Here is an 81,589-nt window from a genome sequence, read left to right on the forward strand (position 1 = left end):
TTGAGCAAGGACTATGAGTTGTATTCGGAGACGAGTGAAGGGATGATCTATGGCTGCTTAATGCATTTGATGGTGAGAAGATTGGCTGCTCTAGATGCTTAATAATTGATTTATAAATCAGCTCTCAATCTGGGACTGACCCCAGCAGCCGATCGGGGAGCGGTTATGCTTCAACTCGTCGCGCTATTATGCGCAACATCGCCTCAACCCACTGTCTGATCCAGCTAGAACTGTCCCGCTAAGATTTCCTGTTGGTCTTTTAAGGAGTAGCAACCGTGTGCGGTATTGTCGGCTATATCGGAACCCAACCTGCGGTCAGCATTCTGCTTGAAGGGCTGCGCAAACTGGAATATCGCGGCTATGATTCGGCGGGAATTGCCACCGTTTGGGAAGGGCAACTACACACCGTTCGGGCCCAAGGCAAACTCTACAACCTCCAGGCCAAGCTGGAAGGCTGGGAAATGCCCGCCCGCTTGGGCATTGGCCACACCCGCTGGGCCACCCACGGCAAGCCCGAGGAGCGCAACGCCCACCCGCACATGGATCCAACCCAAACCATTGCGGTGGTGCAGAACGGAATCATTGAAAACTACCGTGAACTGAAAGAGTTGCTGATTGCCGAAGGGGCCAGCTTCAGTTCTGAGACGGACACGGAAGTGGTTCCCCATCTGATCGCCCGTTGTTGGCGAGAGTTGGCGCAGGAGTCGGCCAGTGGTTGGTTGAGTGGGTCACGCCTGATGGAGGCCACTCGCCGGGCGATCGGGCAGTTGAAAGGGGCTTTTGCGCTGGCGATTGTGGCGGCCGATGCGCCCGATGAGTTGATTGTGGTGCGGCAACAGGCTCCCATCTCGATCGGGTTTGGGCAGGGGGAATTTTTCTGCGCATCGGACACCCCGGCGATCGTGCCCTACACCCGCGCTGTTTTGCACCTGGACAATGGCGAAATTGCCCGTTTAACGCCGCTGGGGGTTGAAATTTACGGCTTTGAGGGCGATCGTCGGGTGAAATATCCCCATTTGCTCAACTGGAGTTCCACCCAAGTTGAAAAAGGCGGCTATCGCCACTACATGCTCAAGGAAATCTTTGAGCAACCGGGCGTGGTGCGCGATTGTCTCGCGGCTTATTTTGGCGGCATCACTCCCACCCCGAACTGTTCCGCCGACGGGTCGCCGGTCACCTTGGGGCTGCCCGCAGAATGGCTTCAGGATGTGCAGCAAATCCAAATCCTGGCCTGTGGCACCAGTTGGCACGCCAGCTTGGTGGGTAAGTACTTGTTGGAAGGGCTGGCCGGTGTGCCCACCTCGGTGCAATATGCCTCGGAGTTTCGATCGGCCCCATCCCCAGCGGGCCCTTGCACCCTAACGATCGGGGTGACCCAATCGGGCGAAACGGCCGACACCTTGGCAGCCTTGGAGGTCGATCGCGAGCGTCGGGCCCAGTTGGCCCCGGAATTCCAGGCGCGATTGATTGGGATCAGCAACCGACCGGAAAACACGATCGGGCGGATTGCCGATTACGTGATTCCAACCCACGCGGGCATTGAAATCGGTGTGGCTGCCACCAAAACCTTTGTCACGCAGTTGCTGGCCTTCTATGCCCTGGCCATTGATTTAGGCGTGCGGCGGGGAACCCTAGCGGTCGATCGCGCCAATGTCCTGATTGAAGGGCTGCACCAACTGCCCCGCCACATTGAACATATCCTGGACAAACAAAACGCCAAAATTGAAGCCCTGGCCCACGAATTCAGCGAAACTCGCGACTTTATTTTCATTGGGCGCGGTCTCAACTTCCCGATCGCCCTGGAAGGGGCCCTCAAGCTGAAGGAAATCAGCTATATCCACGCGGAAGGCTACCCGGCCGGCGAACTGAAACACGGCCCGATCGCCCTGTTGGATGACAAAGTGCCCGTCGTGGCGATCGCGACCCCTGGCAATGTTTACGACAAAGTGATGTCCAATGCCCAGGAGGCCCGGGCCCGCGATGCTCGGCTCATTGGCGTGGTGGCGGAAGGGGATGCCCTCGCGGCCGATCTGTTCAACCCGTCCATTTCGGTTCCTGTCACCGATGAGTGGCTGTTCCCGGTCTTGAACGTTGTGCCTCTGCAACTGCTGTCCTACTACATCGCTGCTCGTCGGGGCTTGGATGTGGATCAACCGCGCAATTTGGCCAAATCCGTCACGGTGGAATAGTCCCGATCGCTTCGCTGCCCGCCCGATCGACTAATTAGCCCCAAATCCCATTAGGGCGCATCGCCATGCGCCCGCCAATACGCCTCCAATACAAAAGATCTCCGCAAACCAATTAATTCATTCCCAGCGATCGACCCTGGCAGAGGGCGTACAGCGGTACGCCCCTCCCCAATCGCCCGTGATGCAGATTAGCCGATTAACTGTGCATAGAAAACAAACCAAGTGGTGCTCATCGAATGTGAAAACAGTCCTATAAGAAATCCTAAGATTTTTGACTGATATAAATTTCCGAATTGTTATTACGAGTTTTTACTCATTTTTCTGCATTATATCTTCCTACATGATTAGGACTGAAGGATCAGAAACTTGAGCTTGCGATTCCCACTGCGGGTCATTTTAGTTGTGCCCTTTGTGCTGCAAATTCTGACGGCCGTGGGACTCGTTGCTTTCTTTTCCTTTAAAAATGGCCAGCAAGCAGTACGAAACTTAGCCAGTCAGCTCATGGATAGCACTACCCAGCGAGTTGACGCAGAACTCGACTCCTATCTAAAACTACCTAAGCAGTTGCTGGATGCTACCGCTAAAGCGGTTTCGACAAACCAACTAAATCTATCTAATTCCCGAGCTAGAGAACTATATTTTTGGCGACAGTCCTCTGCATTTGAATCCATTAGTTACATTGGCTGTCTACTGCCCAATGGTGCTGCGGCTGGAGCTGGGAGATGGATTGCTCCCAACCAAGTAACTCTATATGAACACTATCCCAAAATTAATATTGCCAAAGAATATAGTAGTGATCAATATGGCAATCGCTCCCAGGAATTACAGCGCTATTTTGCTGACCCTATCGATATTGATCGATCCTATGCAGAAATCAAGCATAGACCAGGATTTTCTTGGGGGTCGGTTTATGAATATATAGGAAAAGACTTGGCTGTTAATCCGAAATTAGCCCCTGAATTAGCTCAAGCAATCATTGAATCAAACTACTATATTGCTCTGGGTGCTCTTTATCCATTATTTGATAAAAATAATAAGCTTTCAAGTATATTATCAGTCGATTTACAATTAGACCATATTAGTGAATTTTTGCAAAATCTGAAAGTTAGTCCCTCCGGACAGGTTTTTATTATTGAGCGTAATGGTCAATTAATTGCTAGCTCTAGTCGGCAACCGGTCTTTGCAAAATTAGGCGATCAAAAAACACTTCGCTATAGCGTTAACAATATCCCTGACGCAACAATTCAGAACACAGCTCGAAAAGTTCAACAACAACTTGGCAACTTCCAAGCAATTCATCAGGGTCATACATTCATGACCTCAATTAATCAGCGCCAGCAATTTGTGCAAGTAACCCCCTGGCAGGATCCAGATGGCATCGATTGGCTCATCATTATCACAGTTCCAGAGTCAGATTTCATGGAGGCTATTGATGCCAACACACGCATGAGCCTATGGCTCTGTTTTGGAACGGCTGTAATCGTCACTGTCTTGAGCATCTGCACGGCAAATTGGATCACCAATCCTGTTTTTAGCTTGCAGAGGGCAAGTAACGCGATCGCCGGTGGCAATCTTAATTTACTGATTAAGGAGAGTAATATTGTTGAGCTTCAAGGCTTGGCGCAATCTTTTAATCAAATGGCAACTCAGCTAAAGCATTCCTTTGAAGTTTTAGAGGATCGCGTGGCGGAAAGAACTGCGGAATTAGAAGCTGCAAAAATTGCGGCCGACGCAGCCAATCATGCCAAAAGTGAATTTCTGGCAAATATGAGCCATGAATTGCGAACGCCACTGAATGGCATCTTAGGCTATGCCCAAATTCTGGCGCGATCGAAAGCACTCACCCATAAAGATCTACATGGCATTGATGTTATTTATCAATGTGGTTCTCATCTGCTGACTCTCATTGAGGATATTCTTGACTTAGCAAAAATTGAAGCTCGAAAGCTGGAACTTGATCCAAAACCAGTTCACTTAGTAACTTTCTTGCAAGAAATATTTGAAATTTGTCGAATTCGTTCAGATCAAAAAAATATTGAATTTCACTACCAATTAGCTCCTGATCTGCCATCAGGAATTGTAGTAGATGGAAAGCGCTTGAAGCAAGTACTAATAAACTTAATTAGTAATGCAATTAAATTCACTGATCATGGCTCCGTTACCCTGATGGTTAATCGGATAGTTTCTGGCCCATCCCATCAGTTCCAAAATGATTTAGCAATCCAAGATCACTGCTGTTTGGAATTTAAAGTTATTGATACAGGAATTGGCATTGCGTCAGAGGACATTCAAAAATTATTCCGATCCTTTGAGCAAGTGGGTGAATCAGGGCGAAAAGCAGCAGGCACCGGTTTGGGCTTGGCCATTAGCCAAAAAATCGTCTCCCTGATGGGTGGAATGATTCAAATCAAGAGCCAACTGGGCGCAGGAAGCCAGTTTTTCTTTCAACTTAACGTTCCCCTAACAACAGATTGGTTGCAAGAGTCGGTGCAATCCATGGGTGAAGTGGTGGGTTATCAAGGTCTGAAACGCTCTATTTTGATTGTTGATGATGTTCCAGACAATCGAGCTGTTTTGCGAAATTTGTTGGAGCCAGTTGGCTTTTTAATCACAGAAGCGGATCAGGGGCAACAGGCTTTAGAGGAGTTAGAACGTCAATTACCCGACTTGATCATTACGGATTTGTCAATGCCTGTGATGGATGGTCTTGAATTGATTCGACAGATCCGTCGTCATCAACAATGGGCCAGCTTAAAGGTCATTGTTTCGTCGGCTTCCGTGTCCCAGCTCGATCGACAAATGAGTTTAGATGTTGGTGGTGATGATTTTCTGGAAAAGCCAGTCAAGGCCGATCGCCTCTTTAGTCTTCTGGCTCAACATTTGGGCGTGATGTGGCAACTGGAAAAGCAGGATTCAGCGCAGCCTGCGCCACTCGATGGCTCACAAGACCGAATCGTTCCACCCCTCACGGAATTACAATCCTGGTTATATTTTGTGCAGGTCGGCCTTCTTCAAAAGTTGGTCACGGCGGTGGAGTCACTGCTGCAAAGATCTGCCACGGCACAAAATGAGCACCTGAATTCCGGTTCCTATGAGCCTTTTGCGCGAGATGTGCTGCATTTAGCTGAGCGGTTTAAATTAGAAGAGCTTGAGGAAATGATTCAGGCTGCGATTGTTAATTCCCAGGATTGATCCCCCGATCACTACTATTCATAGGGACTAATGGGAATTTTGAATCAAGGCTTTCAAAGCTTCAAAATATCATTAACAAGTAACAATCCGTTAATTGATCAAAAGCTTCGAGCAATTAAAGCTATGATCAATGGGCCAAAAATCCATGCATTGACATTTGATGTATCAAAGATGACGTTCAATGTCAAAAATTATACCTGATCAAAGGTGAGTTTAATCAAATTGAAACTCAATTAAAGAAATATAAATTGTAAATTAGGTGTAAATTGACGCTTTAATTAATCATTTTTGGATGAAAGATTGCTGTTAACTGGCTAAGTTGCCTGGCGCTAACTATGACAGATCTCGTGTTGATTGTTGATGACACCCCTACTAATTTAGATGTGTTGTCTTTGACCTTGAGTAATTCAGGATTTGAGGTGTCGATCGCAACGAGTGGTGAACGTGCTTTGCAGCAAGTTGCCAGGTGTTTGCCCAGCCTGATTTTGCTGGATGTGATGATGCCAGGACTGGATGGATTTGAAACCTGTCTGCGGTTAAAGGAAAATCCTGAAACTGCTCAAGTGCCGGTTATTTTTATGACCGCGCTCACGGATATTAAAAGTAAGATGCGCGGGCTGGAAGTTGGAGCTGTTGACTATATTACAAAACCATTTCATGCCAAAGAAGTGCTGGCTCGAATTAGAACCCATTTAAGGCTTTATCATTTAACGGAAAAATTAGCCCAAGAAGTTGAAAACGCGACCACTGAGCTACGAGCTTCACAGATGCAGCTTGTGCAGAGTGAAAAAATGTCTGCCCTAGGAAACCTTATTGCTGGTGTGGCCCATGAAATCAATAATCCCGTGGGCTGCATTCTCGGGAATATTCAGTTGGCAGAAGATGCGTTAGGCGACTTATTCAAAGTTATTAGAGGTTATCAACAGGAACTGAAGAAACCAAGTCCTGAGCTACTGAAATTGCTGTCCCAAATAGATTTGGACTATCTACAGGAAGATTTGCCGAAGTTGCTGAATTCGATTAAAGGTAGTGGTGAAAGAATCACAACGATTAGTCGTAGCCTGAGAACTTTTTCTAGAATGGGAAGCGATCGCCCACAACTTTTCAATGTGCATGATGGCATTGACAGCACATTGATGATTCTGCGCCATCGACTAATTTATAAACAAGGCCGTCCGGTTATCGAAGTGGTGACAGATTATGGCGAAATTCCAGAGATTTTGTGTTTTCCAGATCAGTTAAATCAGGTTTTTATGAATATTTTAGCGAATGCCATTGATGCGCTGGATGAGAGGGCCAGTGATTGGCAAGGGTCTAATCTGCTGCCAGATGTGCTGAAAATTACAATTAGCACTCGAGTTGATGGAGAGTTTTTGTCAATCAAGATTGGTGATAACGGTAAGGGAATTCCGGAGAAGATTAAGCCCCGAATTTTTGAGCATTTATTTACGACGAAACAAATTGGCAAAGGAACGGGTTTGGGACTGGCGATCGCCCATCAAATTGTGACTGAAAAGCACCTGGGCACTTTGACGGTGGAGTCTCAGGTGGGGCAAGGTACTGAGTTTGAAATTCGCTTGCCCACTCAGCTAGACGTTGAATTTGAGCCTGCTTAATGGCTGGGTTGCTGGGAATTCGAGGGGTTGTTGAGCACCAGTTGCGTGGTTTGGGTGGTTTCCCCAGGCATAGGCAGCCGGTGCTCAGATTTAGTTTTTGGTGAGACCATGCTCCAGGGCAAAGCGGACTAATTCGGTGCGGCTGTTGGTGCCGGTTTTGCTGAATAGGCGGCTGACGTACTTTTCCACATTGCGCACGCTGGTATCTAACCGGCGGGCAATTTCCTTGTTCATTAGCCCCTCGGCTACCAAATTCAAAACACTTTGTTCACGGGGGGTCAAATCCACGGCGATCGGGGGCGGGGTGGGGGTGATGCCGCCGCGTTGGGTCAAGATGGCTTTGATTTCCGCAATTTGCCGAGCCAAATCAGCAATGTCATGTTCGCCATCACCCGTGGGGGCGGTCACTTCATCCCGTCGGCGCAGTAGGTTTTCGACGATCGCCACCAGTTCATCGGGGTCAAAGGGTTTGGATAAATAGGCATCGCAACCGGCGCTATAGCCTTGGATGCGATCGCCCGTCATGCCCTTGGCGGTCAGAAAAACCACGGGAATCGATCGAAACCGGGCATCATCCCGCAACTGCTGCAAAAACTGGTAGCCATCCACCTTGGGCATCATCACATCAGAAATGACGAGATCCGGGGCAAATTGCTGCACCATTTCCCATCCTTCGGTGGCATCGCGGGCAACGCGCACCGTGAAACCACTGTCTTCTAGGTAGGCTTGCACCGCTTCCCGGAGACTGGGTTCATCATCAACTAACAGCAATTGAGCAGACATGGGACTGAGAAGAAAGGAAGGAGGAACGGAAAAAGCAGGATGGCAACCAGCCCCAGGGGCCGATCGGGCGGTTTGGAAATCCTGAATCCTAGCCTAGCGGTTGTGGGTGCAGGGCTATCGATCGCGCGGTGGTGTTCGTGGCTGGGTTGCGCTGGGCCAGGGTTGCCCAGACGGTTGCATCGGTTTGGCCGGTGGGGGCCAAACCCCAATCGCCCTGGAACTGACGCAGGGCGGTGGCAGTGGTTGCGTCAAAGTGGCCGGTGATTCGGTGGTCAAAGTAACCTCGGCAGCGGAGCCGGGCTTGCAGTTCGGCCACCCAAGGCCCTCGATCGCCCGTTTGCAGGGGCCGATCGGGCCGGATCGGCGCAATGGTTGGCCTGGGCGGTGGGCTGGGCCGTTGGGGGTTGCCTTCCACCCAACGCCAAACCCTGGCATCGGCAATGCCGGTGATTGGCACGCCCCAGGCCCGCTGCAATTTGCGAACGGCTCGATCGGTCAGAGGGCCGTAATACCCCGGTTGATAGGGCGCGCGCAACAGGCCCTGGCGTTGGAGGGCGGCTTGCAGAATGGCCACGCGATCGCCCCGCTGACCGGGATAAAGGGGCGATCGGCTGGGGGGCGCTTGCCCTTGGGGCCAAGGATCGGCCGGCAGAGGACGCGCAGGAGTTGCTTGGCGATCGCGGCTAATGGTTTTGGCCAGGCGATCAACGGCGTGATTGGCGCTGTGGGTGGCGTTGGGCTGGGCGCTGGTGGGCGTTGCGTCCGGCGGCAAGGGGCGATCGTAGCCGGGCCCGTAGGCTAAGCCGCGATATTTCAACACCACCGATCGGGGCCAGGGCCAAGCCGCCAACCCTGCCGCCAGCATTGATCGCCCCGCTTGCAGAACAAACTCACAGCCTCGATATTTGCCGAGATATTGACCGATCGTCGTGGTGGTGCTGACCCTGGATGAGGGCATCGAGGGGCGATCGGGATTGTTCTGAGAAATGCTGGGGGCCGGGCGTTGATAGGCCAGACCGCGATATTTCAACTCCATGCCTTGATTTAATCCGATGGCGAAACGGGATGCCAATTACCGCTTAGCTCCGCTGACTTCTGACCGGCCGTACTGGCGCAAAATGTCCGCCAGGGTGGGATAGGCCGTTTCCAGGCCAAAGCTGGCCGGCGACCAAACTTGGTCATAGGTAAAGTGCCGGTAGGCCATGCAGAACCGATCCCAGGGGCCCATCTGGATGTTGAACCAGTCAATTAGCCGATCGGCCAAGCCCACCGACAGGGGAATTTTCAGCCGTGCCGGTCGCCCCTTCAGCACCGTGGAAGCAATATCCACCAGCTCATTAGCGGTCAGGGCCGGCTGACCCAACACAAAATGGCGCGGCCCGGGTTCCGACGGTGGATTGAGGGCCAAGTGGGCCACCACCCGGGCAATATCCGCTGCATGGACAAAGTGAAAGCTGCCATCCACCTTCAGCCGCCGGATCAAGCTGATGTAGCGCAGGGCTTCCGGCAGACCTTTGGTGGGTTCCGAGTAGGGTTTATCGCGATCGCCCCCGAGCACGATCGTCGGATAGATGGCGGTGATTCGATCGGCTAGCGGGCGATCGGTCAACTGCTGGGTGCATTCGGCCTTGCTGCGAATGTAGTCCGTGCCGAGTTGCAGGGCTTCCGAAAGCAAATGCCCATCCCGCCCCAACACGCTGGCCGTGGAGAAATACAGAATCTGATCGCAGCGATCGGGATCCAGCCCATCCATCAGCGCTTGGTTTTGACCCACGTTCACCGCAAAGGTTTCCGGCCCGCCCCAACAAGTCGCCGCCAGGATCGCCGTTTGCACCTGCTTCAGGCGATCGGCAAAGCGATCAAGCTCGCGCAAATCGCCCGCCAGCACCTCAATTTGCGGGTGATTTTGCCAATCAAATTGCAATTTTTGGGGACTGCGCACCAACAACCACAGGGGGCGATCGGTCAATTGCAACAGGCGATCGACCAGATAGTGGCCCACACAGCCGCTCGCCCCCGTGATCAAAATCGGCCCCATATGGCTTGGTTGCTCCCCGCCCCGATCGGCTTGTGCTGAATGCGATCAAGCAATCTTAACAGACCGTCGCAAATCCCTCGCAGCCGGGACGGCATAAGCGCTTCAGCAACCGCAGTGATCGCCCTGTTGGCCCCACCGTCGCCCTTGCCCTGAACCATGGCCCCGGCGATGGCGACCTTGGCCACAGCCGCCCCCCGGCACGGTTGCCAGTCTCGTTGGTTCTGGCCAGGATGCGGCAGGGTCGGAAGGGGCGAGATCAATTGTGATCCAGTGGGTTGCTGGGGTAGCGGCGATCGGTTGGCCCCATTGGACAGGCCCACCCGCAGCCGAGCGATCGGCACAACGCTGGAAAGCCCGCAGGTGATTTTGTTGGGAAGCCCGCTGCAAATTCAAAAACACCCGCTGCACATCGGGATAGTTGCTCGTGGCTGCCAGTAACCGCCGATACATTTCAGCATTTTCAATTTCTCCGGCCACACCGGCTTGGCAGGCCGCCGCGATCGATTCCGGAGCAGTGACCCGTTGCGGCCACTCATCCACAGGTACCGGAATGTTGTACTTCCAAAACAATGGCAGCAGGGCCCGAATATGTCGTTCTTCGGAAGCCAAGATGTTAATAAAAGGACGGATCGGGCCAAATTTCTGAATGACCAGCCGATAGGTAGCTCGGGCCTTAAATTCGTCATTCAAAGCCTCAATTAAAGCTGCCGTCAATGCCTCTTGCATTGCAACCTCCATTGGTAAAAACTGTTGGTTAAATCACTGATGCTTTGTAAGAACAAACCCACCCAGAAATTGAGCAGGCTCAGGAAAGGACGAATAGGAGTCAGTGCTGAAAATTAGCGATGGGAAGTAACAGAGTTAACCACTCTGCTCTGGCGTGACAAAAATGCATTGCACCGTTTCCCGATCGAGGGCGGCTCGGGTGCGACCAATGCTGACGATATAGGACGGAAACCGCTGCTCGATCGCAATTTGGTTCCCCGGCAAAATGCCCAGCGCCGTGAGCTTGCGGAGCATGGCATCATCCTGGGTTTCCAAATGGGCAATCCAATGGGGATCGCTCGATCGAATCGTGGACAGCGCATTCATGGTAATCAGCCTCCGGAGGTGAAAAACAGGTTAGGACGAATAGGATTGCTCGGGGTTGAAAGAGTTGATTTCCCTAGCGTAACTGTCCCAGACAAGGAACTTAAGCTCCTTGTCCCCCGAGATCTTGCAGTGGCAGGATGCAAGTCTCGGGGATTGGACGATAGCCCCCTATACCCAGCGTTCAAACATCACTGCCTTAGAGCACAATATGGAACAGATTTAGCCCCCAATTCAAAACATAGCCAACTGCCAAAGCGAAGGGGAAAATAAACAACACCATGAGCGTTGCGGTTTTAACTCCTCGCTCCTTAATGATCATTTGCAATTGGGCAATGCAAGGCAAAAACAGAGTCAGCACCACTGCTGCAATGAGCAGTTGATCGCCCGTGAGCTGTCCGTCCTGCTGCAAATCAAACAAACCCGCAGCGCCATAGTCCCGCCGAAAGAAGCCATAGAGCAAAATGGGTGCGGTTTCTTTGGGCAAACCCAAACCTAGGGCGATCGGCTCAATGCCGCTAATCAGCCAATCAAAAATTCCCGTTAAACGACCCACCCAAATAATGGCCGAAGCCCAAATGAACAGCGGCAACACTTCCCAGAAATACCACTTCATCCGCACCCAGGTTTTGGTGATGACGTTGCGGATTTTGGGTAGGCGCAGAGGGGGCAGTTCAATATAAAACTGAGCCGCAGAGCCAGGCAGGAACTGATCGATCAAAAAGCCAGCCAGGAGGAAAATGCCCACGATCAACCCAGCCCAGGTGACCAAGGCCGCCGGGCGCTGAGCCAGGAGTCCCAAAATCACACCCCATTGGGCTGCGCAGGGAATAGCCAAGGACAGCAAAAAAGTGGCGATCAGCCGTTCCCGCTTGGTTTCCAGGGTGCGGGTAACGATCGTGGCCATGGTGTCACATCCCAGCCCCAAAACGATCGGGATCACAGCTCGGCCCGAGAGGCCGATCGCCTTAAACAGTCGATCGAGCATCAAGGATAACCGAGGCAAATAGCCGCTATCTTCTAGCAGGGAAAACATTAGAAAATAGGTGGCTACCACCGGCAACACAATCGCCGTGGCGTAGCGAATTCCGAGGGTAATAATCCCGTAGTCATGGGCAAAGAGATCCTGCAAGGTGGGCCAGGGAATCACTTGCTCCGTGACATGGTTTACAACGGGGTTAATTTGTTCCTCAAAGAAGGTTTCAATCCGATCGACCAGTTCTCCGGCTCCGAATTCCCCAACGAATTTATAAACCCCCCAATAGAGCACCAACACCAAGATGGGGAAGCCAGAGATGGGGTTCACCGTTAGCTGATGGATCCATTCGCCCCAACGACGTTGGTTGGGATTGGGTTCTGCCAAGGTGTTTTTTTCGAGCGCCTGGGCAAACCCTTGGCGCGCTTGGGCAATTTCCAGCGAAATTGGTCGGCCCAGTTGGGCCTGGGTCGTAGCAATTAATTGTTCTAGATCCTGTTGTCGATCGCCCGGTAATTGCTCCCACAAATTGGGGTCTTTTTGCAGCAACAACAGAGCAAAGCTCCGGGATGACAAATGGCGATCAGCAAAGTCTTGACCCCAGCCCGATCGCCACCAAGTTTCAATTTGGGCGATCGCTACTTCGATCGGTTCTAAGTATCGGATTGTTAGACTCATTTCTGTGAATTGGCCTGCTCCTGGGCGGCCTTGATAGGTCAGCGATAGGTCAGCGATAGGTCAGCAATGGCGCGCCCTAGCCCACCGCTGCCAAGGCTGGGGCTGGGGTGCTGGCTAGGCGATCGGCCAGGGTTTCTCGTAACCGATCCACGCCCCAATTGCGGGCCGCCGCCATCAGCACCACCGGCACGCCCAACTCTTCGATTAGGGTTTTCTGATCGATGGTCAGGCCCCAGCGCTGGGCCTCGTCCATCATGTTCACCGCCACAATCACGGGCAGCTCTGCTTCTAGCAACTGCACCGTTAGCGCCAACATGCGCCCCAAATTTTTGGCATCCAGCACATGGACGATCGCCCCAAAGGGTTCCGACATCAGCAAATCTCGGGCCACCCGCTCCTCTTCGCTGATCGGCAACAGGGAATACATCCCCGGTGTATCAATCACGCTGACGGCGCGATCGTCTAGGGTCATGGCCCCGCGTGTCACCTCCACCGTTGTGCCGGGATAGTTAGACACCGTGACGTAAGTACCAGTCAGAGCATGAAACAGGACGGATTTGCCCACATTCGGCATTCCTACCAGGGCAACTTGTGGCCCACCTGGCTCGATCGGGGGCCGGCTAAAGTTTTCGCTAAAGGGCAACCACCGCAGCGATCGCTTGGACCCACAACTCCCGTTGTTTTGATGGCACTGATGACAATCCATGACCTAACTCTCCCTGGCAATCTTGCCGGGCAACATAATTTCAAGACGCTATCCCAAAGTGCTTCGGCCAAGATGCTCAAGCCAAAGTGCTCAAACGCTTGCAAGCAGCCAATGCCAGCTTTGGACTGAGAGCATTTTGAGACGGTCGCCCTCATTTTAGGAGTGGCAGGATAGCTTACGGGAAATCTGCAAGACTTTCTCAATAATCTTGATTGTACTTCTTGATCAATTCCGAGTCTAGAAAACCGGTGCAAGAGCGGGACAATCTGCCCTGATCTGCGCTGAAATTTGAGGAGCGGCCGGGCCAATGTGGACAGCGCAAACCGGAATTGGCAAGCTCAAGAAACTCGCAATTCTCAATAATTGCAGCAATTTGGTAGGTATTGGTAATGATGGAAATTTCATCCGTTACAAACGAGTCATGGGCGGTTAAATTCTGTAATTTTGGCGATTAGCCCCCCGGGAACAATGCCACTCTATTAAGAAAAATCAGCAATTTTATTGAAAATATCCGTCTATTGCACTTACACTGCTAATGAGTTTGGACAAGCCTGTCCCTCCAAAAGCTTTTCCCCTAAGATCCTTGAAGCCACCGCGCCCCTGGGGGTTTGTCCCGCTGGGTCGTGGGCCACTGGCTGGGATTGTTTGTGCCCCCCATCCTTGTTATGGGGAACTAAAGCCATGAGTCATTCCTCCACCCCCGATCGCGAGCCATCTGCACCCCCTGAGCCGCAACCGTTGGCTAATTCAGGGTTGGACTCGGCCGCTGAGGTCTCTCCAATCGCCCCAGCCTTTCAGGAGCAGCTCTCCGAGTCCGATCGGCTTGTGATCAATACTTCCTCTGCTCCTCCTGAATCCCAACCTGTGAATTCTGATTTTGATTCGGCCGAAACGGCGACGGGTGCTTTGGCACAATCCACCCCATCCGGCGCGATCGAGCCGGGCCCTGACTCTGCGTTGAGTAACCTCACCCTGCCTGCCCAATTGGGGCAATGGTTGCAGGAATACGGGGAAATTACGACGATTTTGCCGGTGTTGGCGGGGTTGTTTGTCACAACCCGGTTTCAACTGCGCGGCTCGCGGGCCCTGCTGACCAATCTGGCGATCGCGGCGGTGGTGCGCCAAGTCATTCTGTACTTCAAACAGCAGGCCAATAGCTCAGCGGGAACGTTAGCGATGGTGACTGCGGGGGCGGCTTTGGCTACGGTGGCCGCAACGCCGGCCCCCAGCAACCAATCAGCGGCCTCCGCCCAGACGAGTCCCATTTCCCTCACTGAACTGGGCAGTAATTTGGGTATGGGGTTGGGTTGCGAAGATTGCACCATCGTCCATTCCGTGCCAGGGCGAATCCGGTTGCGGATCGATCGCCTTCGTACCGATCGAGCCTATGGCAAGCGGCTGGAAACCCTGCTGAAGGATGAGCCGATCGTGTTGGGCACGCGCATGAATCAGGCGGCGGCCTCCTTGGCGATTCAATACGACTCCACGGGCCTCTCGGATTTGGAGTTGGGGTTGCGATTGCTGCAAGTGTTGAATCGCGCCAACCAAGATTAGCCACCATCAGGATCTCAGCGAAAAGGGCATGGCAATGGCAAACATGGGGCAGACCGTGGCGAACGATCGCACCTGGCGCTGGGAACGACCGGCGGCCTGGACCCATTGGGAATTAATCCATTGGCAGCCGGGCCGGGTGCGGGTGCGTTGGTGGCCGGCGCGGTCTTCGGCCTTGGCGGTGGAACGGTTGGAAACGGCCTTGGCGGCGCGATCGGACGTGGCGGCGGTGCGGGTGGTGCGAGCGGCCGCTTCGGTGACGATTGTGTATCACGATCGCCAGTTACCGATGGCCGGGCTACGATTGCGCTTGGATGACTGGCTGGCCCTGGCTTGGCCCGATCGGGCCTTGCTGTTGCAACCGGTCCCAGACCTCTCGGCTCCTGCCTCGGTGGGGGCCCCGACGGAAACGGCGGAGGACGAGGATGAGGAAGAAGCCTCCTTGCCCCAAACCTTGATCGCCTTGACCTTGGCGGGGTTGGCCCGGTGGCGGCCCCTGTTGCCGTTGCGGGTGTTGGCGACGGTGGCCCTGTTGCGGGCCGTTTGGCCCGTCGCCCAGCGGGCTTGGCAAAGCGTGACGGCCGATCGCCGCTTAAACATTGACTGCATGGATCTGTTGGCGATCGGCCTCAGCAGCAGTGGTGGATCTTTGGTGGTTCCGTCCCTGGTCTTGACTCTGCACGCCTTGGGGGATGCGATTCGCGATCGCACCGCTCGGGCCACGGCCTTGCGAACGGCGAATCTGTCCGACGCGATCGGGCGGTTTGCTTGGGTGAAAGTCAACGATGGGCCGCCCCAACGGATTCCCAGTGACCAACTCCAGGTGGGCGATTTGGTGGTGGTTTATCCCGGTGAGCAAATTCCCGCCGATGGGCCGGTGCTGTCCGGTGAAGCCACGATCGATGAAAAAAGTCTGACCGGGGAACCCTTGCCCGTGGCCGCCAGTGCTGGCCGTTGGGTTCATGCTTCAACCTTGGTGCGATCGGGGCAAATTTACCTGCGAGCCGAACGGGTGGGCAACCAAACCCGCGCCGCCGCCAGCTTGGCCCTGCTGGAACAGGCCCCGGTCTATGACACCCGGATGGCCAACTATGCCGAACGGCTGGCCGACAAGGCGATCGGCCCGGCCCTGATCTTGGCCCTGGTGGTGCTGATTGCCACTCGCGATCCGGCCCGGGCGGCGGCCATTCTGACCCTGGACTTTGTGACCGGCATTCGGCTATCGATTCCCACGGCGTTCCTGGGAGCCTTGAACCACACCACCCGTCACGGCGTGTTGGTGCGCAGTGGGCGAACCCTGGAACAGTTGGCGGCGATCGATACGGTGGTGTTCGACAAAACGGGCACCCTCACCCAGGGCGACATCGTTTTAGAGCAAGTGTTGCCCGCCCAATCGGACATCACCCCCGATCAGCTCCTGCAACTGGCCGCTTCGGCGGAACAGCGGCTCACCCATCCGGTGGCCGAGGCGATCGTCCGGGCAGCAGCCGATCGGGGCCTAACCCTGAGCGATCGGGGCGAATGGAACTATGAAGTGGGCCTGGGGGTGCGGGCTCAACTGGCGGCGGGTGATGTGCTGGTGGGCAGTGCGCGATTTTTAATTCAGCAGGGTGTGACGGGTTTGGGTGAATGGCTAACCACCCTTGATCAACAGGCCAGCAGCCAACCCTCGATCGCCCAGCCTTCGATCTATGTGGCCGTGGATGGCCGATTCATGGGCGAACTGCGCTACACCGACCCCCTGCGGCCCGAAAGTGCGGCCCTGGTGCAAACCCTGCAAACGGAATTGGGATTGGATGTGCGGTTGCTGACCGGCGACACGCCCGCCCGCGCGGCCCAGGTGGCACGGGCCCTGGAAATTCCGACCGATCGGGTCTACGCGGAAGCCTTTCCCGATCGCAAAGCCACCATCATTCGCGACCTGCGGCGATCGGGGCGCACCGTGGCCTTTGTGGGCGATGGCCTCAACGATTCCGTGGCCCTGGCCTATGCGGATGTGTCCATTTCCTTTGAGCAGGGGTCGGAAATTGCCCGCGAAACCGCCGATGTGGTGTTGATGAATAACCATTTGCTGGATCTGCTGGAGGTGTTGACCATTGCCCGCCAAACCCAAGGGTTGATTGAACAAAATACCGCCCTGGTGGTGCTACCGAACCTGATTGCTTTGGGACTAGCCACCACCCGCGGCCTCAGCCCCCCGATCGCCACCGCCATCCACAACGGCTCCGCGATCGCCGCCGGCCTCAACAGTTTGCGCCCCCTGATTCAGCACCACTTTTTTGAGCGGCCCCGCGATCGCTAGTGTTCCCTCGTGGCTCATCGCTCGCCCCTGCTCACCCCGTCGTTTACCTCGTCGTTCAACTTGTTTTCACTGCTTCAATTTGCAAACCCCTCACCCCCTTCAGACCTATGGCTTGGATTCATCTGGATAAATCCGTCATCACCTTTCATGTCAAGGAAATGATTGAGGATGGCTGTCAACAGGACTTGACTGCCTTGCTGGGGTTAGGGGCCGTCTTGGTGGGGCCCGTGGTGGTGCGATCGCTCCTAAAATCCTTGCACCAGCGCCAGCGCCCCATCTCCCTGAGCGATTGGATTACCCAAGCCCAACAAACGGCCCCCGCTCCCACCTTGCGCCTGGCTCCCGCGGCCCAAAACCAACGCCCCAACCGCGCAATGGCAATTGGGGCTTCTCAGCAGGATTCAGTTCAGGGCACAGCACAAACCAACAACGCCGCTTAGGAGAGCGTTAACCGCTCGATTAGGCTCGGCAGGAACACCAAGGGGCTTATTTCTGGGCGTTCATTACTGGTCGCTCATTGAAAGCGCTCATTGAAAGCGCTCACTGGAGGCGCTCACGGTCTGATGACATCAGGATGGGATTGGGCAGTGAGTGGATCGGCTGGCGCATCCAGCCCGATCGCTCACCCTTCCCATTAGACCAGTCGGTGTTCTTCTTCCGGCGAGGTTGCGTTCAACGCCGGGTTCACCTCCGCTCCGGGCGCACTGGCCGTTAAACCCAGCGGCACCCGGGCCTCCGCGAGGGCTTCAGCACGGGCCTCCGCCGCAATATCCGCGATCATTTCGCCGGTTTCCGCGATCGCGGCTTTTGTCTTTTCAAACAACACAACCCCGGTTTTCAACCCTGCTTTGAGCGCTGGTTTCAACAAGGGCAAAATAATTGGGGCAACCACCACCGTTGCCACACCGGCCAAGGCCACCTTAGCCGCAGGTTCTTGAGCCAAACCGATAATGCGCGATCTCAGACGAAGTTCGCCAAGATTCATCATGGGAGTTACTCGCCACCGACGATACATGCCCTAATTCTATCAAGTCTTTCCAAAAGGATTGGATTAAAACAATCTAGATTTCAGGACAACATCAGTCAGCTTATTGAATATTTTTTAGAGGATTGTGATCGCAATTTTAGGCTGCAAAATGATTGAAAAATGACCCAAAGCAGTCCTGTGATTCGTTTATGATTCCAGATTCCTATAGAGAATTTCTGTCAATTTTTACGCCAACTCATCTCCCAGCAGATCGCTCAACTGATCTCAAGGAACCCAAAAATTGGATTCCGAGGATGTCTGGAAAGCCAAAGTTTGATTGGCAGTTGCCTAGTGGTGCTGGCTCTAGTTCGTCATGGCCGTAAAAAGCGAGGGCGATCGATTCCCGATCACCCTCGCTATTGATGCACTTTATCGACGTACTGAAGCTATGCCGAATGAATAGCTGCGCCGAACGCCTTACCGCGCGCCCACCAGCAGCTTGTCAGCGTTCTTCGCCGTTTCAAAGAAGAAGGCAGCATTTTCTTCCGGCGTGGTGGACAGGATGCCATGACCCAGGTTCAGGATGTGACCTTTGCGACCGGCCTTGTTGATCGTGTCGATGATCCGATCGCGGATGAATGCCTTGGAGCCAAACAGCACGCCGGGATCAATATTCCCTTGCACCATGATGTCCGGGCCCAGGCGACGACGCGCATCGGCCATATCCACCGTCCAATCAACACTGACCACATTCGCGCCCGATTGGCCCATCCGTTCCAGAATGCCGGCGCTGCCGCTGATGTAGAGCACCAGAGGCACATCGGGGTAGCGATCGCGCACCTTCTTGAAGGCCCGCTGTTGGTAGGGCAGGGCAAAGGTGTCGTAATCCTGGGGCGACAGTTGACCCGCCCAGGAGTCGAACATTTGCACCATTTGCGCGCCGCATTCGATTTGGTGACACATGTAATCTGCCACCATGTCCGACAGCTTTTCGAGGAAAGCGTGCAGTACGGCTGGCTCCGAGAAGGCCATCCGCTTAATCACGGCGTATTCCTTGGAGCTTTTGCCCTCGATCGCGTAGGCTGCCAACGTCCAGGGCGCACCCACAAAGCCCAATACGGCTGCCTTGTTGCCCACTTCCTGGCGTAGGGTGGTCAAGATCTTGCGGATGAAGGGCATCGATTGATCGGCATCCAGGGGGGTGAGGGCATTCACCTGTTCGATCGTCCGAATTGGTGACTCAATCACGGGGCCGCGGCTTTCGATGATGTCGAAGGGAATCCCGATCCCGGCGAGGGGGGTGAGGATGTCCGAGAACATAATTACGCCATCGGGTTGGAAGGCGCGGAAGGGTTGCAGGGAAATTTCGATCGCCAAGTCAGCAATTTCCGAGCGATCGCGGAAGGACGGATATTTTTCGCGCAAATCCCGATAAACCTTCATGTAGCGCCCTGCTTGGCGCATCATCCACACGGGCGGGCGAGGCAATTCTTCGCCCCGCAGCGCTCGCAACAAGTAAGGCGTATCGTTTGCGCTGGTCATCGTCGCCGCTTCCTTCTTACAAAAACCGGTTTGTTAAATCGAGTGCTTTGACAGCTTACCACCCGTGCGAGCAAGGGCGACTCTCTTGCTTCGTAACGGTTTGCAACGATTTTCGGGCAGCAATTTGGGCAGCAATTTGGGCAGTCATGGGACGGAGATTTGAGCCAGGAAAAATTTCGAGACCACTTGAATCGGATTGCTCCAAGAATCACGCACCATTCAGGCGATTCTCGCAATTGTGCCAATAACCAGCCAAACTGCATCCGCCCCGGTCAAATCTCAACCGGGTAAAATAAAGATAAAACTCATTGAGCTATCTGCATGGATGTCGATCCCCATTTAGGGGGACTCCTAATTCGGACACTCTCGGACACTTGATGAACCTTGGGCGATGGGGCAAAGGCATAGGTGCATCTGCCACAAAGCCGGAAAATCTAGAGCTGAGAAAATCCAGCGCTCAAAAATGCTAGGACGGCGGGTAATCAATCCGCTATGCTGCTGGCAATTCCCCCTCCATGCCGAGTCTGACCGTCAGCCTTATCTAATCCCCCCAAAACACATGGAACCCTCCACCATGGGCGATCGCGCCGCCAGCCCCCGCCCGGAACGCGAAAAAGTTGAGCTTTCGATTCGTCTCGATCCGGACTTGCTCGATCGCGTCAATCACCTGACCGACGACCCGAGCAAAATTATCGAAGCCGCCGTGCGCCAGTGGTTGCGGGGTGGCCCAGCCCGCGAAGATGACCTCTCACGGTTGTTGCCGCGCAATCCCGTTGTGCCGCCCCGTGGCGAATGGAACGATTAGCCGATCGGCCTTAGCTTGTGTTCTTAGATTGCGTTGCCAGTTGTGTTGAATCGCGGAAATTGTGGTGAACTGGGCCTCGGGATCGAAGCTCAGAGATGTTACCACTGAGGTTATTGAGCGGTTATGGCCCTGTAAGCGAGCGCGTAATGTCTGGATCCCCTTCGTCTTCGGATTTTTCGCCATCTACGTTGACCTCCCCGGACAACTCCGCAACGGATCCGATTGTCCTTCCGCATCGCCCTGGTGATCACCGGGATCTGACAATATATCCAGCGCCGCTTGGGTCTCTTGGTGTTAGTTCATCTTCGGTTAGTGTTCCCTCAGAATCTATTGTGCCCGGCCCGATCGCCTCAGGATCGATCCTGTCTGGTTCTGTGCCCTCTGGTTCTGTTTTGTCCGACGATGCTTTGTCTGACGATGCTCTGTCTGAAGCGACCGATCCCGGATCTGGCACGTCAGGATCGGATATCTCCGAATCCAGCCTGTTGGAAGCAACCGCGAACCCCAAGCCACCGACCGCAACCACCTCTCCAGGGCGATCGGGCATGACCATTGATGAACCCCTCGCGCTTCAACACTTGGGTGCCGAGTTGGCCTATATCCAAGACAACGACGGTCACTATCGAGCTTTCCACTGGCGAGAAGCCGCCGCCGTGGGACTCGATTCCCAGCTCATTTGCGCAGCTCCGCCCGAAGAACCCCTCTTTGGGCCAATCAGCCTGCCTGAGTATTTTGAGATTTTGAATCGGGTCATCTTGCAGGGTGCTCCAGAACGTTTAACTTGTCGCCTGGCCTGGGCGAATCAGTCGCGTACTTTTGATTTAGTGCTCAGTCCGATGTTGGGGGACGATGGGCGGGCCGATCGGGTGTTGGTCATGGGGCGATCGATTTCAACGCGATCGCACGAGCCAATGACTCCGGCGAATCTCCCTTCTGCTCTGGATGCTCATCAAAAGCTCCTGAGCAAAATTGCCACCAGCATTCGGCGCACCCTGCCCCTCAGTTCGGCTCTCTATCAAATTCTCTTGACCAAGATTGCGCGCAACATTCGCAAAACGCTCGATCTCGACACCATTTGGCAACAAACGGTCTGTGGCCTTGTCCAAGCCCTCAGTGTTTGTCGGGCCGTTGTTTGTGCCTACCCGGGCCCCCAGGAGGGGGTGGTGCGAGTCGTGGCGGAACATACCCGTAGCCCCAGTCCTCACCCTATGCTGGGCGCTGACCTCTCCGTGGCCCACGACACACCGATGGGGGAAGCGCTGATGAGTTTGGAACCCGTGGTGATGGATCGGCTCAACCAAGATCCCTTTGGGAATCAGTCGGCAATTATTGTGGCGGCTCGTCACCAGGGTAAGGTGAACGGACTGATTGCGCTCTATCAGTACGATCGCACCCGCCACTGGACGACGGCCGAAGCGGAACTGATGCGAGAGTTGGCCGACCAAGTGGGCACGGCGATCGCCCATGCCACCCTCTTTGCGGAAAGCCAAGCCCTGACCCACGAGCTGCAAGAGAAAAACATTCACCTCATTCAAAAACAGCAGGAATTAGAAGAAGCCCGCGAACAGGCGGAGGAAGTCTCGCGGCTCAAGAGTGAATTCTTGGCCAACACGTCCCACGAAATTCGCACGCCCCTGAACGGGGTGATTGGCTTTCTGAAGCTGATTTTGGATGGGATGGTGGATGATCCCGAAGAGCAGCAGGACTTTTTGCAGGAGGCCTACAACAGCGCCGTTCACCTGCTGAATATCCTGAACGACATTTTGGACATTGCCCGCATTGAGGCCGATCGCTTGGAATTGCACCTGGTGCCGGTGAACCTGCGGGAACTCTGTCGCCATGCTTCGGATTTCACCTTGGCCCAAATTCAGCAAAAGGGCTTGCGCTATGACTTGCAGCTCCCGGATACCCATGACGATGTGTTGATGTATGGGGACGATCAACGGTTGCTTCAGGTGTTGCTGAATCTGATTGGCAACGCCATTAAGTTCACCCACGAAGGCGGCATCACCGTCAGTGCTGACCTGATTTGGCAACCGGTGGTGGTGCAGAATCGCGAGCTACCGGGATTGGTGCGAATTCGGGTGGCTGACACGGGCATTGGGGTCTCGCTGGATAAACAAGACCGGCTGTTCCAATCCTTCAGCCAGGTGGATGGGGCCCGCACCCGACGCTATGGGGGCACGGGGTTAGGACTGGTGATTTCCCGGCGGCTGGTGGAGGCGATGGGGGGCGATATGAACTTCTACAGCCTGGGCGAAGGGCTGGGTTCCACGGTGACCTTCACGGTTCCCCTGTATCAGGAGCCGGTGATGCGACTGGTGGAGACCTAGGGGCGATCGCCCGCTAGCGACGACGGATCCGACCGAGGGTGGTGATATACAAAACCGCTTCGGCCGGGGGAATGCCCAACACCTCGTTTACTTGGTTGTCAAAGAATCCGGCGATGCCGCTGGCCCCTAACCCTAGGCGGATGGCCGCCAAATTCAGCCGCTGGCCCAGGTGACCGCTGTCCAGGTGTAAGTAGCGATAGGCGCGATCGCCATAGCGCTCGATCGCCGCGTCTAAGTCCGCCGTTTGGAACACCACCGCCGCCGCATCTCGCCCCAGTTCCTGGCCCAAGCAGAGGAAGTGCAACTCTTCTCGGAAATTTTTGAAGCGAATTTGCCGCAACTCGTTGGCCTGGGGAGCGTAGTAGTAGCAACCGGCTTCGAGACCCTCCACATCGGACACTGCCACGAAACTATTGATCAAATAGGGGTCGAAATAGTCCGGGTTGGGATCGAGGCCCTGATCGGCGTAATTGCGGGGTTGATAGGCAAAGGTCAAAATGCTGGACAGGTCACTGAGGCTGAGGCTGTCACCGCTGTAGGCCCGGGTTGAGCGACGGTGCAAGATGGTGCGCTCCAACTCCTGAAGCTGCTGACCCCAATGGATCGGCGGCGCGGCGATCGGGGCTTTGAGACCAAAGGGCAGATTGTACTTGTCGGCGGCGACCAAGCGGTTGTCCTGGGTGAGCAAGCTCGGATCGATCGCGGCGGATTGGGACGTGATGCGCGTGGCCTGGTGTAGGTAGCGCAGCAGTTGACCATCGGGCAAGTTGGGATAGGCGCGATCAGCCCGGGAGGGCAGGGCACTGGGGGCGGACAGGTGCGGGCGATCGGGCACGGTTCCTTCGGTGAGGGCCACCACCGCCGTCACGCCCTCCTGTTCTGGCTCCAGAAACAGCAGCCGCTCCAGTTGCTCATCGTCAAAACCACCGATCAGCGTGGCCTGATAGTCCACCAGAGAGCTGGCCAGCGTGGCATTGGCCAACAGATGCCCCGTATCCAGACAGATGCGGCGATAGGCTCGATCGCCATAACGCCAGGCCGAGCGCTGAAAAACCGCCGTGGTGACCAAGGCCAAGGAAGCGTCGGTTAAAGCAGGGTGCTGAAAGCAGGCCGCTTGCAGATCGGGCCAAAGGGCGCTATCCCATACCTGAACCAAACCATGGGTTTTCACTTGGTAGTGATATAGCCCCGCCGCCAAGGGGCCGTTGCCCGGCGACAACAGATAAACTTCCGCCGGATACAGCCCTCCCGCCGAAGGAGCCGAACGGAGCGCCACGCCCATTTGTGGCAGCCGAGCCGTGATCCCGTAGGCGCAATAGAGCAACTTAGACAGTCGCCGCCACCAGGTCGCGATCGGGCTGTCTAAAACATCGATCGCGCTGGGCTTGAGATCCAGCACTGTGCCAAATCGATAGTCCTTGTATAGTTCCGGGCGATCGTCCCAATTCAGCGGTCGAGATTGACGCTCGATCGTTTCAGGATCATACTTAGTGCGCTCGTGATAGTACTGAGCGATAGACAACTCTACCTCGGGCATGGCTTCCAATTGAACGAGGAACGATCGCGCAATCAATATCCAACAACAACGGGGACAAATCAATCCACTCGCGATAAACATCATCGCCTAATTACACCCCCGATCGTCCCACCACAGGAGCGAGATCAAACATCAGCGCCGTGGGGTACATCCCTCCATTCCGAATCAACGGTGTGGCAGCCTGGGAAAATTTTTGAAAATGGCTTAATGATGATTTTTTTAAATCAACCGATAATTATTTTTGATTAATAAATTTGCTTTCCATTCGATCCTGAATCTGACGCTGATCCCACTTCCATCGCAAACCTATGTAGACGCTCCTGTCCTTGAGGGCGTAGATTTGACCGATGGCTTCAGCTCGCAATTTGCACCACTACCGGAGTTGATATCTCCCAAGAAGTCCAGGAGCCTTCAAAGCGATCCAAGATCATGATATCTGCAAAATCAATCATTTTTGGGCGATCTTAAATGTGTTTTCCTGGTTTGTAATTTTCTCAATTATTTTCTGATGCAATCTCTCGATCGGCGCTGGGATTGCTTGAGGAGCAGATTCACAAACTGACAAAATTGATACCTAACCATGGACTGGAAAGACAGTAACTTCAGAAATTGAATCTAAAAAAAATCTTAGATCTGTAAAAATATTCGAAAAATTCTGATAGAAAACGGTTGAATTTTAGAAAAATTCTGACTTCTTCCTGAGGCCTACAGTCAGCCAATATTCAGCCAATATTAGTTAATTAAGCTTCCGTCGATGGTTTAAGAATGCAGCCCAAAATTTGCCCAGCCAGCAATCACCCCAAGGGTTTACCCCGGCAGTAGAATAAGCTCCCGCCACCACTTTGGGCAGAAATTGAGCAGAAACTGACCTGTCACCGTTGCTCCCGCCGTAGCTCGGGAGCCTGTTGTATCGTCGTCGATGGTATGCAAAAACTGACCGCAGCAGAACTTCAATCTGCATATCAGCAAGGTCAACGCAATTTTCAAAAAAGTGATCTTCAGGGAGTGGACCTGTTTGAGGCCTCATTACCAGACATTGATTTGCAACAGAGCTGTTTGGTCATGACCTACCTGCCCTATGCCAACCTGAGCCAAGCGCAACTGGCGCAAGTTCAGGGACAGCGGATGGAGTTGGGGAACGCCCAGCTCTATCAAGCCAACTTGGCGGGCGCGAACTTGCAGGAGTCTCAATGTGTGCGCAGCAACTTTCGTTATGCCAACCTGCGATCGGCCGATTTGCGTCATGCCAATCTTTGTGGGGCAGATCTATATAGCGCAGATCTACGGGAGGCGGATCTGCGAGGGGCCGATTTGACCAGTGCCAACCTGAAGTCAGCGCACTTGGAAGGGGCCAAGCTCCAGCGGGCTAATCTGTTTCGGGCGAAGGATCCAGATCTCTCCCAAGCATTTTATGACCACACAACCCTGCTTCCCGATGGTTACCGGGCCATGGAAAATGAGCGTCAATTGCCAACCGGTCAGCAGTCTTTGGATTAGTTAGATTAGACAGCGCTCTGGATTGACGGGGAAATTCAACTCGACCCTACAATGGCGGTTGATGCTCGGAAAGAGTGGATGGGGCTATGGCACAAGAACAGCGCAATCGCATTGATGAACAAGCAACGGTGATCCCGAAAGAGGGTCGATCGCCCCAAAAGCTGGGGTTGCGTTCTGGGGGCTGGCTGTCTTTGGGGGTATTGGGCTTGGGGATGTTCGGGGCTTGGCAAGCGCAGGCCCAAACCCAGTCGTCGGGAGCTGCGGCGATCGCCCAATATGCCGATGCGGTGTTGGCGATCGAGCCGGTGCGCCAGGCTGCAGCGAGCCAACTGAAAACTGTCATGGGCGATCGGCCTCTGCCGGTGGTGATTTGCTCTCAGGGCGATACGGTGAAGTCGCTGTCACGGGAGGCGCGGGAAATTGCCGTTTCCTTCTGCAGCCAAACCAAGGGCATTATTGAAGGAACAGGCCTCTCGATCGCCCAGTTTAATCAAATGACTCAAACCCACGCGATCGATCCTGCCCTGCGCCAACGGATCCAAGAGGAGTTGGTGAAGCTACAGGCTCCGTCGCAGCCCTAACTGTTTGCAGTAAAAGACATCCCGACACAGCAAAAAGCACCCTGGCGTTAGCGATCGCGGGGTGCTCAATTTGGTATCGGATTGAGAAAACGCTTGCAGTTGAAATTTGGCATCAAGGCAACCAATCCATATAGACCGATTGCCTTGAGACTCCTAGCCTGTCCGGATTGCAACCACGCCTGAACACACCATCAGCAAGGCTGGCCCGGGCAGTAGCGGCAATAATTCCGGCCAGTTCTAGAACTTGAACTCGGTGCGCAGTACGCCCATCACAGCCGTATCACCGTTGTCATTGGCATCAAACACAGCCACCACACCCGGAGTCAGGTAGATGTTGTCGTTGAGGGCGAACTTGTACATGGCTTCCACCAAAATCGGCGTGTTGTCGTCTTCTTCAACGCCGTCGGCATTCACCACCGTCGGCGGTTGACCCACCGTCAGTGCGCCCACGCTGCCTTCCTTGCCCAGGTCGGGGAAGGTGAAGCCCACACCCCAGGTCAGGATGTCAGCGTTCGCATCATCGTTGTTCAAGCTGTCGGCCCAGGTGTAGCCAAAGAAGCCGTGCATTCCGAAGTGCTCCGAGAAGCGGTATTGGGTTTGGAAGCCAATGTTGTCGCTGTCGAAGGAGTCGCCATCGAACAGATTGAAGGTGTTTTTCGTGCCCGAGCCGCCCAGGACGTTGAAGGGGCGATCGACCCGGGAGTAGTAGGAGTGGGCGTAGAGCAAACCGGCCGAGAAGCGATCGTCCGAGCTGGTGTAGTTCAAGCTGACGCTAGCGCTGTAGCTACCGTCAAACAAACCGCGACCTTCATCGGGGCTGGCGGAGTTGCCGGCCGAGTAGAGCGCTGCCACCGTGAAGTTGTCGCTGGGGTTCCAGCGAATCCCGGCACCACCGTAGCTGGGCTGACGGAAGATCGGGTTCAGGTCGGCAAAGCTGGTGATTGCACCGTTCCCGTTGCCGTAGATCGGGTTATGCACCGGGTGGGCATCTTCCAGGATCAAATCTTGACCCACAATCGCCGTAGCGCGATCGCTCAGGGGGAACTCATAGGCCAAGAAGGTCAGGCGGAAGTTCGTATCGGAACCGTTGCCGTAGCTGAGGTTGGTTAGCCCCGTCACATCGTTCAGTGGGCTGCGAACGCTGTTGGATTCCAAACGGGTGAACAGCTTGTCCTTGCCGGTGAAGCTCGTGACCAACAGCAACCGGGTCCGTTGGCTGAAGGTGACGTTTTCTGCGCCGCTATCGTCGCTGTCGTCGCCCGTGAGCGTGCCACCCTGCATTCCGAAGATCACCTGACCGGACAGCTTGGTGGTGGTTGAAAACTGGTTGGCTTCCAGTTCTGAGGTGCGTGCTTCCAGGGAATCAACCCGGCCGCGCAGGGCTGCCAACTCAGCGGCAAATTCTTCTTGCAGCTTTTGCAGCTTCCGCAAATCTTCCTTGGTGGCCAGTGGGTCAGTGGCGGCCTTGATCAGGTCATTGATCCGATCGAGGCAAGCATTCAAACCAGCGGCGAACTCGTAGCGGCTGAGGGGGCGGTTGCCCTTGAAAGTGCCGTCGGGATAGCCCGCAATACAGCCGTAGCGCTCAACCAGGGACTGCAATGCTTGGAATGCCCAATCGGTGGGCTGTACATCAGACAGTTGCGAGACGGAGGTTACTTGATCCAGCGCCATCTCCGAGTCGATCGACCCAAGCAGCGTCGCTTCCGTGGAGGCGTTCACCCCAGCCGGACTTTCGGCAGCCGCGCGATCGGCCGTGCCCAACATTGCTCCACCCGAAATGGCCAAGGCGGCCATCAGGACTCCATAGCGACTTTTCAACACGATCTATCCTCACACCAAAACTTTAGTAAATCCTCACTCAGCTGATCACCCTTGCAGACAACGGTGAACGAGCTGATTCTGATAGTAAATAATCAGTAAGGATTTGGTTAAGTATCGGTTATAACGTTTTTTTCAAAACAGCACAACATCTAAGTTATCGAATAGCAACAATCAGAATCTGTAATGGCGGCCACCGTTGAAACTTACCCCCATCAGGACTTTCAGAAAGATAGGAAAAAATTTTTCTGTATCTTCAGATACAACGACCTATATTTCAGCGCCCTAGGATGACGCTAAAATCGGGACAAGCCAGGGCTTTTTTGAGTCCTTTATCCAGGCAATAAGCGGGGTTTGTAACTGATTTTTACGCAAAGCTGAGGAGTGTAAAACAATACAATGTCCGGTCAATTTAATCGCCGTAAATTTCTGTTTTACGGCTCCGCTGCCCTGAGTGCCAGTGTTTTACTCAAGGCCTGTGGCCAAGCCCCGGAAAGCGCTCCATCCCCGGGCAGCCCTAGTCCCGGGGCTAGTCCCGCCGGATCCCCTGCTGCTAGTGGTGACACGATCAAAGTCGGTGTTCTGCATTCCCAGAGCGGCACGATGGCGATCAGTGAAAAGAGCGTGATCGATGCTGAACTGCTGGCGATCGAAGAGATCAACAAGGCCGGCGGTGTCCTGGGCAAGCAAATCGAGCCGGTTGTGGAAGATGGAGCCTCTGACTGGCCCACCTTCGCAGAAAAGGCGAAGAAGCTGATTGACCAAGACAAGGTGGTCACCATTTTTGGTTGCTGGACTTCTGCTAGCCGCAAAGCAGTGCTGCCGGTCTTCGAGGAGAAGAAGCACATGCTTTGGTATCCCGTGCAGTATGAGGGGCAAGAATGTTCCCAAAACATCTTCTACACGGGCGCAGCGCCAAACCAACAGATTGAACCGGCCGTTGAGTGGCTGTTCAAAAACAAAGGTAAAGAATTCTTCCTGGTCGGTTCTGACTACGTTTTCCCGAGAACTGCCAACACGATCATCAAAGCCCAAGTGGAAAAGCTGGGCGGCAAAATTGTTGGTGAAGATTACATTCCCCTGGGTGGCACGGAAGTTACGCCCATCATCACCAAGATTCGCAGTGCTCTGCCCAACGGTGGCGTAATTTTCAACTCCTTGAATGGTGACAGTAATGTTGCGTTCTTCAAGCAGTTGCAAGGGGCTGGTTTGGGCCCTGACAAATATCCTTCGATGTCCGTGAGTATTGCGGAAGAAGAAGTGAAAGCGATCGGGGTGGAATACCTGGAAGGCCACTACGCCGCCTGGAACTATTTCATGTCGGTGGACTCTCCGGCGAACAAGAAATTCGTGGATGCGTTCAAGGCTAAATATGGCCCCGATCGCGTTACGAATGACCCCATGGAAGCGGCCTACATTGCCGTTTATCTATGGAAGCAAGCTGTCGAAAAGGCGAAGACCGCCGATGACCTGGAAAAAGTGCGGGCGGCTGCCTATGGCCAAACCTTCGATGCCCCAGAAGGAATGGTGACCATGAATGCTAACCATCACCTGTCGAAGGTGGTGCGGATTGGCGAAATTGAAAAGAGCGGTCAGTTCAAGATCGTGTTTTCAACGGATAAGGCGATCGAGCCGGTGCCCTGGAACCAATTTGTGGCTGAAACCAAGGGCTTCGCTTGCGACTGGTCAGATCCGAAGAAGGGTGGCAAGTACAAGATCTAAGCAATTTGATCTTTGCAACCCTGATGATGCTTGGCGGGCAATAGCCACTGCATAGGCATCGGTTCTACAGCAGCCAAGGGGCAGTCGGCCAAGTCGTCACTGCCCCTTTGTTGTTGAAGGGCCATGGTAATGAGGTTTATTTCACCCGCACACTCAACCCAGTTCTTGAGATGCTTGATGCCATTTTTAGCGGAATTAGCATTGGCTCCGTGTTGCTCATTGCAGCATTAGGCCTGGCGATTGTGTTTGGGCTAATGGGTGTGATCAATATGGCCCACGGCGAGCTGATGATGCTCGGAGCCTACACAACGTTTTTGGTTCAGAATCTGTTCAAATCCTTCGGTGAGGGGGCGTTTGAAATTTATATTTTCCCAGCGCTGATTGCTGCCTTTATTGTGACAGCGATCGCGGGGGTGATTTTGGAACGGGGGGTGGTGCGATTTCTCTACGGTCGCCCTCTGGAAACCCTGTTGGCTACCTGGGGGGTGAGCTTGATGTTGCAGCAGTTTGTGCGCAGCATTAATTGGGTGATGGCGATCGGGCTGGTGCTGTTTTGTGCCCTCTTTTTTGGGGCTTGGGGGCTGTTGGGTAAACGCGCCAATTGGGTGGCCATCAAAACCCAGGCCCTGAGCATTTTGTTGCCGGTTTCAGCGGGGATTTCGATCGCCGTGGGCAGCCTGTTAGCTCAACAATTTAAGCTGACGGTCACTAAACCCTGGTTTGGGGCCCAAAACGTGGACGTGACGGCTCCCCGGTGGTTGCGGGGTGGGATTCCGATCGGGGACTCGCAATTACCTTCCACCCGACTGTTTATCATTGCCCTGACAATTCTTTGCCTCTTGGGTCTGTATTGGTTCCTGAACCGATCGCTCTGGGGTCTGCGCATCCGCGCCGTCACTCAAAATCGCAGCATGAGCGCCTGCTTGGGGATTGCCACCAACACCGTAGATTCCCTGACCTTTGCACTTGGTTCCGGGCTGGCGGGAATTGCGGGCAGCGCGATCGCCCTGTTGGGTTCCGTGGGGCCCAACACCGGCCAAAACTACATTGTTGATACCTTCATGGTGGTAGTGGTGGGCGGTGTTGGCAAGCTGGTTGGCTCGATCGTCGCCGCGTTGGCCATTGGTACTGCGAGTTTCCTGATTGGTTCCGGGACCCTGGCCGCTGTGTTTGAGAAGATTCCACCCCTCGCGGAGTTCTTCAACTTCTTTGCCACCGCCAGCATGGCTAAGGTGATGGTGTTTGCCGCCATCATTGTCTTTTTGCAAGTGCGTCCAGGCGGTCTGTTCCCCCAAAAGGGACGGACGGTCGAGTCCTAAATAGCAATCTGGGAAATGTTTTGCAGCTTTTGCATTTCTCCAGATTGTGCGTTTTGCCAGCTTTGATTCTTTAGTTTCGATTCTCAAATTCCAATTCGAGAATTGCAGCAATTGCTAACGACAATCCTCATTGCGGGATGTGAGTATGGGATCTTTACCTTCAACCCGAAAACAGCGATCAATTCCCCTCAGTTCGGAGGATTGGGCAGCCATTGTTCTCCTCATTGTGGCGCTTTTGATCCCGCTGTTGCTGTCGGATTTTCGCTTGAACCTTCTGGGTCGCTATCTGTCCCTGGCGATCGTGGCCCTAGGCATTGACCTGATCTGGGGCTATACGGGCCTGTTGAGCTTGGGACATGGGGTGTTTTTTACCCTGGGTGGCTATGCCTTGGCCATGCACCTGAAGCTGGTGCAAATTCCGCCCGATGCCACGGTGAAATTGCCAGAGTTTATGTCCCTGTATGGGGTGACGGAACTGCCTTGGTTTTGGCAACCGTTCTATAACTTTCCGGTAACCTTAGTTGGCATGGTTGCTGTTCCCATGGTTGCCGCCAGTATTCTGGGTTATTTGGTGTTTCGGAACCGAATTCGAGGTGTTTATTTCTCCATCCTGACCCAGGCGGCGACCATTGTTTTCTTCAATTTTTTCAACGGTCAGCAAAAATTAATTAACGGTACCAATGGGCTAACCAATTTTGGGCAATTTCTGGGCTTTGATATTTCATCCCCAGGAACCCAAAAAATCATCTATTTCATCACGGTTGGTGGATTGGTGGTTGCCTATTTGGTTTGTCGCTGGCTCATTTCTGGCCGCTTCGGGAGACTCCTGATCGCCATTCGAGATGATGAACCTCGGGTGCGTTTTTCTGGCTATAATCCCACGGGCTTTAAGGTGGTGGTGTTTGCGGTTTCTGCGGCCCTGGCGGGGTTAGCAGGGGCATTATTTACCCTGCAATCGGGAATTGTGTCGCCCAAAACCATGGATATTCCCTTCTCGATCGAGATGGTGATTTGGGTGGCTGTTGGCGGGCGTGCCACGCTCCTGGGCGCAATTGTGGGAGCGGTGTTGGTGAACTTTGCCAAAAGCCTTTTGAGTGAACAATTCTCAGCAATTTGGCTCTTTTTCCAAGGGGGCTTGTTCCTGTTGGTGGTGATGGTGTTGCCCGACGGCATTGTTGGTTGGCTCAAGACCTCCGGCATGGATTTAATCAATCGACTGATCGGTCGATCGCCCCAGCCGGTTGCCACCTATCCCAGCTTGGAAACCGATCCCGAAGTTCAATTTGAGCGCGAAGAATTGCAGGATAAATCATGACCCATTCTTTGGATCTGCCGACGGCGGCGGCTCAGCCAATCCTCGCCATTCAAAACCTGACCGTCAACTTTGATGGATTCAAGGCCCTGAATAACCTAACCTTCAGCATGGCCCCCGGCGAATTGCGGGTGGTGATTGGGCCCAACGGTGCAGGAAAAACCACGTTTTTAGACACGATCACGGGTAAGGTCAAGCCCACCCAAGGGGATGTGCTGTTTAAGGGCCGCAGTCTCAAAGGGCGCAGTGAATATGAAATTGCGCGCTTGGGCATTGGTCGTAAATTCCAAACGCCTCGGGTTTATCAAAACTTGACCGTGGCCCAAAATTTGGAACTGTCGGGCAATCCCCAAAAAGGCGTGCTCCATAGTTTGTTTCGGAAACCTCTGCGATCGGAACGACAGTCTGTTGCTCAGCTGTTGGAAACCCTAGGACTCACAAGCAAAGCCCAATTACCAGCGGCCCTGCTCTCCCACGGGGAGAAACAACGTCTAGAAATTGGCATGTTGGTCGCTCAGTCGCCCGATCTTTTGTTGGTGGATGAACCGGCGGCCGGCTTAACTGACGAAGAAACCTACCAACTGGGAGAATTATTGATTTCTTTGGCGGAAGTTCATTCGATCATTGTGATTGAGCATGATATGGAATTTGTGCGGCAAATTGCCCGTACAGTGACGGTTTTACATGAGGGATCGTTGCTGTTTGAAGGCACGATGGATGAAGTGCAAAGCGATGAACGGGTGATTGAAGTCTATTTGGGCAAAGAAGACGAGGATTAGGAATCTGGCAATTGCCCCTAGAAAAGACCCAAGTAATTGAGATGGAGAACTGGGGATGTTGAAGGTTTCGGGCTTGAATGTTTACTACGGTGAAAGTCATATTCTGCGCGATGTGGATATGACCGTTCGCGAAGGGGAAATGACTTGCTTAATTGGTCGGAATGGGGTGGGAAAAACAACACTCCTGAAAACCATTGTGGGCTTGCTGCCGCCTCGGAGCGGTGCGATCGCCCTGGCTGATTCTCCGATCGCCCATTTGTCTCCCGATCGCCGAGCAAAATTAGGCATTGGCTATGTGCCCCAAGGTCGCGATATCATTCCCCGGCTGACGGTGCGGGAAAACCTGCTGTTGGGTTTGGAAGCTTGCCGAGGAACCGATCGCGCCGGAGCAAATGCCAAAGACTTAACGATTCCTGAAGAAATTTTTGATCTATTCCCGGTGTTGAAAACCATGTTGAATCGGATGGGGGGCGACCTGTCCGGTGGCCAACAACAGCAACTGGCGATCGGGCGGGCTTTGATGGGTAAACCGAAGCTCTTGGTGTTAGATGAACCCACGGAAGGGATTCAACCTTCGATCGTGTTGCAGATTGAAGAAGCAGTGCAACATATTATTCGATCGACTGGCATTGCGGTGTTGTTGGTGGAACAGCACTTGCACTTTGTGCGCAAGGCCAATCACTACTACGCCATGCAAAAAGGTTCAATGGTGGCCTCCGGTGACACGAGCGAACTCAGCAACGAAACCATCCAACAATTCCTGGCGGTTTAGGGAATTGGTCTAGGGCGTGAATGCCGAGTTTCGTCAGTCCCATTGCGTTCTCATTGCGCTCTCATTGCGTTGGTTTCCCTCAACGTTCCAAAATCTTGCTCCCGATCGCGATCGCATTCAATTGAAGCGGTAGGATCGGGAGGTTTTGAGTTGAGGAAACCTCCCGTGGCCTTGGTGCGTGTTCGCGAGCATGTCAACCCCCTCAGTCGCCATTATGATCGGGCGATCGAACCCCCCAATTGGTCGCAACTGTTTCGCCAACTCGATCGGCCCCTTCATCTCGACATTGGCTGTGCTAAAGGGCATTTCATCTTAGCCATGGGGGCCCAAGAGCCAACTTGGAACTTTTTGGGCCTCGAAATTCGTGAACCCTTGGTACATCAGGCCAACCGCTGGGCCGAAGAACGCGGCCTCGAAAATGTGCGGTATTTGCCTTGTAATGCCAATCGCTCAATCCGCCCTCTGTTGGCATCCTTGCCCCCAGGAATTGTGCAGCGGGTAACGATTCAATTTCCCGATCCTTGGTTCAAAAAACGCCACCAAAAGCGCCGGGTCGTGCAACCCAGCTTGGTCAAGGATTTGGCGGAGTTTTTACCCTTGGGGGCACAGGTTTTTGTGCAATCAGACATCGAAGAAGTGGCGATCGAAATGCGCGATCGCTTCTGCGAACATGCGGCTTTTCGGCTCACCCATTCCCTTCCTTGGTTGACGCAAAACCCGTTACCGATTCCCACCGAACGGGAAAAATCGGTTTTGGATCAAGGCTTACCGGTTTATCGAGCCTTGTTCGATCGCATTTGATGAGATTGGCATTTGATGAGATTGATCGTGACCGTTGCGAAATCTAGCAACTCACCGAATCGATCAAATTAATCTCACCGAATTAATTCCACCGAATCAATAGGGGCAGGTTCCCAGAACCCACCCCTACGGATTGCGCCGAATTCAGCGCCAAATTGAGTTTGAATTCCCTGAAATTCCAGTCGATCGCGATTCTAGAAAAAAACTAGCCGCGATATTTACGGAAGGCGAGCGTCACATTGTGACCACCAAAGCCGAAGGAATTCGACAGGGCCACTTCCACCGGTATTTCCCTTGCTTCATTGGGCACATAGTCCAAGTCGCAGGCGGGGTCAGGATCATCCAGGTTAATGGTCGGCGGAACCTTGTTATGGGCGATCGCCATGACCGTCGCCACCGCTTCAATCCCACCGGAACCACCCAAAAGGTGTCCAGTCATGGACTTGGTGGAGCTAATGGCCACCTTGGGAGCCACGTCCTCACCCAAAGCCGCTTTGATCGCCGCTGTTTCCGTGGAATCGTTAGCGGGGGTGCTGGTTCCGTGGGCGTTGATGTAGTTCACTTGATCGGGAGTGATGCCTGCATCCTTCATGGCCAAGCGAATGGCTCGGGCTGCGCCTTCCCCGCCGGGAACCGGAGCCGTCATGTGGTACGCATCGCAGGTCATCCCATAGCCGATGATTTCTGCGTAAATTTTGGCTCCCCGGCTGAGGGCGTGATCCAGTTCTTCAAGCAACAGAATCCCGGCCCCTTCGCCCATGACGAAGCCGTCGCGTCCTTGGTCAAAGGGACGGCTGGCGCGGGTGGGATCATCGTTGCGGGTGGACATGGCCTTCATGGCTGCAAAGCCGGCCATCCCCAGCGGTGTAATGGCTGCTTCTGAGCCGCCGCACACGATCGCCTGGGCATAACCTCGCTGCACGAGCCGGAATGCATCCCCGATCGAGTTGGATCCCGCCGCGCAAGCTGTCACCGTACAAGAGTTTGGCCCCTTGGCCCCCAGTTGGATTGCCGTCAGACCAGCGGCCATGTTGGCAATCATGGTGGGAATCATGAAGGGGCTGCATCGATCGGGCCCACGATGGAGTAGCACTTCCACCTGGTCTTCGAGAACCTTCAGCCCCCCAATGCCGGTTCCGATTAACACCCCAACCTGCTCGGCGTTCAGGTCGTTGATCACGAACTGGGCATCTGCAACGGCTTGCTTACTGGCACAAACCGCGATTTGCGTGAACCGATCCATCCGCTTGGCATCTTTGCGATCGATGTATTGCAGCGGATCAAAGTCCTTCAGTTCGCCGGCAATTCGGCAGTCGTGGCGTGAGGCATCAAACAGCGTAATCGGCCCAATGCCGCTACGCCCCGCCATTAGCCCATCCCAATATTCACTGAGGGTGTTGCCAATGGGGGTAATTGCGCCCAGGCCGGTGACGACAACGCGCCGACGGGGTTCGTCAGCGGGGGCCGCACCGGCAGCGCTTGCCACAGGGGTGTCAACGCGGTTGGAACTGGTCATGGTGATAACAGTCTGGAGGTCTGCAAACCCAGCACGAGAGGTCTACGAGCCGTCAGTGGGCGATCGGGCTGCAATAACTAAGATTGTTGAGCAAGAATATAATCAACCGCTTCTTGCACGGTGGTGATTTTCTCAGCCGCTTCGTCAGGAATTTCGATATCAAATTCTTCTTCGAGGGCCATGACTAACTCGACGGTGTCTAGGGAGTCTGCACCCAAGTCGTTGCTAAAGCTAGCTGCCGGTACGACCTGCTCAACTTCAACGCTGAGCTGATCGGCTACGATTTTTTTAACTTTTTCGAAAATTTGATCCTGCATGATGACTCCTATTGGACAGCCCCCCAAGCCGCCCAGGTTCTAGTCTGACGGGGTGAGGGTTATCGTCGCACAACGGGGGTGCAATGATCGATCCGACAACAGATCTGAGCCATTGAAAACTCTGAAAATGCTGCGATCGAGAAGGTAAGCGGGCGGGCCGTGCATCCGGCTCAGTCGGCTTGCGTCTGGATAGACCGCAGCGAGGCAGTCGGCTGGCTCGAAGATGACGATAACCAGGCCGCGACCAAGGGTCATCGAGACGGGTCACCGATGAGGGCGCATCTAAGCATTCCTTCATCTTATCGGAAAGCGGCCGTTGCGGGTGAGATTCTACGGGCGATTGCTCCCCGCAGCCCAATGCGAGGCGGTGGACGGTTTGGGTTGACTTGGCGGGGCAGAAATTTTGGGGTGGGATCAAGGCGCAGATACTGAAACCCAGCGACTGGCTCAGAATGGAACAGAATCCAAAAGATTTGCCCAAAACCCCAGTCGCGCCCTTTAAACTCAGAACCATCAACGCCACAATTCGGTAGCCACGATTCGGTAGCCACGATTCGGTTGTCATGTGTTGCCACGTATCGATGGCTCATGATTCGGCAGTGGCCACGATCGGCAATGACGCGATTGGCAATGAAGTGAATGGGTGTTTGATTAACCCTTGGGAGTAATTTAACGATGGTTGTTGCCCAAAGTGGAACACCGACGACATCGCGATCGACCGGTTCTTTTCCCGATCGCCAGCCGCTACAGGGTCGATCGGGCAAGCTGAAATATGCCTATTACCCGGGCTGTGTGGCCAAGGGGGCCTGTGGCGAGCTGCACCAATCCACCACCGCGATCGCCCGTGTTTTGGGCATTGAACTGGTGGAGTTGACGGCGGCCGCCTGTTGTGGGTCAGGCACGTTCAAGGAAGAATCCCAACTGCTCGAAGATACGGTCAACGCCCGCAACATTGCCCTGGCCGAGGCCTTGGATTTACCGATGCTGACCCATTGCAGCACCTGCCAAGGGGTGATTGGCCATGTGGATGAGCGACTCAAAACCGCTCGCGATCGACAACCGACCTATTTTCAACAGGTCAATGGACTGCTGTCGGATCAGGGTTGCTTGCCTTACCGGGGTTCCACGGAGGTGAAGCATTTGCTCTGGGCCCTGGTGGCCGATTATGGCATTGAGGCGATCGCCCAGCAGGTGACCCGCCAACTGGCCGGCCTCAACTGTGCCGCCTTTTATGGTTGCTATTTACTGCGGGCCCAGTCGTTCAATCGTTACGACAACGCCGACAACCCCCGATCGATGGAGCAAATTTTTGCGGCCTTGGGCGCAGGGGCAATCGACTACCGTGGGCGCACCCAATGCTGCGGTTGGCCCCTGGCCAGCTATGCCACCGAAGCCTCCTTCCAGTTGGCAGGAACCCACCTTTCAGAGGCGATCGCAGCGGGGGCCGACTGCCTGGTCACACCCTGTCCCCTTTGTCATCTCAACCTCGATTCCCGACAACCGGAAGTGGCAAAAGTGACCGGGCGATCGCTCAACATCCCGGTGCTGCATCTGCCGCAACTCATTGGCCTGGCATTGGGTCTGGCCCCGCGCGATCTAGGCCTCGATCGCCACATTGTTTCCACGCGCCCAGTGCTCCAAAAGCTGGGTCTGGCTTAGGCATCAGCCCCCGGCGACGGGCGATCGACCCCGGCGGGAACCGGCCCCCAAACGACCCACAATGACCGGCCCCCACCGTCAAGCTTGGTTTACCAACTTTAAATTTTTGCAACCTTCAAGGAAGCCACTAAAACTCGCAAGATACACTGAACGGTGATTTCAACGGATTCTCGGCACGATCGCCGTTTACTTCAAACCAAGGAATCGAAGGGAGTATTGCTTCAATGTCTCATTCGGTAAAAATTTACGACACCTGCATTGGCTGCACCCAATGCGTGCGCGCTTGCCCCACCGACGTGCTGGAGATGGTTCCCTGGGATGGCTGCAAGGCCGCTCAGATTGCTTCCTCGCCCCGCACCGAAGATTGCGTGGGTTGCAAGCGTTGCGAAACCGCTTGCCCCACCGACTTCTTGAGCATCCGTGTTTATCTGGGCGGCGAAACCACCCGCAGCATGGGCTTGGCTTACTAAGCCACGGCTTCTGATGTTGGTTGAAGTTGGCTTGGCTGAATTAGCACATCTTTGCTGGTTGGCTAAGTTGTCTTGCCGGGAGTCTCGATCTCATCCCCGCTGGGGTGGTGAACTTGGGACAACGTTGCAGGAATTTTTTAGATGATTTCAAGAGTACGCACCCTTTGCGTACTCTTTACTTTGCTGAGCTTTGCTGAAGTTTGGTGGTTTTAGAATTTTGGCAATTTCCAATTAAACCGTTTTAAACCGTTGTGGCGGCCATATCGTAGTGAATCCCAGCGGCAGCCAGGCGATCGAGCGCTTCACCCAACCGGGGCAAATCGCAAATCAAGCTGACCCGCACATAGCCCTCGCCTCCCGGACCAAAAGCATTCCCCGGCGTGAAAACAACGCCCGTCTGCTCCAACACCGACAGGGCAAAATCCGTAGAAGTCAGACCCGGCGGGCAGGGAACCCACAGGTACATGGTGGCGCGGGTGGGCTTCAGAGACCACCCCAATTGGTTAAACCGCTCCACCAGAAAATCCCGGCGCGATCGATAGCGTGTTTGTACCTCCGTCAGGTAGGTATCAGGCATCGAAAGGGCTGTTTCCGCCGCCTTTTGCAGGGCTGAAAAGATGCCGTAGTCCAAATTGGTTTTCAGGGTGCGTAACCCCTGGACAATCTCCGTGTTCCCCACCACAAAACCAACCCGCCAGCCGGCCATGTTGTAGGTTTTCGAGAGGGTGTGGAATTCCACGCCAATCTCCTTCGCGCCGGGAATTTCCAGCAAGCTGGTGGGTTGATAGCCATCAAAGGCCAGCTCGGCATAACAGAGATCGTGAACCAACAGAATCTCGTGCTTGCGGGCAAAGGCCACGGCTTCCTCGTAAAACTCACGGGGGGCGGTGGCGGCGGTGGGGTTACTGGGGTAGTTGAAGTAGAGAATTTTGGCGCGATCGGCCACGTCGTCTGGGATGGAACCAAAATCAATCAGCCAATCCTGTTCTGCCTTGAGCATGATCGTGTACAGATCAGCGCCGGCCAGCAGGGGCCCCCGGAAGTGGGGGGGATAGGCAGGGCTAGGAACAAGAATGGTGTCGCCCGGATTGATGTAGGCCAGTGCCAGGTGGGTTAGGCCCTCCTTGGAACCCAACAGGGGCAGTGCTTCGCTGTCGGAATTGAGCTTTACGCCATAGCGCCGCTCATACCAATCGGTGATGGCGCGTCGAAAGCTGGCGTTGCCCTCAAAGGGGGGGTAACCGTGGCCGTTGGGATTGTCGAGGGCTGCTTTGGCGGCGGCAATGACCGGGGCGGGCGCGGGGCCGTCGGGGTTGCCCATGCCCAAATCAATCAAATCTAGGCCCTGTTCCCGGGCGCGGGCTTTCAGTTCGTCAAGGCGAGCAAAAACGTATTGTGGTAGGACGCGCAGGCGATCGGCTGGTTGAATTTTCATGGCTGAGTGACCTCCTCTCCGGTGTAGATGGGGGCCGCGGCGATCGGCCCGCCATCGGGGCTGAAGCTGCTGCGGCAGGGGGCGAGGGTTGACACCAGGGCCGCCATCACTTGGTCGGCACTCACGGGGAAGGGGAGGTGATGAATATCCGATCGCTCATGGCAGGCCAACTCTGCGGCCTGTTTCAAATCCTGAAGTGTCATTTGCCCAAGGCCCAGGTCTTCCAGGCAGCGCGGCAACCCGATCGCCTCGTAAAAACTCAGCAATTGGGCCCGGGCAGCGGCGGCCAACTGGCTGCCTTGGATCATTTCTTCGAGCCGCAGTTGGGCCAAAATCCCGAGGGCAACTTTTTCGCCATGCAGCGTGCCGTGGCTGGCGCTGATGTGGGTGAGACCGTTGTGGATTGCGTGGGCGGCCACGGTGCGACATTGGGCCCCGCCCAAACCGCCAATCACCCCGGCCATCAGCACGGATGCATCGACCACTTCTTGCCACAGGGGGCCGCCGGGTTGGGCGATCGCCTCGGCGGATTTTTGCAATAGCAAATCTCGCAACACTCGGGCCGATTGAACGGCGGCAACGATCGTGGTTTGTTCAGAGCGACCGCTGCTAATGGCGGCTTCGTACCATTTGGCGATCGCGTCACCGATGCCCGCCACCAGGGTGCGAGTGGGGGCCGTCAGCACCAGTTGATAATCCAAAATCAGCAAATCGGGGCAGCGATCGAGCGTCACATCATATAAAAATGCCCCCGATTCGGAATAAACATTCGAGAGGGCTGTCCAGGCAGCGCAAGTGGCTCCGGAGCTGGGAATTGTGGCGATCGGGATTTTTAGCTGATGGGCCACCAGTTTGGCCGCATCCAGGGCCTTGCCGCCGCCGGTTCCGATCATGTAGTCCGCTCGATGGGACTTGGCCGCCACGCGCAGGCGTTCCAGGCTGCTTTCACAGCAATCGGGCAAATAATTGGCGGCGGTGCTTTTAGCCCCGATTTGCTCCAGGATCGGTTGCAAAGGAGGTAATAGGGCTGCTAGGGAGCGATCGCCCCCGATGATCAAGGGGCGCTTGCCCAACCGGGCCAGTTCTGCTCCTGCCTGGGCGATCGCGCCCCAACCGCGTGTCACCCGGGCCGGGGCGATCGTTAAGGCTGGAATTGGCACGGTCACGGCAATAGGAGCAGTCGGCATGGCAGTCACCCACTACGATTAGGAATTGACCAGAAAGTACACTTTATCTTATGGCGGGAATAGACAGCGCACGATCATTTTTGGGCTGTCGTTGGCTGTTGTTGGCTGTCGCCAATGGTGACCTTATCGAATGTTGTTGCGATCCAATTTTCAACTCTGGCGGTGGCGGGCGATCGCGGCGCGCTGCTCAAGCCTTGGCCTGCTCTCTCTACTCTTAGGTTGCGTCAGTGACTTGCCCAAGGCACAGTTACCGAGCGTTACAGAACTGCCCAACGATCGGGACACCCTGATCGTGACCACGGACATTAACAATCAAGGCCCCGACCCATCACGGTTGGCATTTTATACGGCCGATTTACAAACGGGCGCGGTGGCTCGGTGGCTGTTGCAAAACGACGTGGAAATTGAGCAGCCCAACAAAAATCAAGCCCTAATTGAAAATGGCCCGCCCGTTTTGTTGCGCGATGGCAGCGGGTTGATCTATCAAGGCGTATTTTCCGGGCGATCGAGTCCCTTTTTGATTACGCCCCAAGGGGGAGTGCGATCGCTCACTGTTCCCCCCCCTGCCCAAAGCCCCAATGGCCGGCGGGCCTGGAGTGCCGATGGCCGCTGGTTGGCCTATGAACGAATTGAGCCGCGCGGTGAGGCCACCTTTTCGGAAATTTACTTACTCGATCGGCAAACAGGCCAACAACGCCTTTGGCTCGCGAACGATGATGCCGATCGGGAAATTCGCTGGATGAGCTGGTCTCCCGATAGCCAGCGCCTGGCCGTTGCCCGCTATCAACTGGGGCAAGAGGCGGTAGATCTGACCCTGCTGGATCTGCAAAAGCCGCCCCAAGTGCTGATTCGGGAAGGGGAAGCCACGCCTTTTCAAGTGCCCGAAGTCGCCATGTATGACTTCCAATGGTTACCGGATAGTCAGCGGCTGAGCTTCTTAAATCATCGCAGCCAAACCGTGCGCGGCAATGACGATCCACTTGATGAATTTTTGAGTTTTCAGTGGCTTTTCCCCCAATCTTCCGGGGTGAAATCCCAGTCCTCGATTTGGATTTTAGATATTCGAACGCGTCAGTTTCAGGAATTGCCGCTGGTGACCCAAGGGGAGCGCCTGGGGGATTTGTCGGCCTATACCTGGTCACCGGATGGCCAACAACTGGCTTTGGTGGCCGGCTTTGCGGGCCCCTGTCGGCGGCTGGTGACCGCTGGCCAGATCACCTGTAGTGACCATATCTATGTGGCGAGTGCGGATGGTCGGCGGCTGCGGCAGTTAACCCAGGTGGAGCAGTGGCCGAGCTATCGGGTGTTGTGGTTTTCTCCCCAACGTCCTGCGGGGCCATCATTCTGATGGCAACTGATTTAAGCCTGATTTGAGCCTGATTTGAGACTGATTTGAACTTGATTTGAGCCTGAGTTCTGCCTGATTTAAGCCTGATTTGTATCTCAGTGGCCTCAAATTTCATGGGAGTCAACGAGCCAGTGAAAGAGCGACGGGAGAATGGCCTTTAAATTGGAGAAAGTATACATACACTGAGCCTAGCTTCCCGTGACTCCGCAGAATTCTGAGCCTTGGCAGTTCTCGATTGATCGGCTGCGTTCCCTCACTCGATATCGCTGCCAAACCGCTTGGCAAGGGTGGCGAGGGGAATTGCGTCTAGATTGGGCCTTGGATCCCGATCGGTGGTCGCGTTGGCCGCAGATGGCGGTGAATGACAAGGGCCACATTCCCGTGGCGGCGGGGCGATCGACCCTGTGGTTGGCCCAACGGATTGTGATTCCGGAATATTTGGCAGAACCCTACCCGATCGCGGGGCTGACGCTGCGACTGGCCTTGGGGTGGTGGGCGGAAGTGGCGGAAATCTATCTGAATGGGCAATTTGTCCAGGCGGGCGATCTCTTCGATCCGGCCTGTCGGCGGTTGCTGAGCGCGGCGGCTGAACCGGGCATGGCGTTTGATCTGGCGATTCGATTGGTGTCACCCGGCCACGATCAAGGGGCGCTGGTGAAGGCAGAACTGATTTTTGAGACGGCTGCTTTGGCCGATCGCCTGGATCCGGGAACGCTGGCCGATGAGTTGGCGGTGGTGGCTCAGTTTGCCACTTTGGAATCGCCCGATCGCCCCGATCGCGCCAGTTTGGATCAGGCGATCGGGCAAATTCACTGGGCGGCTCTAGCCGATCGAGTGGCCTTTGAAGCCTCCCTGCAACGGGCCCGCCAAGCCCTGGTGGCCGCCGGTTGGGCCGACTGGCTCAAGCAGCGACAAATCCACGCCGTGGGCCATGCTCACCTGGACATGGCTTGGCTCTGGCCCGTGGCGGATACCTGGGATGCGGCCGATCGCACCTTTCGATCGGTCTTGCAGTTGCAAACGGAATTTCCTGACCTCACCTTCACCCATTCCAGCCCGGCCCTGTTTGAGTGGTTGGCGGCCGATCGCCCGGCCCTGATGGCTCAAGTGCGCGATCGGGTTGCGGAAGGGCGGTGGGAACTGGCGGCGGGCCTGTGGATTGAGCCGGACTTGAACTGCATCAGCGGCGAATCGATCGCCCGCCAAATTCTTTACGGTCAACAATTTGCCCTGAACCATCAAGGCCAGTGGGTGGCGGATCAACCGGCCCGGATTGCCTGGTTGCCCGATACCTTTGGGTTCTGCTGGCAATTGCCGCAACTGTTGCGGTTAGGGGGCATTGATATTTTTGCCACCCAAAAACTGCGCTGGAACGACACCACCCGCTTTCCCCACGAAGCCATCACCTGGGAAAGTCCCGATGGGTCGCAAGTGTTGGGCTGGATGTTGCCGCCCATTGGCACGGACGCGGATCCCCTGGCGATCGCTCGGTATGCCGTCGATTGGGAACAGGCTACCGGCCAAACTACCAGCCTGTGGTTACCGGGGCTGGGCGATCGAGGCGGCGGCCCCACCCGGGAAATGCTGGAGCAGTGGCAGCGCTGGTCTGCTTCTCCCCTGTTCCCGCAGCTAGGGTTTGGACGGGTGACCGACTTGGGTGCAAAACTCGCCGCGATCGACACCTGGCCCCGCTGGCGCGATGAACTGTACCTGGAGTTCCATCGCGGCTGCTACACCACCCACTTGGATCAAAAGCTGGCCAACCGTCGCTGTGAAGGACTGCTGTATGAAGCGGAACTCTGGTGGTCTTTGGCGGAAATGGCAGGGCTGGTGACTCCCGAGTTGGCCACCGCTGCTTTTGCAGACCTGGAGCAGGCCTGGAAACGGGTGCTGTTTAACCAATTCCATGACATTTTGCCCGGTACTTCGATCCCCGAAGTCTATGAAACGGTGAATGGGGATTGGCAGGTGGCGGAAGCCGGAGCCTTGGCCGGGCGCGATCGCGCATTAAATCGTTGGTGCGCTGCGATCGACCTGACCCAACCGCCCGTGGCCGGAGCTTCCCCCGTGGTGATTTTTAACAGCCTCAGTTGGGAGCGATCGGGCGTGGTGGAACTGGGGTTGCCCCCGGGATCTTGGCGAGCGGTGAGTGACGATGGGCAACCGCTGTTAACTCAGCGATCGGGGCCCCGGGGCGATCGGTTGTTGGTGCAGGTGAATGACTGTCCCGGCGTGGGTTATCAATGCCTGTGGTTAGTGCCCGATGCCGAACCCACCATGGTGGACTTGCAACATTTACCCAGCGAGCCGCCGATTCTGCAAAATCCCTGGTTGCGGGTCACGATCGATCCGATCACCGGCAACATCAGCAGTCTGTTTGACATCATCCAAAATTGCGAAATCTTGTCCGGCCCTGGCAACGAGCTGCAAGCCTTTCGGGATGCGGGGCAATATTGGGACGCTTGGAATATTGATCCCGCCTACGAAACCAACGCGCTGCCTCCGGCTCAACTGTTGGATTGGCGATGGGAAGAGTCCGGCCCCGTGCGCCAAGTTCTGCGAGTGCGGCGACAGGTGGGGCAATCGGTGATCACTCAAGATTACGTTCTGGAGTCCCGATCGCCCCTGTTGCAAGTTCGCACCACCGCCCAATGGCAAGAAACCCAAGTGCTTTTAAAAGCCGTCTTTCCCCTCAGTGACGAACCGGATCTCGCCACCTACGAAATTCCTTGCGGGGCAATTGTTCGCCCCACTCGACCCAGCACCGCCGCCGAACAAGCGAAGTGGGAAGTGCCCGCCCTCCGCTGGGCTGACCTGGCCGCCCGCTTAATTGCGGATCATCCTGGGCCTGGGCGATCGGCCCCCGATGCGGCCCCCGATGCGACCACTGATCGGACTCCCCAAATTGCGGATCCCACGCCGCAGGATGTGGCGGCCTGGGGGGTGAGTTTATTAACCACGGGGCCCCACGGGTTTGATGCCAAGCCAGGGCAATTGCGCTTGAGTTTGTTGCGATCGCCCTGTTGGCCCGATCCCCACAGCGATCGGGGTATCTGGGAATTCACCTACGCGATCTATCCCCACTTGGGCGGCTGGCAAGGGGCCCAGACGGTGCAGCGATCGGCCGAGTTGCAATCACCGCTCTTAGCCTATTGGGTTCCTGCGCCCGCCGCTGAGGAGGCGCACTTAGCTGAGGATTCGGCCGATCCGGCGATCGTACCCCATTGGCCCACCCAAGCCACCTTGCTCAATTTGGGCTGTGACCATGCTCAACTGATGGCCCTCACCCGCCATCCCCAACGGGCCGATCGCTGGGTGTTGCGGCTTTATGAAAGTGTCGGCCGAGCGGGGCAGTTGCACCTGACTAGCGATTTGCCCTTGACCTGGGGCGATCGGGTCAATTTGTTGGGCGATCCCCTGCCGGACTCCACCCCAACACCCGCAGTGACAACCCCAGCAGACCCTGCCAGCACAAAGGCGATCAAGCCCTGGCAAATTTGTTGCCTGGAACTCGATCGCCTCAACTAATCGCTCCCGATTGAACTTATTTCCCAGACTGGTTGGGAACCACGGTCTCCGTTAGCCGCCTAGGATTCCCTTGAAGACTCGCGAGCCTCGCCCTCCGGAGCCGCACTGCGTGGCCGCGGTTTGGATGGCTTTTGGTCTCCGTTCCGTTGGGGCCGTGGTGTGGTGGGCCGGGTTCCTTCGGGCCGATCCCCCGGTGGGCGATCGTTCCGATTAAACCGGCGACCCCCACCGCCCCGAGGCTTGTGGTTACCCGTCGGCTTACGGGGCTTGCGGGGGGGCATTCGTCGAATGGATGTGCCCTTCACGATCGTCAGCACATCCCCTTCCCGCTTCACCTCCACATCCCAGAAATGGCCCACGGCTCGCTCACCCAGCACGCCCTTCAAGTGGATCTTGAACGCCTTCGCCTTGTCATCGGGGCGACGCGGCGCTTGCTGGATGCGCATGGTTACCGCCTCTTGGTCGGCCCGATGGAACATCACCTCGCCTCGGATCGAGAAAAATTCTTGATCCACCACGGCTGGTTCTAAAACCGGCTCGTCGGATCCTTCCGGCGGCTTGCGGTGCAAGGTTTCCGGCTCCCAAACGCCCACTACTTGCAAATGCAGGTGATTTTCGCGGGTGCGCGGATAAACCACCCACAGGTGTTCTTTATCGAGGTCGATGTGGTTTTTGACAAGGCTCATGACCCGGCCCAGCAACACCGCATCGATCTGGATATCGTTTTCCACCACCAAAGCACCCTTGGTTAGGCGCTCTTCGGAAGGCAGATAGCGGCCTCGCACCAGCCCGATCGCCCGGTATTGCATGGGGTCACTGGGGGGTGGAATGGGATGCAGTCGCAAACCAAGGGTGCTGTCCTCTTCCGGGATGGGAGCGGGTTCCTCCGCTTCCACGGGTTCTGGCGCGGCGGTCGGTTCGGGTGTGGCGGTTGGGTCTCGCCGCACGGGCTTGGAAATGCTGACGATTTTGGCGGACTCTTTTTCCGGTTTAGCGGCTTCCTTGCGAGGGGCTTCTTCGGATTGAGCGGCGGGTGGATTGGGACGGACGGGGGGCGGGTTTGGCCGCTTGGGCCCATTGTTCGGTGTGGATGACTCGGCCGCAGGCGGCTCAGACGGGGGACACATAAGACCTCCTTGCAGGGGACGGAGACAGGAGCGAGGAACAGATATCAGTTTGGCGATCGGTCAGCCTAGCGATCGGTGCATGACAGCGCATGACGGTGTGGATGGCACTGCATCAGTGCGAATCAGGGCGATCGCCCCACAGCCATTGAAGATCATTTGGCAAAGATCATTCAGGGCCGGGTCTAAGCCAGTTTTCAGAGATGAGCCGAAAAACAGGCCAAGAGACCTGAGACGAAACCGATCCGGAACTGATATTGAACTAGGACGAACATTGACGGGGCCAGCCAAGGACTAACCTAACCCCCTGGAATGGCATTTTCCAGAGACCAAGCACCCCAGGGGCCCACTGGGGAACCGGAGGTGACGGCTCAGGGGCCAAGACCCGGGGGCTGTCAATCTGCCTATTCTACTGAATGCATGGATAGCCCAAGGGAGTCAGAAGATTTTTCTGGTTTTTTGGGAGTTCGGGGAATTGATGCCAATTTGGACTTGACCTGAAACCCTGATCTCATCATCGTTTGAGCGAAATTAGGGATCGATCGCCGCATGGGGTTTGCTCGGTTGCCGAAGGGATCCGATCCAAAAATTCCTGTCGGTCTAGAGCATGTGGATGTCAAAATGTCGGGTTACGGCCCCCCAAGAGACTCCCCAGCCCGGGGCGGCTCTTCCGTCAGGCAAACGAGGCAAAAACTGTGACGAATCAAAAGCAAAACCGTTGGCTCACGAGCGCTGTGCTGTTTTTGGCGCTACTCGCTTTTGTTGGACTGTCGGTGCTGCCCTTGTTGGGAGGCCTACGCCAAACCCCCAATTCTGCCGCCAGCCCGGGAACTAGCCCGGCCAGCTCGGAGCGCGATCGACTCATGAACGAGGCCAAAGGCTATGAGTTGGTGCTGCAACGGGAGCCGGACAACCAAACGGCCCTGCGGGGGCTGCTGGAAGCCAGGCTGAAAATGGGCGATCGCAAGGGGGCGATCGTGCCGTTGGCCAAGCTGGCGGAGCTGAACCCTTCCGAACCGGATTACGGCATTCTGTTAGCCCAAGCCCAAAAAGAGGCGGGGGACTTGGAAGCGGCAGCAGCCACCTACCGCACGCTGCTCGATCGCCAGCCCAACAGCCTTAAGGCCCTGCAAGGACTGGCCACCCTGTTGGTGGAACAGCAGCGCCCCCAAGCGGCCGTGGGTTTGGTTCAGGAGTCGTTGGATCAGGCGATCGCGGCCAATAAAAGCAAACCCAACAGCGCCGATGTGGTGTCGATTCGGCTGCTCTTGGGCGAGGTCTACGTCAAGTTGGAGCGGTATGACGACGCGATCGCTGCGTTTGACAAGGCCCTAGAGGGTAATCCCAAGGATTTTCGACCGGTTTTGGCCAAGGCGATCGTGCTGCGCAACCAAGGCAAGACTCAACAGGCTGAGGAATTGTTTGCAACGGCTGCGGGGTTAGCGCCCGATCGATTCAAGGATCAAATCCGCAAGCTGGCGGCCACGGAACCCGGCGCTGAGCCAACCCCCGCCGCCAGCCCCAGTCCCTCGCCCGCACAGCCCTAGTAGCGCGACATCCTTAAAATATTGGGTCAAAGTTGCGGAGCCAGTCGTGGTAACAAGGGGCTTAAGCCCCTTGCCCCGACGATCCGTGCCAACCAACCTGCCTAAGCGCCGCCCGGGCCATCCAAGTCTGCGAAGTCAATTTTGCCATGTACATGGTTGTGGCGAGCGGGGACTGATTCCTCGCTTTCCATGATGCCGTTGACAGTTTCCGTGAGGGCTTTGGGATCCATGAAGATCACCTTAGAGTTGGGGCTTTCGCTAATTCGCTGGCTAGCGTCCACATAGCGCTGAGCCACCAGGAATTTCACCATTTGCTCCAAAACCCCCTTGTTTTGGGGACGATCCTGCATGGCGGCCGAAATGAGCTGCACCGCTTGCACAATCCCTTCGGCCTCGGAAACGGCGGCCCGCTTGCGCCCTTCCGCTTCGGCAATGGCCGCATCGCGCTTTCCTTCGGCCTCAGAAACGGCAGCTTGGCGTTCCCGCTCGGCAATCCGAGTTCGCTCCATGGCGCGATCGATCTCTTCAGGGCGCTTGATGTTTTGGATGGCTACCCGCAGCACCTTAATGCCCCACTCAGTGGTAATGGTATCGAGGCGCTCCAGCAGGTAATTATTCAATTCTTCAATTTTGGAGAAGGTTTCCTCTAGATCAATTTGGCCGAATCGGGCGCGTAATTCCGTCAAAACCAGGTTTCTGAGGGAATCATCTAGATTATCAACGTTGTAGTAGGCGGCTTTTAAGTTAACGATGCGCCAAGAAACGAGGGCATCTACCTCGATCGCCAAGCCGTCTTTGGTGATGACTTGCTGGGGGGCGATATCCAGGTCGCGTTCCCGCACGGTTTCGACAATCAGCGAATCCACGAACGGAATCACAAAGTTCAATCCCGGATCGAGCGTGCGTTGATAGCGACCGAGGCGCTCAACCAATGCTTTATTTCCCTGTTCAATCACCCGAGCGGAGCTGGCAAAATAGCCCAAGCCCACGGCGAGAGAAACGAGTAGCCCCAACACTGCATCCACTTTGATTCACTCCATGCTTAGGTGCGACCGTTGGTTGACGCTGCAACCAATGCCGATATTTGGTCTTGCCACTTTGGTTTTGCCACTCTTAGGGGCATTTGACAAGCGGCCGGGCCCCCTGTGTGGTTGGGGGATGACAGTGATCGCCCCAGAAATTGCCTGGAAGGATCAAAAAATGAATTCAAGATAACCCAAAAAAGATAGTCAAAAAATAATCAAAATCCGTTGACTGCGGGGCTTTTCGTGGCCCTTGCTGGCTGCCTCAGGAATGGCTACTTCAGGAATAGCTGCTTCAGGAATTATGGTCACCGCCCAGGGCGACATCCTCCAGGAGGGGGGTGGCCGCTGGCCAAAGAGGCGCTTTGGCCCGCTCGGCTCGGAGTCGATCGAGGGTTTCCACAAAATCGCGAATGCCCTGAAATTGCTGATAAACCGAAGCGAAACGCACGTAGGCCACTTCGCTGAGCAATCGCAACCGATCGAGCACCAGTTCGCCTAATTCATTGGTTTTCACTTCCCGAATTGATCGCTGTTGGACTTCCGCTTCAATTTCGTCCACGATCGATTCCAACTGTTCTACGCCAATGCCAGTTTTTTCACAGGCGCGAATTAAACCCCGCAGCAGTTTCGAGCGATCGAACGATTCCCGCCGCCCGTCTCGCTTGACCACTGCGATCGGCACAAATTCTACCCGTTCGTAGGTTGTGAAGCGCCGTAAACAAGCCAAACACTCGCGCCGCCGCCGAATGCTTTGTCCGCCTTCCGCCGCCCGCGATTCAAGCACCCGACTATCCGTGTGATGGCAGAACGGACACCGCACAGGCATCACCCCTCATAACAGAACCCGAGTGACAAACCGTGCGATCGAGTTGCCCCACAGACCCTCCATCCAAACGATTCATCACTCGGGTTGAACGGTGATCATGGTCGATCGAGCCACCGAAGGGCTAGCTCCCAACCCTAGATTGGGCGATCGGGCCAACGATCCAAATATCAATACAGCCGATATGGCTAATACAGCCCCTGGAGCTAATGCAGCCAAGCTCAATATCGTGAAGCTCAATACCGTGAGGCCCCGTGCAATCAAGCTCAACGTAGTCCATGCGGCCAAGCCTTGCCTACTTGCCAATCCGAGGAGGCTCGCGGAAGGCAATTGCAAAAAACAACGTCCCGATCGCCAACGCCAAAATCAAAATGTAGGCAACGCTTTCCATCGTTCATTTCCTAACAACTTTTCCTCAGTCTATCAAGCAAGGGTCGAAAACGTTCAGTTTCCAAAATCCCGTCAAATCAGGATTTACAACCTGCAACAATCTTTCGAAAAGGAACTTCCGAAAAAGAACTTTCGAAAAAACCTTGAGCTGGCACTAAAGACAAGTTGCTTAGGGCGATCGGCCCCCACCGCCCAACACCCCCAAAACACAGCAGGAGAGCCTGGAATCCCAGACTCTCCCGTTAATTTTTGGGGTACCAAGGGGTCAAAGTCTGACCCTTAGTACCCCAAAGCTAGAGTGACCAAAGCCAAGCCCTAGACCGACTCCTTGCGGGTGGTCAAGTCGCCCAGCTTTTGGAACGCACCAAACTCAATTTGTTCGCCCAGGTCAGCTTCAATCCCAGCAAACACGTCGCGGAACAGCGTCCGAGCACCGTGCCAGATGTGACCAAAGAAGAACAGCAGCGCAAACGAAGCATGGGCGAAGGTGAACCAACCGCGAGGGCTGGTGCGGAACACGCCGTCTGCATCGGTGGTGTCGAACTCAAACGGTTCGCCCAACTGCGAGCGACGAGCCAGCCGCTTCACATCCGCCGGGTTGGTGAAGGTTTGGCCGCCCAGCGCACCGCCGTAGACCTTAGCTGTTACACCGCTTTGCTCAACACTCAGCCTCGATTCTGCACGACGGAACGGAATGTCCGCACGCACCACACCATCCGCATCGGTCATCACAACCGGGAAGGTTTCGAAGAAGTTCGGCAGACGACGCACGTTCAGTTCGCGACCTTCAGCATCGGTGAATACCGCGTGACCCAGCCACTTCTTGGCCATGCCGTCGCCACTGTTCATCTTGCCCACGCGGAACAGACCGCCCTTGGCGGGGCTGTTGCCCACATAGTCATAGAAAGCCAGCTTTTCGGGAATTGCCGACCAAGCTTCATCCAAGCTCTTGCCAGCCGCCACATCGGTTTGAACGCGACGTTGGATTTCCTGCTGGAAGTAGCCGCTATCCCACTGATAACGGGTGGGGCCAAACAGCTCGATCGGGGTGGTGGCGTTGCCGTACCACATGGTGCCCGCAACCACGAAGGCCGAGAAGAACACCGCAGCGATACTGCTCGACAGCACGGTTTCGATGTTCCCCATCCGCAGGGCCTTGTAGAGGCGCTCAGGCGGACGGACGCTCAGGTGGAACAGACCGGCAATAATTCCGACAATCCCCGCAGCAATGTGGTGGGCCACAATCCCGCCAGGGTTAAAGGGGTTAAAGCCATCGGGCCCCCACTCGGGCGCAACGGGCTGGACATGCCCAGTGATGCCATAGGGGTCAGACACCCACATCCCCGGTCCAAACAGACCCGTGAGGTGGAATGCACCAAAACCGAAGCAGAGAAGACCAGACAAGAACAGGTGGATGCCGAACATCTTCGGCAAGTCGAGGGCAGGTTCGCCCGTGCGGGGATCGGTGAACAGTTCCAAATCCCAGAACACCCAGTGCCAAACGGCTGCCAAGAACAGCAGACCCGAAAGGACGATGTGGGCGGTTGCTACGCCTTCAAAGCTCCAGAAGCCGACGTTAGTAGCAGTTTCACCCGTGACGCTCCAGCCGCCCCACGATTCGGTCACGCCCAAACGCGCCATGAAGGGCAGCACGAACATGCCTTGCCGCCACATGGGGTTCAGAACGGGATCGCTCGGATCGAAGTTGGATAGCTCAAACAGCGCCATGGAACCGGCCCAGCCGGCCACGAGCGCTGTATGCATTAGGTGTACGGCAATCAGTCGGCCTGGGTCATTCAGGACGACTGTATGCACTCGATACCAGGGTAGTCCCATTGACTACGGCCTCCTCAATCGTTGGTGATACAGCAGTGCAGTAAATCGATCGCCTGTTATGGAAGTCGCGATGCAGTTTCTCGAAAGAATCCGTTAAGGCAGTTATCTAAAAAAGTGTATAGAGTCCACATACCGATCGCAAGCAAGCGGTGATGCCGATCGCCCTGTGATGGCGGCAATGGGTCATTGGCAGGGGAGCGTGCCAGCCGCCGTTGGCGGTTGGAAATTGCGGCCGTGGTGATTGGGGCAACCCTAGAACTGGCCGGCTTTTTGGGTTTGAAAGTGGGCTTGGGCTAGGCTCAGACGTTCGATTACCTGGTCGGCGCTGATTAAACGGGTGAGCAGCACTTGTCCGATCGGCTGATTGAAGTTGCCGTCGCCCGTGGTGGTCGGTTCGGGCTTGACCTCGATGGTGACGATGCTGGATTCAGCTCGATACAGCCAGAGCACTTCGTCCTGCTGGGTGATGGAGAGGTGGGTGCGTTCAATGCGGGGCCCGCGTCGCCAAGCAATGGTGCTCCAGGGGCCATCGGTGCTCCAAACGCGCCCAACAACCCACCCGTCCGCAAGAAAGAAATATTTCCAAGATTCAGTGCTGTTCATGGCTGTCCCCGGGGAGGCGATCGCAAGTCCGCGCTCAACTTATCACCAATTCACGGCGGGTTGTTGACAGTATCGGGAGTGATTGTCGCGGCCTGGCAGCCGTTGGGCAAGGGCAGGGGCGTGGCGGCCGCAACGCGATCGCCCAAGTCCGCTTGGCGGGCCCAGAGGGTTGCGCCGCTGGCGAGAGGACTGTTGGGACTGCTGCGGCCCAGGGTACAGATTCTGAGTTCCACCCAGGTCAGGCCAGGCGGTGGCGGCCCAGAGGGGCGATCGCTGGTTGTTGGGGGGGCGGGGGCGATCGGCAAGGAAATGCGCAGAATTTGAATGATGCTGTTGGGGGGCAACCAACCAACCAGGGTGGTTCGATCGGGCCCGTATAGCCCCAGGGCAGCAGCTTGGGGCTTGATTTGCAGCACCTCGCCCACGTTCAGGGCCATTGGGCTGGGTGCAGGGCTGGGCGTGGCGTTGATCCCACTGGGCGAGGCGATTGGGGTGGGACTAGGATCCGGGGTATTGGGAGCGTTGGCATCGACCAGTTGCCGCACCAGGGGCATGATCACCAGGGCCAACAACCCACCGCCGAAAAGGACTAGGGCCAGCAGACTGAACCAGCGGCCAACCCAGGGCGATCGATCACGGGGCGATCGGCCCTCAGGGGGAATTGGCGAGGGTTCCGCCGAGGGGGTCACCAGTTCCGTTTGGGGCATTTTGGCCACCACCGAGGGCAACAGGTCATCCCCTTGGAAACTATTGGGGTTATTGGGGCTGGCGGCGGGCGAAACCTCCAATTCCCGATCGAGCGGTGGACTAGGAACCATCACGGGGCGGCGCAGGCGGGCTGGATCGGGCACGAGCTGGCGCGTGGCTCCAATTTGCACCAGACTGATGGTGGCGTTGTCGTGACCATTGTGCTGATTGGCGAGGGTAATCATTTGGGCCACGGTTTGACCGGGATCCCCTTGGCCCCAACGCACCGGGAACTGGTCACGCCACGATCGCTCGATCAGGTCAAAATCGCTCACCCCATCGGAGCAGAGGACGATCGCGCAATCCTCGTCCAGTACCATTCGGCGCACACTGGGATAAAGTTGCTCAGAATTGCCCATGCCCAAGGCCTGCACCAGGGCCCCGGCGGCGCTGATTTGCAACAAATCTCGATAGAACCCGAGACCCAAACGAGTTTCGCGGGTAGCCAGGTCATCATCCAAGGTCAAGGCATAGCAGCCCGTGGGCGTAATTTGGTAAGCGCGACTATCGCCCACATGGGCAATGTAAAGCCATCGATCGATCACCAGGGCCAAAACCACCGTGGTGCCCATTCGTTGGCGCTCGGCTCGCCCCTCCTGCACATTACGTTGGGTAATGACGGCATTGGCCATCCCGATTGCCCGCAGCAGGGTGGCATTCACCAACTCAGGGCTAGGGGGGGCCTGGGCGGCGGCCTCCACAAAGGGCACTAACTCGGTGGTGAGCTGCTCGATCGCCCAACGGGAAGCCACGTCCCCGCCCTCATGGCCCCCTAACCCATCGCAGACAATCGCCAAACCCAACCGCTGCCCTCGGGTCTGATCTTGGCTGAAGGGATAGCAAGCATCTTCATTGCGCGATCGGCTCGGCCCCGGGTCGCTCAGGCTGGCCACGGCCAGCTCCACGGGCGCATCCTGGGCCGCCACTTGGGTAATGAGCTGCTCCAAATTCGCCACCAGAGTCGGCGGATCGCAATTACCCAACGCCACCTGTTGCAACAGGGGCGACACCAAAGATTCCAAGGCCGGATGGGGCCGCAGCCGTTGCACCCACCAGCGCCCCCACTCGGCCCAACTGGGCGATCGCCCCGCATTGTCCTTCAGGGCCAGCAACCGCACCCAGCCGCTCCCCACCCGCAACCGCTCTGGTTCTAGCAGGGTGGCCGTGACCCCCGCGTCTTGCAAGGGTTCCCAGAGCCGCGCCACTTGCCACAGCCAATTCAGTTGGCGCAGGGGTGTGGCCTTGGCCCATTGGTCAACCAACTTTGGCAGCAGGGATCCATCGGGGCCGATCGGGGCCCCTTCAAGTAACAAAATGGCTTCCCGGCTAAAGTTCGACTGTTTGACAACGCCGTAAATTTGGGGCACTTGGGGCCGATGCTCCACCAGCCGCAAATAGCTGAGAAACAGGCGAGTGACTTCCCCAGGCACTTCGGGCACTTGGCCTGGCTGGCCGTCCAAAAAGCGCCGATCGCCCAAATAGTAGTAGCGATTGGCGAGCCAAGTGCCGGGAGCCAGCGATCGCAAGTCGGATCCAATCCCGTAGAGGTATAGATGCAGCAGCGGAGCACCACAGGCAGCACAAACCTTGGCCGAGGCGGGATTCCCGTGACCGCAGTGGGAATTACTGCATTCGATCGACCCGATCGGCACCGTCATAGCTCCTCAATTGCCGCTCCCTAACGGGCCGTTAAGGGCGCAAACTCCGTCAGAATGCCATACATTGCCCAAATGGCCATCGGTCGCAAGTAGGTACTGGCCCGGAAGGTGTTTTGAGCCGTAATAGCTTCCGGCGTTCGGAATTGCAAACCCCCGCTATAGATTTGGTTCACAACGGCGGCGGCCACTTCCATGGCTTCCTGCTGGTAGCCCATTTGTAACCAAAAAGCCGCTAGCCCAAAGTTAATTCCTGTCCAGACTTCCAGGGGGTGGGTGGCCTTCGGGTTTTCGGGGGAACCATCGGGCAACACGCCGTTGGCCACCCCCAGGTTAGGCAGGTCGTGGGGAATGTTCCACCCCAGTTCCCGGGCCCGATCGCTCCGGCAGAAGGCGTTGAACTTGACAAAACAGGAGTCATAAACCGTTTTGATCGTCCTGCGGGCGGCGGCGCTGTCCACCACATCCGGCAGCCCCAGCAATCGGGCATAGAATTGCCCACAGAGTTGATCCGCCATTACCACGTCGGAACCGCTGCCGGTGTCGAGGCGATAGGATTGCCCGTTCCAGAGGGCCAGATGATAAACCGATCGGGCTTGGGTGAGCCAGTCTTGGTAGGTGGCCAGGGTGGCCGCTAAGCTGGGGCGGTCGAGGGCGGCGCGGGCCCGGTCTGATTCATAGGTTAAATCATCCAAATCTGCTTCCAGCAGCACTTGCCCGATCGCGATCGCCGCTTCCAGGGCCGCAATCCACAGGCCGCCGCAGTAGGCACTCACGCCCACCAGTCGCCAATCATCAAAGGTTTGGTCGGGTGCGCCGGAGTTTTCGGGAATGCCGTCGCCGTCTTGGTCAAAGGTTTTCAGGTAAGCGAGCGATCGCTCCACCGAATCCCAGCAGTCCACCAAGAATTGCCGATCGCTGGCCCCCGTGAGTTGATAATCCCGGTAGACCTGCAACACGAAATCGCAGGGTAAATCCTTCCACAGGTTGCAATCCTGATAGCTGGTGTAGTTGGTGGCTTCCCAGGGATGCTCGTTCGGTGCGCCCAAATCATGGGGGGTGGCATCGGCAATCTTCCGAACCGCCGCCGCCCGGTTATAGCCAATGATTCGAGGGGTGGCATCGGCCGCGGGAATTGCCCGCGCAAAGGCTCGCATCACGGCCTTTTCCAGCTCGGGCCACAGCAACAGCAACCCAAAGGAACCATAGAGCCGCACATCTAAACTTTCATACCAGCGGTAATCCAGACATTCGGCCACGGCGAACTGGCCCTTGGGATCTCGCTCATCGGCGGCACTCCAAACGGTGGCCCCGGCTGTCAGGTCGTATAGCTCATTGAGAAGGCCCATTTTGAACCAATCGGGCCAGTCGGGGCGATCGAGCACGGGTTTTTGCCAGGCAATGATCCCTTCGCGCCAGGCATCGTAATGCTTCAGGGCGGTGCGGGCGATCGACCAGGCCCCTTGACCATTGCGCCCGAAAAAGTCCGTGTAGCGCCGATAGTAGGTCACGCCGGCCTTAAATTCCGTGGTGGGAAAGTCCCAAGCCAAGATGAAGGGAATTTTGCGAGTTTTGCCGGGTCGGAGGGTGAAGCGAACGGCGATCGCCGCGCCAATCCGTTCACCGGCCTTGGCGGGCCGATCGTCGCTTTCGTCGGACAGGTCACCTGATCGGGAAAAATCGCGCCACAGATCCGAACCATCGCCGGCCGGATTCCAGCGGGTGTGGTGAAACACCTCCACCGCCGGGTTTTGCACCGTCATCAAGGCCCATTGGCCCATCCCTTCGGCCAAGGGGCGATCGCCCGGATCAATCAAGCCTTCCAAGTTCAGGAGCGTGCAGCCCACCCGCGAGAAATCTTCAATCCAGCGGTTAAAGTTCCCCTCGCTCTCGCCCCAACGGGGTTGATATTCATACTCGGGGCTGCCGTCGTCCCGCACCGTAATTTCGGGGTTCTTGAGGGCATTGGTGAACCAACCCACCGTGTTTTCCCAACTGAGCAGAATGCTGACCGTAATGGGGCGATCGGTGGGGTTGTGGGCCGTCCACTCAAACACCGCCACGGGATAGCTGGTTTCTTGGTAGTTGCCCGCCAAAATCGGTGAAAACTGTTCGCAGGTGAGGTGGGTCTGCAATACGTTTTCGTAGGTGAACCAACTGCGCGGGTAGAGCGCCGAGTAAGTGCCCGTTGTGCGCTCGGCCGTGGAAGCGGGATACCAAGCCCAATCCCCCAGACTGCCATCGGCGGGTGGTTCGCTGCTGAGGGCATAGGTTCGGGGTAAGTCGCCCTCTGCTTGTTCAAAAACCGCAAACTGACAGCCGGGCAGGTTGGCAAACACATGCTCCCCGCCGTCCATGTGCCAAAAGTTAAATTCACCCCGGGGCGATCGACCCAAGGAGCCGGCCCCAAACCCACCCAAGGGCGCACCATGCCACGGGCCATCGTCCAAATTGCTGGCGTAGCGGACGGTGTAAGGACGTTCCCAACCAAGGCCGATCGGGCGGCTCCAAGCGCATGGGGGGATCGACCCGGCGGCGGGGTGACCGGTGGGGGGCGCGATCGGGGTCGCGGGGGAATTGTTTGTGGGATTTGCCTGAACCATGCCCAGAATTCTAAGGTCTTTTGTTCGATCGCGCCTAGGACTTTGGTTGGAGATTCAACGGTTAATCAGCGTCTGACGCGAAGATCACCTGACGAGAAGATCACCCCGATTCCCACCCCCATGCCCGATCGCCCGGTGGCTCCCACCTTGTGTCTGAGGTCTGTTCTCCAGTACAACGGGGATGGATGATTCTGCAACCAACGTTCACCCATTCCCGATCATCGTTCAACCAATCGCTGTTCAATCGATCACGGTTGAATGAAAAAAATTTGAGTCGCTTAGCACTCCAGTCAGAGTCAAGAATTCAGTTTAGGAACTCAATCCACTTTTGATGGGCTTGTTATGGAAAGCTGGGCCTATTTGCACTATGCCCTGGCGTTAGAGGCGCTGGATGCCCCGGAACACCTGGAAGACCAAAATCAGGGAGCTGATCAGGTCACCGATCGGGCAGCGGGGCAGCTCAATCGAATCACCTCGGGCCGAATGCTTCTGGGGGCGATCGCCCTTGGGGTGTTGTCTTGGCCGCTGCTGGCCGAAGGGGCCCAGGCCTATAACAGCCTGCGATTTGGCGATCGGGGTTTGGCAGTTCAAAATCTTCAGCAACTGCTCAAGGGGGCCGGGCTAGAAGTGCCAATCACCGCTGAGTTTGACAGTGCCACGGAACTGGCCCTGCGCAATTACCAACGGCGCACCGGCAAGCTCACCCCCACGGGCGTGCTTGATCGCACCAGCGCCATGATGTTGATGGCGGCCAACGGTGCGCCCGCCCGCCAAACGCCCGCCCCCTACTTGGTGCGTGGAGACCAGGGCCCTTCGGTGCAAGTTCTGCAATGGCGACTGCGACAGGCCAGCACCTTTAACCTGCCCCTGTTGGTGACTGGAACCTTTGACGAAGCCACCCGCACCGCCCTGTTGACCTATCAGGCCCAGCACCGATTGCCAGGAACCGGTGTATTGGATTTGGAAACCCAAGCCAAGCTCGATGCGGAAACGGTGGAGCCGCGCAATCCTTGGCGATCGGACGGCCGGGGCGACACGGGCAACACGAACGATCGGGAGAATCAGCCGGGTGGTTGGCAGCCGGTGATTAACCGTCCGCGCCCCGTGGCTCCGGTGGTGCTGCCCCCAAGCGCTCGTCCCAGTTCCGAGGTGAACACGGGAGGTTATGGAACCCTGACCGCGCCGATCTATGGGGGCGAAACGAGCGATCGCGTGGCCACCCTCCAAGGCAAGCTGCGCACCCTGGGCTTCCAAAAATCGCGCACCAATACGGGTCACTTCGGCAAAGTCACCCAAACGGCCCTGGTTGCCTTCCAGCGATCGCGCCGCCTCCCCGCCACCGGCTACGTGGATGCAACCACGGTCAATGCCCTGGCCACCGTGCCCGTTTCCGGCCGCCGAGGCTCTCCCTATTTGCCCGTGAAGCGCCATGTGCGCCGGGCCCGAAACTGGGTGCGACCCGCGACCGATTCCAGTTGGCAGCCTGTTTATAATCCCTGTTGCGTGCGAATCTGTGGCTCTGGCTATGGCGGCTGGCAGTGATTCAGCAGTGATTCTAACTGCGGTTGAGTCTGTGCCCCCGGTTGCGGACGCTTCGGATTGCTTAGGTTCGGATTCTTTGGATTCTTAGGTTTGGCAAATTATCTATGGAAAGTCTTGGCTATCCCCACTTGGCAGCGGCCTACCGGTCTGATTTCCTGGAACTCCCGTCCCTAGAAGCGGCCCTCAGTCGGGCGATCGCCTGGGAGCGGCTGTCGTCCCAAGGTTGGTTGCGCTTTTTGTCGCTGCTGTTGACCGTCAGCATCCTGGGCGCGGCGATTGGCCCGGCCTTGGCCGCTGAGCGTGCGGGTGAAACCCTCCGCAGTGGTGGCGGTGGCGGCGGCGTGGGCGACGGCCCCGCCTTCGTCAATCCCGATCGCCCCGTCACAAAGCCCCTGCCACCCATCACCGTTCGCCCTTGCCCCACCTTCAAAACCATCAGCAGCTACGTTTACCGCCCCCCTTATCTCCGCAATAGCGGCGGCTGGGGTGCGGGAGCCGGCCCCTGCTATAGCTGTGTGGGCGGTCGCAACGTCAACACCAGTCGCTTGCAACAGCGGCTGAAAGACTTGGGCTATTTCCGCTTTCGGGTCACGGGGTATTACGGCCCGATCACCGAAGCGGCGGTCAAGCGCTTTCAACGGGACTCTGGCTTAGTTCCTGACGGAGTAGTCGGGCCGCGCACCAAAGCGGCTCTGGGTCTGCTGGGCTAGGTTTGACGCGATCGCCCTAACCCAAATCCCGCTCCAGGGCGATCGCCCATTGGGCCGCGATATCAATTTGAGTGAAGGGAATTTTCATGGCTGGGCCACTGTCCTTGCGCACCAGCTCCAAAATCACCTGCTTGGCTTGAGTGGGATATTTCTCGGGGTTGATCGCCTGGCCATCGGCCATGAGCACCACGCCCTGCACTTGCTCCAGGGAAAGCCGTTGCACCTCGATCGGCCCCTTGCGGTTGGGAATGCCCCAAACCAATTCGCGACCCTTTTGGCCCAGGACGGCGTAAATGTCGTATTTGGCGCGATCGAACCCTTTTGCCCAAATTTTGTAAGCCTCTAGCCGTTGGTATTCATTCCAACCAGCATAGGCGAGACCAATAAACAGCCCCAGGAGGGGCAGCCACATCAAACCATGTTCCATAGGGCCGTTGCGGGGGTGCGAATTGGATAACTTGGGAGATGATCTTGCTGATTTTACGGGGCTTGTGGATGTTGTGGATCGCCTAGGGTTGAGTACCTGATCGTTTTGATCCAAGAATGCAACTCAAAATCCCGACCAAAATTTCACTTGAACGAATTAAAAATTTCTGAACTTAATCAACATCAAGTGCTAAGCAAGTTATGATGATCAACCTAAAATAAAAGTCTCAACTCATTTTCTGAACCATGCCTTATTCACTTTCTAAAGTAGCCAAACTTAAAAAAATAGGTTCAAAATGGGAATTTCAGTCGGAGGCAAACCTCGAAGACTTCCTGTACTTATGCTTAGATAAAATGCTAGGTGTTACTCCATTAAAAAGACAGTTTCCCATTGGTGGTCAGTTCTGCGACATCTTGGCTGTAGATTCTGATAAAAGACTACTCATTGTGGAACTTAAAAATCAAGAAGACAGATATGTTGTCAATCAAGTATCTCGATATTACGACGCTTTACTAGAAGAGAAGCCGTTGGCTGATTTTGTTGACTACTCTAAGCCTATTAAAATCTTAATAATCTCCCCTGTCTTTCACAGAGATAATCTAGTTGACAGAAGGTATAGTTGTTTAGATATTCATTTTTTGACATTTGATTTGTCTATAGAATCTGAAAGTCTCATATTCACCCTCCACAATTTAGAAAATAATGAGTCATCTTCGATCACTGTCTCATATGAGCAGGAATCACAGGAGCGGTTAGTTCAAGAACCACCAAGACGACTGTTGAAATTACTGACTGATGTTGCAGAAACTGAACGACAATTTATTTTGAATGCAAGAGAACAAATACTCGGATTTCATCACCAAATGAAGGAGATACCTATTGGCAATAATATTTTGTATGGCTCTAGTAAAACCAGACCTTGCGCTGAATTGAGATATGATGAAAGCCGCAAAACACCAACCTTATTTCTGTGGCTACCGCATGTTACATCAAGAACAATGAGTGCCAGAAAAATTATTGCTAGGATGAAGATCTGGACGAATTGGCTATCAGTAACTTCATTAGGGCATGTTCCAAAGGGGAACGGAAGGATGGTGAGTTATGAAGAATGGCGGATGGGATCAGTTCGACCTCTGAATAAATTACTACCTCCTAAGCATTTTGTTGAGAGATACTTCACTGATAAGGATTATCGAGAGCGATTTGTCGAAGAAGGATATAAGAATCGAGATTTAAATCCGCACTATAAATCAGGTTTGGCAATGCCCATACAAGGATATCTCTCTTTATTAAGAAGGAAGAAGAAATATCATCCCTGCAAGACTTAATAAACTTGGCACTAGAAGCTTGGCTAGAGAAAAATTAGTACTAGGCCATCTGTTTTAGTTGTGCTAATAGGTTGAATTTTGCAAAACCGAAATACAGCTCTTACCTCAATTACTAAGCATAGTCGCCCGTAGGGTGGGCACTGCCCACCAAACCGTTGCTTCATGGCATCTGCAATATGGCGTGCCAATAATTCTAGGTAAAGGCTGTATCTTAGTAAAGTTGTCGAAATTGCCTGCCGCCGCTTATCTTAGTTATTAAGCATTTACAGTTCTTATTAGGTAAGGAGATCATAAATTTATGACAACTATCCAAAATAACCACAACGAACTATCTGGCAAGCGAGCGTTGGTCACAGGTGGCACAAAAGGCATGGGAGAAGCCATCGTCAAACGCCTGCGGCTAGCCGGTGCAATCGTTATGACGACTGCCCGCTCAAGACCCGATGAACTTCAGTCGCCGGAGTTATTCATTCAATCCGACATCAGCACGCCTGAGGGTATGAAAAATGTCGTGACGGAAGTGCTCGCTCGTCTTGGCGGCTTAGACATCCTAATCAATAACGTAGGTGGTTCCTCTGCTCCGAGCGGTGGTGCACTTGCCTTGAGTGATGACGATTGGCAGCAGGCATTCAATACGAATTTGTTTGCTGCTGTTCGCTTGGATCGAGCCTTTCTGCCTAAGATGCTGGAACAGAGATCGGGTGTCATTATTCACATTTCGTCTATCCAGCGTACCCTTCCGCTCTATGATGCGACCTTGGCATATGCTGCGGCGAAAGCGGCCTTGACTAACTACAGTAAAGGACTTTCGAACGAAGTGGCATCCAAAGGAGTGCGGGTTATTTCAGTGGCCCCTGGTTTCATCGAGACAACAGCAGCCACGGGGCTTATCGAGAGGTTGGCCAAAGACGCAGGAACAGACCTTGATACTGCTAGGCAAGGGCTGATGGATTCACTCGGGGGTATTCCGATGAACCGTACCGGTCGCCCCGAAGAAGTGGCGGAACTCGTTGCTTTTTTGGTATCCGATCGCTCTGCCTATATTAATGGCACTGAATATGTAATTGACGGAGGAACGATTCCTACAGTTTAACGAATCAAGAATACATATCGAAAGAATCAGTATTCCTTGAAAACGCGCCTAACAACCAGTTCATTCTGAATGTGGCCAGCTTGTCTTTCCCGCGTCGTTGAGTGTCATGTACTGCGCCCAAAGATTGAGATATTTTTAATGGAATTTAAAAACACTTCATAGAATGGTTCTGTGCCTTTTTTTAAGTGATTGGTGCGTTCTGTCGCAGATGTCATGGAGGTTAAAACCGCTCTACCACGCGCTGTCACTGTGCTCATCAGGCGAGGTAATTGTCATGGCTAATTAACTCAATCATCAATCAATTGAACCCGACGCGAGCGTTAACCGATCGCCCACTTGCAACATCCTAGATTCTTCGTTGGCGGAAGCAGAATTGGGGTCGATCGCCGGAACTTGGGTATTGATGGCCAAGCGGTAGAAGTGATTAAAACGCGATCGCTCGGCCCAAGGTGGCAGGGTGATTTGGCGCTGGGCCATGAAGGTTTTTTGAAATTGAGCCGTGGGTTCGCCGGTTTGGCTGTTTCGGGTGGGGACAATGCAGCGTTGACAGGGATTCGTGCCCAAAAATGGCACTGCGCCAATTTGAAACGGGATCCCGTTGCCAGCGGTGCTGTAGAGCTGTTCTTCCCAAAAAGGCTCCACCTCGTCAATTTCCAGGTTGGTTCGCAGCCGATCGCGCAGTTCCGCGACGGTCAAGTCTGGAAACCAACTGGCCACCGTTGCGATCGACCCTGTGCTGATTAAGGTGGGGCCCCAAGCGACCGGATCATCGGGAAAGCCGGCCTCGTGGTTTTGGGCAATGGTGACCGGTTGCTGAAAATAGTCGCTGAACCAGGTGGCTAATGCTTCCTGATCGTGATCTAAATGGAAGGTGGCGGCGGGTTGAGCGCCTGCTTGTAAGCGCAGGGTGACGAGACGTTGGGCTAGGTCAAAGGTTGATCGAATTTGGTGAATGGCGGCGTTGCGCTTGCCGTTAATGAACTTGCCTTGGGCATCGAGCAGGGCAAATTCCCGATCGCCTGCCAAGGATCCAGCCGCCGTCAGGGCGACCCGATCGACCGCGACACCATCCAAGGACTTAATCGGGAATAGGGTGATGCGGGCCAGCCTCGGGTGGGTGGACATGGAGAAGAAGAGAGGTGATCGATGGGGAAACCGGAACTAGCCGGCCTGGGCAGACTGCTGATCGTAGCCATAAAAATCGATCCGATAGTCAGCGATCTTGACCCCCGTTTGGGCCTCGATTTGGGCAATCAGCTCCGGTGGTAGGGTCACATGCACATCGACAATCCGGCCGCTGTCTAGGCAGTTGATGTGGCTGTGGGGGTCGCTGATGTTGCCGTACAGACGACCATCAGCCCGATCGATACATTCTACAATTCCGTTACGGGCCAGGGCTTCCAGGTTTTGGTAAACCGAGGTGTGGCCAATGTCTTTGCCCCGCCGATTCAGACGGTCATAAATTTCCCGTGCGGATAGGTGCTCCTGATCGTCCCATAGCAGTTCCAAGATGAAGCGGCGCTGGCGACTGACCCGCATTCCCAGGGTTTGGCAGCGTTCTAGGGCATCATCAAGCGATCGAATGGGTTTCACGGGCGGCTTCTCAGCAGAACGGGTTAGACAACTGGGTTTGAGGGCAGGTTCAGGGACGAGCGAGAGCGCGGGCAGTCTCTTGACAGCGGCGGGCCGTTGGATGCCGGGGGTGGCTGTCAGGGGTGTAAACCGCTGGGAGATGGGCGATCGGGGCTGGCGTTGTTGCGAGCTTCTACCACATCAGGGGGCTATCTCATACCCGGACTGATTTGATTTTAGCGCACCTCTTGGAAACAAGGGTTTGGTGCGAATGGAATGCTCCCATGGACTGTCTGGGCGGTTCAGTGGAGCGCGCTGCTGATTAAACCGCCCATTGAGCCAAATTACTGGTGGTTAAGACTCCAGGGCACTGCCTGCGGGGCCGATCGCCGCCACGGCCGTTTCCAGGGCGATCGCCGCGTGGGTCCAGTGGGTTCCCCCTTGGAAATAGGCCACATAGGGTGCGCGCAAGGGCCCATCGGCCGACAGCTCTGAGGTGCTGCCTTCAATGAATGTGCCCCCAGCCATCACCACTTGATCCTCATAACCGGGCATCACGGCCGGCACGGGATCCACGTAGGAATCGATCGGGGAAGCCTGTTGCACTGCCCGGCAAAAGGCAATTACCTTTTCGGCACTGCCCAGCTTAATAGCCTGGATGATGTCGCTTTGGGCAGCGTCCGGAGTCGGATTCACCGGATAGCCCAGGTTGGCAAACACCCGCGCTGCCAAATAATTACACTTGAGCGCTTCTCCCACCATTTGGGGAGCCAAGAATAAACCCTGATAGAGCAGTCGGTGTTGGTCGAAGGCCGCCCCTCCCTCAGAACCAATGCCGGGAGCCGTTAACCGACAGGCTGCTTGCTCCACGAGATCAGCCCGACCGGCCACATAGCCCCCAGCGGTGACGATCGTGCCGCCGGGGTTTTTGATCAAGGAGCCGGCCATCAGGTCTGCGCCCACAGCGGTGGGTTCGTTGTCTTCCACAAATTCGCCGTAGCAGTTGTCCACAAAGCAGATCGTGCTTGGGTTCTGAGCCTTCACGATCGCCACAATCCGACCAATGTCGGCAACGGAGAGGCTGGGTCGCCAATCATAGCCACAGGATCGCTGGATCGTGACCATCTTTGTTTCTGGACGAATCGCTTGGGCCAGGGCTTCCCAATCGATCGTCCCGGCCGGGGTCAAGTCCAATTCCCGGTAGGTGACCCCAAAATCCATCAGGGATCCTTGACCGTTGCCCCGCTTGCCGATCACCTCTTCCAGGGTGTCGTAGGGTTTACCAGCCACGGACAGCAACTCATCGCCGGGCCGCAGCACTCCAAAGAGGGCACAGGCGATCGCGTGGGTTCCCGACACAATTTGTACCCGCACGATCGCGGCTTCGGCCTGAAGGGCCCGGGCCATGACGCGATCGAGCGTGTCCCGACCCAAATCATCGTGGCCATAGCCCGAAACCCCTGCAAAATGGTGGGCTCCCACCCGTTCCGCCCGAAACGCATCCAGCACGCGCTTCAGTTTGGCCTGCACCGCGCGATCGATTTGCCCAAATCGGGGCCCTAACTCCTCCACCGCTCGCTGCACCACCGCCGCCGCATCCACCGTGATACCGCCCTTAGTGGCCTGATCCATCTGAATCCCCATGACCGAACTAACCCCAAATGGCTTGAATTTTTGTAATTGCGCCCAAAAAATTGCCAAAATTAGGCAAGCTCTCTAAAATACCGCTCCATTGCTCGATCAAGATCACCAAAAACCCAAAATTGAGGGGCAAAGATGCGCTGATCAAGGTCAAAACACAACCAATCTGAGCAGGTCGATCGCCCGTGATCCCCAATGTTTTCAGGGATTCCTGACTTAAACTGGCATTGATCCCCGGGGTGATCGTGATCGAAAGGTTTCATGATCCCAAAAATTCCCTAAACCCCCGATCGCGATCGAGCCGCCCCTCCGCTGCTGCTGCTAATTCCTTAATTTCGCAGCGCCAACCCACACCACCGCTGAATTTCGGTCAAACTGGATGCTCAGTCCATTGTGAAGAAATTCAAATAGGAAATGATACGCTGATTTAGCGCATCGATGACATAGGTAATTGAATGACTGCCGCAACGTCCGCACAGAACTTGCGCCCAGACTGGGGCGTAATTATCTTTATGACGGCGATGCACATCGCAGCCGTCGTGGCATTTCTGCCGCAAAACTTTAGCTGGGCAGCCGTTGGCCTGATGATCTTCCTCCACTGGGTGACGGGCGGCCTCGGAATTACCCTTGGGTGGCATCGCCTCGTCACCCACCGCAGTTTCGAGGTTCCCAAGTGGTTGGAGTACTTCTTCGTGTTCTGTGGAACGCTCTCCTGCCAAGGTGGCCCCATCTGGTGGGTTGGCTTGCACCGCCACCACCACCTGCATTCGGACACCGATCCGGATCATCATGATTCGACTAAGGGTTTCCTCTGGAGCCACATCGGTTGGATGATGTACGAAGTGCCCGCCGAAAGCGAAATTCCCCGCTTCACCAAGGATATCGGCGACGATCCCTTCTATAAATTCCTCGATCGTTACTTCCTGCTGCTGCAAATTCCCCTCGCTGTCATCCTGTACCTGATGGGTGGATGGTCATTTGTGCTCTGGGGCATCTGCGTGCGGATGGTTTCCCTGTGGCATTGCACTTGGCTGGTGAACAGCGCCACCCACAAGTTTGGCTATCGCACCTTTGAAGACTCAGGCGATCGCTCCACCAACTGCTGGTGGGTTGCGCTTCTGACCTATGGCGAAGGCTGGCACAACAACCACCATGCCCATCAATACTCCGCTCGCCATGGTTTGGCTTGGTGGGAAATTGATGCCACTTGGATGACGATCCAACTGTTGCAGTTCTTGGGCTTGGCGAAGAACGTCAAGTTGGTGAAGGCGGAATCGTAACTTGGGGTGAGCGGCCGTTCAGCCCCGATCGCTTGACAACGGTTTGAGGAAAATTCTGATTCAATCCCAGCTTGGCCCAAAAAGCTTCAAAGCTTGATTCAAGAATTGTCTTTAGTCGTTTCAACTCAACGATCTTTAAAACCAGTTGATTAGCCCTCTTTCGCTGTACGGTTGAAAATCCCTACCATTCAATTGCAAATTGATCGACGGGTTGGCTCAGTTCTGTCTTGAGCAACTTAAAGTTTCTGAATCTCCCAAATTTCCGGAATATCTTGCATATCTCGGTTGTTTGGAGCTGATGAATGCTCTGAGCCGTTCTTGAGAATTCAACCCGCGATTAAGCTTTCAGTCTTAAAGCAGTACCCATGGGAGTGCTGCTTTTTTGTTGCCCATGAATTGGGTTGATGGGCTGTTTTGTTCATGGGTCCACCATCAAAGGAACTCAACCAGCCGCCATGAGATCGCCGGAGATCAATAGCGCCGAAGATCAATAGCGCTGGTTTCCCACTGCCCAATTGAAAAGAAGGGGCTGGGGCATGAGGGTTTCTTGCGGATTTGTGCAAAAGATCCAGCGAAGCCAACCCATTCGGAATCACCGTTCATGCAAAATCGGCTGGAAACTAACTGCCTGTGGCATAGCTCCCAACCGATTTACTTTTGAGTTTGCCTGGGCGATGGAGGGATCGTTACCCTTACAAGTTGGGTAACGATTCCCTGAACCATGCCCGGGACAAGGATTGTGGGCGAGACTTAGTAGTCGAAGTCGCCGCCGCCCATGCCAGCGCCAGCACCAGCAGCTTCCTTCGGTTCGGGCTTGTCAACCACAATGCACTCGGTGGTCAGCACCATCGCCGCGATCGAGGCAGCGTTTTGCAGGGCCGAGCGGGTCACCTTGGCGGGGTCAACGATCCCAGCTTCAAACATGTCTACGTATTCGCCGCTCGAAGCGTTGTAGCCCACGTTGAAGTCTTTTTCCATCACGCGCTCAGCGATCACCGCGCCGTTTTGACCGGCGTTTTCAGCAATCCGCTTCAGGGGAGCCGTCAGGGCACGAGCCACGATCAGTGCGCCGGTCAGCTCTTCGTCCTTCAGGTTGGCGTTTGCCCAATCGGTCAGGCTAGGAGCCAAGTGTGCCAGGGTCGTACCACCACCGGGCACGATGCCTTCTTCAACGGCCGCCTTGGTGGCGTTGATCGCATCTTCCAGACGCAGCTTGCGATCCTTCATTTCGGTTTCGGTGGCCGCGCCAACCTTCACCACTGCCACACCGCCAGCCAGCTTGGCCAGACGCTCTTGCAGCTTTTCCTTGTCGTAGGAGGACTCGGTTTCGTCCATCTGACGGCGGATTTGCTCGCAACGGGCCTTGACTTCGGCTTCGTTGCCATCGGCCACGATCGTGGTGGTGTCCTTGGTGATCGTGATCCGGCGGGCTTGACCCAGTTGCTCCAGCTTGGTGCTGTCGATCTTCAAGCCAGCATCTTCGGTGATCAGTTGACCACCGGTGAGGATGGCGATGTCTTCCAGCATGGCCTTGCGGCGATCGCCGAAGCCAGGAGCCTTCACAGCGGCCACGTTCAGCACACCGCGCAGACGGTTCACCACCAAGGTGGCCAGGGCTTCCTTCTCGATGTCTTCAGCGATGATCAGCAGGGGCTTGCCAGCGCGAGCGGCTTGCTCCAGGATCGGCACCAGGTCTTGCACCAGGGTGATTTTCTTGTCGGTCAGCAGGATGAAGGGGTTATCCAACACTGCTTCCATCCGCTCGGTGTCGGTGGCGAAGTAGGGCGAGATATAACCCTTGTCGAAGCGCATCCCTTCGGTAACTTCCAGCTCAGTCGTCATCGACTTGCCTTCTTCCAGGGAGATCACGCCTTCTTTGCCAACTTTGCTCATGGCATCAGCGATCATTTGGCCAACTTCTTCGTCGTTGCCGGCGGAGATGGCTGCCACTTGCGAGATGGCTTTGGAGTCGTTTTCGGGGACTTGGCGAGCGTGGGCCTTGATTTGATCCACCAGGTAAGCGACGGCCTTTTCAGTACCGCGCTTCAGGGTGATGGCGTTGGCACCAGCGGCCACGTTGCGCAGACCTTCTTTGACGATCGCGTGGGCCAGGACGGTGGCGGTGGTGGTTCCGTCGCCCGCTGCGTCGTTGGTTTTGGAAGCGGCTTGGCGAATCAGGGCCACGCCGGTGTTTTCCACGTGATCTTCCAGTTCAATTTCTTTGGCGATCGTCACACCATCGTTGATGATTTGGGGTGCGCCAAATTTCTTTTCGAGCACGACGTTGCGGCCCTTGGGACCCAAGGTGACGGCCACGGCTTCCGCCAGGATGTCCATACCGCGCTCAAGGGCACGACGGGCGTTTTCGTTGTAGATAATCTTCTTAGCCATGATCTGCCTGTTGGAGATTAATGATGAGGAGTTTTGCGCAACCCAGGATTGGGCTGGTTAACCCGGTTGGGTCATTGATTTAACCGGGCGATCGAGCCGAGGAACCGTCAACCCTTGAAGAGCAGCCCTTAAAGAGCAGCGGTCGATCGGGACGGCTCGGGCCGTGGCTCAATTAGCCAACAACCGCCAGGATGTCTTTTTCAGAGAGCAGGACGTAATCTTCGCCGCCCAGCTTGATGTCCGTGCCAGCGTACTTGGAGTAGAGAACTTTGTTACCAGTGCTGACTTCGGGAGCTTGGCGGCTACCATCATCGTTGCGCTTGCCAGGGCCCACAGCGACGACTTCGCCAACTTGGGGCTTTTCTTTGGCGTTATCGGGCAGGAGAATACCGCCAGCGGTCTTTTCTTCAGCGGCGGCGACTTTGACCAATACGCGATCGCCCAAAGGAGTCACGGTCGATACGCTCAACGATACGGCTGCCATACAGAATCTGTCTCCAGAGGTTTGAAGTGAAAAGCTAGACCAATGGTGAAGCGGATAGGCGAAAGGCTGAAAACCCGTTGTTGTGCAGTGCTGACTGCGCGGTGCTGACAGGGTGTCTGTCGCAGCCTGACCAACGACTTTTAGCACTCTCTCCATCCGAGTGCTAATTTACTGGAGACCATGGGGCCTGACAACAGACCCCTCTGTACGGGTTCCCGAACTGGCAACCAGGGCGTAACTTGGAAAGATCCCGATCGCCCCGCCCGGCACGCCTCGCCAACCACCCTCAGCCCTACTGCATCGCCCCATGGCAGCCCCATTGCATTCTTCCCTTCCGAACCCAGAGGCCGATCGACCCGATTTCGATGCCTCAACTCCTTGCCCCGTCGATACCCAAACCAATTCCCCAACCGAGGAGGCGCGATCGCTCCTGCCTGTGGTGCGGACATTGGGAATCGATCGCATCGAACGCCACGTTTTCATTTGTGCCGACCAAACCAAACCCCTTTGCTGCCCCAAGGATGCCAGTTTGGAATCCTGGGACTATCTGAAGCGGCGATTGCGAGAATTGGGTCTTGACGGAACCGGCCCAGGCAACCCCTCCGGTTCAGAATTTTCCCCGTCCTCCGTGGTTTTTCGGACAAAAGCGAACTGTTTGCGGGTTTGCACGGAAGGGCCGATCCTGCTGGTTTATCCCGAAGGTGTGTGGTATCGACGCGCCACCCCAGCAGCGATTGAGCAGATCATTCAGGAACATCTCATGGGTGGACGTGTTGTACAGTCCTTGGCTTTCTTTGAGCGATCTTTGCCCCAAATGGCTCCCTGAGCGGCGGAACTGGGCAGCCGTTGCACTCGGGAATCAGGACTGCCTAGCGAAATTACTGGTAGCACTCAACACCAGCATTGCCCTAAACTAGGAGTCAGGTTAAAAAATACCCATCAATCCTGTCCGTAGCTGGTTAACTTGCCCAGCCGTGGTTGGTTTTTCGGATTTCCTGCCCGTGGCCCAGCGACCACGAACCTGAGTTCAGCCTAGTCGTATGATTGCGGCACATTACTGCGGCGTATTGCGACAAAGTTCCGGTGAAGTGGCGGCGAAGTGGTCGTGAACAATTGCGGTGAATTTAATTTCCCCCTTAAATTCCCGAACCGTAGGCTATGCAGTTCCTTGAGCTATGCAGCTCCTTGAGCAGCTCATTCAACGGGACTGAAATTAACCTGAGTGATTAAAAAGGTAGGCGATCGCACTCGATCGTGCTAGCTTCCGCTCTTCCTAAAGATCTTTTCGCTTCCTATGAGAAGAAGCAATCTTGGTATTCAAAAACGAATCTTACTCATCGATGACGATCCAAATCTGATTTTGCTCGTCAAAGATTATTTGGAATTTCACGGATATGTGGTGATTCCGGCTAGTAACGGTCGCGAGGCCCTGGAACAGCTTGAGCAAGATTTGCCAGATATGATCATCTGTGATGTGATGATGCCGGAAATGGATGGCTACAGCCTGGTGAAATCCGTGCGTCAAGACCCACGAACAAACTGGATTCCGGTGCTGTTGCTGTCAGCAAAGGGCCAAAGCCAGGATCGAATTAAGGGGCTGACTACGGGGGCCGATATCTACATGACCAAGCCCTTTGAGCCGGAAGAATTGGTGGCCCAAGTCGAGTCTTCTTTGAAACAGGCTTCTCGGTTAATTCGTTACCAAGCGAAGGGAGATCGATCGCCCAAATTCAAAGTGCCAAAAGACGTGGAACTGACCCCCACGGAGTCGCGGGTGGTGCAGTTGGTGGCGCGGGGCATGGCGAATCGGGAAATTGCTGAATTGATGAGTGTCAGCCAGCGCACGATCGAAAGTCACGTTAGCAATATGTTAGGCAAAACGGGACTTAGCAATCGCACAGAACTGGCACGCTGGGCGATCGAAACTCGAATGGCGTTGTAACTAAAAACTTAAGGAAGAAACTAAGCAAAAAATAGATCAGCGATAGACAAAATGCTTAAGCAAAAAATAAGTGAACAGCTTAAGCAAACAACTCAAAAGCAAAAATTCAAACAAAAACTCAAACAGAAACTCAATAAAAAGATGAGCGATCGCCTGAATTGGCTAAGATCGCTCATCGAATTGATATTGATTGAGTGGTGAGTGATGGTCAAGCTACAGCAATCTTGATTGATGGTTTTGGGCGGGCGGTCAATCTGCAATGATCGAAAATCGCCAGCCCATTGGCCACCCGAAAAATCCTAGACCGCAGCCAGCTCGCGAGTGGCGGGGTTTTTGCTGTTGCGAATTCCTTCGATCGCGGTGGCATAATCCGGCGCGTTGAACACCGCCGAACCGGCCACAATCGCGTTCGCACCCGCTTCGAGCACTTGCCAGGTGTTGTCCACCTTCAGGCCGCCATCCACCTCAATCCAAGGATCGAGACCGCGCTCATCGCACATTTGACGCAGCTTGCGAATCTTCGGCAACACACCGGGGATGAACTTCTGGCCGCCAAAACCGGGGTTGACGCTCATGATCAACACCAGGTCGCACAGTTCCAGCGTGTACTCAATCAATTCCAGCGGGGTTGAAGGATTCAACACCACACCAGCCTTGGCACCGGCTTCCTTGATTTGGGCGAGGGTGCGATGCAGGTGGGGCGAGGCGTTGTGCTCTGCGTGAACCGTGATGTGGTCAGCGCCGGCCTTGGCGAACGCATCCACATATTTTTCCGGCTCGACGATCATTAGGTGAACATCGAGAGGCTTTTGGGTGTGAGGACGCACGGCTTCAACGATCAGCGGGCCGATCGTGATGTTCGGCACGAAGCGACCATCCATGACATCAACGTGGATCCAATCAGCACCGGCAGCATCTACGGCCCGAATTTCTTCACCCAGGCGGCTGAAATCGGCGGATAGAATGGAAGGGGCGACGACGATGGGCTTTTGGCTCATGGTGGGTGCGTCCTCTGGGGGCGGGCAAGGGTAGAAATTGTATTTGTTTTAACAGAATATGAACAATATTTGTTAAAACTTGCAGGTTTTTCAGGGTTTCTTGACGAGTGATCGCGCTACAACCCAAACAGCATCCACGATTTATCCACAATCAAGACAGGATCAGGATCTGTTCGCCCAAGATTCGCCCAAAATCTGTCCATCGCCCTAATTGAGCGAGCAATTCGGTCAGCTTTCAATAGCTATTCAGTGAGGAGTTATGGGTCGATCGCGCCATTTGTTTTCCCTCCGATTCGATCGCCTTGACCAAGCCCTGATTCGGAGTGGGCGCTTGGTGTTGTTAGGGGCGATCGGCTGCTCGATCGCCACGACCGCCAGCGCCACTCTGCCCGCCGTGCTGTTGCCGCTGTCCACAGGGCCCGATGGCATTGATTCCGATCGACTGCATCAAGCGCCCTACAACATTACCGGCCGCAAAATTGGCATTGGCCAAGTGGAAATTGGTCGGCCCGGTCGTTTTGGCTATGACAAAGCGGTGGGGAATGCGGATGATTTCCGACCTGCGGGCCTGTTGGTTTTGGAAGAGCGGCCAGGGCCCGATGAATATGTGGATGGCCATGCCCACAGTGTGGCGGGGGTGATGATTGGGCGATCGGGGAAATTGGCTCGGGGCGTGGCTCCCGGGGCCATGCTCTATTCCGCGGCCACGGGCCCATCCGAAGGCAATGGCCAAATTGGGGAATGTTTAGCCAGCCAGTCCGTGGCCCTGCAAAACCATGGAGACGTGCGAGCCATTAACTTTAGCTTTGGCGAACCGCTCAGCCAGGATCAGCGACTGAACGCCATGTTGGATGGCAATTCCCTGCTCACCCTTTGCGTGGATTGGTCGGCGCGGGCCCATGAGGTGCTGTATCTCATTGCGGGCAATCAGGGCGACGGGGGCATTTCAATTCCCACGGACACCTTTAACGGTATTAACGTGGCCTTTACCCGTCGGTTCCGGGGGCAGTTTTCCAAGTTGGATTTTGCCAACCTGGGGAATGTGGTGACGGGGGTCGGCCGGCATTTGGTGGGCTTCGAAAGCAATGCGGGGTTGCGGCGGTCGATCGGGCTGGTGGCTCCGGGGGCCGATGTGGGGTTGTATGAACTGGGTGGCCAGGTGATCTATGCCAGTGGCACGAGTTTTGCTACACCCCATGTCACCGCCACCGTGGCCCTGCTTCAGGAGTGGGCCGAGCGGCAGATTGCCGGAAACCAAGCCCGTTGGAGCAAGGATGCCCGTCGCCACCAGGTGATGAAAGCCGTGTTGATGAACTCCGCAGACAAGGCCAAGGACGCGGGAGATGGCAACCGCCTCGGGATGACGCGGGATGTGTGGCGCGAAGACGAGAAAACCTGGCTCGATTCCGATGCCCTCAGCGATCCGACGATTCCGCTGGATGAACAAATCGGTGCGGGTCAACTGAATGCCTACCGGGCCTATCAACAGTTTGCGCCGGGACAATGGCAGCCGGACGAGGCTGTGCCCTTGGTGGGCTGGGCGTTCCAATCCTTGGCCCTGAAGGATGACCAACCCGCCGTTCACGACTACCCGATCGCCCAACCGCTCCAGGGCGGCAGCTTTGCGGCCTTGACCCTCACTTGGAGCCGCCATGTGGACTTGCTCGATCGCAATAGTAATGGCCGGTTTGATCGGGGCGAAGGTTTTGTGAACAAAGGTCTGAGCGATTTTGATCTGTACCTGATTCCGGAAGGGGAAACCGTGGCCACCACCACCAACCCCTGTCGATCGATCAGTTCTGCGGACAGCGTGGAGCATGTGTTCTGCGAAGTGCCCAAAACCGGCCGCTACCGGGTGCGAGTGGCCCTCAAGGAGGCGGCTGTGGGCCAAAGTGATGAGTACGCCCTCGCTTGGTGGACAAAGGGAGCTAAATAGCGCGATCGTCCCCAGCTCAAGTGACATTCAGCAGCATTCCGGTCTGATCTGGTCACGCCTGCTGCTGAATTGCTCAATCACCTAATTCGCGGCTTCAATTCACAAATCGCTACCCTGCGTCATGAACGATCGCCCTTTTTTATCCATCGTTACGGCTACAACGGGTAAATTTAGTCAGGACTGGCTGACTCGTCTCTTGACTGTGCAAGGGCCGGTCGAATTTGTGATGGTTTACCCACCAGGGGTGCAGCCCCGCCCAACCGATGACCTGCGTGTTCGCGCCTTAATCAGTCCATTTCGAGGAGAAGTTTTACAGCGGTTCACAGGGCTTTTGAATGCAACCGGAAATTACACCATTGCTCTAGATGATGATGATTTTATTCATCCAGATATCTGTTCTTTAGTTAAGCAGTTTTCTCAACTATTTCCTGATGACTGGGTATTACGGTTATCGATTCAAAATATTCCACGCCAACACACCTTGGAAATCGAAGCACCCTGGCTTCCGATTCCAAATTTGGAAATGATCGCTCATATTTCCAACCGCCAATCATCTGAACTGAACTCAAAAATTCACTCCTTGCGGCCAATTCCGATTGCCCCTCTCCAAAATCCAATTAACTGGATTCTAGCCATTTCTCCCTTTGAACAGCGTCGAGATCATCACGGGCGACATATAGAAAATTTCAACAATAGAGTTTGGAAAACAGACCTTTTGAAGCTCCCACTGGGTGATTGGTCTCGTGTCATGAAAATATATGGAAATCTATATTGGCTACCCTCTTGGAGTCTTGATCGAGCGCTAGGGCTGTTCGTCCAAGCGTCTCATTTTGACCCAAATCTTAGGTGGATTGGCTATAGCATTCAAGGGCCAGAGCAAGTTCGATATATCCTTAGTAATACTAATTCTGAAACCCAAGTCAAAAAAATCAGCCATCGCTTTCATTTTTCCGCAGATTTATTGCTGACTAAACGATTTCCAGAATACGGATATTTTTGGAATTTATTCTTTGATGGTTTTTACACAACTATCAAGCAGTATATCAAGTTACTCTATGCCAAATTGCTATCACTCAGGCGCTAAAACTTGATCATTAAATCGTCCAATACCATCGCCCAATACCATCGCCCAACACCAACAGTTCATCACTGGCAATAGGCTGCCAGAGTCTGTCGTTGTTGTCTCAATTCAAAAATTCCACACATGGAAACTCCAGACTGCCCGACATCATTGATCTACGTCGCCTGACAAATTTCTCGCCACAATAACCGCCAATCTTTTGCCCATCCTTGAGAGCATCCTGAACCTCGGTCTATGGATAAGCGCAACGTTGACTTGCTGTTACAAGAACTTGATAACACCGAGCTGGGGGTGCGCGATCGGGATCTCGACCCGATCGGCTCCCGGCTGCGGCTGTATCTGTACTACGCGCCGATGGTGGGCTGGTTGCCGGCCTTGCTGGCCCTGCGGCGATCGGGTTTGGATGAGCGGGAATTTGTGGCGGCCAAGCGATCGGTGCAGTTGGCGATCGGCTGGGCGATCGGTTTGGCCGTGGGCAGCACGGTGAGTGAGCAGCTCGCCAACCCCAGCCTCAGTTTTTTGTTGCTGCAAAGTGCCTGGACAAGCACCTATTGCCTGATTTGTGTGGGGCTGATGGTGTCCGTGTGGCGGCGACGCTCCTGGGCGATCGGGCCGGGCCGCGGGCGATCGGGCGATCGGCCGGATTCTGGCTGAGATCAATTGGGTTGATCTGCAAAAACCGGTAGCCCAACTTCTGCCAACTTGATGATTTTTCGTACCTCTCAACCTGATGCAGCCACTTAAAGTTTGGGATGTTAATTAAGGTTCATAAAAGCCGTATTGTGCGATCCTATAAATGGGATAGATATTGTTTTGCGCTATCCTAATCTCAGCCACTTGTAAGAACAAAGGCTCACTCAAACAGCAGCCTTTGTTCTCGCCAGTATTCTCTGAATCTTTAAACCGATCTCAATTGGTTGGAAATCTCATGACTCAACTGGATAGCAATCAGATCGCAGCTTGTCAGAATCTCCAGGAATCCGTTGAAGCCATTGTGCATCTGGTTGAGCAAGAGTCCACACTCCAAAATCAAGATATTACGTCAGTTCATACGTCTCTGCGTAAGGCGATCGCCCCGACCTTTGAAGTGGCTTTTGTGGGGGCTTTCAGCGCTGGCAAATCAATGCTAATTAATGCCCTGTTGGGTCGGGAATTGCTCTACAGTGCTGAAGGCCATGCCACCGGAATTGAATGTTATATCGCCTATGCACCAAGCGATCGGGAACGGGTTGTATTGACCTTTGCTAGTGCGGCTGAAGTTCATGAAGAAGTGCAGGTCTTGTTGGAGCGTCTGGGAGTTTCTTCGGCAATTGATTTGAGCCGAGAAGAGACCGTTTCAACGATTCTCACTGCCTGCGAAAAGATGATTGAAAAAGAAGGCGGCGAGTCCAAATCTGAACGGGCCAAACAAGCAAAGGCCCTGAAATTGCTCATTGAAGGCTGGTGGGCTAATCGCGATCGCATTCATCCCACCAGTAACACCACCTACTCAATGGAGCAATTTAATTTCACCAACCTCAAAGATGCAGCAGCCTACGCTCGTCGGGGCAGCAATAGCGCTGTGCTCAAGCGGGTGGAATATTACTGCTGTCATCCGTTGTTGGAAGATGGTAACGTCCTGGTTGATTTGCCGGGAATTGATGCACCGATCAAAAAGGATGCCGCCCTCACCTACAGCAAAATTAGCAATGAAGATACATCGGCTGTGGTTGCAGTGCTGAAGCCAGCCGCAGCGGGTGACATGACGAAAGAGGAAACCGAACTCCTAGAGGCAATGCGCAGCAATTCGGGCATTCGCGATCGGGTCTTTTTCGTTTTCAATCGCATTGACGAAACTTGGTATAACGTTCAACTGCGTCAACGCCTAGAGTCTCTGATTTCCAGTCAGTTTCGAGATGGGCAGCGGCTCTATAAAACCAGTGGGCTGCTGGGGTTCTATGGCAGCCAGCTTCGAGAAACCAGTCCGGGCGATCGCTTCGGTCTCGATAGTATTTTTGCTAGCAGCATTAAAAGTGCAGAAATTGCCGAAGAAACACCGCAGTTTGTCTATGAATTCAATCGCTATTGCTCCAGTTCTGGCAAATTACCGGCCAATCGTTTTCGGATTTCGGTCAATAACTACGAAAGCCAAAACGAAAATTACGTTCGGATTTTGAGCGAATATGGTTCACCCCTGGTGGATCAACTGATTCATGACAGTGGCATTGAAGTGTTTCGAGAGGGCATCACGCGCTATTTAACGGAGGAAAAGCGGCCGCAACTCTTCTCGACTTTGGCCAATGATTTACAGCCCCTTTGCGTGGCCCTGCGTCGGTTGTATAGCGATCGCTACCGAGAACTCGATAGCCAGCCCACGGAACTTGAAGGTATTAAAAGCAATCGGCTCGATCGACTCAACACCGATCTGAAGCGCTTAGCTGAAAACTTTGCAGATCATTTAAAGCGCAAAGTTAACGAGATTGTCACCAATCAATGTGTCAGCTTTGAAGACGACTTTCGCAATTTGCAAGTGCGAATGCAGGGCCGGATGGGTGAGCTGTTGAGCGGATTTTCTGTCAAGCAAGCCTATCAGCGGGCCACGTTGGCTCATCCGCGCAATTCCACTGCTCCTTTGCTGGCAATTCTGGTTGAGGCATTCTATTACTTAGCCAATGAACTCGAAGAAGTGCTAACTGCGGAAATTGAGCGAGTAATTCGGCGGCTCTTTTCATTGTTGATGGATCGAATTCGCCATCAAGATTATTATCGGGAATTATGCCGATTGGTGGGAAGTGATGCGGGGCTAGAAGATCGATTGAAGGCGATCGAACAATCCGTGCAATTAGCCCTTCGTAGCGAGGCGAGCACTGAGTGCGATCGCTATGTGCGCGAAAGTCCCGATTTCTATCAAGAAGGCTCGGTTTCGCTCTATCAGTTTCGGGAAGTGTTACGCCAAACTTCTGTGGGCTATGACTTTTTGCCGATGGTGGAAGCAGAACCCGCCATTCGTCAATTGTTAGAACTCGACTTTGCACCCAAGGTCAAGCGCACCGTGACGAGCACCTTTCGCCAAGCGGTGAGCCAGACTCTGAAGTCGCAACTGTTGCCCGTGGCGGTGGAATACGAAGAGGTGATTTTGCAGCAATACACGATCGCCCGTAACCACCTAGAAAAAACGATCGAAAAGGAAGCCCAGGAGCAACTAGAACAACTGGCTGAGCAAAAAGCTACCTTGCAAGAACAAATTATGATTTACAACCAATCGGTTGAGGCGATCGATTCTTGCTTGCAATCTATGGGGTGCGATCGCTACCAACTCCCGATCGTTGAACTGGTCACCTAGCCCCAAAGCTCTCGGGGCAAGGGGCTTAAGCCCCTTGTCTGGCAGTGGTGATTGGGTGTTTTAAAGTAAAAAGAACTGCATGATTTCTGAGGTTTTGACTGATGACTAAGCCAATTGTTTATCGTCTTGATGCCGAGGATGTCATTCGATCGGATGATGGCAACTTGCCCTTTGTGGAAATTTCGACTTGCTTGGCTACGGATATGACTGCCAACTTGGAAGAAACCTATGATGAGGACTTAGAAAAGGCTGCTTTTTCGGATGGTTTTCCCTGTAGGGTTTTGCGTCCTGGTCAAAAACGATGGCTGTCAGGGAAGGTGCGTTTCTTTCTGGAAATTGAGCTTGATCCAGATCAAGAAGAAGAGATTACTAACCCCGAAGGATCCAACTCGACGTTGGATGAGCTACGTAAGCTGGCTGGGGAATAGGGTAGAAATAGAACTGTAATCTTCAAGAGGTTATTCATCATGGATTTTTCTAAAATGCAAGAACTTTTGCCCAACGAAGTGGTCACGATGGAGTATGGCTACTATATCAATAATCGTCCCACTAGCCAGGTCTCAGAAATTCAAAAAATTATCAATGATCGTCTTGGCGGGGATCTTAGAATTTTGTTCTCAGAAGAAGGACTGAAATGCCAAGTCTTAAGACTAGGCGCACCAAAATGGAAATCTGGACGACTGCGGCTAACATTGCTTTTTGAGCCAGATGAACCAGACGAAGTAGAGTCCTTGACTGGCAATCCTGATCAGCCTCTAGATGAAATTCGTAGATTGGCTGATGGATAAAGTTGATCCGGAGTCTTATCCTTAGTCAGGTCTTGTTCAAACCATGCCCCAAGAATTTACATCTCTCAAACCACACGAAGTGATCTCATGCGAAATGAGATACAGCCTTTGCCTATAACAAATGGCACGATATAATTATCAGTGTAGTGAAGTTATCGTCAGGAAAACTCATGAGTCTTTATTCGCTGGACTTGCGCCGAAAAATTGTAGAAGCTTACGAGAAGGGAGACACTTCGATTCGGAAAGTAGCAAAACAATTTTCGATTAGCCCAGAGACAGTCAGACGGCTTCTAAACCTATATCGCTCCACTGGAAGCTTATCACCTAAAAAGT

At 55.0% G+C, this 81,589-nt stretch carries 65 protein-coding genes and 1 pseudogene; 36 read left to right on the top strand and 30 right to left on the bottom strand.

From position 1 onward, the window contains the following. The 4 genes and pseudogenes from VPK24_RS12260 to VPK24_RS12275 form a co-directional block, all read left to right on the top strand. Window positions 1-102, top strand: a pseudogene (locus tag VPK24_RS12260) (IS5/IS1182 family transposase); the annotation flags it as partial. Between the two features lie 173 nt (window positions 103-275). Beyond that, window positions 276-2,189 carry a glutamine--fructose-6-phosphate transaminase (isomerizing) gene (gene glmS, locus VPK24_RS12265; protein WP_190528682.1) on the top strand — a complete coding sequence of 638 codons (1,914 nt, stop codon included), beginning with the start codon at window positions 276-278 and terminating at the stop codon, window positions 2,187-2,189. Window positions 2,190-2,555: 366 nt separating this feature from the next. After that, window positions 2,556-5,381: a response regulator gene (locus VPK24_RS12270; RefSeq protein ID WP_393013737.1), complete on the top strand. Its 2,826-nt coding sequence runs from the start codon at window positions 2,556-2,558 to the stop codon at window positions 5,379-5,381. Window positions 5,382-5,716: 335 nt separating this feature from the next. Beyond that, entirely contained in the window at window positions 5,717-6,997 is a 1,281-nt protein-coding gene (locus tag VPK24_RS12275; protein WP_393013739.1) for a sensor histidine kinase, read from the top strand. Window positions 6,998-7,087: 90 nt separating this feature from the next. On the opposite strand, the gene VPK24_RS12280 is transcribed toward VPK24_RS12275, so the two are convergent. From VPK24_RS12280 to VPK24_RS12310, 7 genes are all read right to left on the bottom strand, one after another. Next, entirely contained in the window at window positions 7,088-7,780 is a 693-nt protein-coding gene (locus tag VPK24_RS12280) for a response regulator transcription factor (RefSeq protein ID WP_099534036.1), read from the bottom strand. 88 nt (window positions 7,781-7,868) lie between these two features. Next, window positions 7,869-8,816, bottom strand: coding sequence for a peptidoglycan-binding protein (locus VPK24_RS12285; protein ID WP_393013740.1), 948 nt, complete (start codon window positions 8,814-8,816; stop codon window positions 7,869-7,871). A 36-nt stretch (window positions 8,817-8,852) separates the two neighbouring features. Further along, complete coding sequence (locus VPK24_RS12290) at window positions 8,853-9,818, bottom strand: NAD-dependent epimerase/dehydratase family protein (RefSeq protein WP_393013742.1); 966 nt, start codon at window positions 9,816-9,818, stop codon at window positions 8,853-8,855. Between the two features lie 102 nt (window positions 9,819-9,920). After that, window positions 9,921-10,544, bottom strand: coding sequence for a ferritin-like domain-containing protein (locus VPK24_RS12295; RefSeq protein ID WP_393013744.1), 624 nt, complete (start codon window positions 10,542-10,544; stop codon window positions 9,921-9,923). Window positions 10,545-10,679: 135 nt separating this feature from the next. Further along, the gene (locus VPK24_RS12300) at window positions 10,680-10,910 is read right to left on the bottom strand and encodes a FeoA family protein (protein ID WP_393013745.1); all 231 of its coding nucleotides are present in this window, start codon (window positions 10,908-10,910) and stop codon (window positions 10,680-10,682) included. A 196-nt stretch (window positions 10,911-11,106) separates the two neighbouring features. Continuing rightward, window positions 11,107-12,561, bottom strand: a complete 1,455-nt coding sequence (locus VPK24_RS12305) for a nucleoside recognition domain-containing protein (RefSeq protein ID WP_393013747.1) — start codon at window positions 12,559-12,561, stop codon at window positions 11,107-11,109. A 76-nt stretch (window positions 12,562-12,637) separates the two neighbouring features. Beyond that, the gene (locus VPK24_RS12310; protein WP_393013749.1) at window positions 12,638-13,267 is read right to left on the bottom strand and encodes a FeoB small GTPase domain-containing protein; all 630 of its coding nucleotides are present in this window, start codon (window positions 13,265-13,267) and stop codon (window positions 12,638-12,640) included. Window positions 13,268-13,948: 681 nt separating this feature from the next. On the opposite strand from VPK24_RS12310, the gene VPK24_RS12315 reads away from it, so the two are divergent. The 3 genes from VPK24_RS12315 to VPK24_RS12325 all read left to right on the top strand — a co-directional run bounded on the left by VPK24_RS12315 (window position 13,949) and on the right by VPK24_RS12325 (window position 17,560). Beyond that, window positions 13,949-14,821, top strand: a complete 873-nt coding sequence (locus VPK24_RS12315) for an HMA2 domain-containing protein (protein ID WP_393013751.1) — start codon at window positions 13,949-13,951, stop codon at window positions 14,819-14,821. A gap of 43 nt (window positions 14,822-14,864) precedes the next feature. Beyond that, window positions 14,865-17,120: a heavy metal translocating P-type ATPase gene (locus VPK24_RS12320; protein ID WP_393013752.1), complete on the top strand. Its 2,256-nt coding sequence runs from the start codon at window positions 14,865-14,867 to the stop codon at window positions 17,118-17,120. Between the two features lie 107 nt (window positions 17,121-17,227). Beyond that, the gene (locus VPK24_RS12325; protein ID WP_393013754.1) at window positions 17,228-17,560 is read left to right on the top strand and encodes a hypothetical protein; all 333 of its coding nucleotides are present in this window, start codon (window positions 17,228-17,230) and stop codon (window positions 17,558-17,560) included. Between the two features lie 194 nt (window positions 17,561-17,754). Here the strand turns inward: VPK24_RS12325 and VPK24_RS12330 are convergent, their stop codons facing one another. Both VPK24_RS12330 and hemE read right to left on the bottom strand, forming a co-directional pair. Then, window positions 17,755-18,108: a DUF5132 domain-containing protein gene (locus tag VPK24_RS12330; RefSeq protein WP_393013756.1), complete on the bottom strand. Its 354-nt coding sequence runs from the start codon at window positions 18,106-18,108 to the stop codon at window positions 17,755-17,757. Between the two features lie 456 nt (window positions 18,109-18,564). Further along, on the bottom strand, window positions 18,565-19,629 hold the full coding sequence (gene hemE / locus VPK24_RS12335) for a uroporphyrinogen decarboxylase (RefSeq protein WP_393013758.1): 1,065 nt from the start codon (window positions 19,627-19,629) through the stop codon (window positions 18,565-18,567). Between the two features lie 574 nt (window positions 19,630-20,203). Between hemE and VPK24_RS12340 the strand changes: the two genes are divergently transcribed. Then, window positions 20,204-20,434: a hypothetical protein gene (locus VPK24_RS12340; protein WP_099532358.1), complete on the top strand. Its 231-nt coding sequence runs from the start codon at window positions 20,204-20,206 to the stop codon at window positions 20,432-20,434. Window positions 20,435-20,808: 374 nt separating this feature from the next. Continuing rightward, window positions 20,809-22,767: a GAF domain-containing sensor histidine kinase gene (locus VPK24_RS12345; RefSeq protein ID WP_393013760.1), complete on the top strand. Its 1,959-nt coding sequence runs from the start codon at window positions 20,809-20,811 to the stop codon at window positions 22,765-22,767. Window positions 22,768-22,780: 13 nt separating this feature from the next. On the opposite strand, the gene VPK24_RS12350 is transcribed toward VPK24_RS12345, so the two are convergent. Then, entirely contained in the window at window positions 22,781-24,304 is a 1,524-nt protein-coding gene (locus VPK24_RS12350) for a SagB/ThcOx family dehydrogenase (protein WP_393013762.1), read from the bottom strand. A gap of 1,062 nt (window positions 24,305-25,366) precedes the next feature. On the opposite strand from VPK24_RS12350, the gene VPK24_RS12355 reads away from it, so the two are divergent. Both VPK24_RS12355 and VPK24_RS12360 read left to right on the top strand, forming a co-directional pair. Then, a complete protein-coding gene (locus tag VPK24_RS12355) occupies window positions 25,367-25,801 on the top strand; it encodes a pentapeptide repeat-containing protein (protein WP_393013764.1) in 435 nt (144 codons plus the stop codon). 86 nt (window positions 25,802-25,887) lie between these two features. After that, entirely contained in the window at window positions 25,888-26,382 is a 495-nt protein-coding gene (locus tag VPK24_RS12360; protein WP_393013765.1) for a DUF4168 domain-containing protein, read from the top strand. A 237-nt stretch (window positions 26,383-26,619) separates the two neighbouring features. On the opposite strand, the gene VPK24_RS12365 is transcribed toward VPK24_RS12360, so the two are convergent. Then, window positions 26,620-28,206: an iron uptake porin gene (locus VPK24_RS12365; protein ID WP_393013767.1), complete on the bottom strand. Its 1,587-nt coding sequence runs from the start codon at window positions 28,204-28,206 to the stop codon at window positions 26,620-26,622. Window positions 28,207-28,602: 396 nt separating this feature from the next. Here VPK24_RS12365 and urtA point away from each other — a divergent pair, with 396 nt between their 5' ends. The 6 genes from urtA (at window position 28,603) to trmB (ending at window position 34,908) form a co-directional block, all read left to right on the top strand. Continuing rightward, window positions 28,603-29,925: an urea ABC transporter substrate-binding protein gene (gene urtA / locus VPK24_RS12370; protein ID WP_393013769.1), complete on the top strand. Its 1,323-nt coding sequence runs from the start codon at window positions 28,603-28,605 to the stop codon at window positions 29,923-29,925. 170 nt (window positions 29,926-30,095) lie between these two features. Continuing rightward, window positions 30,096-31,244, top strand: a complete 1,149-nt coding sequence (locus tag VPK24_RS12375) for an ABC transporter permease subunit (RefSeq protein ID WP_393013771.1) — start codon at window positions 30,096-30,098, stop codon at window positions 31,242-31,244. 145 nt (window positions 31,245-31,389) lie between these two features. Further along, window positions 31,390-32,559: an urea ABC transporter permease subunit UrtC gene (gene urtC / locus VPK24_RS12380; protein WP_099532336.1), complete on the top strand. Its 1,170-nt coding sequence runs from the start codon at window positions 31,390-31,392 to the stop codon at window positions 32,557-32,559. After that, the gene (urtD, locus tag VPK24_RS12385; RefSeq protein ID WP_099532335.1) at window positions 32,556-33,335 is read left to right on the top strand and encodes an urea ABC transporter ATP-binding protein UrtD; all 780 of its coding nucleotides are present in this window, start codon (window positions 32,556-32,558) and stop codon (window positions 33,333-33,335) included. Before urtC ends, urtD begins: the two co-directional genes overlap by 4 nt. 55 nt (window positions 33,336-33,390) lie before the next feature. Beyond that, on the top strand, window positions 33,391-34,107 hold the full coding sequence (gene urtE / locus VPK24_RS12390; protein WP_190354631.1) for an urea ABC transporter ATP-binding subunit UrtE: 717 nt from the start codon (window positions 33,391-33,393) through the stop codon (window positions 34,105-34,107). Between the two features lie 150 nt (window positions 34,108-34,257). Next, window positions 34,258-34,908 (top strand): tRNA (guanosine(46)-N7)-methyltransferase TrmB, encoded by a 651-nt coding sequence (gene trmB, locus VPK24_RS12395; protein WP_393013773.1) that lies wholly within the window; start codon window positions 34,258-34,260, stop codon window positions 34,906-34,908. Between the two features lie 205 nt (window positions 34,909-35,113). On the opposite strand, the gene fabF is transcribed toward trmB, so the two are convergent. Both fabF and acpP read right to left on the bottom strand, forming a co-directional pair. After that, on the bottom strand, window positions 35,114-36,394 hold the full coding sequence (gene fabF / locus VPK24_RS12400) for a beta-ketoacyl-ACP synthase II (RefSeq protein WP_393013775.1): 1,281 nt from the start codon (window positions 36,392-36,394) through the stop codon (window positions 35,114-35,116). Window positions 36,395-36,501: 107 nt separating this feature from the next. After that, window positions 36,502-36,744: an acyl carrier protein gene (gene acpP / locus VPK24_RS12405; RefSeq protein WP_393013827.1), complete on the bottom strand. Its 243-nt coding sequence runs from the start codon at window positions 36,742-36,744 to the stop codon at window positions 36,502-36,504. A 672-nt stretch (window positions 36,745-37,416) separates the two neighbouring features. Here acpP and VPK24_RS12410 point away from each other — a divergent pair. Continuing rightward, a complete protein-coding gene (locus VPK24_RS12410) occupies window positions 37,417-38,400 on the top strand; it encodes a CoB--CoM heterodisulfide reductase iron-sulfur subunit B family protein (protein ID WP_393013777.1) in 984 nt (327 codons plus the stop codon). A gap of 224 nt (window positions 38,401-38,624) precedes the next feature. After that, window positions 38,625-38,870, top strand: coding sequence for a photosystem I iron-sulfur center protein PsaC (psaC, locus tag VPK24_RS12415; protein ID WP_099532330.1), 246 nt, complete (start codon window positions 38,625-38,627; stop codon window positions 38,868-38,870). Between the two features lie 241 nt (window positions 38,871-39,111). Here the strand turns inward: psaC and VPK24_RS12420 are convergent, their stop codons facing one another. After that, a complete protein-coding gene (locus VPK24_RS12420; protein WP_393013778.1) occupies window positions 39,112-40,305 on the bottom strand; it encodes an aspartate aminotransferase in 1,194 nt (397 codons plus the stop codon). Further along, complete coding sequence (locus VPK24_RS12425) at window positions 40,302-41,492, bottom strand: iron-containing alcohol dehydrogenase family protein (protein ID WP_393013779.1); 1,191 nt, start codon at window positions 41,490-41,492, stop codon at window positions 40,302-40,304. The genes VPK24_RS12420 and VPK24_RS12425 overlap by 4 nt, the downstream gene beginning before the upstream one ends. Window positions 41,493-41,622: 130 nt before the next feature. Here VPK24_RS12425 and VPK24_RS12430 point away from each other — a divergent pair, with 130 nt between their 5' ends. Further along, entirely contained in the window at window positions 41,623-42,840 is a 1,218-nt protein-coding gene (locus tag VPK24_RS12430) for a hypothetical protein (protein ID WP_393013781.1), read from the top strand. A gap of 198 nt (window positions 42,841-43,038) precedes the next feature. Beyond that, window positions 43,039-46,368: an alpha-mannosidase gene (locus VPK24_RS12435; RefSeq protein ID WP_393013783.1), complete on the top strand. Its 3,330-nt coding sequence runs from the start codon at window positions 43,039-43,041 to the stop codon at window positions 46,366-46,368. A gap of 59 nt (window positions 46,369-46,427) precedes the next feature. On the opposite strand, the gene VPK24_RS12440 is transcribed toward VPK24_RS12435, so the two are convergent. After that, entirely contained in the window at window positions 46,428-47,495 is a 1,068-nt protein-coding gene (locus VPK24_RS12440; RefSeq protein WP_393013785.1) for a hypothetical protein, read from the bottom strand. A gap of 692 nt (window positions 47,496-48,187) precedes the next feature. On the opposite strand from VPK24_RS12440, the gene VPK24_RS12445 reads away from it, so the two are divergent. After that, window positions 48,188-49,039, top strand: coding sequence for a tetratricopeptide repeat protein (locus VPK24_RS12445; RefSeq protein ID WP_393013786.1), 852 nt, complete (start codon window positions 48,188-48,190; stop codon window positions 49,037-49,039). Window positions 49,040-49,140: 101 nt separating this feature from the next. Here the strand turns inward: VPK24_RS12445 and VPK24_RS12450 are convergent, their stop codons facing one another. The 7 genes from VPK24_RS12450 to VPK24_RS12480 form a co-directional block, all read right to left on the bottom strand. After that, a complete protein-coding gene (locus tag VPK24_RS12450; RefSeq protein WP_393013788.1) occupies window positions 49,141-50,064 on the bottom strand; it encodes an SPFH domain-containing protein in 924 nt (307 codons plus the stop codon). 292 nt (window positions 50,065-50,356) lie between these two features. Further along, on the bottom strand, window positions 50,357-50,884 hold the full coding sequence (gene nrdR / locus VPK24_RS12455) for a transcriptional regulator NrdR (protein ID WP_393013790.1): 528 nt from the start codon (window positions 50,882-50,884) through the stop codon (window positions 50,357-50,359). Window positions 50,885-51,182: 298 nt separating this feature from the next. Then, window positions 51,183-51,278, bottom strand: a complete 96-nt coding sequence (locus tag VPK24_RS12460) for a photosystem II reaction center protein T (protein ID WP_037216787.1) — start codon at window positions 51,276-51,278, stop codon at window positions 51,183-51,185. A 314-nt stretch (window positions 51,279-51,592) separates the two neighbouring features. Continuing rightward, on the bottom strand, window positions 51,593-53,113 hold the full coding sequence (psbB, locus tag VPK24_RS12465; RefSeq protein ID WP_190532308.1) for a photosystem II chlorophyll-binding protein CP47: 1,521 nt from the start codon (window positions 53,111-53,113) through the stop codon (window positions 51,593-51,595). Window positions 53,114-53,365: 252 nt separating this feature from the next. Continuing rightward, window positions 53,366-53,716, bottom strand: coding sequence for a hypothetical protein (locus VPK24_RS12470; protein WP_099532320.1), 351 nt, complete (start codon window positions 53,714-53,716; stop codon window positions 53,366-53,368). Between the two features lie 50 nt (window positions 53,717-53,766). After that, on the bottom strand, window positions 53,767-56,121 hold the full coding sequence (locus tag VPK24_RS12475; protein WP_393013792.1) for a protein phosphatase 2C domain-containing protein: 2,355 nt from the start codon (window positions 56,119-56,121) through the stop codon (window positions 53,767-53,769). Between the two features lie 20 nt (window positions 56,122-56,141). Then, window positions 56,142-58,721: a GH116 family glycosyl hydrolase gene (locus VPK24_RS12480; RefSeq protein WP_393013794.1), complete on the bottom strand. Its 2,580-nt coding sequence runs from the start codon at window positions 58,719-58,721 to the stop codon at window positions 56,142-56,144. Window positions 58,722-59,063: 342 nt separating this feature from the next. Here VPK24_RS12480 and VPK24_RS12485 point away from each other — a divergent pair, with 342 nt between their 5' ends. Continuing rightward, entirely contained in the window at window positions 59,064-60,263 is a 1,200-nt protein-coding gene (locus VPK24_RS12485) for a peptidoglycan-binding domain-containing protein (protein WP_393013796.1), read from the top strand. 104 nt (window positions 60,264-60,367) lie between these two features. Beyond that, the gene (locus VPK24_RS12490; RefSeq protein ID WP_393013798.1) at window positions 60,368-60,973 is read left to right on the top strand and encodes a peptidoglycan-binding protein; all 606 of its coding nucleotides are present in this window, start codon (window positions 60,368-60,370) and stop codon (window positions 60,971-60,973) included. 16 nt (window positions 60,974-60,989) lie between these two features. On the opposite strand, the gene VPK24_RS12495 is transcribed toward VPK24_RS12490, so the two are convergent. After that, window positions 60,990-61,400, bottom strand: coding sequence for a hypothetical protein (locus VPK24_RS12495; protein ID WP_099533734.1), 411 nt, complete (start codon window positions 61,398-61,400; stop codon window positions 60,990-60,992). A 245-nt stretch (window positions 61,401-61,645) separates the two neighbouring features. Between VPK24_RS12495 and VPK24_RS12500 the strand changes: the two genes are divergently transcribed. Further along, window positions 61,646-62,728, top strand: coding sequence for an endonuclease NucS domain-containing protein (locus VPK24_RS12500; RefSeq protein ID WP_393013800.1), 1,083 nt, complete (start codon window positions 61,646-61,648; stop codon window positions 62,726-62,728). 298 nt (window positions 62,729-63,026) lie between these two features. After that, on the top strand, window positions 63,027-63,821 hold the full coding sequence (locus tag VPK24_RS12505) for an SDR family oxidoreductase (RefSeq protein WP_393013802.1): 795 nt from the start codon (window positions 63,027-63,029) through the stop codon (window positions 63,819-63,821). 294 nt (window positions 63,822-64,115) lie between these two features. Here VPK24_RS12505 and VPK24_RS12510 read toward each other — a convergent pair whose 3' ends face one another. The 3 genes from VPK24_RS12510 to VPK24_RS12520 all read right to left on the bottom strand — a co-directional run bounded on the left by VPK24_RS12510 (window position 64,116) and on the right by VPK24_RS12520 (window position 66,995). After that, the gene (locus tag VPK24_RS12510; RefSeq protein WP_393013804.1) at window positions 64,116-64,946 is read right to left on the bottom strand and encodes an MOSC domain-containing protein; all 831 of its coding nucleotides are present in this window, start codon (window positions 64,944-64,946) and stop codon (window positions 64,116-64,118) included. A gap of 36 nt (window positions 64,947-64,982) precedes the next feature. After that, window positions 64,983-65,414 (bottom strand): Fur family transcriptional regulator, encoded by a 432-nt coding sequence (locus VPK24_RS12515; RefSeq protein ID WP_393013806.1) that lies wholly within the window; start codon window positions 65,412-65,414, stop codon window positions 64,983-64,985. A 333-nt stretch (window positions 65,415-65,747) separates the two neighbouring features. Then, complete coding sequence (locus tag VPK24_RS12520; RefSeq protein WP_393013829.1) at window positions 65,748-66,995, bottom strand: methionine gamma-lyase family protein; 1,248 nt, start codon at window positions 66,993-66,995, stop codon at window positions 65,748-65,750. A 494-nt stretch (window positions 66,996-67,489) separates the two neighbouring features. On the opposite strand from VPK24_RS12520, the gene VPK24_RS12525 reads away from it, so the two are divergent. Then, window positions 67,490-68,314: an acyl-CoA desaturase gene (locus VPK24_RS12525; protein ID WP_393013808.1), complete on the top strand. Its 825-nt coding sequence runs from the start codon at window positions 67,490-67,492 to the stop codon at window positions 68,312-68,314. A 750-nt stretch (window positions 68,315-69,064) separates the two neighbouring features. Here VPK24_RS12525 and groL read toward each other — a convergent pair. Both groL and groES read right to left on the bottom strand, forming a co-directional pair. Further along, a complete protein-coding gene (gene groL / locus VPK24_RS12530) occupies window positions 69,065-70,705 on the bottom strand; it encodes a chaperonin GroEL (RefSeq protein WP_393013810.1) in 1,641 nt (546 codons plus the stop codon). A 172-nt stretch (window positions 70,706-70,877) separates the two neighbouring features. Next, window positions 70,878-71,189, bottom strand: a complete 312-nt coding sequence (groES, locus tag VPK24_RS12535) for a co-chaperone GroES (protein ID WP_099533722.1) — start codon at window positions 71,187-71,189, stop codon at window positions 70,878-70,880. 307 nt (window positions 71,190-71,496) lie between these two features. On the opposite strand from groES, the gene VPK24_RS12540 reads away from it, so the two are divergent. Together VPK24_RS12540 and VPK24_RS12545 are read left to right on the top strand one after the other, a co-directional pair. Further along, window positions 71,497-72,015 carry a (2Fe-2S) ferredoxin domain-containing protein gene (locus VPK24_RS12540; protein ID WP_393013812.1) on the top strand — a complete coding sequence of 173 codons (519 nt, stop codon included), beginning with the start codon at window positions 71,497-71,499 and terminating at the stop codon, window positions 72,013-72,015. A gap of 468 nt (window positions 72,016-72,483) precedes the next feature. Beyond that, window positions 72,484-73,131 carry a response regulator transcription factor gene (locus VPK24_RS12545; RefSeq protein WP_099533721.1) on the top strand — a complete coding sequence of 216 codons (648 nt, stop codon included), beginning with the start codon at window positions 72,484-72,486 and terminating at the stop codon, window positions 73,129-73,131. A gap of 299 nt (window positions 73,132-73,430) precedes the next feature. On the opposite strand, the gene rpe is transcribed toward VPK24_RS12545, so the two are convergent. Further along, the gene (gene rpe, locus VPK24_RS12550) at window positions 73,431-74,129 is read right to left on the bottom strand and encodes a ribulose-phosphate 3-epimerase (protein ID WP_099533719.1); all 699 of its coding nucleotides are present in this window, start codon (window positions 74,127-74,129) and stop codon (window positions 73,431-73,433) included. A 259-nt stretch (window positions 74,130-74,388) separates the two neighbouring features. Here rpe and VPK24_RS12555 point away from each other — a divergent pair, with 259 nt between their 5' ends. From VPK24_RS12555 to VPK24_RS12585, 7 genes are all read left to right on the top strand, one after another. After that, window positions 74,389-76,065, top strand: coding sequence for a S8 family serine peptidase (locus VPK24_RS12555; protein WP_393013815.1), 1,677 nt, complete (start codon window positions 74,389-74,391; stop codon window positions 76,063-76,065). 121 nt (window positions 76,066-76,186) lie between these two features. Then, window positions 76,187-77,149: a glycosyltransferase family 2 protein gene (locus tag VPK24_RS12560; protein WP_393013817.1), complete on the top strand. Its 963-nt coding sequence runs from the start codon at window positions 76,187-76,189 to the stop codon at window positions 77,147-77,149. A gap of 231 nt (window positions 77,150-77,380) precedes the next feature. Further along, entirely contained in the window at window positions 77,381-77,800 is a 420-nt protein-coding gene (locus VPK24_RS12565) for a hypothetical protein (protein WP_393013819.1), read from the top strand. Window positions 77,801-78,074: 274 nt separating this feature from the next. After that, window positions 78,075-80,468 carry a dynamin family protein gene (locus VPK24_RS12570; protein ID WP_393013821.1) on the top strand — a complete coding sequence of 798 codons (2,394 nt, stop codon included), beginning with the start codon at window positions 78,075-78,077 and terminating at the stop codon, window positions 80,466-80,468. A gap of 101 nt (window positions 80,469-80,569) precedes the next feature. After that, entirely contained in the window at window positions 80,570-80,896 is a 327-nt protein-coding gene (locus VPK24_RS12575; protein WP_393013823.1) for a KGK domain-containing protein, read from the top strand. Window positions 80,897-80,935: 39 nt separating this feature from the next. Next, window positions 80,936-81,256: a KGK domain-containing protein gene (locus VPK24_RS12580; protein WP_393013825.1), complete on the top strand. Its 321-nt coding sequence runs from the start codon at window positions 80,936-80,938 to the stop codon at window positions 81,254-81,256. Between the two features lie 170 nt (window positions 81,257-81,426). Beyond that, on the top strand, window positions 81,427-81,589 hold a 163-nt coding region (locus VPK24_RS12585; RefSeq protein ID WP_393013831.1), incomplete at its 3' end, for a helix-turn-helix domain-containing protein.

Origin of the sequence: Limnothrix redekei LRLZ20PSL1, assembly GCF_043235035.1 — a bacterium.
Taxonomy (GTDB): domain Bacteria; phylum Cyanobacteriota; class Cyanobacteriia; order CACIAM-69d; family CACIAM-69d; genus CACIAM-69d.

Excerpts from the sequence above, each read along its gene's own strand:
- VPK24_RS12460 (WP_037216787.1), bottom strand. The coding sequence starts at position 51,278 with ATGGAAAGCGTTGCCTACATTTTGATTTTGGCGTTGGCGATCGGGACG.
- VPK24_RS12295 (WP_393013744.1), bottom strand. The coding sequence starts at position 10,544 with ATGCAAGAGGCATTGACGGCAGCTTTAATTGAGGCTTTGAATGACGAA.
- VPK24_RS12290 (WP_393013742.1), bottom strand. The coding sequence starts at position 9,818 with ATGGGGCCGATTTTGATCACGGGGGCGAGCGGCTGTGTGGGCCACTAT.
- VPK24_RS12575 (WP_393013823.1), top strand. The coding sequence starts at position 80,570 with ATGACTAAGCCAATTGTTTATCGTCTTGATGCCGAGGATGTCATTCGA.
- hemE (WP_393013758.1), bottom strand. The coding sequence starts at position 19,629 with ATGACCAGCGCAAACGATACGCCTTACTTGTTGCGAGCGCTGCGGGGC.
- VPK24_RS12570 (WP_393013821.1), top strand. The coding sequence starts at position 78,075 with ATGACTCAACTGGATAGCAATCAGATCGCAGCTTGTCAGAATCTCCAG.
- VPK24_RS12340 (WP_099532358.1), top strand. The coding sequence starts at position 20,204 with ATGGGCGATCGCGCCGCCAGCCCCCGCCCGGAACGCGAAAAAGTTGAG.
- VPK24_RS12440 (WP_393013785.1), bottom strand. The coding sequence starts at position 47,495 with ATGTGTCCCCCGTCTGAGCCGCCTGCGGCCGAGTCATCCACACCGAAC.
- VPK24_RS12500 (WP_393013800.1), top strand. The coding sequence starts at position 61,646 with ATGCCTTATTCACTTTCTAAAGTAGCCAAACTTAAAAAAATAGGTTCA.
- VPK24_RS12545 (WP_099533721.1), top strand. The coding sequence starts at position 72,484 with ATGAGAAGAAGCAATCTTGGTATTCAAAAACGAATCTTACTCATCGAT.
- urtA (WP_393013769.1), top strand. The coding sequence starts at position 28,603 with ATGTCCGGTCAATTTAATCGCCGTAAATTTCTGTTTTACGGCTCCGCT.
- VPK24_RS12420 (WP_393013778.1), bottom strand. The coding sequence starts at position 40,305 with ATGAAAATTCAACCAGCCGATCGCCTGCGCGTCCTACCACAATACGTT.
- VPK24_RS12355 (WP_393013764.1), top strand. The coding sequence starts at position 25,367 with ATGACCTACCTGCCCTATGCCAACCTGAGCCAAGCGCAACTGGCGCAA.
- VPK24_RS12310 (WP_393013749.1), bottom strand. The coding sequence starts at position 13,267 with ATGGATTGTCATCAGTGCCATCAAAACAACGGGAGTTGTGGGTCCAAG.
- VPK24_RS12350 (WP_393013762.1), bottom strand. The coding sequence starts at position 24,304 with ATGCCCGAGGTAGAGTTGTCTATCGCTCAGTACTATCACGAGCGCACT.
- groL (WP_393013810.1), bottom strand. The coding sequence starts at position 70,705 with ATGGCTAAGAAGATTATCTACAACGAAAACGCCCGTCGTGCCCTTGAG.
- psaC (WP_099532330.1), top strand. The coding sequence starts at position 38,625 with ATGTCTCATTCGGTAAAAATTTACGACACCTGCATTGGCTGCACCCAA.
- urtD (WP_099532335.1), top strand. The coding sequence starts at position 32,556 with ATGACCCATTCTTTGGATCTGCCGACGGCGGCGGCTCAGCCAATCCTC.
- VPK24_RS12525 (WP_393013808.1), top strand. The coding sequence starts at position 67,490 with ATGACTGCCGCAACGTCCGCACAGAACTTGCGCCCAGACTGGGGCGTA.
- VPK24_RS12280 (WP_099534036.1), bottom strand. The coding sequence starts at position 7,780 with ATGTCTGCTCAATTGCTGTTAGTTGATGATGAACCCAGTCTCCGGGAA.
- psbB (WP_190532308.1), bottom strand. The coding sequence starts at position 53,113 with ATGGGACTACCCTGGTATCGAGTGCATACAGTCGTCCTGAATGACCCA.
- VPK24_RS12470 (WP_099532320.1), bottom strand. The coding sequence starts at position 53,716 with ATGAACAGCACTGAATCTTGGAAATATTTCTTTCTTGCGGACGGGTGG.
- VPK24_RS12560 (WP_393013817.1), top strand. The coding sequence starts at position 76,187 with ATGAACGATCGCCCTTTTTTATCCATCGTTACGGCTACAACGGGTAAA.
- VPK24_RS12480 (WP_393013794.1), bottom strand. The coding sequence starts at position 58,721 with ATGGTTCAGGCAAATCCCACAAACAATTCCCCCGCGACCCCGATCGCG.
- VPK24_RS12510 (WP_393013804.1), bottom strand. The coding sequence starts at position 64,946 with ATGTCCACCCACCCGAGGCTGGCCCGCATCACCCTATTCCCGATTAAG.
- VPK24_RS12275 (WP_393013739.1), top strand. The coding sequence starts at position 5,717 with ATGACAGATCTCGTGTTGATTGTTGATGACACCCCTACTAATTTAGAT.
- VPK24_RS12305 (WP_393013747.1), bottom strand. The coding sequence starts at position 12,561 with ATGAGTCTAACAATCCGATACTTAGAACCGATCGAAGTAGCGATCGCC.
- VPK24_RS12320 (WP_393013752.1), top strand. The coding sequence starts at position 14,865 with ATGGGGCAGACCGTGGCGAACGATCGCACCTGGCGCTGGGAACGACCG.
- VPK24_RS12565 (WP_393013819.1), top strand. The coding sequence starts at position 77,381 with ATGGATAAGCGCAACGTTGACTTGCTGTTACAAGAACTTGATAACACC.
- VPK24_RS12580 (WP_393013825.1), top strand. The coding sequence starts at position 80,936 with ATGGATTTTTCTAAAATGCAAGAACTTTTGCCCAACGAAGTGGTCACG.
- urtE (WP_190354631.1), top strand. The coding sequence starts at position 33,391 with ATGTTGAAGGTTTCGGGCTTGAATGTTTACTACGGTGAAAGTCATATT.
- VPK24_RS12485 (WP_393013796.1), top strand. The coding sequence starts at position 59,064 with ATGGAAAGCTGGGCCTATTTGCACTATGCCCTGGCGTTAGAGGCGCTG.
- VPK24_RS12300 (WP_393013745.1), bottom strand. The coding sequence starts at position 10,910 with ATGAATGCGCTGTCCACGATTCGATCGAGCGATCCCCATTGGATTGCC.
- VPK24_RS12375 (WP_393013771.1), top strand. The coding sequence starts at position 30,096 with ATGCTTGATGCCATTTTTAGCGGAATTAGCATTGGCTCCGTGTTGCTC.
- VPK24_RS12325 (WP_393013754.1), top strand. The coding sequence starts at position 17,228 with ATGGCTTGGATTCATCTGGATAAATCCGTCATCACCTTTCATGTCAAG.
- urtC (WP_099532336.1), top strand. The coding sequence starts at position 31,390 with ATGGGATCTTTACCTTCAACCCGAAAACAGCGATCAATTCCCCTCAGT.
- VPK24_RS12425 (WP_393013779.1), bottom strand. The coding sequence starts at position 41,492 with ATGCCGACTGCTCCTATTGCCGTGACCGTGCCAATTCCAGCCTTAACG.
- VPK24_RS12490 (WP_393013798.1), top strand. The coding sequence starts at position 60,368 with ATGGAAAGTCTTGGCTATCCCCACTTGGCAGCGGCCTACCGGTCTGAT.
- VPK24_RS12495 (WP_099533734.1), bottom strand. The coding sequence starts at position 61,400 with ATGGAACATGGTTTGATGTGGCTGCCCCTCCTGGGGCTGTTTATTGGT.
- VPK24_RS12540 (WP_393013812.1), top strand. The coding sequence starts at position 71,497 with ATGGCAGCCCCATTGCATTCTTCCCTTCCGAACCCAGAGGCCGATCGA.
- VPK24_RS12330 (WP_393013756.1), bottom strand. The coding sequence starts at position 18,108 with ATGATGAATCTTGGCGAACTTCGTCTGAGATCGCGCATTATCGGTTTG.
- VPK24_RS12410 (WP_393013777.1), top strand. The coding sequence starts at position 37,417 with ATGGTTGTTGCCCAAAGTGGAACACCGACGACATCGCGATCGACCGGT.
- VPK24_RS12285 (WP_393013740.1), bottom strand. The coding sequence starts at position 8,816 with ATGGAGTTGAAATATCGCGGTCTGGCCTATCAACGCCCGGCCCCCAGC.
- VPK24_RS12555 (WP_393013815.1), top strand. The coding sequence starts at position 74,389 with ATGGGTCGATCGCGCCATTTGTTTTCCCTCCGATTCGATCGCCTTGAC.
- VPK24_RS12475 (WP_393013792.1), bottom strand. The coding sequence starts at position 56,121 with ATGACGGTGCCGATCGGGTCGATCGAATGCAGTAATTCCCACTGCGGT.
- groES (WP_099533722.1), bottom strand. The coding sequence starts at position 71,189 with ATGGCAGCCGTATCGTTGAGCGTATCGACCGTGACTCCTTTGGGCGAT.
- VPK24_RS12360 (WP_393013765.1), top strand. The coding sequence starts at position 25,888 with ATGGCACAAGAACAGCGCAATCGCATTGATGAACAAGCAACGGTGATC.
- VPK24_RS12315 (WP_393013751.1), top strand. The coding sequence starts at position 13,949 with ATGAGTCATTCCTCCACCCCCGATCGCGAGCCATCTGCACCCCCTGAG.
- rpe (WP_099533719.1), bottom strand. The coding sequence starts at position 74,129 with ATGAGCCAAAAGCCCATCGTCGTCGCCCCTTCCATTCTATCCGCCGAT.
- VPK24_RS12505 (WP_393013802.1), top strand. The coding sequence starts at position 63,027 with ATGACAACTATCCAAAATAACCACAACGAACTATCTGGCAAGCGAGCG.
- VPK24_RS12430 (WP_393013781.1), top strand. The coding sequence starts at position 41,623 with ATGTTGTTGCGATCCAATTTTCAACTCTGGCGGTGGCGGGCGATCGCG.